We start from the raw sequence: 111,968 nt of genomic DNA on the forward strand, positions 1-111,968 counted from the left end.
ACACACCACAGGGGCGGCACGCCACGGCACTTTCAACCAATAAATAATTGGTATCAACAAACTTGGCACACTATTGAGTTCTCAAACAACAGGAGCAAACGAATACTCTCCAAAACAATTTCTTCCGAAATCCGCTTTGCTTTTCTTCGCTGCGATGTTTCTACTTTATTTCATTCCTTTTCTTTCTGTCAAATCCGCGTTTCCGCTTCATTTACCTCGAGAAAAGGAACCCATCGCAAAAACCCAGCTAATTCGCCTGCGCACTCGGGCGCATGACAGTCGCTGTCTTTTTATCGAAGGGGCTTGTCGCGTTCCGGCCGGCTGTTTCACAACCAGCGGCGGCGACTCAGAAAACATTACACGGCACCGGACGGGCCCGCAAATCGCCGGCGGGTGATGCCCGCCACTGATGCCGAAGGGCCCGCGGCCTCCCCTGACCAGGGGGACTGCGGGCCCTTCGACGTGGCCGGCTGACGTGCGAACGCCCGTGGATTCAGGCAGACACTTCGACCATGGCGAGCGTGCGCTTGCCGCGGCGCATCAACAGGTATTTGCCATGCAGCAACTGCTCGCTCCCGACTGCGGCGTCCGGATCGGTAATCTTCTGGTTGTTAACGTAGGCGCCGCCCTCGGCTACGGTCCGCCGCGCCGCGGAATTGCTGGCGGCCAGGCCCGACTGGACCAACAGGTCGATGATGCCGGTGGTAGCTGCACCGGTCACAGCGCTGGGCAGCTCGGCAGTGGCGGCGACAAGAGTCGCCTCGTCCAACTCGGCCAGGTCGCCCTGCCCGAACAGGGCCGAGGACGCGGCGATCACCTTCTCGGTGGCTGCGGGGCCGTGCACAATCGACGTCACGTCGTAGGCCAACGCACGCTGTGCCTCACGGGCATGCGGCCGTTCGGCTACTGCGCGCTCAAGCGCTTCGATCTCCTCGCGGGAACGGAAGGTAAAGACCTTGAGCCGCTGCACCACGTCCGCGTCGGCAGTGTTGAGCCAGAACTGGTACATGGCGTAGGGGCTGCACATGTCCGCATCCAGCCAGATGGCATTGCCCTCGCTCTTGCCGAACTTGGTTCCGTCGGAGTTAGTGATCAGCGGCGTGCCGACGGCGTGGACAGACTGGCCCTCCACCTTGCGGATCAACTCGATGCCGCTGGTGAGGTTGCCCCACTGGTCGGATCCGCCGGTCTGCAAGATGCAGCCGTACTGCCGGTACAGCTCCAGGTAATCCATGCCCTGCAGGATCTGGTAGCTGAATTCGGCGTAGCTGATCCCCTCGTCCGAGTTCAGCCGGGACGCGACGATGTCCTTCTTGACCATCGTCCCCACGCGGAAGTGCTTGCCGATGTCGCGCAGGAAGTCCAAGACACTCAGTGGCGCCGTCCAGTCCAGATTGTTGACCATTCGCGCGGCGTTCGTACCGTCGAAGTCCAGGAAGCGCTGCACCTGTCCCTGCAGGCGGTCCACCCATTCGGCGACGGTTTCCTTGGTGTTCATGGTGCGCTCGGCGGTAGGTCGGGGATCGCCGACCAGCCCGGTGGAGCCACCTACAAGGCCCAGCGGCTTGTGCCCCGCCAGCTGAAGCCGGCGCATGGTCAGCAGCTGGACCAGGTTGCCCAGGTGAAGGCTGGGTGCGGTGGGGTCGAAGCCGCAGTAATACGTGATCGGGTCCCCCGCCAGCAGCTTCTCCAGTTCGGCTTCATCGGTCGAAACATGGACAAGGCCGCGCCACTTCAGTTCCTGCCACACATTGGCAAAACCAGGGTCGTTGCGTTGGGAAGCCAGAAACGTATTATTCACGGATACCAAATTATCAGCCTTCGATGCCCTCGGGGACGTCGCCTTCGGCCAGCAGCCGGAGCCGCTGGGTCGGACGGGTCATGGCAACATAGAGATCTCCGACGCGGCCGCCGACCCGGTGCAGCAGCTCACCCGGCTCAAGCACTACGACGGCATCGAACTCCAGGCCCTTGGCCTCCTGCGGACCCAGCACGCTGATGTCCTGTTCCATCCCGCCGGCACCGCCGCCCACGCGTGCCCCGTAGGCCGCGGCCAGCGCACTCCGGACGTCCGGCAGGCGGTGGTCGGAGGCAATAACAGCCAACAGACCGCCGTCGGCGGCGGCAAGCTCCTCGGGCATGACCTCCAAAAGCCGTTCGACCATGCGACCCTCCGGCACCCGGTCCACGACCGGCGACCAGCGGCCGTCGCGCACCGCCTTCGGAGCCGTCACGACCAGGCCCGCTGCGTTGGCCATCCGGACGGCGGCCTGCGCAATCTGGGAGGGCGTGCGGTAGTTCACGGTGAGTTCTTCAAGCTGCCAGCGGTCGCCGGCGAACGGCTCGAGCGCCTGCTGCCACGATTCCGCGCCGGCGGGAGAGCTCGTCTGCGCGATATCGCCGACGACGGTGAACGACTTGAGCGGGCAGCGGCGCATCAGCAGCCGCCACTGCATGGCCGACAACTCCTGCGCCTCGTCAACCACAATGTGGCCAAAGGCCCAGGTGCGGTCAACGGCGGCCCGTTCGGCAGCGGTGAAGCGGGTCTGCTGCGCCTGGTTGTAACCGGCCAGGTCCTCGGCGCTGACCACGCCGTCGATCCCGATATCACGCAGCATCTGGTCGACGTTCCGCAGCGACTGCTCCGCATTGGCGACGTCGCGGGCCCGCTCGGCATCTCGCTGGGCCTTGTCACGCCCGGCCGAGGCATCCATGTCCCCGAGCAGCTCCGCGGCTTCATCCAGCAACGGCACATCGGCTTCCGTCCACGGCGCATCCGCGGGGCGCAGCAGCAGCTTGCGTTCGGCGTCCGTCAGATCGGGAGCGGCCGCCTCGAGATGGGCCGGCTTGCTGAGCAGTTCCCTGACCAGCTGTTCCGGGGTCAGCGGCATCCAGCACAGATTAAGCGCCACCCTGACATCGCGCGAGGTGCGCACGTCTTCGATCAGATAGGCACGGTCCGCGTTGTTTCCCGGTCCGGACGATTTCTCCAGTGCCTCCCCCAACTGGTCCGCCAGTTCGCGCAACAGGATTTTCACGAACGTAACCCGGGCCGTGTTGTGTGGTTTGCCGGTCGCCCGTGCCCGGTCGCGGGCCCGTGCCACTTGGCGCGGCGTCAGCGTCAGCATGGTGCCTTCGACGTTAAGCCTGCGCGGTTCCGCCGGAAGCCTCTGCCGGTTGGCCACTGCGTTGGCCACGACGCCGGCCATGTCCAGGCGGCCTTTGATCTCGGCCACGGCCGGGTTGCTCTCGGACACGGCCCGTACGCCGGGCATCAGGCCGCCCAGGGTGGACATCACCACTCCGGTCTCGCCCAGCGAGGGAAGCACCCGCTCGATGTACTTCATGAAAGAGTTCGATGGCCCCACCAGCAGCACGCCGGCCGACTTCAGCCGTTCTCGGTGCGAATACAACAGGTAGGCCGCCCGGTGCAGGGCGACGGCGGTCTTGCCCGTACCGGGACCGCCCTGCACCACGAGGATCCCCGGCATCGGGGCCCTGATGATGCGGTCCTGTTCGGCTTGGATAGTGCCGACAATGTCGGACATGGCTCCGGTCCGCTTCGAATTCAGCGCCGCCAACAGGGCCCCTTCGCCCTGCAGGACCCCGTCCTCGGAGAGCATGGTCGGATCCAGCACGTCGTCTTCGATGCCCTTGACCTGGTGCCCCTGCAAAATCAGGTGCCGGCGCCGCCGGACTCCCAGCCGTTCGAAGGCCGTAGCCTGGTAGAACGCCCCGGCTTCGGGGGCCCGCCAGTCCACCATCAGCTGCTGCAGGTCTGCCGTGCTGAGTCCGATCCGCCCGATGTAGCGGCGGTCGCCGTCGTCCAGATCAAGTCGGCCGAACACCAACCGGTCGTCCACGGCGTTCAGTTGCGCCAGCCGGTCTTCGTACATGGTGGCGAACGCGTCGCGCTCGGAGATGTTCTGCATGCTTCCCACGGCGCCGCTGCTGCGGACGCGGGCCAACTGTTCCTGTTTCTCGGCGCGCAGTTCTTCCAGCCGACGGTACAGCCCCGCCACATAGGCGCGCTCAAGTTCTAGCTCGGCATGGGCCGAAGGCGATTCAGGCATACGTGTTCCCTCCCCAAAAGGCAGACCGTCCATTCTACTACCGGCGCGCCAAATTTTCTTCCGCCGGAACGACCGCGGGCGGGTGGGCACGCGCCCTTTCGCCAAGGACGCAATAGCCGGGGCTATTCACGCACCAGCGAGCGGATGCGGTGTCCGGTCAGGGCAGACCTGCCCCGCAGGGCCGAGAGCTCGAGGACCACGCCGAATCCGGCAACCTGCACCCCTGCCCGTTCGAAGAGACGGCACGCCGCGCCGAGGGTCCCGCCGGTGGCCAGCACATCGTCCAGAATCAGGACGCGCGAACCCGGCACCAGTTCATCGGCATGGATTTCCAACGTGGCCGTGCCGTACTCCAGCGCGTAGTCTTCGGAAATCGTCCTGCGCGGCAGTTTGCCTTTCTTGCGCACAGTGATGACCCCGGTGCCCGAGGCATACGCGGCCGCGGCCGACAGCAGGAAGCCGCGGGCCTCGACACCGGCGACGGCGTCGAATTGGCCCTCGAACGGGTCGATTAGGGCATGCACCAAGGCGTGCAGCGCCTCGCCGTCGGCAAATACGGGAGTAAGGTCCCGGAAGATGATCCCTGGCTTCGGATAGTCCCGAACCGTTTCAGAAAGACGGTTGACCATGGCTTCAACTGATTCGCGGGGACGTTCATTCACCCGTCTACCCTACCCGCTGCCGGCGCGTCGGCGCGGCTTCGCGGCCCGGTACTGCGAGACCGTCGGGTCCCCTTCAAGCCAGAAACGCCATGGGTAGGCCGCGGTGCCGCCCTCGCCGCTCACGCCCACCCGCGGCCCGGTCCGCACATGCTGATGGGAGGCCCGGACTGCCGGCCGTGCGAGTTCCAGTTCCCCCTGGGCGAAGGCCCTGCCGTTGTCGGCAAGCGTCAGCCCCAGGGCAGTGGCCAGCCGGGCCGGCCCCCGTGCCAGTTCCGCATCGTTTTTGGCCGAAGCACGCCGGCTTCGGGCAAGGTCAAGGCCTTGGGTGATTTCACCGGCGCGGAGCAGGGCCCCGGTGGCCTGGCCGTCATGGCCGCACACGATATTCACGCAATGGTGCATGCCATAGGTGAAGTAGACATAGATGTGGCCCGGCGGGCCGAACATCGCCTTGTTGCGGTTTGTCGGGCCGCGGAAGCCATGCGATCCCGGGTCGTGCTCGCCCATGTAGGCCTCTACCTCGGTGAGCCGTACGGCTACTGTTCCCTCGGGCGTGGTGTGTGTCAGGCGGGCGCCGAGCAGCCCCGGAGCAACGTCCACGGCGGGCCGGGCAAGCCAGTGAAGTAACGCTGCGTCCACTAGGCCGGCTGCACCCGCTGGTAGAAGCGCGTCAGGGCTTCGAGCCGGTGGGCCGAATCATGCACATGGCCGCCGCCCAGCACCGTGGCGAGGGCATCCAGCCGCGCGTGCCAGCGGGCCATTAGGGCTTCGGGCGATATCTCTCGCCCGATGTTGTGCACCAGCAGCAGGCGGGTCTTGCCGTCGGCCGGTTCCAGCATCCAGTGCACGGTTCCGCTGCCCTCCGGAGCGGTCCAGGTGTAGTCGAGACGGCTGCCGGCGAGCACATACTCAACGTCCCCCTCAACCGTCCGTTCCGGCAGGGTGAATTCGACGGCGCCGCCGGTCTGCAGCTCCACGCGGCCGGGGCCCAGCCACTTGCCGAACAGATCCGGCTCGGTCAGGGCCGCCCAGACCTCCGTTGCGGCGGCGTCGAGCAACCGTTCGAAACGCAGGCTTGTGCGGCCCGAATCCTTTTGGGCGGTGCCCATCGAGTGCGAGAGCCGGAAGTGGCGGGCATAGGCCTCGCGCAGCCGTGCCCATCGACCGGGCTCCGGGTTTGACGGCCGCCCGCCAGCGACGGCGGCGAGTGCGTCCAGGATTGTTTGCCAGCCCGCGCTGCCTTCGGTCAGGAAGTCCGGCCCCTCGGCGCGCGAGCGGAACTGCAGCAAGGTACCGCCGTCGCTCTCCAGCACCCGCCATTCGATGACCGCTTCCTGCCCCAGCTCATCCTCCCAGCTGATCTGCAGGCTGAGCGGCGGATTCAGCTGCAGGACCGTACCGCTGGTGGTGCCGCCGCCCAGATCCAGCTCATAGGTATGGCCCAGCTGCCAGTCGGCGTCCAGCGTCCCGAGCCATTTAGCGACGTTGTCCTTTTCCGCCAGAAGGCTCCAGATGTAGCTGCGCGGGTAATCGAGCTGTCGGTCGAAGGCCAGGACGTAGTCCCCGTCAACCCGCTCGATCCGACCCTCCGGCACCAGCTTTTCCTCGTCCTGGCTCAGCGTCGACATGCTCGCTCCCTCGGCTCAGTGGCTCTCGACCCGTCGCTTCACAAACTACCGCAGCACTATTTGCTACCGGCCGGTAACTTACCCGTGCCGGGGTGCGGACGGCTCAGGGGCGGCCGCCGGAGACGTAGCCGCGTGCGCCGTCCAGCGCTGCCTCAAGCGCCGCGATCTGGGCGGCCACGGCGGTCGGGGCGGTGCCGCCCTGCGAACTGCGGCTGGCCAGCGAACCTTCGACCGTGAGCACTTCACGCACCTGTGGAGTCAGCTGCGGGGAAATAGCCGCGAATTCCTCGTCCGTCAGGTCCCAGAGTTCAACTCCGCGGCTTTCGGCCTGTCTTACGGCGGCACCGGACAGCTCGTGAGCTTCCCGGAACGGAATGCCCTGACGGACCAGCCATTCGGCGATGTCGGTGGCGAGCGCGAAGCCTTGCGGGGCCAGCGCCTCCAGCCGCTCGGTATTGAAGACAAGGGTTTCGATCATGCCGGCGACGGCGGGCAGCAGCAGCTCCAGGGTGTCTGCCGCGTCAAAGACCGGTTCCTTGTCTTCCTGCAGGTCACGGTTGTAGGCCAGCGGCAGGCCCTTGAGCGTGGCCAAGAGCCCCGTCAGGTCGCCGATCAGCCGGCCGGCCTTGCCGCGGGCCAATTCCGCGACGTCCGGATTCTTCTTCTGCGGCATGATCGAGGAGCCCGTGGAATAGGCATCGTCCAGCGTCACGAAGGAAAATTCCTTGGTGGCCCACAGGATGACTTCTTCCGATATCCGGGACAGGTCCACGCCGATCATGGCCGCGACCCAGCTGAATTCGGCAAAGACGTCCCGCGCGGCAGTTCCGTCGATCGAGTTCCAGGTTGCGGAGTCGAAGCCGAGGTCCGCCGCGACGGCGTTGGGATCCAGGCCGAGCGAGGAACCGGCCAGGGCACCGGAGCCGTAGGGAGAGACGGCGGCCCGCTTGTCCCAGTCCGCCAGCCGCTGGACGTCCCGCAGCAGCGCCCAGGCGTGGGCCAGCAGGTGATGGGACAGCAGCACCGGCTGCGCGTGCTGAAGGTGGGTGCGGCCCGGCATGGCAACCTCCGGATACCGGCGGGCCTGGGTGAGCAGCGCATCGATGGTTGCCAGCACTCCCCCCGCGATGATCCGTGCGTGGTCGCGCAGGTACATCCTGCCCAAGGTGGCGATCTGGTCGTTGCGGGACCGTCCGGCCCGAAGTTTTCCGCCCAGCTGGGCGCCGGCCCGTTCGATCAGCCCGCGCTCCAGGGAACCGTGCACGTCCTCGTCCGACTCAGCCGCCACGTACGCGCCCGACCGCACGTCGTCGTCGAGCCGGTCCAGGGCGGCGAGCATGCCTTGCAGTTCGGCGTCGTCGAGCAATCCGGCCTGGTGCAGGACCTTGGCGTGGGCCCGGGAACCTGCGATGTCGTACTGCGCCAGGCGCCAGTCGAAATGCGTGGACTTGCTCAACGCGGCCAGGGCATCGGCCGGGCCGCCGGCGAAGCGGCCGCCCCAGAGGGCGCCTTCGTTGGTGTGCCCGGTGGGGCTCTTCGGTTCCTGCGTCACGTTGTGTCTTCCCTTTCCGCCAGGTTGCCCTGGTGACGGTTCCGCACCCGGCCGTGCCGGCCGGCGGAGATGGCTCGTTGTGCCGGCTTCCGCGCCGGCGTCCGCTGCTGCTGCTGCTGCTGCTGCTGCGACTAGGTTATGGGGTTCAGGCGTTGCGCGAGGATTCGTCGGCGAACTGCAGGAACCGTGCGGCGAGCGCCGCTCCGCCGGCCGGATCCCGAGTCACCAGCAGAACGGTGTCGTCGCCCGCAATTGTGCCCAGAACCGACGGCATGACCGAGTGGTCGATGGCCAGCGCCAGGAAGTTGGCCGCCCCCGGCGGTGTCCGCAGGACCACCAGGTTGGCGGAGGCCTCGGCGGTGACCAGCAGGTCGGCACAGAGCCTGGCCAGCCGGGCGTCCAGGATCTCCTGGGTGACACCGCTCTGCGGCGTGCGTTCCCCGCCCTCGCCGGGCACCGCATAGATCAGCCCGCCGTCCTGGCCGCGCACCCGTACCGCACCCAGTTCCACCAGGTCCCGCGACAGCGTGGCCTGGGTTACCTGGACACCCTCGTCCGCCAGCCGGGCGGCCAGTTCCGCCTGCGAGCGCACCGACTCGCCGGTGAGGATCGCGGTGATCTTGGCCTGGCGGGCGGTCTTGGTGGCCGGCATCGTGTTCACCGCCGTCAGCTCCCGGCCAGTGGAGCCAGCGACGACCGGTCCATCAGCCATGCCATCAGCGCCTTCTGGGCGTGCAGCCGGTTCTCCGCCTCGTCCCACACCACCGACTGGGGGCCGTCGATGACCTCGGCGGCGATCTCGTAACCGCGGTAGGCGGGCAGGCAGTGCAGCACGACGGCGTCGTCGGCTGCCAGCTTCAGGGCCGCCTGGTCCACGGCGTAGTCCTTGAACAGTTCCAGCCGCTCCGCCTTCTCCTCTTCCTGCCCCATCGAGACCCACGTGTCCGTGGCGACGACGTCGGCCTCCGCCAGCGCCTTGGCGGGATCCGTGGTGACCAGAACCGAGCCGCCGGTTTCGGCGGCGCGTGCTTCGGCTTCGGCCACGACCGAAGCCGCCGGGAGGTGCCCGGCGGGTCCGGCGATCCGCACGTGCATCCCCGCCGTCGCTCCCGCGAGCAGGTACGAGTTGGCCATGTTGTTGGCCGCATCGCCCAGATAGGTCATGGTGAGTCCGGCCAGCTTGCCTTTGTGTTCCTGCACCGTCAGCAGGTCGGCCAGCAATTGGCAGGGGTGGTAGTCGTCGGAGAGCGAGTTGATGACCGGCACACGGGACAGCGCCGCCATCTCCTCCAACCCGGCATGGGCGTAGGTCCGCCAGACGACCGTGGAGACCATCCGTTCCAACACCTTGATGGTGTCGGAGACGGACTCTTTGTGTCCCAGCTGCGATTCGCCGGGATTGATGACGAGCGGCACCCCGCCCAGGTCCGCGATCCCGGCGGCGAAGGACACCCGGGTGCGCGTGGAGGTCTTGTCAAAGATCACGGCCACGGTCTTACGTCCCGCCCCGTCGCCGGCATACGGCTGGTAGCGGTAGGGGGACCGCTTCATGTCGGCGGCCAACTGCAGCACTTCCGCCTGTTCGGCCGGGCTGAGGTCGGTGTCCTTCAGGAAGTGGCGGGTCATGATGCGTCCTTGCTGGTAGCGGCGGCCAGGGCAGCCGCGGTGGTCAGGATGTCCGGCAGCGCGGCGGTGAACCGGGCGGCCTCTTCGGCGGTCAGGATCAGCGGCGGGGCCAGCCGCAGCGTGCGCGGGCCAGGGTTGTTGATGATGAAGCCGGCTTCCAGGGCGGCGCCCACCGCGGCAGCGGCGATGTCGGCATCCAGGTCGATCCCGATCAGCAAGCCCTCGCCGCGGACCTCGGCGACGTGTTCCAGGCCGGCCAGCTCCGCGCGCAGCCGCTCCCCCAGTCCGGAGGCGTGGGCCAGCAGCCCGCGCGACTCGATGGCTTGCAGCGTCGCCAGGCCTGCGGCCGTCGCCACCGGGTTGCCGCCGAACGTCGTTCCGTGCTGGCCCGCGGTCAGGAGTTCGGAAGTAGTTGCCCCGAAAGTGATCAACGCGCCGACGGGCAGCCCGCTGCCCAGGCCCTTGGCCAGGGTGATGGCGTCCGGGACGATCTGCTCGCCGCCGGCCACGCCGCCCTGGAACGCGAACCAGTTGCCGGTGCGGCCGACGCCGGTCTGCACCTCGTCCAAAATCAGCAGCGCGCCCGCGGCCTCGGTAGCTTCGCGGGCCGCCTTCAGGTAGCCCGCGGGCAGCGGCCGGACGCCCACCTCCCCCTGGATTGGTTCCAGCACGACGGCGGCCACGGACTCGTCGACGGCGGCGCGGAGGGCCTCCTCGTCGCCGAAGGGAAGGTGGACCACGCCGCCGGGCAGCGGTTCGAACGGTTCGCGGTAGGACTCCTTGGCCGTCAGCGCCAAAGCCCCCATGGTCCGGCCGTGGAAAGCGCCCTCCAGGGCCAGGATCTTGGTCCGGGTGGGGCTCGAGTTTCGCCGGGCCAGCTTGAACGCCGCTTCGTTGGCTTCGGTGCCGGAGTTGGCGAAGAACACCTTGGAACCTGCCGGAGCGGCGGCGAGCTGCAGCAACCGCTCCGCCAGCGCAATTTGTGCCGGGCTGGTGAAGAAGTTGGAGACGTGGCCGAGGGTGGACAACTGGCCGGCCACGACCCCGGTCAGGAACTCGTCCGCGTGGCCGAGCGCGTTCACCGCGATCCCGCCGAGCAGGTCCAGGTATTCCCTGCCGTCCGCGTCCCACACGATGCAGCCCTTGCCGCGCACCAGGACGCGCTGCGGGGTGCCGAAGACCCCCATCAGCGACCCGCGGTACTTCTCCAACAGCTGCCGGTTGTCCAGGCCTTCCAGTTCTTCCAGCCCGGCGAGGCCGGCGGCCGGGGAAACGGTGTGCGGGGTGTTCATGCTGCGTCTCCGTCCGGGACGACCTGGGTGCCGATGCCGGCCGCGGTAAAGATTTCCAGCAGGATCGAGTGCGGCATCCTGCCATCGACGACGGCGGCGCGCTCCACTCCCCCGTCGACCGCCTTGAGGCAGGCTTCCATCTTGGGAATCATGCCGGACTGCAGCCGCGGCAGCAGCTCGCGCAACTCCCCCGCCGTCAGCGACGAGATCAAGGAGGACTTGTCCGGCCAGTTGGCGTACAGCCCCTCGACGTCGGTGAGGATGACCAGCCGCGAGGCGTGCAAGGCGTCCGCCACCGCAGCGGCCGCGGTATCGGCGTTGACGTTGAGCACCTGGTTGGTGCCTTCGCCGTCGCCGCCGATTTCCGGCGCCACGGTGGAGATCACCGGGATGCGGCCGGCGTCGAGCAAATCCAGGATGGCAGACGGGTTGACGCCCACGACCTCGCCGACCAGGCCCAGGTCGATGTCTTCGCCGTCCACCACGGTGCCCGTGCGCACCGCCTGCAGCAGCCCGCCGTCTTCACCGGAGAGGCCCACGGCGTACGGCCCGTGCGAATTGATCCGGCCCACCAGTTCGCGTCCGACTTGTCCGGTGAGCACCATGCGGACCACGTCCATGGCCTCGGGAGTGGTGACCCGCAGTCCGCCCTTGAATTCGGACTCAATGCCCAGCCGCGAGAGCATGGCGTTGATCTGCGGTCCGCCGCCGTGGACGACCACCGGCTTGATGCCGGCGTGGTGGAGGAAGACGATGTCTTCGGCGAACGCCTGCCGCAGTTCGTCGTTGACCATGGCGTTGCCGCCGTACTTGATCACCATGGTGGTGCCGGCGAACCGCTGGATCCAGGGCAGGGCCTCGATCAGCGTGGCGGCCTTGTCCTGGGCCATCAGCATCGTGTTCATCTCGGTCCTCAGCTGGAGTAGGCGGAGTTCTCATGCACGTATTCGTGCGTGAGGTCATTGGTCCAGATGGTTGCGGTCTCCCTGCCGGCATTAAGGTCGATTACCACGGCCACGTCGCGGCCGTTCAGGTCCACCAGGTCGCGCGGTTCGCCCACGCCGCCGTTCCGGCAGACCTGCACGCCGTTCATGCTGACGTTGAGCTGGTCCGGCTCGAAGGCGGCGTCGGTCGTGCCCACCGCGGACAGCACGCGTCCCCAGTTCGGATCCTTGCCGAAAATGGCGGTCTTGAACAAATTGGAGCGGGCCACTGCGCGGCTGACGGTTTCCGCATCCCGCTCGGTAGCGGCGTTGATCGTCGTGACCGCGATGTCGTGGCTGGCGCCCTCGGCGTCGGTAATCAGTTGCCGCGCCAGATCCGCGCAAACGCCGGTCAGCGCCGCGGTGAAGTCGTCCAGCGCGGGAATGGCCCCGGAGGCGCCCGAAGCCAGCAGCACCACCGTGTCGTTGGTGGACATGCAGCCGTCGGAATCCGTCCGGTCGAAGGTCAGCCGCGTGGCCTCGCGCAACGCCACCTGCAGCGCCGGCGGTGCGAGTTCGGCATCCGTGGTGATGACCACCAGCATGGTGGCCAGGCCCGGGGCCAGCATGCCGGCGCCCTTGGCCATGCCGCCGATGCTGTACCCGCCGCCGGCGAACAGGGCCTGCTTGGAAACGGAATCGGTGGTCATGATGGCTTCGGCCGCGTCGGCACCGCCGTCGCCGGACAACGCCGCTGCAGCAGCTTCGACACCCGGCAGCAGCTTGTCCATCGGCAGCTGCTCGCCGATCAGCCCGGTGGAGCACACCACCACGTCGCCCGAGGAAATACCGAGCAGGGCTGCGGTTTTCTCGGCGGTGGCGTGGGTGTTCTGGAAGCCCTCGGCCCCGGTGCAGGCGTTGGCACCGCCGGAATTCAGCACCACCGCGTCCACGCGGCCGTCGCCCACCACCTGCCGCGACCAGTGCACGGGCGCGGCCGCCACGCGGTTCGAGGTAAAGACTGCCGCCGCCGCCCGCTGTGGTCCGTCGTTGACCACCAGCGCGACATCGGGCTTGCCGGAGGCTTTCAGGCCGGCGGTGGCACCGGCGGCACGAAATCCCTGTGGTGCGGTAACGCTCACGGTGCTATCCCCTGCTGGGTCAGGCCGGCGGTCTCGTCGAGGCCGAGGGCGATGTTCATGGATTGGATGGCGCCGCCGCCGGTTCCCTTGGTGAGGTTGTCGATGGCGCAGGTGACGACGGCGCGGCCCGCGTGCTCGTCGAAGGCCAGCTGCAGGACGGCATGGTTGCTGCCCTGCACCGACTTGGTATTCGGCCACTGGCCCTCGGGCAGCAGGTGCACGAACGGTTCATCAGCGTAGGCGGCCTCCCAGGCGCTGCGCAGCGACGCGGCATCCGTACCGGGTTTGATGCGCGCCGTGGCGGTGGTTAGGATGCCGCGGCTCATCGGCGCGAGCGTGGGAGTAAACGAGATCGTGACCGCCTCGCCGGCGGCGGCCGAGAGCCCCTGCTCGATTTCCGGAGTGTGCCGGTGCCCGCCGCCAACCCCGTAGGGGCTCATGCCGCCCATGACTTCCGAACCGATCAGGTGTACCTTCGCGGACTTGCCGGCCCCCGAGGTGCCGGACGCGGCGACAATCACCACGTCACCGGGCTCCAGCAGCCCGGCCGCGAAGCCCGGGGCCAGAGCCAGCAGCGAACTGGTGGGATAGCAGCCCGGGACGGCGATCCGGCGGGCGCCGCGCAGCTTTTCCCGGTGGCCGGGAAGCTCCGGAAGGCCGTAGGGCCAGCTGCCGGCATGGGCGGTGCCGTAGAACTTCTCCCAGGACACAGGGTCCACCAGCCGGTGGTCCGCGCCCGCATCCACCACCAGGGTGTCTGCCGGCAGCGCGGCGGCGATCTCAGCGCTGGCGCCATGCGGCAGCGCCAGGAACACCACGTCGTGCCCGGCCAGGTTCTCGACGGTTGTGTCGACCAGGACTTTGTCCGCCAGCGCATGCAGGTGCGGCTGCAGTTCCCCCAACCGCGAACCGGCACTGCTGTGGGCGGTGACGGCTCCGACGGAGACCTCGGGGTGGTTCGCCAGCAGGCGGAGGACCTCGCCGCCCGCGTAACCGCTGGCGCCGGAGACTGCAACCTTAATTGTCATGGCATCCAGCATACAGCAAGAGTATGCACCGGAGAGGATAATTATGCATTGTCCTGCGTGCCCTGCCGCCGGATGCGGCGGGCCGGGGCGCGGACGTTAGCGCCTACGATGGGTTCTGAGCCGGCCGGCCCTCAGCGGCCAGATTCCACCGCCGGCACCGACTGTCCCGAGTACCTTAAGGAGACCCTACATGGCCAAGGCGATCGTGGCCGCCGCACCCGGCGGTCCGGAAGTTCTGCAACTGCGCGAGGTCGACATCCCCCGGCCCGGCCCGGGCCAGCTGCTGGTCAAAGTTGCCGCGGCGGGTGTGAACTTCGTCGAGACCTATGAGCGCAGCGGCGTCTACAACGTCCCGTTTCCGTACACGCCCGGCTCCGAAGCCGCCGGCACGGTCGAGGCCGTCGGCCCGGGGGTCGACGGCTTCGCCCCCGGTGACCGCGTCGCCTTCGCCGAGGGCGACCGCACCTACGCTGAGTTCACCGTGGTCTCCGCCGACGCGGCGCTCCCGGTGCCGGAAGGCGTGGACGACGACGTGGCGGCCGCCATCCCGCTGCAGGGCATGACGGCGCATTACCTCATTAACTCCAGCTTCAGGGTCCAGCCGGGCCAGACCGTACTCACCCATGCGGGTGCCGGCGGAGTAGGCCTGATCCTGACGCAGCTGCTCAAAGCCAAGGGCGCCCGCGTGATCACCACGGTGTCTACCGACGAAAAGGAAGAACTGGCCCGCAGCGCCGGGGCGGATGAGGTGCTCCGCTACGACGGCTTTGCCGGGCAGGTGCGCCAACTGACCGCCGGCACCGGGGTGGACGTGGTGTACGACGGCGTCGGCAGGGACACCTTCGACGGTTCGCTGGCCAGCCTGCGCACCCGCGGCATGCTCGTGCTCTTCGGCGGCGCGTCGGGCCAGGTGCCGCCGTTCGACCTGCAGCGGCTCAACCGGGGCGGCTCCTTGTTCGTCACCCGCCCCAACCTCGCCGACCATCTGCTCACGCCGCAGGAGCGGCGCTGGCGCTCCAGCGAATTGTTCGACGCCGTCCTGTCGGGCCGCCTGGACATCCGGATCGGCCGGACATATCCGCTGGCCGAGGCGGCGCAGGCACACGAGGACCTGCAAGCCCGCCGCACCACGGGCAAGCTGCTGCTGGTTCCGTAAGGGCGGCCCCCGGTTGCCGTCGACGCCCGCCCTCGCTGCCGGCGCCGGCGGTCCCGGCGCCGGCGGAGGAGGAAATTGCCGCGGACGGGGAGGGCGGGCGGAGCGCCTGCCCTCCCCGTTCAGCCCTGGACGGCCGCAGTTTCCCGGTAGGTGATTTTCGGGTCGGCCGACCCGCCAACGGCCAGCGCCGCGGCGAGGCCGGGCGGCACTTCCCCGCCGGCATCCGCGAGGGTGAGGTCCAGCAGTTGCAGCCCGGGACGGTCTCCCGCTTCCCCGGGCCAGCCGGACAGCTGGGGTTCGCCGTCCGCACCGGCGACGCCGATCGTATCGGGCGGCAGCCGCAGGCCGTGGCCGGTCGACTTCAGCACGGCCTCTTTCCTGGTCCACAGCCGGGCCCGCAGCAGGCGCGGGTCGGCTGCCTGCTCCACCAGGGTCCGCTCCGCGTCCGTGAGCATGACGGCGTCGATGTTGTCCTCCGGCCGAAAAGCGTCCGCCCAGGCGTCTTCGATGTCGACTCCGAGCAGCACGGGCCGGAAGGACAGTGCGGCCAGCAGCCAGCGGCCCGAGCGGGCGTAGCTCAGGCGGGCGGGGGCCGGAGCGCCGTCCAGCAGCAGGTGCGGCTGGCCATGCCGGCCATCGTTGCCCCGCGTGCATTGGCGGCAGTCGAAGGCGAGCCGCATCCGGTCGGGGTCGACGTTCAGTTCCCGCGCCGCCAGCAGGCGGACGGCTTCGCGGGTGTGGGCGCGGACGCTGGGGCGCCGGTCCGGCCCGCTGGCGGCCGGGAACCCGTTTGGCAGCTGCACCAGCTGCAGTATCACCTGGGCCTTCATGCGTTCCTTTTCCCTTTCCCCCACGACGGCGGGGCCCACCTGCGTCGGTGGGCCCCGCCGTCGTCATTCATGGCAGTAACCGGTTACCGCTGAACGGCACCGCAGCGGGCTGCGGCCAGCTCCACGGCCTGGGCCCGTGCCGCGGAGGCCTCGTCGGCGGTCAACGTGCGGTCATTCGCCCGGAACCTGAGCCCGAAGGCCAGCGACTTCTTCCCGTGCTCGATCCCGGGGCCCGCATAGACGTCGAACAGGGCCACATCTTCCAGCAGTTCACCGGCGCCTTCACGCAGCGCCTCGCGGACTGCTTCGGCCGGAACCGACGAATCGACGACCAGCGCTACGTCCTGGGTGGAGACCGGGTAGGTGGACAGATGCTTGGCCACAATCACATCGGCGGCGGCCTCAAAGAGTGCCTCGCCGTTCAGTTCCATGGCGGCAGTCCGCGCCGGCAGGTCCCCGTCCTGGAGCAGCTTCGGATGCAGCTCGCCGGCGTAGCCGACGACCTCGCCGGTGCGCAGCGACAACTGCGCGGTCCGGCCGGGGTGGAAGGCCTGGTGGTTCCCCTGGGCGACGACCAGTTCAATGCCGAGGACGTCGCCGACGGTCAGTGCGGCGTCCAGTGCGTCCGACCATTCCCAGTGGCGGGGCGTGAACCCTGCGCCCGGTGCCGCCTCGTGTCCGATCAGGACCGCGGCCACGTGCCAGGGCTGGTCCGGGATCCCGGCCTGCAGTTCCTCGAGCACCTCGTCCGACGGCCTGGCGCCCAGCGGGGGCAGGACCGGAGACCCGATCTTGTCGCCGGGCAGGAACACCAGGCCGCCTTCGTACAACGCCAGGTCGCGGAAGCCGCGGGAATGGTTGCGTCGTGCAGTCTCCAGCAGGCCCGGCAGCAGGCTGGTGCGCAGGTACCCGAATTCGGCGGAGATCGGGTTCGCCAGCTTGACGGCGGCCGCTCCGGAGCCGGCCTCGGGAGTTCCGAACGTTTCGTTCTGCCCGGTGGAAACGAAGGGGTAGCTGAGCACCTCGGTCAGGCCGGCGTCGGCCAGGGACTGCAGCACGCGGCGGCGCTGCTGCTGTCCACGGGACAGGCCGCGCCCCGGCGGGGCCACCGGCAGGGTGGCCGGAATCCGGTCATAGCCCACCAGCCGGGCGATTTCCTCGACCAGGTCCTCCTTGATGGCCAGGTCGGGCCGCCAGCTGGGCGCCGTGACGCGCAGGCCGCCGTCGTACCGTTCGAAGGAAGCGCCGATGCCGGTCAGGGCGGATTCAATCTGCCCTGCCGTGTACTCGAAGCCGATGAGGCGGGAGGCGAAACCGTCGGGCAGGTCGATCTCGACAGGTGCCGGACGTGACCCGACATCCGTCGCGGCGGTGTCGGCCGTGCCGCCGGCGAGTTCGGCCAGCAGGTCCACGGCGCGCTGCGCCGCCTCATCCGCAATTTCCCAGTCCACTCCGCGCTCATTGCGCTTGGACGCCTCGGACGGCAGCTTGTGGCGGCGCCGGGTGCGGCCCATGGAGACGTCGTCGAAATGGGCGGACTCAATCAGCACATTCGCGGTTCCCTCCCCGACCTCGGTTTCGGCACCGCCCATCACGCCGGCCAGACCGATGGCGCCGCGGTCATCCGTAATCAGCAGGTCCTCGGTGGAGAGCCGGCGCTCCTTGCCGTCCAGGGTCACCAGGGTCTCGCCCGGATTGGCCCGGCGGACCACGATCGGGCCCTGGAGTTTGTCCGCGTCATAGAAGTGCAGCGGCTGGCCCAGTTCCAGCATCACGTAGTTGGAGATGTCCACAACCAGCGAAATGGAGCGCATGCCGGCCAGGCGCAGCCGGGAGGCCATCCACTGGGGCGTGGGCCGCGACGGGTCGACGCCGCGGACCGTGCGTGCCACGAAGCGGTCGCAGCCGGGCTTGCCGTAGACCGGTGACTGGTCTTCGAGCCGGACGGGGTGGCCCTCGCCGGCCGCTTCGGGAACAACGACGCGGCTGGCCGGGTCGACGAATTCGGTGCCGGTGGCCAGCGCGTATTCACGGGCCACCCCCCGAATGGAGAAGCAATAGCCGCGATCCGGCGTCACGTTGATCTCGGCCGCCTCGTCGGTCAGGCCGAGCAGTTCCATCGCGTCGGTGCCGACTTCCGGGTCGAGTCCCAGCCGGGAGAGCACGATGATGCCGTCGTGGTCCTCGCCGATGCCGAGCTCTCGGGCGGACGCGATCATGCCGGCGGACGTGTGCCCGTAGGTTTTGCGCGGGGTGATCCGGAAATCCCCCGGCAGCACCGCGCCGGGCAACGTCACCACGACTTTGTCGCCCACCTCGAAGTTGTGGGCTCCGCAGACGATGCCCTGCACGCCGGACGGGTCGATGCCGTCGCCGCTGAGCGGCTGGCCGGCGCCTTCGGGCGCCACACGCACCTGGCACCAGTTAATGGTCTTGCCGTTTGACTGCGGCTCCTTGACCAGGTCGAGGACCTGTCCCACCACGATCGGTCCGGAGATCGAATCGGACGGACGGTGGACGTCCTCTTCTTCGAGTCCGACCTTGACGAGGTCGGCCATAACGTCCTCGGCGGTGGCGTCTGCGGGAACCTGCGCGTACTCGCGCAACCAGGAAAGGGGAATACGCATAGTTCTAGATCTCCATCCCGAAGTGCTGGCTGAAGCGGATGTCGCCTTCGATCATGTCGTGCATGTCCGGGACGTCGTTGCGGAACATGAGGGTGCGTTCGATGCCCATGCCGAAGGCGAAACCGGAGTAGACCTCCGGATCGATGCCGGCAGCGCGCAGCACATTGGGGTTGACCATGCCGCAGCCGCCCCACTCGATCCAGCGGGGGCCGCCCTTGGCGCCCGGATGCCAGATGTCCATCTCCGCCGAGGGCTCGGTGAACGGGAAGTAGGCCGGGCGCAGGCGGATCTTGGCCTCGGCGCCGAACATCTGCCGCGAGAAGTGCTCCAACGTGCCGCGCAGGTCGGCCATCGTGAGCCCCTTGTCCACGGCCAGTCCTTCAAACTGGTGGAAAACAGGCGTATGGGTCGCGTCCAGTTCATCGGTGCGGAACGTCCGGCCCGGGCACAGCACGTACACGGGCAGGTCCCGTTCCAGCATGGAGCGGACCTGCACCGGCGATGTGTGGGTCCGCAGCACCAGGTGCGCCTCGGGCGGTTCCACGAAGAAGGTGTCCTGCATCTCCCGTGCGGGGTGGTCCGGCTTGAAGTTCAAGGCGTCGAAGTTGAACCACTCGGATTCCACCTCCGGCCCCTCGGCGATCTCCCAGCCCATGCCGACGAAGATGTCGCTGACCCGTTCCTGCAGCATGGAGAGCGGGTGCCGGGCACCGGCGCGGCGGCGGCGCGGAGCCGCGGTAACGTCCACTGCCTCCTCGACGAGGATCTGCGCCTCCCGTTCGGCCTCCAGTTCGGCGGTGCGGGCGGCCAGCGCCTGGTTGATGCGCCCGCGGGCCGGACCCACGATCTTGCCGGCAGCCGCCTTGTCCTCCTTGGCCAGCTTGCCGATTTCACGGTTGGCCAGGCTAAGCGGGGACTTCTCGCCGGCGTGGGCGAGCCGGGCAGTCTTGAGCCCGTCCAGGTCGGAGGCAGCCTTGAAAGCCATCACCGCCTGCTCGACGGCGGCGGCTACCGCGGCTTCGTCGAGGGGGCTCGGCACGGGTGGCTCCTGGGCTGGGGGTGTCACGTCAGACATGTGCTGTGGGGACCTCGGAATAGGTTAAAGGGTTTCCGCCCGCGTACGGGCAACCAGTCCAGTCTAGTTCACGGGCCGGCACCGACCCGAAACGCTTACGATGGGCCCATGACGCCGTCCGAGAAGCTGCGTGCCGCCTGGAACCTGCTCAACGGCTCCACCCTGTTGGGGCTGACCCTCGCCGCCGCGGTCCGCTGCAGCCTTCATCCCGGACCCCATGGCCTGATCCTGGCCCACGGCTTTCGGCCCGGGCTGCCGAAGGCCGCTGCCTTTACCGTGGGCAACGTGGTGCTGTTCCGCGACGCTGCGGCCGGGCTGGCCGGCAATCCGGTGCTGCTGGACCACGAATCCCGCCACAGCAGCCAATATGCCTGGTGCCTGGGCCTGCCGTTCCTGCCGCTGTACGGCTTCGCTGCCGCCTGGTCGTGGTGGCGGACCGGCGACCCGGCGTCCCGGAACATCTTCGAGCGGCTGGCCGGGCTGCAGTCCGGCGGCTACACGGAGCGGCCGGTGCGGCGAAGGCCTGGACGGCGCGGGCCAGGGCGGCGCGGGCCTGGACGGCGCGGCTCGCGGACCGTGCGGGCGGCCGGCTGAATTTCCTGCGGAAGCCCCCTCCTGCCCCTGTCGCCTGGTTCGAAGGTGTGTTCTACTTAAAGCATGAGGTGGTCCTCCCAGCAAGCGGAACCAGGCGCACTGCTCCCGTTGTCCGGACTCGTCCGGAGCGTCCAGACCCCCGGTTTCGCCGGCATCACATTCCATGAGGTCATGGCCAAGTCGGCGCTGAACCGCGTGGGCGCCGGCTCGCGGATGCCGTTCGAATGGACCATCAACCCCTACCGTGGCTGCAGCCACGCGTGCGTGTATTGCTTCGCCCGCAAGACGCACAGCTACCCCGATTTGGACACCGGGCTGGATTTTGACAGCCAGTTGGTGGTCAAGGTGAACGTGGGCGAGGTCCTCCGCCGCGAGCTTGCCAAACCGTCGTGGAAGCGCGAACACGTGGCCATGGGCACCAACACCGATCCTTACCAGCGGGCCGAGGGCCGCTACAAGCTGATGCCGGAGATCATCAAGGCCCTGGCCGGGTCAGGAACCCCGTTTTCGATCCTGACCAAGGGCACCTTGCTGGCCCGTGACCTGCCGCTGCTGCGTGCGGCGGCCGGGGACGTCGAGGTCGGCATGGGGATTTCGCTCGCCATGACCGACGCCGGACTGGCGCGCCGTGTGGAGCCGGGAACACCCACGCCGCGTGCCCGGCTCGAGCTGATCGCCAAGCTCAGCGACGCCGGCCTGCCGTGTTCGGTGATGGCCATGCCGATCCTGCCCTGGCTGACGGACTCGGAGGACGCGCTCGACGGGCTGTGCGCGGCCGTTGCGGCAGCCGGGGCCACCAGCATGACGGCGGGCGCGCTGCACCTTCGTCCCGGCGCCAGGGAATGGTATCTGCAATGGCTGGCCAAGGAATACCCGCAACTTGTGGGCAAGTACCGCCGCCTCTACGACGGCGGCACGTATGCCGCCAAGGACTATCGGGTCTGGCTGGCGGACCGGGTCCGGGAAGCCAAGCGCCGGCACGGATTGGAAAACGCTGCCCGGCTGCGCGACGTGCCCGTGCGGCCACCGGCGGAAAGTCCGGCAGCGCCGTCGGGCACGCCGGCCGCAGCGGGACAGGCGACGTTGTTCTAAGTGTCCGGGCAACGCTTCGGCCCCGGCAGGACGACGGGTTTCCGGCGGGAGCCGTTACGCGGGACGGGCGGCGGTGCGGCCTGCAGCGGTCAGCACGGCTTCGAGGATCGGAAAATCGGCGGGAATCCACGGCAGGGCCGCGGCTTCTGCCGCCTCCAGCCGGACCCAGCGCAATTCGTCGTGGTCTTGCAGCGGCTTCGGCAGCCCGTCGGTAATGTAGGCACACCATACGCGCATGGCCGCCGCCTCATTCAGCGGCCAGCCCTGCGGGAGCGGACCGGAGACTTCGACTCCCAGCTCTATTCCGACCCCCAGTTCCTCGCGGATTTCGCGGCGCAGGGCGTCTTCGCAGCTCTCCCCCGGCTCCACCTTGCCGCCGGGAAACTCCCACAGGCCGGCCAGCGCCTCCGGCGCGGTGCGCCGGGCGGCCAGTAATCTGTTCGGGGCGTCGCGGGCGTCGAGGATGGCTGCGCCGACAATCTGTTTCAGGCTCGTTTGCACGCGGTTCAGTCTACGGGGCGGGTCCGGCCCGGTTCCCACGGCCCCGGACTATGCCGCAGACCACAGGCCACACGGGTCCGGAATGGGATGCCGTGCCGTCGCGTTGCCGTACAGTGGCAGCCGGTGCCCGCAACTGCCGCCCGTGCCCAGGCCCCGGCATGCAGGCTTGCGCCGGCGCCCAGTTGTCCGTCCGACCGAAAGCCGATCATGAATTCCCCGACACTCGTCACCGCACGGAGGCAGACCGAAAACCGCCGGACGGCGTGGGCCATCGTCGCCTTGGCCATGGGCGGCTTCGGCATCGGCACGACGGAATTTGCCATCATGGGCCTGCTGCAGAATGTGGCGGCCGGCCTGGACGTCTCCATCCCGGAGAGCGGGCACCTGATTTCCGCCTATGCCCTGGGCGTGGTGGTCGGCGCGCCGCTGCTCGCAGCCCTCGGAGCCAAGCTTCCGCACAAGTACATGGTCCTGGGGCTGATGGTCCTGTTCACGCTCGGGAACCTCTCGTCGGTGTTCGCGCCCGACTACGCCACGATGCTGGCCACCCGGTTCATTTCCGGTCTTCCGCACGGCGCCTATTTCGGCGTGGCCGCCGTCCTGGCCGCCTCGCTGGTCTCGCCGACCCGCCGCGCGCAGGCGGTCGCCATGGTCATGCTCGGGCTCTCGGTGGCCAACGTCGTCGGCGTCCCGTTGGTCACCTGGCTGGGCCAACAGTACGGCTGGCGGCTGATGTTCGTGGCCGTGGGCATCGTCGGCGCGGTGACGATATTGATGCTCCAGCGCCTGGTTCCCTTCACCCCCGCGCACGCGGAGGCCGGCATCCGTCGGGAACTCGGCGCCCTGAAACGGATCCAGGTCTGGTTGGCGCTGTTGATCGGCGTGGTCGGCTTCGGCGGATTTTTCGCGGTGTATTCCTACATCAGCCCGACCATGACCGAAGTGACAGGCCTGGCCCCGGCCGCCCTGCCGCTGATTGTCGGCCTCTACGGCCTGGGCATGGTCGTCGGCACCTTCATCGGCGGCAAGTTGGCGGACCGCTCGGTGATGGGGACCATCTACCAGGTGATGACGGCGATCATCGTGATTCTGGTGTTCTTTTGGGCGGCCTCATCCATTGCCGCCCTGGCGATTCCCCTCGTGTTCCTCCTGGGGGCCGCAGGATCGAGCCTGATCCCGGCCCTGCAGACACGCCTGATGGACGCCTCCCCCAACGCCCAGACCCTGGCCGCCTCGCTGAACCATTCGGCGTTGAACATGGCCAATGCCCTCGGCGCTTTCCTGGGCGGCCTCGTGATCTCCTGGGGCTGGGGATATGCCGCGCCGGCGCTGGTCGGCGCCGGGCTGGCATCCTTGGGGCTGGTCATCGCCGCTCTCAGCGGGGCGCTCGAGAAACGGCGCAGCCTCGCCTGAGGCGGATCGTGCGGCGGGCCGGCCGGCCAACAGCTACCCTGCAGGCCCGCGTCGACGCTGGGACCTCGCGGAGGCGTACAGGCAGACGGTGGCCGCCGTGCCGACGTTCAGGCTTTCGGCCTGGCCGTAAACCGGCACGGCGACCCGATGGTCCGCGGCGGCCAGTTCTTCCGACGACAACCCTTGGGCTTCGTTCCCAAAGAGCCAGGCGGTAGGCGCCGCGAGATCCGGCAGGCTGCCGGCCACGCCCTCGTCCCCGGCCGCGGGAGTTTCTCCCAGCCGGGCCAGGGCGCTGCGGTCCTGCAAATCGTCCAGATCGATGGTGCCGTAGCCGTCAGCTGCCAGCATGGTTGCGCCGGCGGCGCGCACGGCCGCCGCCACGTCACCGAAATCGTGACCGTTCACCACCGGAAGGTGGAAGAGTGATCCGGCCGTGGAACGGACGGCCTTGGGATTGTAGATGTCCACGCTGGAGTTGGTCAGGATCACGGCATCGGCGCCGGCGGAATCGGCCGCCCGCAGGATGGTGCCGGCGTTGCCCGGGTCCTGCACCCGGACCATGACCGCCAGCAGCCGGGGTTTGCTGTGCAGGACCTCGTTCAGCGGCCGGTCCAGGTAGTGGCAGACGGCCACGATCCCCTGCGGGTTGACCGTGTCTGCCATTGCCGCCAGCACCGCATCGGTGGCCAGCCGCAGCGGCACGCCGTCGGCGAGGTCCGCCAGTTCAGGCGACCGGTCCAGGCAGGCTTCGGTGGCGAAGACCTCGGCCACGATGCCGCTGTTTCCGGCGCCAAGATGCGCCCGGTGGGCGGACAGGGCCTCGCGGACAGCCTGCGGGCCTTCGGCCAGGAATTGGCGGCGCTTTAAACGCACCGAGCGCCCGGCAAGCTTTGCCACATCCCTGACCCGATCGGCTCGGGGGTTGGACATGATGGCTTGCGGGCGCCCGGTAGTGCTCATACAGCGACTATAACGTCGCCACATAAGCGTTTATGCATCCGGTGCTTATTCGGCAACCTTCTGGCGGGCCTCGCCGCCGGCGGGCTCGAAACCGGCAGCCTTGGCGGCCTCCACGGACTCGAACCAGTACACGGGAGTGGTGTTCTCGTACCAGGTAGAGCCCGGGACGTGGTACTTCTTGGACTGGTTGCCCTTGATGGTGTAGCCGGCGGGAGCGTCCTCGCCGTCAACAGCCTTCACGGCGCCGGCAACTTCTCCGCCTTCAGCGGCGGGCGCGGCAGCCTTGGCGGCGGCCGGAGCGGCCTTGGCGGCGGCGACAGGCTTGGCGGCGGCGGTCTGGCGCTCTGCCGGAGCCGAAGTGTCGGCCGGCAGGGCGTCCTTGGCTACCTGCACCAGAGCGGCGAAGGCGCCGGCGTCGGACACGGCCAGCTCGGCCAGCATGCGGCGGTCGACCTGGACCTCGGCGGCCTTCAGGCCCTGGATGAGGCGGTTGTAGGTCAGGCCGTTGGCGCGGGAGGCAGCGTTGATGCGCTGGATCCACAGGCGGCGGAAATCACCCTTGCGCTTGCGGCGGTCGCCGTAGCTGTACACGAACGAGTGCAGCAGCTGTTCCTTGGCCTTGCGGTACAGGCGGGACCGCTGTCCGCGGTATCCGGCAGCCCGGTCCAGGATGACCCGGCGCTTCTTGTGGGCGTTGACCGCCCGCTTCACACGTGCCACGTGCGTACTCCTTTTGATGATTGGTGCCCGGTGCTCGGCCGCCGCAATCGGCGGCCGGGGGCAAAACTAGCTGGATGGCCCTTGCGGCGTCGCCGCGCGGACCAGAGGGGAGAAAATCAGATGCCGAGCATCTTCTTGATGTTGCGCACGTCGGCCGGAGCAACGATCTTGTCACTGGCAAGGCGTCGGGTCAGCGTGGAAGGCTTGTGCTCCAGGTAGTGGCGGCGGTTGGCCTGCTGGCGCTTGAGCTTGCCGCTGCCGGTGAGCTTGAAGCGCTTCTTGGCGCCGCTGTGGGTCTTCTGCTTCGGCATGGCTGCCGTTCTCCTTACGTCTCCTCGGGTCGCTGCCGACCGTCGGCTCGTGCGGTGCCGCAAAACGGGCACCGGCGGTTTACTTGTCTACCGGCACCGGGCACTGAACCGTGCCCGGCGGTTGCCGGATGCTCTCTGTACGGTCTTAGTTCTTGGAACCGGACCGGCCAGCAGGTTTGGGTGCTGCAGGCCGCGCTGCCGGCTTGGGCCGGGCGGCGGGCTTGGGTGCCGCGGGCTTGGCCTCTGTGGCGGGCGCCGCGGGCTTCGCCGGAACCGATGGCTTGGCCTCGGCCGCCGGCTTAGCCTGCGCGGCAGGCTTCACCTGAGCCGCTGGCTTCGCCTGGGCGGCCGGCTTGGCCTGGGCGGCCGGCTTGGCCTCGGCGGCAGGCTTGGCCTCGGCTTCCGGCTCGACCGCAGGCGTGGCCTCGACCTCAACCTCGGGCTCGGCCGCAACCGCAGCCTCGGCTTCCGGCTGCTCCGCGGGCTCGGCCTCGGGCACAACCTCAACCTCAACCGCAGGCGAGGCATCGGCCGGCGCAGGTGCTTCGGCGGTTTCCTCCGGCTGGTTTGCCATTGCGGCAAGGCCTTCCGGCATAAGGTCGCCCAGGCTCTGCGTCAGCGGGTCCTGGTCGGCGGAGGTGTCCACCTTCTGCTTCTTGGCCTCGTTCGTTGCCTTCGCGTCGGCCTTCTGCGCGGCCCTGCGGGCTTCCGCCTTGGCTTCGGCCTTGTTCTTGGTCGGGCCGATCACCATGACCATGTTGCGGCCGTCAATGCGGGGAGTCGATTCGATCACGCCGACCTCGGCGACGTCCTCGGCGAACTTCTGGAGAAGGCGGATGCCCATTTCGGGGCGCTGCTGTTCGCGGCCGCGGAACTGGATCATGGCCTTGACCTTGTCGCCGGCTGCGAGGAACCGCAGCGCGTGGCCGCGCTTGGTCTCGTAGTCGTGCTTGTCGATCTTCAGGCGGAACCGGATCTCCTTGAGCACAGTGTTCGTCTGGTTCTTGCGCGCCTCACGGGCCTTGACCGCAGCCTCGTACTTGTACTTGCCAAAATCCATAAGCTTGCACACCGGAGGCTTTGCCTGCGGTGCGACCTCAACCAGGTCAAGATCCGATTCCGTGGCCAGGCGCAGGGCATCCTCAATACGGACGATCCCAACCTGTTCGCCGTTCGGTCCGACTAACCGCACCTCGGGAACGCGGATACGATCATTGATTCTTGGCTCGCTAATGTGTGGCTCCTGTCACTAATATCGGCTGCCGCTTGCAATGAAAGAAGGCCCCCCATTGCAAACGCAATCGAAGGCCTCGAAGTGGCGGCAGGCGGAAACAAGCTAGGGTTCCACCGGCTGGCCCGGGCACCTCACGCGAGGGTTTCCGGCTACAGCCTGCCGACCTGGACCCGGCAGCTCTGGCTAGCCATACCGACGGGTGGGAGAGGACTCCGCTTGCAGATCGGATCCTGCTCCGCACGTGCTGTGAGGCACATAAGTAACGGGATCCAATTGGTCTGTGACAAGCTTACCAGTATGAGCAGCTCAGATAACAATCCGCAGACCGACGGCCACCGCCACAGCTTCGCGCCCGACGCCGGTCCTGCCTCCAGCCAGGAACAGGAAGTCCTGGGCCAGATGCGCGACATCGCCGAAGTACCGGCCGTGGAAGTCATCACCACCGCGGCAGTCCATCTGATGAGCGCCGCCGCGGTTAAGTGCGGCCTGGCCGCCGGAGACGACGCCGAAGAGCTCAAGGACCTGGACGAAGCCCGCAAGCTGATCACCGCCTTGGCGGGGTTCGTCACCGCTGCCGCGCCGGAAATCGGCAGCCAGCATGCCGGCCCGTTGCGCGATGGCCTCCGGTCCCTGCAGCTCGCCTTCCGCGAAGCATCGGTCATCCAGGACGATCCGGGCAAGGGCCCGGGCGAGAAGTTCACGGGTCCGGTCAACTGACCGGCCCGGGCTCCCAGAACTGAACAAGGACGACGCCGGTGCCACGCACCGGCGTCGTCCTTTGTCTTTGCGCTTCTGGTTGCGGCGTTCGCCGGCGGGGTTCAGCGGGTGAACTTCAGCTCCAGCGAATCAACCCGTTCGGCAAACTCTTGCCGGGACTGGAGCCGCTGTTGGATCCGTCCCGCCAGGGCGCCCAACTCCTCGCGCCCCAGCCCGTCCCGCACCTGCAGGACCAGGCGCAGCTCCGGGCCGTGGCCGCCGCCGGCCACCACGGCTCCATCTGCCGCCCGGACCGCGATCCCGGTCCCGGGCTCCACGAACGAGGCCATAACCGCCTCCTCGCCGCCCGTGGCCTCGGCCACCCACTCCAAGAGCGCCGGATCGCGGTAGGAGGGCACCCACTCGTGCTGTTTGGCCAACGCCCACACTGCCGGCCGCCGGACAACGAACGTCAGGGCGGCGCCCGGATCCATAACCATCAGTTCGGCGTCTTCGGACACGGCCGCCAAGGCCGCCCGCGGCGCCTCCACGGCGACCGGCCGGGCCTGGGGATGCCAGGCTTCCAGGGCGGCCGTGTTACTGAACACCGGCAGCGCCCGGCGCCCATCCGGCGCCTGCAACGTCACCACGGCCATGTCGGCCTGTTTATCCGCTGTCAGGCCGTGGCTGCCCTCGGCCTCTTCTCCCAGCGTCGCCACGATGGGCACGAAAACGCGGGCGTTCGCCAGGGCAGCCACTACTTCCGCTTCGCCGCCGGTTCCGGCGGCAAGCCATTGCAGCGCCGCCTCGTAGCCGGGATCCGCGCTGCCGTCATCGTGGTCGAACTGGTGGAGCGGGTTTCCTTCACCGCTCAGGTCCCGTCCGGCCCAGCTTTGGCCGGCCGAGTCCCCCGCCCCGCCGGCTCCCGCCAGCGCGGCGGCGATATGGGCGGGCAGTTGCTTCTTGCCCATGCTGGTCCCTCAGCGCCGTCCCGCAACATCGAGGGCTTCGGGCAGCGTGAACTTGCCCGCGTACAGTGCCTTGCCCACAATCGCTCCCTCGACTCCGGCCGGAACCAGGTCGCGCAGCGTCCGCAGGTCATCCAGGCTGGAGATTCCGCCCGAGGCAACCACCGGCTTGTCGGTCCGCTCGCACATCTGCCGGAGCAGATCCACGTTGGGTCCGCGCAGCGTCCCGTCCTTGGTCACATCGGTGACCACGTACCTCGAGCAGCCGGCGTCTTCGAGGCGGGCCAGCACCTCCCAGAGGTCGCCGCCATCCTGCGTCCAGCCGCGGGCCGCGAGCGTGGTGCCGCGGACATCGAGGCCGACGGCGATGGCGTCACCGTGCCGGGCAATGGCGCGTGCTGTCCATTCCGGGTTTTCCAGCGCGGCGGTGCCCAGGTTGACACGCGCGGCCCCGAATTCAAGCGCGCGCTCCAATGACGCGTCGTCGCGGATGCCGCCGGACAGCTCCACCTTGATTTTCAGCTCGTCGGCGACGCGGCGCAGCACTTCCGTATTGTTGCCCCGGCCGAACGCCGCATCGAGGTCCACCAAGTGCACCCATTCCGCCCCGTCGTTCTGCCACGCCAGCGCAGCCTCCAGCGGATCCCCGTAGCCGGTCTCGCTGCCGGCTTCGCCTTGGACCAGCCGGACGGCCTGGCCGTCGGCAACGTCGACCGCGGGCAAAAGTTCAAGGATGGAGGTTTGGTTCGTCATGGTTCTTCCGCTTTCTGCGCGCCGTCAGCGGGCGCGGGATGGGTGTGGTTACTCGGCCGGTCCGAGGGTGAGCAAGTAGGCAGCCAGCAGCGACAGGCCGGCCAGGATCCAGAAGACGATCACCAACCACTTGGGCAGCCGCTGCTGCCGGAACGAGATGGCGCCGCCGGCCAGCAGCCCGGCCAGGCCCATCAGGAGGATGCTGCCCATGGCTACCTCAGCGTCTTCAACCAGTTGCGCAGCAGCTCCGCGCCGGCGTCTCCGGACTTTTCCGGATGGAACTGGGTAGCACTCAGCGGACCGTTTTCAACGGCCGCTATGAACGGGGCGCCGTGCGTGGACCAGGTCACCAGCGGCGGCGTCATCGCGGGTTGGGTGACGTCGAAGTTCCAGTGCTGCACACCGTAGGAGTGCACAAAGTAGAAGCGCTCGTCTTCGATCCCGGCAAACAGCCGGCTGCCCTCTGCGGCGTCCACGGTGTTCCACCCCATGTGGGGCACGACCTCCGCCGGCAGCGCTTCCACGGTTCCCGGCCATTCCCCGACGCCCTGCGTGCGGACGCCATGTTCCACGCCTTCTTCGAACATGACCTGCAGGCCAACGCAGATTCCCAGCACGGGCCGGCCGCCGGCCACCCGGCGCCCGATCCAGCGAAGCGCGTCCACGGACTTGAGCCCCTGCATGACCGTGGCGAAGGCGCCGACGCCGGGAACCAGCAGGCCGTCTGCGTCGAGGACGTCGTCGGAGGCATGGCTCAGCGTGACGTCGGCACCCACGTGCTCCAGCGCGCGGACTGCCGAGCGGACGTTCCCGGAACCGTAGTCCAGTACGGTGACCTTGGGCGCAGCCGTCACAGGGCTCCCTTCGTCGAGGGAATGCCCTCGACACGTGGATCGGCTTCGACGGCGGCGCGGAGTGCCCGGGCGAAGGCCTTGAACTGGGCCTCGACGATGTGGTGGGGGTCCCTGCCGCCCAGCACGCGCATGTGCAGGCAGATCTGGGCGTGCAGTGTGATCGATTCGAACACGTGGCGGGTCAGCGATCCGGTGAAATGTCCGCCGATCAAGTGGTACTCCTGGCCTGCCGGTTCTCCCGTGTGCACCAGGTAGGGCCGGCCGGAGATGTCCACGACGGCGTGGGCCAGCGCCTCGTCCAGGGGCACCGTGGCTTCGCCGAAACGGCGGATCCCGGCTTTATTGCCCAGCGCTTCCTTCAGCGCGTCGCCGATGGTGATGGCGACATCTTCGACGGTGTGGTGCGCGTCGATGTGCGTGTCCCCGCTGGCCTTCACCGTCAGGTCGACGAGCGAGTGCTTCGCCAGGGCGGTGAGCATGTGGTCGTAGAACGGCACGGTGGTGCTGATCTCGGAACGGCCGGTGCCGTCGAGGTCCAGTTCAACCAGCACGGACGACTCGCTGGTAATGCGTTCGAGGCGTGCGGTACGTCCAGTGGTGGTTTCCACGGTCATGGGAGTCCTTTGACGAATTGGTCGACCGGCGCGAGCCGGTTCGCTCTTACTAGTTTAGGAGACGGGGCTCGCCACGAGGGCCTTGATGCCGTCGAGGAAGGCTGTGGTCTCGGCCTCAGTGCCGGCGGTTACCCGCAGATGGCCCGGGATCCCGACGTCGCGGATCAGCACGCCGGCTTCCAGCAGTCCCTGCCACACCGAGCGGGGGTCCTCCAACCCGCCGAAAAACACGAAGTTTGAGTCGGACGGCGCCGGGTCGAGTCCCAGCTCGGCCAGCCCGTCGACAATGCGGTCCCGCTGCGCCTTGATGTCTTCGACGTTGGCCAGCAGCGCATCGGCATGGTCCAACGCGGCCAGGGCCGTTGCCTGCGTGACGGCGGACAGGTGGTAGGGCAGGCGGACCAGGCGCAGCGCATCGGTAATCTGCGGTGCGGCGGCGAGGTACCCGACCCTGGCGCCTGCCAGCGCGAAGGCCTTGCTCATGGTGCGGGAAACGATGAGCCGCTCCCGCCCCGGCAACAGCGTCAGCGCGCTCGGCGTTCCGGCGTGGGCGAACTCGGCGTAGGCCTCGTCCACGATCACGATGGCCTTGGAGGCCTCCCCCGCTTCATACGCCGCCTCCACGACCTCAAGACCCAGGGCGGTGCCCGTCGGGTTGTTCGGCGAGCAAAGAACGACCACGTTTGCCCCGGAGTCGGCCACAGCGGCGGCGGCAGCGTCCGGGGACAGCGTGAAGTCTGCCCCCCGCGGGACGGCCAGATAATCCGTGTCCGTCCCGCTGGCCAGCAGCGGGTACATGGAATAGGTGGGCGGGAAGCTCAGCAGGGTGCGGCCGGGGCCGCCGAAGGCCTGGAGGATTTGCTGCAGGACCTCGTTCGATCCGTTGGCGGCCCAGATGTTCTCTGCGGTGAGGCCGTGCCCCAAGTAGCCGGCCAGCGCCGTCCTCAGCTTCGTGAACTCGCGATCCGGATACCGGTTCAGACCCGCGGCAGCCTCGCTGACGGCCGAGACGATGGCCTGACGGACAGCATCGGGCAGGCCATGGGTGTTTTCGTTGACGTTCAGGAGGACGGGAACCTCCAGCTGGGGCGCGCCATACGGCTCCAGGCCCCGGAGATTTTCCCGCAACGGCAGGCGGTTCAGGCGTTCTAGCTGCTCACTCACCGGTCCAGTTTAAGCTTCGGCCCGCCCGGGGCAGGAATCGGGCGGGCCGAAGCAGCTCATATTACGGCTGCCTCAGCGCGCCGACGGGACCAGCAGCTGCTGTCCGGCATGGACGACGTCCCCCTGGAGACCGTTCAGTTGCGCGATCTCGAAAATGACATCGTGGGGGTTGCGGTCCGGGGCGGACTGCACTGCGATGTCCCACAGTGTCTGGCCGCTGACGACCGTGACGGTCGCCGCCGGTCCAGGTCCCAGCCCCCCGGCGGCGGCCATTGCCGGAGCCGTGAAGAAACCGATCAGGGTCAGGGCTGCGGCCGCGGCGAGCATCAGCGGCAGGCCGATCAGCAACAAACGGCCGCGGCGGGTCAGCCGCAGGCCTGTGCTGGTACGAAGGCCGGCGGGCTGCGGTGCGAGCTGGGCGGACATGGTGCCACCTTTCCGATATTCGATCTATTTCGGCTGGTTTCGATCGTCTTGCAACGATATTCGAACGTATCTTCGAATGCGTCTCTTACAGTTTTAGCACTGGTGATCGAACATTGTCGAGACTCAGTCGAACAAATGTTTGAAATTCGCTACCGCCTCGCCTAGCGTTGTAAGCGTCGGGCGGCAGTAAGAGCAGTGCATCAGCCGCCACCGACAAAACAGTTGAGACAACAGTCCATGTGCGGTTCCGCTACGGCGCCGGCGCAGGGACCACTACGGGGAGACCGGGGCCGGACATGTCGGAAGAGACCACCACCACTGCCGGAGCGAAGCGACGCGGCCGGCCCGTCAAAGTGGGGCGCAGCCTGACGCCGCGGCAGAAGAAGATTCTGGAAACCATCCAGCGCTCCGTCATGTCCCACGGATACCCTCCGTCCATGCGCGAGATCGGTGACACGGTCGGTCTGGCAAGCCTGTCCAGCGTCACGCACCAGTTGGCCCAACTGGAGAAGATGGGCTACATCAGGCGGGACCCCAAGCGTCCCCGTGCCATGGAAATCCTGACCCCGCTGACACTCGAGCACGGGGGTGTGGAAATCGTCGGAGTCGATGAACCGCAACAGCTGCGCAGCTCCAGCGGCGTCGCCGTATCCGAGCTGACCACGTCATCCGACACGGCGATGGTGCCGCTGGTGGGAAGGATCGCAGCGGGCGGGCCGATCCTGGCGGACCAGGCGGTCGAGGACGTCATGCCCCTGCCGCGGCAACTGGTGGGACACGGCGAGTTGTTCATGCTCAGGGTCTCGGGCGATTCCATGATCGATGCGGCCATCTGTGACGGCGACTGGGTCGTGGTCCGCCAGCAGCACACGGCCGAGAACGGCGACATCGTGGCGGCGCTGCTCGACGACGAAGCAACGGTCAAGACCTTCCGGCAGCGCGACGGCCATACCTGGCTGTTGCCGCAGAATACCCAGTACGAACCGATTCTGGGCGACCACGCAACCATCATGGGCAAGGTTGTCTCGGTGATGCGGGCCCTCTGACGCGCCCGGTCTCCCCGGTCCGCGCTGCAGCCACCCCGGGATCCCCTGCCCGCACGGGCGGTCCCCGGGCAGGGCCCCGCTCGCTCCGGAACGGGCGTGCCCCCAGCCCGTTCAGGCTGAGGCCGTAGCCAGCCTTTCCAAGACCTGGCGGGCCGTGGCGCCGTCCTTGGTACTCCAGAAGGGCGGCAGGGCGCTGCGGAGGAAACTCCCGTAGCGCGCCGTCGCCAGCCGGGAGTCCAACACGGCCACCACTCCACGGTCGTTTGACGCGCGGATCAGCCTGCCGGCTCCCTGGGCCAGCCGCACGGCCGCATGGGTCGCCGAGACCGTCATGAAACCGTTTCCCCCGGACTGCGCCACGGACCGGGTTCGGGCAGTCGTGAGCGGGTCATCCGGCCGGGGGAACGGAATCCGGTCGATGACCACGAGCCGGCACGCGGAACCGGGAACGTCGACGCCCTGCCAGAGCGTCATGGTGCCGAACAGGCAGGTGTCGGGCTCTTCGGCGAATTGGCGGACCAGCGCGCCCATCGACGATTCGCCCTGGCACAGGATGGTCAGGTCGGTGCGCCCGCGCATCTCGGCCGCGGCTTCTTCTGCCGCACGCCGCGAGGAGAACAGGCCCAGGGCGCCGCCGCGCGAGGCCAGCAGCAGCTCCTCGAGTTCATCGAGCTGTTCCGGGCTGGTGCCCCGGCCCGGCTTCGGCAGATGCGACGCCACGTAGAGCACGCCCTGCCTGGGGTAATCGAAGGGGCTGCCCACGTCCACGCTGGAATAGGCGGGCGCGCCGGCTCCGAGCAGTCCGAGCGACCCGGCGACGGCATCGAAGGTCCCCCCGACCGACAACGTCGCCGATGTCAGCACAACGGTATGGTCGTCGAACAAGCCCTCACGCAGCCGGGACGCCACCGAGAGCGGCGCTATGTTCAACGTTGCCGGCTGGTCGTCATTGGCGGCGTAGTCGCCGGCCTCGCCATAGGTGCTGGGACGGGTCGCCCAGATGACCTCCCGGGAGTCCGGAGCGGACAGCAGCCGTTCGGCCAGTTCCAGCACGGCCGCGAGCCGTGAGCGCGCCATCTGCCGTCCGCCGTCCGCTGCCCCCGCACCCTCGGGCTTCGAGTCGGAGAGCGCCGCGCGGGCCGCTTCCCGTACCTGCGCAAGAACCAGCTCATGCTCCTCGCGGAGGCCGGCCGCCAGCAGGCCGGTGGGCACCGACTGCAGGACGTCCTCCAGCGCATCGGCGGCGGAGTTCAAAGGCTCCACGCTGATCCCCGTGTGTTTGCGTGCCGTCGAGGCGGCGGTACGCACCATGGCGGCGGAGAGTTGCCCCGCGACGGCGCTGGTGACGCGGTCCTGCAGCTCATGGGCCTCGTCGATGACCACCACGTCATAGTCCGGGAGTACCGCGACGCCCTCGAAGGCGTTGATGGCCAGCATGGCATGGTTCGTGATCACGATGTCTGCCTCCGCCGCGCGGCCCCGTGCCAGTTCGCTGAAGCACTCGGCGGCCAGGGGACACTTCTGGGCGCCCAGGCACTCCATGGAGCCGACGGAGACCTGCCGCCAGGCCCGATCGCTGACACCGGGCACCAGTTCATCCCGATCCCCGGTTTCGGTCTCGTGCGCCCACTCGCGCAGGCGCACGACTTCCTTGCCCAGCGCGCCCGAGGCGCCGGAAGCCGACGCTGCGCCGGCCGGAGAAGGATGCGGCACCGCGTCCTCGCCGAGGCTGAACAGTGCCGCCGGCGCGTCCTCGTCCGGAAAGCCGCCCGCGAGCTTGTGCAGGCAGAGGTAATTGTTCCTGCCCTTGAGCAAAGCGACGTCCAGCGGCCTGGGCAGCTCGTCGGCGACGGCCTCCAACAGCCGGGGCAGATCCCGCTTGACGATCTGCGATTGCAGCGCCAATGTTGCGGTGGAGACGATCGCCGGCTTCTCCCCCTCCAGCGCCTGGACCATGAGCGGCACCAAGTAGGCCAGCGACTTGCCGGTGCCTGTGCCCGCCTGCACCAGCAGGTGTTGCCGGCGCTCGAAGGCCTCGGCTACTTTCGCCGCCATCTCGTGCTGCCCGGCACGGTGCTGCCCGCCCATCTCCTGTACGGCGACGTCAAGCAGCCGCAGCGCCTCACCGGCGGGAACCTGGACGTCAGTCATGCCGCAGGAACTGTTCCAGCTCCGATGCCAGGCCCTCGCGCACCATCACGTCGAGCCGCGTGCCGTCCCCGCCATGCTCCATGGAGAGGATCTCGGCGTCTTCGTTGTGCAGGCGGCTAATCACTTCGCCGCGGTCGTAGGGCACCAGCAGCTGCAGCTTCACACTCGGCCGCGGGATCGTCTCGCTGACGAGCCGAAGCAGCTCATCGATGCCCTGCCCGGTCCGCGCCGAGACCACGACGTGCCGCGGTTCACGCTGGCGCAGTCGCTCGACCACGAACGGATCGGCGGCATCGGCCTTGTTCAAGACGACGATTTCCGGAATATGCCGTGCTTCGATTTCGGTCAGCACCTCGCGCACGGCGGCGATCTGGCCCTCCGGGTCGGGATGCGAGACGTCGACGACGTGCAGGATGACGTCGGCGTCGGCAACCTCCTCCAGGGTGGAGCGGAAGGCTTCCACCAGCTGCGTCGGCAACGACCGGACGAACCCTACCGTGTCGGCGAGCGTGTAACCGATACCGTCCGGTGTTTCCGCCCGGCGGACGGTCGGATCCAAGGTGGCGAAGAGCGCGTTCTCGACCAGCACACCCGCATCGGTCAGGCGGTTGAGCAGCGACGACTTGCCGGCATTGGTGTAGCCGGCGATTGCCACCGACGGCACGGCATTGCGGCGGCGGTTGGCGCGCTTGGTTTCCCGTGCGGGCTTCATGCCGGTGATCTCCCGGCGCAGCTTCGCCATCCGGGTACGGATGCGCCGGCGGTCCAGCTCGATCTTCGTCTCACCGGGCCCGCGGGAACCAATGCCGCCGCCGGCCGCCCCCACCCGGCCGCCGGCCTGCCTGGACATGGACTCGCCCCAGCCTCGGAGCCTGGGCAGCAGATACTCAAGCTGGGCCAACTCTACCTGGGCCTTGCCTTCGCGGCTCTTGGCATGCTGCGCGAAAATATCCAGGATGAGCGCGGTGCGGTCAATGACCTTGACCTTCACGATGTCTTCCAAACCGCGGCGCTGCGACGGCGACAGCTCGCCGTCGACAATGACCGTGTCGGCGCCGGTGGACATCACAATGTCGCGCAGTTCCTGGGCCTTGCCGGAGCCCAGGAAAGTCCCCGGATCCGGCTTCAGCCGGCGCTGGACAATACCGTCCAGCACCTCGGAGCCGGCTGTCTCGGCCAGCGCTGCCAGCTCCCGCAAGGAATTGTCGGCGTCGTCGGCCGTGCCTTCGGTCCAGAGACCGGCGAGGACAACGCGCTCCAGGCGCAGCTGCCGGTACTCAACCTCGGTGACGTCCTCAAGCTCGGTGGACAGGCCGGCTACGCGCCGCAGGGCGCGGCGTTCCGCGAGGTCCTGCTGGTCGCCGTCGAATTCGGAATGCTCGGCATCAAGTTCGGAGAGTGCCTGGGCTCTGCCGCCGACGCCCTGTTTGCCTCGCGCCGCGGTGTCGCGGGCCAGGATTCGGTCGATGACCGCCTGGATCTCGTCAGGCGTCATTTCCGGTTCCGGTGTCGGCTGGGGGTGGTTGGTGGTCATGCTCTCCTTCGAAATGTCCGTGGTCTTATCGTAGTCCTCCGGGATGCGGCCGGCAGAGCCCGAAGATGCAGTTTGTGGATGATTCGCCAAAAGTCCTCCTGGCATGGGCCCGGGCGCTGCCGGGCGGGAAAGGCGGGGCTGCCGCCCGGCCGGGCGGCAGGGCAAGCAGCGGGTGCCGGGGACCGCCGCAGCCCTTGCGGCGGCTGCGGCACCGGATCAGAAGGGACTCGAGTGAGCCTTCGGGAACGGTGATTGCCCGGCGGCCGGGGAGGTCAAGGCCTCAACCATCGGCACGCGCTGTCCGCCTACGAGCGGAGACAGCAGGTTACGGCGCAATCACAGCTTTTTCATGCCTCCCACGGTATCAGAGCGGACGTTGCTTAGGTGGGCCTAGATACCGATTCCGCGGGCTGCGCACTAATCTGGCCGATTATGGGAACAGAGCACTACTTCAGCGCGCAACCAGGCAATCCCGAGGTTCGCCGCACCCTCGCCGTCGAGCTGGATGGCCGCATGCGGCAGCTGCAAACAGCTGGAGGCATCTTCAGTCCGGACGGCCTCGACAAGGGCACGGCGGTGCTTTTGGACGAGGTCCCTCCGCCTGCTCCGGAAGGCAACCTGCTCGACATCGGCTGCGGGTGGGGACCGCTCGCGCTCACCATGGGGCTGAAGTCCCCCGATGCCACGGTGCTGGCCGTGGATGTCAATGAACGCAGCATCGCCCTGACCAACGACAACGCCGCGTCGCTGGGGCTGGCCAACGTCCGTGCCTGCCGCCCGGAAGACGTTGACCCGGCCCTGCAGTTCCACACCATCTGGTCCAATCCTCCGATTCGGATCGGCAAGAGCGAGCTTCACGCACTGTTGCTGATGTGGCTGCCCCGCCTCGCACCCGGGGGCACCGCCTGGCTGGTCGTCCAGAAGAACCTGGGATCGGACTCGCTGCAGCGCTGGCTCGCGGCCGAACTGCCGTCAGACTACGCGGTCAGCCGTGAAAGCACCGCAAAGACGTTCCGGGTGCTCTGCGTGCGGCGGGCCGGCTGAGCCGCTTCGGTCAGGCCACCACGCCTCGGGACACGAGCACGGCGGGGCCGCTCAGCTCCACATGTTCCCGTCCGTCGGCCGCAGGGATGAACCGGACCCGGACAACGCCGCCCGGCACGCCGACCTGCCAGTCGTCGGGTGCGCCCGCACCCGCCCAGTAGCGGATGGCGGCGGCGGCAGCGCAGGCGCCGGTCCCGCAGGACTGGGTCTCCCCTACCCCGCGCTCGTGCACGCGCATGCTGATGTGCCCGGCGCCGTCGGCGACGAGGGGTTCCGCCGGCACGACAAACTCAACATTCGTTCCGTTCTCCGGGACCGGGTCTACCGCCGGCGCGTGGAACAACTCGGTGGCGGCCAGTTCTTCGAGCCCGGCGAGGGCGACCACTGTGTGCGGGTTCCCCAGACTCACCGACAGTGCCGGCCGCGGCACTTGGAGGCCGCCTGCGCTGACCGTCGAATCCATCGCCCTGGCGGCAGCCTCCGCCGGATAGATGAACTCCCACGGTCCCATGTCCACGGCGTAGCCGTTGGCTGACCGGCTGACCGTTTTGGTTCCCGCCCGGGTCCCGATGGTCAGCGACTCGCCGGCCGGCAGCTGGACGAGTCCTTCGGCCAGCAGAAAGTGCACGAAGACGCGGACCCCGTTGCCGCACATTTCCGAGGTCGAGCCGTCGGCGTTGTAGTAGTCCATGAACCACTCGGCCTCCGGCGCGCTCTCCAGCAGCTCGCGGCCCTCGGGAAGATGCCGGGACCGGACCGCACGGATGAGCCCGTCGGCGCCGATGCCGAGGTGGCGGTGGCAGAGGCCGGCGACCGCCTCGGCCCCGAGGCGCTTGGCCCCGTCGGGATCGGCAATGAGCACAAAGTCGTTGCCGGTGCCGTGTCCCTTGGCAAAGGGCAGCCCGGCGAGGGCCGACAGATGATCAGGCATGGGGTTGTTCACGGCTCAAGCTTAGCGATGAGCGCTGCCGCCTTGTCCGCCGCCAGCGGATCCTCCCAGTCCAGCCAGTGAATCCTCGGATCGGCGCGGAACCAGGTCAGCTGGCGCCGGGCGAACTTGCGGGTGGCGGCGATGGTGTCCTCGGCGGCCTCGTCCCGGGTCCATTCACCGTCGACCACCTTCAGGAACTGGGCGTAGCCGAGCGCGCGCGAGGCAGTCCGGCCCTGGCGCAGGCCCTGCCGGTCCAGTGCCGCGACTTCCTCCAGCAGCCCGCGTTCCACCATCGTATGGACGCGGCCGGCCAGACGGTGCTTAAGCCGCTCGCGGTCCACCCGGAGGCCGATCTGCACGGTCGGGCGGACATACTCCCGCTCCGGCATGTAGGAGCTGAACGGACGCCCGGTCAGTTGCCGCACTTCCAGCGCCCGGATAACCCGGCGGGCGTCGGCCAGCCGCCCGGCGGACACCGGGTCGACCTGCCGCAACCGCTCCCGCATCGCTGCGAGGCCGAGCCTTTCCAGCTCCTCTTCGAGGCCGCGGCGCAGGGCCGGATCGGTACCCGGAAACTCGATCGCATCCAGGGCGGCCCGTACATACAGTCCGGAACCACCGACGAGGATGGCCCGGCGCCCCCGCCCATGCACGGCGTCGATCGCTTCCCTGGCCTGGTGTTGGTAGGCAGAGACACTCGCCTCTTCCGTCACGTCGAGGATGTCCAGCAGGTGGTGCTCGATTCCTTGCCGCTCGGCCGGATCAATTTTGGCCGTGCCGATGTCCATGCCGCGGTATAACTGCATGGCGTCGGCGTTGATTACTTCCCCGCCCAGCCGCCGGGCCAGCGCGACGGCGAGATCCGATTTTCCGGAGCCGGTGGGACCGACGACGGCGATGACCGCCGGGCCGCGCGGCGCTTGGGGGTGGACCGGCATCGCCGTCAGGCGGTTCGGCCAGGCAGCGCGGGCATGCCCAGCGACACCTGGGAGGGCTTGCCCGCGGCGGCCGGTACCGCACAGGAATCCGCCTGGGAGCGGTCCCACGCGTCCCCGGCGCGCGAGCGGCGCAGCTGGTAGTCCGCTTCGGATGCCGGGTCGGCGATCAGGTGGAACGGTGCCGCCTCGGTGACGGTCACGGTGACCAGATCGCCCGGCCGCGGCGCCGGCGCACCCGCGGGCACGGAAAAGTGCACCAGCCGCTGATCCCGGGCGCGCCCGGAGAGCCGGTGGGTCGCTTCCGCCTTGCGTCCCTGCTGCGCGGTCACCATGACCTCGAGCCGGCTGCCCAGTTGTTTGGCGTTCTCTTCGGCGGCAATCCGGTCCTGCAGGGCAATCAGGCGCTCGTAGCGTTCCTGCACCACGGCCTTGGGCAGCTGGTCCGGCAGTTCCGCGGCCGGCGTGCCGGGCCGCTTGGAGTACTGGAAGGTGAAGGCACTGGCGAAGCGGGCCCGTTCCACCACCTCCAGCGTGGCTTGGAAATCCTCCTCCGTCTCCCCGGGAAATCCGACGATGATGTCGGTGGAGATGGCCGCGTGCGGAATCCGTTCCCGGACCTTCTCGAGGATGCCGAGGAATTTCGTGGACCGGTAGGACCGGCGCATGTCCTTCAGGACCTTGTCCGACCCGGACTGCAGCGGCATGTGCAGCTGCGGCATGACGTTGGGTGTTTCGGCCATGGCGTCGATGACGTCGTCGGTAAACGCCGCCGGGTGCGGGCTGGTGAACCGGACCCGTTCGAGGCCGTCAATGCTGCCGCAGGCCCGCAGCAGCTTCGCGAAGGCGCCGCGGTCGCCGAATTCCACGCCGTAGGAGTTCACGTTCTGCCCCAGCAGGGTGACCTCGATGGCGCCGTCGTCGACGAGGGCCTGGACCTCCGCCAAGATGTCCCCCGGCCGGCGGTCGCGTTCCTTGCCGCGCAGCGAGGGCACGATGCAGAACGTGCAGGTGTTGTTGCAGCCGACCGAGATGGAAACCCACCCGGAGTACACCGCGTCGCGCTTGGTGGGCAGCGTCGAGGGGAAGACATCAAGCGACTCGAGGATTTCCAGCTGCGCCTCGTTGTTGTGCCGGGCACGTTCCAGCAGGGCGGGAAGCGAACCCACGTTGTGGGTGCCGAACACGACGTCGACCCAGGGCGCCTTCCGGAGGATTGTCTCCCGGTCCTTCTGCGCCAGGCAGCCGCCGACGGCGATCTGCATGCCGGGGTTGCGTTCCTTCACGGGGGCGAGTTGGCCAAGGTTGCCGTACAGCTTGTTGTCGGCGTTCTCCCGCACCGCGCAGGTATTGAACACCACGACGTCGGCCTGCCCGCCTTGGGACTCGACCATGCCGGCCGCCTCGAGGAGCCCGGCAAGCCGCTCGGAATCGTGTACGTTCATCTGGCAGCCGAACGTGCGCACTTGGTATGTGCGGGCTTCGTGCTGCGTCTCGATGGGCGGGGCTGGGGCAGTCAAACTCACCTTACAAGGGTACGGCCTGCGGCGGGACCGGCCACAATTCGCACGGCCGGCAAATCAGTACCAGTTATTGGCCAGCTGGAAGTCCAGGGCCAGGCACGGCGAACCGTACCGGGACTCGATGTAATCCAGGCCGCGGTCGAGCCGGATCCGGAAAACATACCCGCCGTCGGTCGATTTCTCAACGCTGGCGTTGCCTTCCGACTCCTGGTTCCAGAGTTCTTCGAGGCAGGCCAATTCCCCGGCACCCCAGCCGGGGGCCGGGCTTGCTGCTCCGGTGTGGGTGTCGGCTGGCTCCGGGTCGTTCGCGGGCGCCTCGGCAGGAGCCGAGGAGCCGCCCTGGTCTGCCGCCGCGCCGGCCGCCGGTGCCTGTTCTTCGGCCGCGCCGGCTGCGGTCTGCTGATCACTTGCCCCCGGTGCGGTTTGCTCTTCGGCCGTGCGTCCGGCAGCTGCCTTACCGGCTGGGTCTGTCGCCGCGCCCTCCCGTGCCGCGCCCGCCTGCGCTCCGGCGTCGCCGTGTTGCCCCGGATCCGCAGGGCCGGAGGCTTCCTTCTCCGCGGGCTCTGCTGCAGGGGTTTCGGCCGCCCGTGCGGCGGCAGTTTCCTTTTCTTCCGTGCGCGCCTCCGGCGCCCGGTCGGCCTTCGGGACGGTTGCGTCGGTGGACGCTTCCTCCGTTTGCTGCCGCTGGGCCGCACGCGCCAACGGCCGCTGCCCCTCGTCCGGGTCGCTCCAGCCCATCAGTTGCTTCACCGGGGCTGCGATGAGTCCCACCGCTGCGGACGGGCTATGGCCGTTGTGGAGGGCGCCCGCTGCCCCGGTTGCGCCGAGGGCGGCCACAGAGCCGAGAGTCAGCCCCGCCGCCATCCGGAGGCGGCGCCGCCTGCGGTTGCTCCTGCGTAGCTGGGTGGATTTTCGTCGTTGATTCTGCGATGGGCTCACAGTCGCACAATGATACCGACCAAACCCCGGAAAGTCTCAATTGCATAACGGAGCCGCTTAAAACTCTGGGTTGGCGGCGGTGCCGAGTTCCTCGTCGGCGACCCGGTAGGCCAGCGAGGGTGGATAGCCCTTCCGGGCCAGCATCGAAACCAAGCGCCGCAGATGCTTGTCCCTGGCCGACCTGTCGTTCAGTTCCCAGTCGGGACGGATCTTGCGGCGAACAAGTCCCCGCGCGGCTTCCAGCTCATCGTGGGGCGAAAGCTGGTCAAGTGCCTGCTCGGCGACGTCGCCGGAGATGCCCTTCTCCGCGAGTTCCCGCTTGAGGGCAGCGCGCGCCAAGGAACGGGTCTGGGAGCGGCTGCGCACCCACATTTCGGCGAACCCGGCGTCGTCAATGAGATTGACTTCTTCGAATCGGTCGAGCACCGCCTCGGCGACGTCGTCCGGGACGCCGCGCTCAGCCAGCTTTGCGGCCAGCTGCGCGCGGCTTTTCGGGGACCGTGTCAGCGCGCCCAGCACGATCGAGCGTGCCACCGCATGGGGATCCGCCTCGGGCGCCAGGTCGGCCGGGCTGCCCGGCGTTGGCCCGGCGGCCGGACCATGCCTGCGGGCCACCTAGAATCCGTCGACTGCCTTGAGCTTCGGTCCGCCTTCTTCTCCGCTGTCCGGAACGGGGTCGATCCCGAGCTTCTGCCGGATTTTGCGCTCCAGCTCATCGGCCAGGTCCGGGTTGTCGATGAGGAACTTGCGGGCGTTTTCCTTGCCTTGGCCCAGCTGGTCGCCGTCGTAGGTGAACCAGGCGCCCGACTTCTTGACCAGCGCATGTTCCACGCCCATGTCGATCAGGCCGCCCTCGCGGGAAATGCCGTGACCGTACAGAATGTCGAACTCGGCCTGCTTGAAGGGCGGAGCCATCTTGTTCTTGACGATCTTGGCGCGGGTACGGTTGCCCACCGGGTTGGCGCCGTCTTTCAGGGTCTCGATGCGGCGCACGTCGATGCGCACGGAGGCATAGAACTTCAGCGCCTTACCGCCGGTGGTGGTCTCCGGGCTGCCGAAGAACACGCCGATCTTTTCGCGCAGCTGGTTGATGAAGATGGCCGTGGTCTTGGACTGGTTGAGCCGCCCGGTGATCTTTCGCAGTGCCTGGCTCATAAGTCGGGCCTGGAGGCCCACGTGGCTGTCGCCCATTTCGCCCTCGATCTCCGCGCGGGGCACGAGGGCCGCGACGGAGTCGATCACGATGATGTCGAGGGAGCCGGAGCCGATCAGCATGTCCATGATTTCCAGGGCCTGCTCACCGGTATCCGGCTGCGACACCAGCAAGGCGTCGGTGTCCACCCCGAGCTTCTTGGCGTATTCCGGGTCCAGCGCGTGCTCGGCGTCGATGAAGGCTGCGATGCCGCCGTTCCGCTGGGCGCTGGCCACGGCGTGGAGCGCCACGGTGGTCTTACCGGAAGATTCCGGACCGTAGATCTCGACCACGCGGCCGCGCGGCAGGCCGCCGATGCCCAGGGCAGCGTCCAAGGCGATCGAGCTGGTGGAGATCGTTTCGATGGGGGCGCGCGTGTCGTCGCCGAGCCGCATCACCGACCCCTTGCCGAACTGCTTGTCGATCTGCGCCAGCGCAGCTTCCAGTGCCTTCTCGCGGTCAGCTGGTGCGGCCATTGTTCACCTCAGTCTCTTGCGGCCCTCGGGCCATTTTTTGTCTTGACGTCTTCCGACCGTAACCGCCGGTTCGGACAAAATGGGATCGGCAGCGGAGCGTGTGGATGATCCGTCCACTCGGGGGTCTGTGTAGAAGCTTAGCGGGATCCGAACACACTTTCGAACATATCGGCATTTGGCGCGGCGTGTCTGTTCAGCCGCGCGGCTCGCGGTCCTTGCCCCAGCGCCGCTCGGGCGGAACGTCCTGGACATCGCAGAGGGCCAGCCACACGGTTTTGGGCGGGATGCCCGCGGCCAGCGCTTCGGCCGCGGTACGGCCCCCGAGCTGACCCAGCACCAGGTCGGCAGCCAGGACATGCGAGTATGCGGGACCGAATTCATCGTCCATCAACCGCCAGAAGTCACTGGTTCGCACGCGTCCATCTTCTCACGTGTCCGTCCGGCCTCAACCGGGCCGGACGGAGATTCGGCGCCGTCGGAATAAGGGTACGGCGCGTCAGGCCGCCGTTGCCCTGCGTGTGCATGCTGCTCATTACAATGAGCCCATGACAGACCACGCCACAGGCAGCGCAGATGCAGGGTTCGATGCGGCCATCGAAGCACTGGAACGGCAGCTGAGCCTGCTCTGGCGCCGGGCCAGGGCGAATTCTCACCGGGTGGCACGAAACGTCCACCCGGACATGGAACCTGCCGCTTACGGACTGCTGTTGATCCTGCAGCGGGAGCGCTCAATGCGCCTGACCGAACTGGCGGCCGCCATCGGGGTGGGCAAACCCTCCGTGAGCCGCCAGATCGCCATGCTGGAGCAGTTGGGACTGGTTGGCAAGGAGGCTGATCCACTGGACGGACGGGCCCAATCCATCACCTTGACTCCGGCCGGGCTGGAAAAGCTGGCCGAGGCACAGGCCGCCCGCAAAGTCGCCTTCCACGAGCGGCTTGGCGACTGGTCCGTCGAGGACCTGTCCACGCTGGGACAACTGCTGGACCGGCTGAACGCTTCGTACGCCAATGAGCCGCCCGTCCACTAGCGGCACAGCCTCCGGGACGAGAGGCGCGGCGTGGCACCGGCGGGCACAACAAAAACCGGCCGGTCCGCCAGAGGGCGGAACCGGCCGGTTCAGGTTTTCGGGTCAGTAGCGGGCGGAAGCCAGTCCGCGCAGCTCGTCGGGCAGCTCGTCGGGAATGGCCCCGACAAACTCCCGGGACAGTTCCTGCGGAACGGTGTCGGGAATGACGACGCCCTCGGCGTCCGCGACCCGGTCGCTGACTTCGCGGAGCATGTGCGACAGGGGAACGTCCAGGGCCGAGCAGATCGAGGACAGGAGTTCCGACGATGCTTCCTTCTGGCCGCGTTCGACTTCGCTCAGGTATCCGAGGGAGACGCGGGCGCTGTGCGACACTTCTCGAAGGGTGCGTCCCTGACGCTGCCGGACATCGCGGAGGACGTCGCCAATCTCGTGTCGTAGCACCACCATCTTGCGCTCCTTCTGCTCCGTGCGCGGTTCTTCGGCCAATCCCACATCACGCCAACGGACTACACCGTTTACGGACACGGGCTGCTTTACCATCTGTATCGCCTTGCTCCCTCATGAGGTGTGCGGCTCGCGCCGCTGTCTTCCAAGCCTAGGCCAACAACGTAACAGTTGCTGACACCCTTTGATAACTACTGAATCAAAGTTTTTGTTCCCGGGCCCGAATCTCCGGTGCCGGCGGGACCGAGAGCGGCGTCGATCGCGAGGCCCAGTTGCTCGATGGCCGCTTCGCACGCCAGCCGCCGGATGCGGGCGCGGTCCCCCTCGAAACGGTATCCGACGGCGCGCGTGCCGTCCGGAGAGGCTACGCCGATCCACACGGTTCCCACATCCCGTCCACCGTGCGGTTCCGGTCCCGCCACCCCGGTCGTGGATACCGCGATGTCGGCCTGCAACACGCGCCTGGCGCCGTCGGCCATCTGGCAGGCGACCGCTTCCGTGACCGCGCCCTCGCGCTCGAGCAGGCCCGCGTCGACGCCGAGCACCGCCGTCTTGATCCGGCTCTGGTAGGACACCACGCCGCCGCGGAGCGCGCCCGAAGCTCCGGGAACGGTGGCCAGTTCCGCCGCCACCATTCCCGCCGTCAGTGATTCGGCCGTGGCCAAGGTCACCTTCCGGGCGATGGCGGCCCCTACGATCACGGATGCGGACGTGCTCACGGCCGGCCCTGCGGCTTCGCGAGGGCGGCACGGCGCAGCGCCACTGCCTTGACCACGTAGTCGATGCCGGTTGCGACGGTGACGACGACGGCGACCGCCATGACGGCAAAGGCGACCCAGACGGCCCAGGATCCCAGCCACGCCTCCAGCGGCAGGAGGTACAGGAAGATCGCCAGGGTTTGCAGCACGGTCTTTAACTTGCCGCCGCGCGAGGCCGGCATGACGCCGTAGCGGATGACGACGAAACGCAGCAGGGTGATGCCCAGCTCCCGGACCAGGATGACGACGGTGATCCACCACGGCAGGTCGCCCAGCACCGACAGGAGGATCAGGGCCGCACCGATCAGGAGTTTGTCGGCGATCGGGTCGGCTATTTTGCCGAAGTTGGTGATCAGGCCCCGGGACCGCGCCAGGTCGCCGTCAAGCTTGTCGGTGTAGATCGCGACGGCAAACACCGCCACGGCCAGCCAGCGGAACACCTGCCCTGCTCCGGCGTCGGCCAGCAGGAACCAGATGAAAAACGGGACCAGCAGGATCCGCACGGTGGTGAGGACGTTGGCGATATTGAGCAGGGGCACGGGGCGGGACACTGAATCAGTCACGGTTTCAAGGCTACCCGCCCGCCGTGGCCCTTCGGCCGCCGCCGGCGGGCACGCGGCACCCGCCTCAGCGCCCGGTCAGGCTCCAGGCGTCCTCGGACCCTGATTCGTCGTCGTAGTAGTAGTCCTCCGCCTGCGGCCGGGAGGCCAGGTCCTCCGCGACCAGGTCACGCGGGCCCTCGAAGCCGTGGTTCGCGTTGGCGTTCTCCGCCAGCGCCTCCGTCAGCGGATCGGCCTCGCCCGCCGCGGCCGGGGCGGCCGCCGGCGGCTCATCGCCACGGATGGCGGCAAGCGTCGCGGCCAGGTCGTCCGGCTTGACCAGCACGTCGCGTGCCTTCGAGCCCTCGGACGGGCCGACCACGCCCCTGGACTCCAGCAGGTCCATCAGGCGGCCGGCCTTGGCGAAGCCCACGCGCAGCTTCCGCTGCAGCATCGACGTCGAGCCGAACTGCGTAGTGACCACGAGTTCGGTCGCCTGCAGCAACACGTCCAGGTCGTCACCGATGTCGTCGTCGATCTGCTTCTTCGGCGCCTCGACGGCGACGTCGTCCCGGTAGACGGCTTGCAGCTGTCCCTTGACGTGTTCCACGACCTTGTGAATTTCCGATTCGGAGACCCAGGCGCCCTGGACGCGGATGGGCTTGTTGGCGCCCATCGGCAGGAACAAGGCGTCGCCCTGGCCGATGAGCTTCTCCGCGCCGGGCTGGTCGAGCACCACGCGGGAGTCGGTCACCGACGAGGTGGCGAACGCCATCCGTGACGGCACGTTGGCCTTGATCAGGCCGGTCACCACGTCCACCGACGGCCGCTGCGTGGCCAGCACCAGGTGGATGCCGGCGGCGCGGGCGAGCTGCGTGATACGGACGATGGAGTCCTCGACGTCCCGCGGGGCGACCATCATCAGGTCGGCGAGCTCGTCCACGATCACCAGCAGATAGGGGTAGGGCTTGATCACGCGCTTGGACCCGGCCGGCGGCACAACCTTCCCGTTGCGCACGGCCTTGTTGAAATCATCGATGTGCTTGTAGCCGAAGTTGGCGAGGTCGTCGTAGCGGGTGTCCATCTCCCGGACCACCCACTGCAGCGCCTCGGCCGCCTTCTTCGGATTGGTGATGATCGGCGTGATCAGGTGCGGCACGCCCTCGTACGCGGTCAGTTCCACGCGCTTGGGGTCCACCATGACCATCCGCACCTCGTCCGGCGTCGAGCGCATCAGGATCGAGGTGATCATCGAGTTCACGAACGAAGACTTGCCCGCGCCGGTAGCGCCGGCGACGAGCAGGTGCGGCATCTTGGCCAGGTTGGCCAGCACGAAGCCGCCCTCCACGTCCTTGCCCACGCCCATGACCATCGGGTGCTCGGTCTTGCGGGCGTTGTTGGACCTGAGCACGTCGCCCAGGGAGACCGTTTCGCGGTCGGTATTCGGGATCTCGATGCCGATGGCCGATTTGCCGGGGATCGGCGAGAGGATGCGCACGTCCGAGCTGGCCACGGCGTAGGAGATGTTCTTGGACAGCGCGGTGACACGTTCGACCTTGGTGCCCGGCGCCAGCTCGATTTCGTAGCGGGTCACCGTCGGACCGCGGGAGAAGCCGGTGACCTTCGCGTCCACCTTGAACTGGTCCAGCGTCTCGGTCAACGCCTTGACGACGGCGTCGTTGGCCTCCGAGCGTTCCTTCGAGGGCGGTCCCGGGGGGAGGAAATCCGAGGGCGGCAGGGTGTAGGCGACGTCGCCGGCCAGCTGCAACTGCTCGGTGCGCTGCGGGATCGGGGTGGTCGGCGGCTGCGGCTGGACCGGGGTGGACGGGACGATGGGGGCCGCTGCCGCCGGCGCGGCGGCAGGCAGCACCGGCAGCGCCTCGGTGGCGCCTTCGGGTACCAGCCCCTGGTTGCGCTTGATTTTTTCGACGGCGAGCTCGGCTTGGGTGGGCCTGCGAACTCCCGGCGGCACGGCCGGTGCCGCCTGCTCCGTTCCGGCTTCTTCCTCCGGCTCCCCGGCCTCGATCACCGGTGTTTCGAACGCCTCGTCGAAGAAGAAACCCTCGTCCTCGCCGCCGTCGGTCTCTTCGGCCTTGCGCTTGCCGAACAGCTTGCGCCGCGGCTTGGGTTCCTTGGCCGGGGCGTCGTCGGCGTAGAGGTAGCTCTGGTCATGCCCGTCGGCGGCCGGCCGGTACCCGGCTTCTGCAGACGGGTCCTGGCCCATCAGATGCTCGTAGAGCATCCGCAGGCGCATGGGTATATGGCGGAACGGCGTGGCGGTCACGATCAGGATGCTGGTGAAGGCCAGCAGTGCGTAGAAGGCCACCGCCAGCCAGGTGTTGACCGCTGCAAGCGGCGCGGCAAGCAGGAACCCGGCCATGCCGCCGGCCGCCCACAAGGCATCGAAGCCGTCGGCGAGGGCGGGCTGGCCGCCGATCACGTGGGCCAGCCCGGAACCGGACGCCAGCGCCAGGATAAGGCCGATGGAGATGCGGCTGTTGGCGGGAGAGTCCTCCGGGCAGCGCATCAGGCGCACGGCCATGATCACCAGCAGCACGGGCAGCACCAGCGCCATCCAGCCGAAGGTCCCGCCGGCCATGGCGTGCACGGCGTCTCCGAACCAGCCGTCGAGCGCCCACCACTCGACGGTGGCCACGCAGCCGGCCAGCAGCAGCAGGAAGAAGCCGGTGCCGTCGCGGCGCAGTGCGGGGTCGGGCCGCACATCGGGGCCCAGCTTCCGGACGCCCGCGGCCACCGGACGCGCCACGGCCATCCACAGCCCTTGGATCAGCCGGGCCAGCAGCGGCAGCTGCTCTTCCTGGGGCTGCACCTCGAGCACCTTGGTCTTGCTGGAACGCCCCGAGGAGGAGCGCGCAGTGGTGCCTGTAGCCTTACCGCGCGACTGCTGGGTGCCTTTTCGGGCAGGGGAAGTACGAGTCGCCATAGTGGCTAGGTTACCGGCTGCCCGGCGTGATCCGCGGGATTTGGCTCCGGCGGATCGGCTGCGCCGGGTGCGGGATCAGGCCTCCAGAACCACGGGAACGATCATCGGCCGGCGGCGGTGCCGTTTGTTCACCCACGTGCCGATCACCCGGCGCACGACCTGCTGCAACTGGTAGGTCGTGTGGTCCATGTTGCTGACCACGGCTTCTTCGAGGGCTGCGATGATCCTGGGTTTGATGTCGTCGAACACCGAATCGTCCTCGGCGAACCCGCGCGCATGGATTTCGGGACCGGAGACGATCTGGCCGGTGCTGCGGTTGACCACGGTGATGACGGAAATGAAGCCCTCCTCGCCCAGGATCCGGCGGTCCTTGAGGTCGGCGTCGGTGATTTCACCGATGCTGGATCCGTCCACATACACGTAGCCGCATTCGATCTGGCCGACGATCCGGGCCGTGCCGTCCTTCAGGTCGACCACCGATCCGTCGTCCGCGAGCAGCACGTTCCCGGCGGGCACGCCGGTTTGCTCGGCCAGCCGCCCGTTCGCAATCAGGTGGCGGGTCTCGCCGTGCACCGGGAGGGCGTTTTTGGGCCGCAGGATGTTGTAGCAGTACAGGAGTTCCCCGGCCGCGGCGTGGCCGGACACGTGGACCTTGGCGTTGCCCTTGTGGATGACGTCGGCGCCAAGCTTGAGCAGGCCGTTGATCACCCGGAAGACGGCGTTCTCGTTGCCCGGGATCAACGACGACGCCAGGATCACCGTGTCCCCCGCGCCAACCTGCACGCGGTGGTCGCCGTTGGCCATCCGCGACAGCGCCGCCATCGGCTCGCCTTGCGACCCGGTGGACATCAGCACGATCCGGTCGTCCGGGAAGTCCTCCACGTTTTTCAGGTCCACGAGGATGCCCTCGGGAACGTTCAGGTAGCCCAGTTTGGCGGCGATGCCCATGTTCCGCACCATCGAGCGGCCGACGAACGCCACATGCCGGCCGTGGGCCGCGGCGGCGTCGAGCACCTGCTGCACGCGGTGCACGTGGGACGCGAAGGAGGCGACGATGATGCGTTTTTGCACCTGCCCGAACAGGCGCTCCAGCACCGGGTAGATTTCCTTCTCGGCCGTGGTGAAGCCGGGGACGTCGGCGTTCGTGGAGTCGGCCATGAAGAGATCCACGCCCTCCTCCCCCAGCCGGGCGAACGCGCGCAGGTCCGTGATCCGGCCGTCCAGCGGCAACTGGTCCATCTTGAAGTCGCCGGTGTGCAGCACCGTGCCGGCCGCGGTGCGGATGAAGACCGCCAAGGCGTCCGGGATCGAGTGGTTGACCGCCACGAATTCGCACTCGAAGGGACCGAACTGCTCGACCTGGCCCTCCGCGACGATGAGGGTCTGCGGTTTGATCCGGTGCTCAGCCAGCTTCGCCTCGACCAGGGCCAGGGTCAGCTGGGAACCGATCAGCGGGATGTCCTGCCGCATCCGCAGCAGGTACGGGACGGCGCCGATGTGGTCTTCGTGCCCGTGGGTCAGGACCACCCCGACGACGTCGTCGAGCCGGTCCTCGATGTACGAGAAGTCCGGCAGGATCAGGTCCACCCCCGGCTGGTGCTCTTCCGGGAACAGCACGCCGCAGTCAACCACCAGCAGCCTGGAGTCGATCTCGAAGACCGCCATGTTGCGGCCGATTTCCCCGAGCCCGCCGAGCGGAACGATCCGGAGCGTCCCCGGTTCAGGCAGCGGCGGCGTGCGCAACTGGGTGATGGTGGACTCGCTCATCGGGCGGTCAGACCCCCAGCACCAGGCCGGCCTCGGCCAGGTCGGCGCGGACCGGCGCGAGCTCGGCCTCGGTCGGTTCCACCAGCGGGAGCCGGACCACCGAATTGGGCAGGACGCCCTGCCACTTCAAAATCTGCTTGGCGGCGACCGCACCCTGGATGTGTGTCATCACCGCCCGGATGATCGGGTCCAGTTCGAAGTGCAGCCGGCGTGCGGTGGCGAAGTCCCCCGCCAGTGCCGCATCGACGAGCTCCCGGAACTGGCGGGTGGCCACGTGCGCGGTCACGCTGACCACGCCGACCGCGCCGGCCGCCATCAGCGGCAGGGTCAGGCCGTCGTCGCCCGCGTAGACGTCGAGGTCCGTGGCGGCCAGGACGCGGGTGGTCGCGGCGTAGTCCGCCTTGGCGTCCTTGAGCGCGACGACGAGCGGATGCTCGGCCAGCCGGATCAGGGTTTCCGTCTCGATGTTGATGCCGGCGCGGCCGGGGATGTCATAGACCATGACGGGCAGGCCGATGGCCGAAGCGATGGTCTCGATGTGGGCCTGCACGCCGGCCTGGCTCGGCTTGTTGTAGTAGGGGGCGGTGATGAGCAGTCCGTCCACGCCGGCGCTGGCGGCGCGCCGGGAGAGACTGACCGAGTGGCGGGTGTCGTTGGTGGTGGACCCGGCAATGACCTTGGCCCGTCCCCCCACAGCCTCGACGACGGCCCGGAACATGCCCTCGTTCTCGTCGTCGGTGAGCGTCGAGGTCTCGCCGGTGGTGCCGGTGACGACGAGCCCGTCGCATCCGTCCTGGACCAGCTTGTCCGCCAGTTCCGCTGCCTTCCCGTAGTCGACCTCGCCCTCCTCGGTGAAGGGGGTGACCATTGCGGTGACCATGGTGCCAAAGGGATACTCACGAACGTCAGACTCAACCATAGGGAAAACGTTACCGTGTCCGCGGGTCCTATCGGCAATGGCGTACAAGGCGCGACACAGAGCTTCACGTCACGTGCCGCGGCTCCCGCCGCCGTAGCGCCCGGGCCCCGGCGGCCGGAGCAGGCGGGCATGTCAGCGGGGCGCGGGGAGGCGGCCCAGGAAACCGGTCAGCAAGGCGGTCACTTCGTCCTGGGCGGCGAGGCAGCCGGCGTGGTCCAGGCCCGGCAGCTCGGCAAAGTGTCCGTCCGGCAGCAAGGCCGCGGCCTGGCGCGACTCCGCGGCGCGTGGGTGGTCCTCGCTGCCGGCAATCAGCAGGACGGGTAAGCGGATGCGCTGGACCTGGCGGGGATCGAGGCCGGGCAGCTCTTCGCCGGCGCGGAAGTAGGCGGCAAGCGCCGCCGGGTCGTTGGCCAAAAAGGCCTGCCGGGTGGCCGCGTCCACCGGCACGGCGCGGCGCCCGTTCCAGCGGCGGAGGAACTCTTCCATCCCGCCCGTCTCCAGCGCGTCCAGGTAGTCGGGGAAGAAGAGCTTGCCGACCTGGCCGGCCATGCTCCGGTGGGTTCCGCCCAGCATGGTCAGCGAGCGCAGGCGCTGCCGCCGGTACACCGCCATCGCGAGTCCTACCCGCGCGCCGAAAGAATAGCCGAAGTAGTTCACGCTCTCCAGCCCGCAGGCGTCCAGCACCGCTTCGACGTCGCCCATGAAACGCTCCATCGTGTAGGCGCCCACGTCGTGTGGCTTGTCGCTGCGGCCGTGCCCGCGCATGTCCAGCGAAATCACCCGGTGCCGCGGCTTGAGGGCACGCTGGTAGCCCAGCCCCCGCCAGGTGGCCTTGGACAGGGCGGTTCCATGGACCAGCAGCAGCGGCTCCCCGGTGCCGGTGTCCTCGAAGGCCAGGCGCACGCCGTCGTCCCCGTTGACGGCAAATCCCATCATGGCCGCTCCAGGGGTGCGGCCGCCGCGTTCTCCAACCTGTTCATTCCCTCACGGTATCGCGTGCCGGCCGCCGGTCTCACAGCCGCCTCCACGCCCGCTGTGAGATTATCGGTGCATGCGCCCAGGTTCCACCCGCCCGCGGATCGCCGGCATTGATGCCGCCCGCGGCATCGCCTTGCTGGGCATGATGGCGACCCACATCTTTGCGCCGTGGACCGCCGGCACGGACCCGCAGCCGAACTTCGTGGGCCTGGTCCTCTCCGGGCGCTCCTCGGCGCTGTTCGCGGTCCTGGCCGGGGTCGGGCTGGCGCTGCTCACCGGCGGCAGCCGCGGCCACCGGGGCGGGAGCCTGGCCGCGGACCGCGGGGGCATTGCCGTGCGTGCGCTGCTCATTGCCACGGTCGGCATGATGCTGGGTGCGCTGGAAGTCAACGTCGCGGTGATCCTGGTCCACTACGGCGTGCTGTTCCTGTGCGCGCTGCCGTTCCTGCAGCTCCGCCGCGGTGTGCTGGCGCTGTGGGCGGCCGGCTGGATCGTCGTCTCGCCGCTGCTGGCCCACGTGCTGCGGCCCTGGGCGGAAGCGGCGGTGCAGCCGGCCGAGCTGGGCCACAACCCCATGGTCTACGACCTGCTGACGCCGGCCACGCTGCTCAGCGATGTTTTCCTCACCGGCTACTATCCCGTGGTGCAGTGGCTGGGGTATCTGCTGGCGGGCCTGCTGACCGGGCGGCTGGAGCTGCAGCGCACCGGCGTGCAACTGGGGCTGCTGGCGGCCGGCGCGGTGCTGGCCGTGGCGGCCAAGGCGGGTTCCTGGTTCCTGATGGAGCGGCTCGGCGGATACGCGGAGGTCGCGGCGACCGAGGCGGCACGGCGGCCGGACTTCGATCTCGTGTACCAGGTGAACATGAGCTGGATCGAGCAGCGCGGCTCGTGGTGGTGGCTGGGCGGCTCGTCGCCGCATGCCGGTACGACCTTTGACCTGCTGCACACGGTGGGCACCTCGGCGGTGGTCCTGGCGGTGTGCCTGCTGCTGACGTCCCGGCTGCCGTGGCTGCTGCTGCCGCTGGCGGGCGCCGGGGCCATGACGCTGACGCTCTATTCTGCCCACGTCTGGGTGCTCAGCGCGTTGCCGCCGGCTGCTCCCGAACTGCCAACCTATCTGTGGCAGGCAGCGGCGGCTGTTGCGCTGGGCATGGCCTTCCTGGCCCTGCGGTGGCGGGGACCGTTCGAGCTGGTGACCTCCACCGCGGCCCGGCTGACCCGTGAGGCGCTGCGGCCGGCGGGCAGCCGCGGCCGCTGAGCCGTTTAGGAGCGGCTGAGGCTGATGGCGTGGCGCATCGACTCGCGGGCACGTTTGCGGTCCCCTGCGGCGTCATAGGCGCACGAGAGGCGGAACCAGCTGCGCCAGTCCTCCGGCGCAGCTTCGGCCTCGGCCTGGTACACCAGGAACTCCCGGTCGGCCGCCTCCCGCACGATGCGCCCGCCGGGCGTGCGCGGCAGGTCGTCCACGGGCAGCCCGCCTTCGGCTTCCAGGGTCCGGGCCAGCCTGGACATCCGCGCGCCGAACAGCAATTCCCGGCTGAGCGCCCAGGCCCCGATGATCGGCAGGACCACCAGCGCAATGCCCAGGCCCTTGGCTACGGGGTCGGGTTCGCTGAGCATCAGCCAGGCCCGCTGCAGCGTGGCTCCCAGGTAGCCCACCAGCAGGACGATGATCACGCCGACCCAGATCTTGGCTCCGTGCCGGGCATACCAGCCGATGCGGTCGTTGCCGCCGTCCGCTGCGGGACCCGTGTGTTCGGCGTTGCTCATGAAAGTTCCAGGTACCCGTCGAGTCCGTAGGTCAGTCCGGGCCGCCCGCCGACGGTCCGGACGCCCAGCAGGACGCCGGGCATGAAGGAGGCGCGGTCGAAGGAATCGTGCCGGATGGTCAGTTGTTCGCCCGGGCCGCCGAGCAGCACCTCCTGGTGCGCCACCAGGCCGCGCAGCCTCACGCTGTGCACGCGCACGCCGTCCACGTCGGCGCCGCGGGCCCCGTCCAGCGCGGTGGTGGTGGCGTCGGGGCCGGCGGGAACGCCGGCGTCCATGCGGGCGGCGGCCACCAGCTGCGCCGTGCGGACCGCGGTGCCGGAGGGCGCGTCCACCTTGTCCGGGTGGTGCAGTTCGATGATCTCCACCGATTCGAAGTACTTGGCGGCGGTGGCGGCGAAGGCCGAGGCCAGCACGGAACCGAGCGCGAAGTTGGGGGCGATCAGCACGCCCGTTCCGGGATGCTGTTCCAGCAGTTCCGCCAGCGAGTCGCGCCTGGCCTGGTCCCAGCCGGTGGTGCCGACCACCGCGTGCATGCCGTGCTCGACGGCGAAGCGGACGTTGGCCTCGGTGTTGTCCGGGGTGGTCAGGTCGACCACGACCTGCGTCCCCGAGGCCACCAGCTCTTCCAGCGCGTCGCCACGCTTCAGCGCGGCCACCAGGTCCAGGTCAGGGGCGCTCTGGATGGCCGCGACGGCCTCGCTGCCCATCCGTCCGCCGGCGCCCAGCACGGCCACCGCAAGTTGCTCAGTCATGCCCTCCAGCGTATCGCTACTGGCCGATGCCGACCCATTCGGTGCTGCCGTCGGCGAAGTGCTGTTCCTTCCAGACCGGCACCTCTTCCTTGATCCGGTCCACCAGCTCCGAGCAGGCCGCGAAGGCTTCGGCGCGGTGCGCCGACGCGACGGCGGCGACCAGGGCCGGGTCGCCGATCGCCAGCGGGCCGGTGCGGTGTGCCACCCAGATGCGCACGCCGTCGTGGTCCGCGGCGATGCGCCCCGCGACCTCGGCGATCACGCGCTGGGCGCTGGGGTGGGCGGAGTAGGACAACGCGGCCACGGCCTGGCCGCCGTCGTGGTTGCGGACCACGCCGCTGAAGCTGACCACGGCGCCGCACTCGGCGGAGCCTACCGCGGCGGTAGCTTCGCCCGCGTCGATCGCCTCGCCGGTTACCGCGGCGTACAGCACCGTGCTGGTCATGGTTGTCCTCTCATCGGCTGCATGCTTCCAGTATCCCTTGGCCGGCGTTGACCGGCGCGGGGCGGCGTCAGCCGGCATGGCCTGCGTCGGTGTCGCCTTCCAGCTGCGCGCAGATGTGCCCGATCAGCGGATCCAGGGCGGCCAGGCCGTCGCGCACTCCCCCGGGAGAGCCGGGCAGGTTGACCACAAAGGTGGACCCGGCGGTCCCGGCCACGCCCCGGCTCAGCGCGGCCAGCGGGGTCTTGGTCCGCCCGTACGCGCGGATGGCTTCCATCACCCCGGGCAATTCCCGTTCCAGCGCGACGGCGGTGATTTCCGGGGTGCGGTCGTCGGCGGCCAGCCCGGTGCCTCCGCTGGTGACGATCACCCGGGGCCCGGCGGCGAGCATCTTCCGCAGCGCCTGGCGGACGGGTTCGCCGTCGGCGACGATCTGGGGGACGCCGGCGGCCAGCCCGTGTCCGGCCAGCCACTCGGAGATCAAGGGGGCGCATTCGTCCTCGTAGGCACCGGCCGCGGCGCGGGTGGAGGCGACGATGATGCCGGCGGTCCTGGCGCTCACAGCGCCCAGTCCCCGCTCTTGCCTCCGGATTTTGCCAGCACCTTGATGTCGGAGATGACCGCGTGCTTGTCCACGGCCTTGACCATGTCGTACAGGCTCAGTGCCGCCACCGAGGCGGAGGTCAGCGCCTCCATTTCCACGCCGGTGACCGAGCGGGTCTTCACCGTCGCCTCGATCCGCACGGATTCCGCGGTCAGGAAAAAGTCGACCGTGACCTTGCTGATCGGCAGCGGGTGGCACAGCGGGATCAGCTGCGGCGTCTGCTTGGCCGCCATGATCCCGGCGACCCGGCTGACGGCCAACGCGTCGCCCTTGGGCAGCGAACCGGCGGCCAGGAGTTCCACCACGTCGGGGCGGGTGGTCAGCACGGCCTGCGCCGTGGCTTCCCGGGTGGTTTCGTCCTTGCCGCTGACATCGACCATGTGCGCCGTGCCGTCCTCGCGGACGTGGGTCAGGCGTTCTGCTTCACTCATAGCAGCCATATTTCCACGTCCTGGCCGGCTTCGGCGCGTTCCATCCCCACGGGCAGGTGGACCAGCGCGTTGGACTGCGCCAGCGCGTGCACCAGGTGGGACCCCGCTCCGCCGACCAGCTGCACCCGTCCGCCGTCGTAGCGGCCGCGCCGCACCTGGTGTTTGCCGGCCGGCGACTCCGCGGCTTCCGCCAGCGGGGCGCGCAGCACCGCCCGCGGAGCGGGGGCTCCCAGCACCGCCGTCAGCGCCGGCCGCAGGAACATCTCGAACGAGACCAGGCAGCTGACCGGGTTGCCCGGGAACGCTAGGAAGACCGCGTCGCCGATCCGGCCGGCGCCTTGCGGCCCGCCCGGCTGCATCGCCACCGAGGCGAAGGCCACCCCTTCGGGCTCGAGCGCCTGCCGGACCACTTCGAAGGCGCCCTTGGAGATTCCGCCGGAGGTCAGCACCAGGTCGGCGCCGTGGCGGCGCAGGTCGTCGTCGAGCCGGCGGCGGAACCCGGGCGCGGAGTCGGCCAGGATCCGGCTCGAGACCACCTCGCAGCCGCCCTCCCGCAGCGAGGCCGCCAGCAGGGTGTTGTTGGCATCGTAGATCTGCCCGGCCCGCAGCCGGGCGCCGGCGGCCACCACCTCGTCGCCCGTGCTCAGCAGCAGCACCCGCAGCCGCGGCCGCACGTCGGCGGAGGCCAGGCCGAGCGCGGCGAGCAGGCCCAGCTGCGGCGCCTTCAGCAACGTTCCGGCCGCCAGCGCGAGGTCGCCGGCGGCGATGTCGCTGCCGGCGGCGCGGACGAACCGGCCGGCCTCGGTTTCCGGCAGGGTTACCGTGCCTCCCTCGCCCTCGGCCGGGAAAGAGTCCGGCACCGCTTCCTCGATCGGCACGACGGCGTCCGCCCCCGCGGGCAGCATCGCCCCCGTCATGATCGGCGCGGCCGCGTTCGGCGGCAGCGCCGGGGCGGCATAGCCGGCGGGAATCGCCGGGGCCACGGCGAACCCCGCCCCGCCGGTTGTCTCCGCGCTGCGGACCGCGTAGCCGTCCATCTGCGAGTTCGCGAAGGGCGGCAGGCTCATCGGCGCGGCCACGTCGGCGGCCAGCACCCGCCCGAGGGCCGACGCCAGCGCCACCGTCTCGCTCCCGGCGAGGCAGTCCCGTGCGGCGTGACGGAGCAATTCCTCGACGACGGCGCAATGCCCGGCAACGCTCTGTGCCACTGGCCCTCCTTGTCGCAGGCGGAACCGACGGCCGGGTGCCGGAGAGGGTGCCGCGTGCATGTTCTGTTGCCATCCTAGGGGACGGCCTTGGGCGGCGCCGCGGAGCTTCCCCGGACGGGGACGTCAGCGCGGGTAGATCGACACCTCGGCCGCCTTGACCACAAAGTGCACGCGTTCCCCCGGCGCCAGCGACAGGTCGGAAACCGCGGCGGGCGTGACCTCGGCGGCCAGCGCGCCGGCCCTGACCGTGACCAGGCCGCCGTGCGGCACCAGTTCGGTCACGGTGGCCGCCACGGCGTTGCGCGGGCTGCCGGCCGGCAGGTCGGGGAACAGCGCCACCGAGGCAGGACGGAACACCGCCGCCGCGGGGTCCCCGGGACGCAGCCCGGCTTCGGCTTCCCCGCTCCAGTGCGTCCCGTCGGCGCCGGCCAGTCCGGTCTCCGTGGCGGTGCCGGTGACGAAGTTCAAGCCGGTCATCCCGGCGGCGAAGGCACTGCGCGGCCGGGCAAACACCTCGCGCACCGGCCCCTGCTCGACGATCCGCCCGCCGTCCATGACCACCACCCGGTCGGCCAGCAGCAGGGCATCCAGCGGCTCGTGGGTGACGATGACGGCGCTCCGCCCCGCCAGCACCCGGCGGAGCAGCCTGCGCAGGGCCGGGGCGGCCGTGATATCCAAGGCGGACATCGGCTCGTCAAACAGCAGCAGCGAAGGGTCGGCCGCCAGCGCGCGGGCTACCGCGACGCGCTGCGCCTGGCCCCCGGACAGCTCACCCGGCCGGCGGTCGGCCAGCCCGGAGGCTTCCAGTTCCGCGAGCCAGTGCCGGGCGGCCCTGCGGGCATCGGCCCGGGAGGCTCCCCGGCTGCGCAACCCGTAGGCAACGTTGGCCTCGACGCGCAGATGCGGAAACAACAGCGGTTCCTGCGCCAGCAGGCCGACGCCGCGGGCATGGGCGGGCACCCAGCGGTCCGGCTGCGGCTGCCCGGCGCTGAACAGGACCCTGCCGTCCAGTTCCGCCCGGCCCCAGGCGGGACGGAGCAGCCCGGCAACCAGACCCAGCAGGGTCGACTTGCCGGCCCCGTTCGGGCCGAGCACGGCGACGGTTTCTCCGTCCGCGACGCTGAAGTCCGCCTCGAAGCCGCGGGACGGCAGCCGCGCGGTCAGGTCCAGGCTCATGGGACACCCGCCGCCCGGCCCGGGCCGCTCCTGCGGTGGACCAGCATCACCACCGCGACGGCGACCACCACCAACACGAGCGACAGCGCCACCGCGGCATCCGCATCGGTTTCCCGCTGCAGGTAGATCTCCAGCGGGAGCGTGCGCGTGACTCCCTGCAGGCTTCCGGCAAAAGTCAGCGTGGCCCCGAACTCGCCCAGGCACCGGGCAAAGGACAGCACCGCCCCGGAGAGCAGCCCGGGCAGCACCAGCGGCAGGGTCACCGTGCGCAGGACGCGGGACGGCCTGGCGCCCAACGTCGCCGCAACCGTTTCATACCTGGTGCCCGCCGTGCGCAGCGCACCTTCCAGGCTCAACACGAGGAACGGCAGCGCCACGAAGGACTGCGCGAGCACCACGGCCGTGGTGGAGAACGCGATTTCTATGCCGATCATTTCGAAGGTGCCGCCGAGCAGCCCGCGCCGGCCGAACGTATACAGCAGGGCCAGGCCGCCGACGACGGGCGGCAGCACCAGGGGCAACAGCACCAGCGACCGGACGACCTGCTGGCCGGGGAAACTGCTGCGCGCCAGCACCAGCGCCATCGGGACGCCCAGCACGATGCACAGGGCCGTGCTGGCGGCGGCAGTCCGCAGGCTCAGTCCCAGCGCGGCCAGCGCCGGCTCGGAGGTCACGAGCCGTGGGAACTCCGGCCAGTTCACGCGCGCGGCCATCCCGGCCAGCGGCAGCAGGACGAAGACGGCGCCGGCCGCAGCCAGCGGATACACCCAGTAGGGCACCGGGGCGCGCACCGCCGTCGTCGTCGTCATGTTCTCCCGTTCGTTCCGAAGGTTGTCCGCATCCCATCCGGGCGCCCTGGCCGGGGCCGGGCGCCGCGCTGCGCTTAGGGCGGGCCGAATCCCGCCGCCGCCAGGGCCTTCCGGCCTGCGTCCCCTGTCACGAGATCCACGAAGGCCTCGGCTGCCGCCGGGTTGTCCGCCCCCTTCAGGCCGACGATCGGGTAGGCGTTGACCGCCTGCCCGGCTTCGGGGATGGAGATGCCGCGGGCCTTGCCTCCGGCGCCCTGCACGTCCGTCGCATACACCAGGCCGGCGTCGGCCTGGCCGGAGAGCACCTTGCCCAGGACGTCGGTGACCGACTGCTCTTCGCTGACCGCCGGGATGTGCACGCCGGCGGCGCGCTGGACGGCGGCGGCCGCGGCGCCGCAGGGAACCTGGGGTGCGCACAGCACGGTTTTGACCCCGGGTTCGGCCAGGTCGTCCAGCGACGAGACCCCGGCGGGGTTCGCGGCGGGCACCGCGATCTGCAGCACGTTGGTGGCAAAGACCGCCGGCGGGCCCTCGTTCAGTCCGTGGCCGCCAACCAGGTCCATGGTCGCCTGGTCGGCCGCCGCGAAAACGTCCGCCGGGGCCCCTGCCAGGATCTGGGCGGCGAGGTCCGAAGAACCCCCGCTGTTCAGGCGCACCTCCACCCCGGGGTGGCCGGCCTCGAACTCGTCGGCCAGCCCGGAGAAGACGGAGTGCAACGACGCCGCCGCGAAAACGGTCAGCGTGCCCTCGGGCCCGGAACCGTCCGACCGGCCCGCCGCGCCCGCTCCCGACGGCCCCGGCGCCGCGCACGCGCTGCCGGCGAGGACGCAGGCCGCGGCCGCCGCCGGGCCGGCCAGGCGCTGCCAGCGGCGCACCTCAGCTCGTCCCCGACGGCGTCTCAACGGCGACCATGGTCGCCTTGACCGAGGCCACCGCCACCGACCCCGGTTCGATGCCGAGGTCCCGCACGGCTTCGGCACTCATCAAGGACACCACCCGGTGCGGACCGCACTGCAGCTCCACCTGGGCCATCACCGCGTCCAGCCGGACATCGGTCACGATCCCCACGAAGCGGTTGCGGGCCGAGCTGCCGATCCCGGTGGGATCCTGGGGCAGGGCAGCCTGCTCCCGGGCCAGGGCGGCCAGCTCCGCGCCGTCCACGGTCGCCCGGCCGGAGGCGTCCCGGTGCTTGGCCAGCGCTCCGGCGTCGATCCAGCGGCGCAGGGTATCGTCGCTGACCCCCAGGAAGCGCGCAGCATCCGAGATGCGTATCTGCGTCATGGAAAGCAGTATAGTTCCGCAAATGCGGAACCGGACACGTTCGGGTTGCGTCCGGTGTCGCCCCTGCCGGAACCATCCCGCATCCGCCGCCCTCCGCCGGGTACCCTCGAGGTATGAGCGTTGATCTGGGAATGCCGCAGGTTCCCGGCGGGACCGCGTCCGCCGCGGCCCCGGCGCGCCCCGCAGGGACCGGCCCGGCGCTGGTGGACCGCTTTGGCCGGGTGGCCACCGACCTGCGGATCTCGCTGACCGACAAGTGCAATCTCCGCTGCACCTATTGCATGCCGGCCGAAGGCTTGGACTGGCTGGCCAAGGAACAGGTCCTCAGCGACGACGAGGTGGTCCGGCTGGTACGGATCGCCGTCGGGCGGCTGGGCGTGCGCGAGCTGCGCCTGACCGGCGGCGAACCCCTGGTCCGTGCCGGGCTGGTGGACATCATCGCTGCCGTCCGCAACAACCACCCCGACCTGCCGGTGTCGCTGACCACCAACGCCCTCGGGCTGGAGAAGAAGGCGGCCGCCCTGAAGGCGGCCGGCCTGACCCGGATCAACGTCTCGCTGGACTCGCTGCACCCGGAGACGTTTGCGCAGCTGACCCGCCGCCCGTTCCTTGACCGGGTGCTCGCCGGCATCGAAGCCGCCGACGCGGCCGGCCTGGGCCTGCTGAAGATCAACGCGGTGCTGATGCGCGGCATCAACGACGCCGAGGCGCCCGCGCTGCTGGACTGGGCGGTGGAACGGGGCTACGAGCTGAGGTTCATCGAACAGATGCCGCTGGACGCGGACCATGGCTGGACCCGGCAGAACATGCTGTCGGCCGCCGAGATCCGCGCCCTGTTGGAGCCGGTCTTCCTGCTCTCCCCGGACCCGCGCTCACGCGACGGCGCCCCGGCGGAACGGTGGGAGGTGCGGCGGCGGGACCGCCCCGGCGTCGTCGCCGGCACCGTGGGAATCATCGCCTCCGTAACCGAGCCGTTCTGTGCCGACTGCCGCCGCACCCGGGTCACGGCCGAGGGCAAGGTGCGCTCCTGCCTGTTCTCGCACGAGGAAACTGACCTGCTGGACCTCCTGCGCTCCGGCGCGGACGACGAGGCAGTGGCGGAACGGTGGCGGCATGCGATGTGGGGCAAACCCAAGGCCCACGGTATGGATCATGCGGGTCTGGGCGGCACGGACTTCGTCCAGCCGGACCGGACCATGAGTGCGATAGGCGGATAGATGATCATCCGGTATTTTGGGGCGGCGCAGGCCGCCGCCGGCGTCGAGGAGGAATCCCTGCCGCTGCCCGACGGCAGCACGCTGGAGACGGTGCTGCGCGAGGTCATCGCCCGGCACAGCACCGCGGCGGCGAAGGAACCGGTGCCCGTCGGTGCCGGAGCCGTCCCCTCGGCTGGGGGCGGGCGTCCGATGCCTGCCGCACCCGGCAGGTCGTCCGCTCCCTCCATGGAGTCGGTCCTCGCCCGGAGCAGTTTCCTGCGCAACGAGGTGGCGTGGAAGGACCGGCAGGCACCGCTGGCGGCAGACGACGTGATTGACATCCTGCCGCCGTTCGCGGGCGGCTGACCGCGCCCCCTCATCTCCGTGGAGGCGGACGGCGGCCGGTTACCGGCCGCCGGGCGGGCAGGGCCCGGTTCTACCGGCCGAAGTCCGCCGCAGAGTCGAAGGGGCCGACGACGGTGACCACGCGCGGCGCCGCTGCCAGTTCGACGGCGAGCTCCCGGACCTGCCCGGCGGTCACGGCCTCGATCCGGGCAAGCGACTCGTCGATGTCCAAGAACTCCCCCGACACCAGCTCGGCCCGGCCCAGCCGCGACATCCGGGAGCCGCTGTCTTCCAGGGCCATCACGATGCCGCCGGAAAGCTGCCCGACGGCCCGGCGCAGCTCGTCGGCGGAGATGCCGTCGGCCGCCAGCCGGTCGAGTTCGGCCCCGAGCAGGTCGATGACCTGGCCGGTCTTGGCCGGCGAACAACCGGCATACATGCCGAAGTAGCCCGCATCGGCGTAGGCGCCGGAGAACGAATAGGTGGCGTAGGCCAGGCCCCGTTTCTCCCGGATCTCCTGGAAGAGCCGGGAGGACATGCCGCCGCCCAGCACGGCATTGAGCACGCTCATGACGAAGCGGCGCTCGTCGGTGGCGTTGATGGACGGGCAGCCCATGACGATGTTGGCCTGCTCGACCGGGCGGCGGTGCACGTAGGTGCCGGCGACGGGGGCGATGGCCGCGGCCGCGGTCTCCCGCCTCGGCACCGGGACCGCACCGGCCTCGAGGTGCCAGCCGGCCGACTCCAGGGCGGCGAGCACCTGGGCGCACACCGCGTCGTGGTCCAGCCCGCCGGCCGCGGTGACCACCAGCTCGTCGGGCCGGTAGTAGCGCTGGTAGTGGGCCCAGACCGAGTCGCGGGCGACCGCCTTGATCGCCTCCGGCGTCCCGCCGATCGGCCGGCCCAGGGGGTGCCCGCCGAGCACCGCCTCAACAAATTTTTCGTGGCACACGTCCGCGGGATCGTCATTGTCCATGGCGATCTCTTCGAGGATGACTCCGCGTTCCTGCTCCAGCTCCTGCGGGTCAAGGACCGCAGAGGTGATCATGTCGGCGATCACGTCGATGGCCATCGGCAGGTCCGAATCCAGGACGCGCGCGTAGTAGCACGTGCTTTCCTTGGCCGTGGCCGCATTGGATTCGCCGCCGACCTCGTCGAAGGCGGAGGCGATGTCCAGTGCCGTCCGGCGCCTGGTGCCCTTGAAGAGCAGATGCTCCAGAAAATGGGTCGAGCCGTGTTGGCCCGCGGCTTCATCCCGCGAGCCAACACCGACCCAGAATCCGATCGTCGCCGACCGCTGGCCGGGCATGGCTTCGGTCAGCACTCGCACTCCCCCGGGCAGCACCGAGCGGCGCACGATGGCGCCGCCCGGTTCGCCGTGGACCAGCGTGGGGTCCGACCCGCCGAGCTCGGTGGCGTCGGCATGCTGCATGCTGCCGACCAGCGGCAGGGCGACGACGGTCATGCTTACTCGGCCACGGCCTCTTCGGCCGACGCCTCGTCGGCTGCGGCGTCCTCGGCCACCACGGGGGCGAGGGACAGCTTGCCGCGGTCGTCGATCTTGGTGATCTCGACCTGGACCTTCTGGCCCACCGACACCACGTCGTCGACGTTGTCCACGCGCTTGCCGCCGGCCAGCTTGCGCAGCTCGGAGATGTGCAGCAGGCCGTCCTTGCCCGGGGTCAGCGACACGAAGGCACCGAAGGTGGTGGTCTTCACGACCGTGCCCAGGTAGCGCTCGCCCACCTCGGGGATCTGCGGGTTGGCGATCGCGTTGACGGCGGCGCGGGCGGCTTCGGCGGCCGCACCGTCGGTCGCGCCGATCAGCACGGTGCCGTCGTCCTCGATGGAGATGTCCGCGCCGGTGTCTTCCTGGATCTGGTTGATCATCTTGCCCTTGGGGCCGATGACCTCACCGATCTTGTCCACCGGGATCTTGACCGAGATGATCCGCGGGGCGAATTCGCTCATTTCGTCCGGCTGGTCGATCGCGGCATTGATCACGCCGAGAATGTGAAGCCGTGCCTCGCGGGCCTGCTTCAGGGCGGCGGCCAGCACGGACGCCGGGATGCCGTCGAGCTTGGTGTCGAGCTGGATGGCGGTGACGAACTCCGAGGTGCCGGCGACCTTGAAGTCCATGTCGCCCATGGCGTCCTCGGCACCCAGGATGTCGGTGAGCGCCGCGTAGCGGGTTTCACCGTCGACCTGGTCGGAGACAAGTCCCATGGCGATGCCGGCCACGGGGGCCTTCAGCGGCACGCCGGCGTTGAGCAGGGACAGGGTGGAGGCGCAGACCGAGCCCATGGAGGTGGAGCCGTTGGAGCTCAGCGCCTCGGAGACCTGGCGGATGGCGTACGGGAACTCTTCACGCGACGGCAGCACCGGCACCAGGGCGCGCTCGGCCAGCGCGCCGTGGCCGATTTCACGGCGCTTGGGCGAGCCCACGCGGCCGGTCTCACCGGTGGAGTACGGCGGGAAGTTGTAGTTGTGCATGTAGCGCTTGCGCGTCACCGGCGACAGCGAATCGATCTGCTGCTCCATCTTCAGCATGTTCAGCGTGGTGACGCCCAGGATCTGGGTTTCGCCGCGCTCGAAGATGGCCGAGCCGTGGACGCGGGGCAGGACCTCGACCTCGGCGGTCAGCTTGCGGATGTCGCTCAGCCCGCGGCCGTCGATGCGCACCTGCTCGGTGAGGATGCGCTGGCGGACAACCTTCTTGGTCACGGCGTTGAAGGCCGCGGAAATTTCCTTCTCGCGACCGGCGAATTCCGCCGTCTCGGTGCCGGCCAACTGCGCCAGGATCTCGGCCTTGAACGCGTCTGCGGCCTCGTTGCGCTGCTGCTTGTCGCCGATCGAGAAGATTTCCGTCAGCTTGGCAGCTGCGGCGGACTCCACGGCGGCGAAGGCATCGTCCTCGTAGTCCTTGAAGATCGGGAATTCGACCGTCGGCTTGGCCGCGCGGGCGGCCAGGTCGGACTGGGCCTCGCACAGCGCCCGGATGAACGGCTTGGCGGCCTCGAGGCCCTCGGCCACGACCTCTTCGGTGGGCGCGGTGGCGCCCTCTTCCTTGATCAGGTTCCAGGCGTTGTCGGTGGCTTCGGCCTCGACCATCATGATGGCGATGTCGTTGCCGGCGGCGATGCGGCCGGCCACCACCATGCTGAACACGGCGCGCTCCAGTTCGGAGTGCTTGGGGAAGGCCACCCACTGGCCGTCCAGGAGCGCCACGCGGACGCCGCCGATCGGGCCGGAGAACGGCAGGCCGCTCAGCTGGGTGGACATCGAGGAGGCGTTGATCGCGACGACGTCGTACATGACGTCGGGATTGATGGCCAACACGGTCACCACTACCTGGACCTCGTTGCGCAGCCCCTTGACGAAGGCGGGGCGCAGCGGGCGGTCCATCAGGCGGCAGGCCAGGATCGCTTCGGTGGACGGGCGGCCTTCGCGGCGGAAGAACGAGCCCGGGATGCGGCCGGCGGCGTACATCCGCTCTTCCACGTCGACGGTCAGCGGGAAGAAGTCAAAGCCTTCGCGCGGGGACTTGCCCGCCGTGGTGGCGGAGAGCAGTGCGGTGTCTTCGTCGATGTAGACCATCGCCGAGCCGGCCGCCTGCTGGGCCACGCGGCCGGTTTCGAACCGGACCACGCGCTGGCCGAACCGGCCGTTGTCGATGACAGCTTCTGAGTACTGAATTTCGGGACCCTCCAAGAGAGCCACCTCCGTTTCTTTGAGTGCGGAGGCCGCCGGTATCTGCCCAAACCTGCGAGGCCGCTTCACGGCCAGCCTGCCTGTACGCCACCCGGTCTTCGATCGAGACCTACGGGCAAGCCCTTTGAGGGCGTCCCGGAAGCCACTACCGAGGACCGCGAATGCCGCGATACCGAAAGTCTCCAGTTGATGTAGTTGTCGGCCGACGGTCTCCCGGCGGCCGTGCTCCTGCCGCGCCGCAAACCGGCGCGGTAGGAAAAAGGCGGCTCTCCTGTCCCCGTCTCGCAGTGGACGGAAGAGCCGCCTCCGTCACTGACTAGCGGCGCAGGCCGAGGCGCTCGATGAGCGCACGGTAGCGCGTGATGTCGGTGTCACGCAGGTAGGTGAGCATGCGACGACGGCGGCCGACCAGTGCCATGAGGCCCCGGCGGGTGTGGTGGTCGTGCTTGTGCATCTTCAGGTGTTCCGTCAGGTCGGAGATGCGACGGGACAGAACAGCGATCTGAACCTCGGGAGAACCCGTGTCGCCCTCGTGCGTGGCGTATTCCTTGATGATTTCCTGCTTGAGCGCGGCGTCTAATGCCACAGTAACTCCTAGAAGTTGTGCCGTGAGGCCCGAGTCAGCACTTCGCTGCCGGGGGCTCCGCAGTCTCCGCCGGCCGCCAGAGGCTTGCCGGCAGCAGAGCACGGAGGGATACAGCCGCCACGGACCGCAGCCGAATCCATCGGCCAGTTTACCTGTTGCGGGCTTGGTCTGTCGAAAGCAGGCTTCGGGTACGCACCACGTCGTCGCGCATTTGGGCGATCAGGGCCTCGGGGCCGGTGTAGGCCACCATGCCGCGCAGGCGTTCCACGAACTCGACCACCACCTGCTGCCCGTAGAGATCGAAGTCGTCCGTGTCCTCCTGCGGCCGGTCGATGACGTGCGCCTCGACCCGGCGGCTGGCGCCCTCGAAGGTCGGATTCGAACCCACCGAGATGGCGGCCGGCCACCTGGTGCCGTGCTGGTCCACCAGCCAGCCGGCGTAGACGCCGTCGCCGGGGATCATGCCCGTTGCATGCTTGGACAGGTTCGCGGTGGGAAAACCCAGTTCCCGGCCGCGGGCGTCGCCGTGCACGACTTCGCCGCGCATCCGGTGGGTGCGTCCGAGCACCTCCGCCGCCGTGGCGACATCCCCCGCGGCGAGGGCTTCCCGGACCCAGGACGACGAGTAGCGCCGGCCGCTGCCCGCGGCGCCGAGGTCCGCATCGGTTTCATATTCGTCGACGACCTCGACGGTGAAGCCGAACTGCCGGCCCAGTTCCTGCATGGTGTTCAGGTCGCCGGCGTTGTTCTTCCCGAACCGCGTGTCGTGGCCGATGACGACGGCGGTGGCGCCGAGGGTCTCCACGAAGACTTTGCGGACGAACTCCTCAGGGGTTTCGCCGGCCAGTTCCAGCGTGTAGGTCATCATCAGCAGCCCGTCCAGGCCGCTGGCCTCCAGCGCCTCGACCCGGTCCTGCAGTCCCATGATCAGCTGCGGGGCGGCGTCCGGCCGATGGACCTGGGAAGGATGCGGATCGAAAGAAATCGCCACCGCCCGCGTCCCGCGGGCGGACGCGGTCTCCACCAGGCGGCGCAGCACCTGCTGGTGGCCGCGGTGGACGCCGTCGAAATTTCCCAGCGTCACCACTGACGGACCATAGCCGCGGGGTACGTCGGCCAGGTCTTTCCAGTAGTGCACAGCAAACTCCTCGTCGGTCGGGGCCTTCAGCGGGTGCGGACCCGTCGCCGGGACCCCTTCCATTATGGACGACCTTCGGAGGGCTTCGCGCCCGCCGCCGGCCGGTGCCGCCAGAGCCACCACAGGCCGATGACCGGCAGCAGCAGGGGGACGTATCCGTACCCCTGGCCGAAGCCCGACCACACCGTGTCCTGCGGCAGCAGCTGGGGATCCAGCACGCTCAGCAGCCCGACGGCCAGGACTCCCACGAGTTCGATGCTCACGGCGGCCACCGACAGCCAGTAGGAGCGGGTCCCGGACCTGGCCAATGTAACGGTCGCCAGGATGTACACGACGGCGGCGAAGGCGGACAGCAGGTAGGCGACCGGCGCTTCCGAGAACTTGGTCGCTATCTGGTAACCCGCCCGGGCGGTGGCGGAGAGCGCGAACACCCCGTAGACCGCCACCAGGAGCCGGCCGGGACCGGTGGCGCGGCCTGCGGCGGCGCTCACGTCCCGGGTATGCCTTGCCCGTTGTTGTTCCTGGCCGGGTTTCATACGGCGATCGCTCCGTCCCAAATTTGTTCCATTCTCACCAGCATGACGAATACCGTGATTCCCGCCGCCCCCAGCACCAGGTTGCTCCACCGGCTGCGGTCCATGATGGCCCACCAGAAGGCTGCTACCGGAACCAGCAAGGCGGTGATCAGGTAGCCCCAAAATTCCCAGGTTTCCCCGCTGACGGGCTCACCGGAAGCCTGTCTGATGATACCGGCCGCCCCGTAGACGAGCAGAAACAGCTCCACCGCGGCGACCGAGAGAATCGTGACGTCGTTGGGACCGTGTTTCAGGAGGGCGGCAACCACGCAGATGACCGCGGCAAGCAGGGTGACCACCATGCCGGCGATGAAAAAACCGTCGATGATCACTGTGCGTCCGCCTCGTTTCCCGGTGCGAACACCAGCAGGGGCCTGGCTTGCGCATCGTTGTCTTCCAGCAGCGCCACCAGCGATCCGTCCGGGGCGAACGCCGCCGTCGCGCCGGGTGCTCCGGCGGCCGGGATGCGTCGGCCGTGTGATACATCGTCGGCCTCGGTGGCGCTGAGTTCCCGGACCGGGAACAGCACCCGCGCGGCCTCGTCGAGGCCCGTCATCCGCAGGTCGTCGGCCAGTTCATCCAACGTGGCTGCGTTTTCGATCCGGAACGGACCCACCCGGGTCCGGCGCAGGGCCGTCAAGTGCCCGCCGACGCCCAGCCGCTGCCCGAGATCGCGCGCCAGCGCACGGATGTAGGTTCCCGACGAGCATTCGACGGTGACGTCCACGTCCTGCACCTTCCCGCCGCGGCCGCGCCGTATGCCGTGGACCTCGAACCGGTGGATCGTGACCGGCCGGGCGGCCAACACCACGTCCTGTCCGGAGCGCGCGCGCGCGTAGGACCGCTGGCCGTTGACCTTGATGGCCGAGACGCTGCTCGGTACCTGCAGGATCTCGCCGGTCAGTTCGGCGACGCCGTCCCTGATCTGCTGTTCCGTCACGGCAGCGGCGATGGTTTCCGCCGTGACGTCGCCCTCGGCGTCGTCGGTCACCGTGGACTGGCCGAGCCGGATGGTGGCGTCATACGTCTTGGGGGCGCCGACGATGTAGGTCAGCAGCCGGGTGGCCTTATTGACGCCGACCACCAGCACGCCCGTGGCCATGGGGTCCAGGGTGCCGGCGTGGCCGACCTTCCGCGTTCCGGCCAGGCGGCGCATGCGGCCGACAACGTCGTGGCTGGTCCACCCCTGCGGCTTGTCGACGAGTATCAATCCGGAACGGAGCAGGCCAGAAGTCACGCCTTTCAGTATATGGCGTCCCGGGGAAACGGCCGGTCGGGGCTTAAAGCGTGCATCATTGACAGCCTCCGGGGGCTGCAATATTTTGAGCACACTGCGTGCCGTGGATGCGGCCTCCGAGGGATTTCAGCAGGCCAGCGGCACAGTCGCCTCTTCGGCATCACTTGCCCTTGTTCTCCGGCCACTCCGCCGGCCTGCGAGTCGTCCGGGGTGCCCCGCGGCTCTCTTCAGGAGCTTCATCGTGAAAAAACCATCGCTGTATCTCGCCCTTCCTTTGGCGCTCGGACTTGCGTTCGGCACCGGCCTGGCACCGTCATCGGCCCACCGGGAGAGCCCGGAGCCTCCGTCGGCGACCGTGCTGGCCGAGGGGCTGCAATCGCCGCTGAGTCTTGCGGCCGGCCGGCACGGCCTGTTTGTGACACAGAACTTCGCCGGCGTCCTGAACCGGATCAAGCGCCATGGCGATCCCGAAGTCCTGTACCGCTCCGGCGGACCCCAGGTCGCGTCCGCCTCCCTCTACAGGCACACGGTCTACTTCTCCGAGGGCACCGGTGCCGGCGGCATGGACGGGCTGCCGAACGTGCAGTGGATCAAGTCGTTGGACCTGCACGACGACGAGGCCGCGCCTCAGAAGATCGCCGACGTGGCGGCCTATGAGAAGAAGCACAACCCGGACGGCCGCGTCACCTACGGCTTCCGCCATGTGAAGGACCGGCAGTGCCTGGACAAGATTCCGGAGGGGATCCCGGCCAAGTACAAGGGCAACGTCGACTCCAACGCCTATGCCACGGCCGCCAACAGGCACAGCATTTATGTCGCCGACGCCGGCGGCAACGCCATCCTGAAGGTCGACAAGCACAGCAAGCGGGTCAGCACGGTTGCGGTGCTGCCGCCGGCATCATTCCGGGTCACCGCTGCGTTGGCGGCAGGCATGGGCCTGCCGGATTGCGTGGTCGGCCAGAAGTACTACCTGGAGCCGGTGCCTACGGACGTTGAGTTTGGCCGGCACGGCTGGCTGTACGTCACCTCGCTGCCGGGCGGTCCCGAAGACGGGAGCATCGGCGCGCTCGGCCGCGTCTTCAAGGTCCATGCCCACACGGGGAAGGTCGTGCAGCTGGCGGGGGGCCTGTCCGGCGCCACCAACCTGGCGGTCAGCTCACGCGGCGACATCTACATTGCCGAGATGTTCGGCAACAAGATCTCCGTGCTGAAGAAGGGTCACGACAAGGTGCGGACGTTCTTCGAGACCACTGCCCCGGGTGCGCTGGAGATCCGCGGCGACCGGCTCTACGCCACAACGAATGCGCTCCCTGACTTCACCGGGAAGACACCTCCCGACGGCAAGGTCATTAAGATCCGGCTGCACTGATCCGCGGCTGCCGGGACCGGAAAAAGGGCGGGCCACCTGCGCACAGCAGGTGGCCCGCCCTTTGGTGCAACGGCCGTCGGGCCGCGCAGCGGTCGTTAGCCGCTATTCCGGACGCGTTCCGGGGCCGGCGTCGTCCTCGTCCTCGCCTTCGGGCTTGCGGTACGGGTCCTCTTCGCCGGCAAAGGCGGCGCCTTCGGCCAGGGCCGCGACCTCGGCGTCCTTGGCCTTCGCGGCCCGCAACAGCTCCTCCAGGTGGCTGGCGTTCACCGGAATCTCGTCCGCGACGAATTCCAGCGTGGGCGTGAGCCGGGCGGTGATGTTCCGGCCCACTTCCGCCCGCAGGACGCCCTTGGCGGACTCCAGTGCCTTGCGGGTGCCGTCCTGCTCTTCGGCGTCGCCGAACACCGTGTAGTAGACGGTGGCGTGCTGCAGGTCGTTGGTCACCCGGGCGTCCGTGATGGTCACAAATCCCAAACGGGGATCCTTGACCCGGCGCTCAAGCGCCTGGGCGACCACTACTTTGATCCGGTCGGCCATCTTGGCGGCGCGTGCTGGGTCTGCCATGACCCCTCCTCAAATTCTCGTGTTGATGGCGGAACAGCGGGCGCCCGGCGGCGATGCCACCGGACGCCCGCTGCAGGCCGACTGCTAGACGCGCGGCTTTTCGCGCATTTCGAAGGTCTCGATGATGTCGCCTTCCTTGAGGTCGTTGAACGACCCAAGTCCGATGCCACATTCGAATCCTTCGCGGACCTCGGTCGCGTCGTCCTTGAACCGCTTGAGCGAGTCAACGGTGAGGTTCTCGCCGATGACCTTGCCGTCGCGGGTGACGCGCGCCTTGGTGTTGCGGCGGATCGTGCCCGAGCGGACGATGGAGCCGGCGATGTTCCCGAACTTGGACGAACGGAAGATCTCCCGGATTTCGGCCGTGCCCAGCTGTGCCTCTTCGTACTCCGGCTTCAGCATGCCCTTCAGCGCGAGTTCGATGTCATCGATCGCCGCGTAGATGACCGAGTAGAAGCGCATGTCCACGCCCTCGCGGTCGGCCAGTTCGGCCACCCGCTCGGCCGGCTTGACGTTGAAGCCGATGATGATGGCATTGTCCACGGTGGCCAGGTTGACGTCGTTCTGCGTGATGGCACCGACACCGCGGTGGATAACGCGCAGCTGGACATCCTCGCCCACATCGATCTTGAGCAGCGAGTCTTCCAGCGCCTCCACGGCACCGGACACATCGCCCTTGAGGATGAGGTTGAGGGTGTCGACCTTGCCCTCGGCCACGGCCTTGTCGAAGTCCTCGAGGCTGATGCGCTTGCGGCGCTTGGCCAGGGCTGCGTTGCGGTCCGCGGCTTCACGCTTCTCGGCGATCTGGCGGGCGGTGCGCTCGTCGTCGGTCACCAGGAAGGTGTCGCCGGCGCGCGGGACGGTGGACAGACCCAGCACCTGGACCGGACGCGACGGTTCGGCCTCGGTGACGGATGCGCCGTCTTCATCGAACATGGCACGGACGCGGCCGTGCGCGCTGCCGGTGACGATGGCGTCGCCCACCCGCAGCGTTCCGGACTGGACCAGCACGGTCGCCACTGCGCCGCGGCCCTTGTCCAGGTTCGCCTCGATCGCGATGCCGCGGGCGTCCTTGTTCGGGTTGGCCCGCAGGTCCAGGGCGGCGTCGGCGGTCAGCAGCACGGCCGAGAGGAGATCCTCGATGTGCAGGCCCTCGCGTGCCGAGACGTCCACGAACATGGTGTCGCCGCCGTATTCCTCCGGGACGAGGCCGTACTCGGTCAGCTGGCCGCGGATCTTCTCCGGGTTGGCGCCTTCCTTGTCGATCTTGTTCACGGCGACGACGATGGGCACGCCGGCAGCCTGCGCGTGGTTCAGCGCTTCCACGGTCTGCGGCATGACGCCGTCGTCCGCGGCCACCACCAGGATGGCGATGTCGGTGACCTTCGCGCCACGGGCACGCATGGCGGTGAACGCCTCGTGGCCCGGGGTGTCAATGAAGGTGATCTTCCGGTCCCGGTCATCGTGCTGGAAGTCGATCTGGTAGGCACCGATGTGCTGGGTAATGCCGCCGTGTTCGCCTTCGCCCACCCGGGTGTTGCGGATGGCGTCCAACAGGCGGGTCTTACCGTGGTCCACGTGACCCATGACCGTCACGACGGCGGGGCGCCGCTCGAGGTCGGCTTCGCCCTCTGCCTCGAGTTCGGCGTCGAGGTCGATGTCGAACGAGTCAAGCAGTTCGCGCTCTTCGTCCTCCGGGGAGACAACCTGGATCTTGTAACCCAGTTCAACACCGAGCAGCTCGAAGGTGTCCTCGTCCAGCGACTGCGTGGCGGTGGCCATCTCGCCGAGGTGGAACAGCACGGTCACCAGCGCTGCCGGATTCGCCTCGATCTTGTCGGCGAAGTCGGTGATGGAGGAGCCGCGGCGCAGCCGGACAACGGTGCTGCCGTCGCCGCGGGGTACCGAGACGCCGCCCAGCGACGGTGCGCTCATCTGCTCCAGTTCCTGGCGCTTGGCGCGCTTGGACTTGCGCTGCTTGCCGCGGCCGGCGCCTCCCTTGCCGAAGGCACCCTGGGTACCGCCGCGTCCGCGGCCGCCCTTGCCGAAACCGCCGCCGGCCGGTGCCGGTCCGCCGGCTCCGGGGCGGGCCGGAGCGCCCGGACGTCCGGGAGCGCCGCCGCCGCGGCCGGCCGGAGCCGGGCGCTCGGTGCGGTTGGGCATCATGCCCGGCGTAGGACGGGCACCGCCCGGACGCGGTGCGCCGGGACGAGGTGCGCCCGGCCGCGCGGGAGCACCCGGACGCGGTGCAGCGCCGGGACGCGGTGCGGCAGGACGGGGACCGCCCTGGCCGGCTGCCGGAGGACGCGGGCCGCCCGGACGGGGCATGCCCTGCGAGGTTGCAAAGGGGTTGTTGCCCGGACGCGGAGCACGCTCGGCGTCACGGTCGCCGCGGCCGCGGGGCATGCCCTGGGACGTGGCGAAGGGGTTGTTGCCGGGGCGCGGGCCACCGGGGCGCGGGGCACCGGGGCGGGCCGGGGCGGGACCGCCGGGGCGCGGGGCTGCCGATCCCGGCTTGGCAGCCGGTGCTTCTGCGCGCTGCGGCGCCGCTTCCGCTGCCGGAGCTGCCGGAGCGGCAGGAGCCGGTGCCGGTGCTGCCGGGGCGGCAGGCGACGGCTTGGTGGCCTCCGCGGCCGGAGCCGGGGCGGCCGGGGCGCTGGGAGCGGGCTTCGCTCCCGGCTTGGGCGCTGCTGCCTTGGGTGCTGTCTTGGGGGCCGCCTGGTCGCCCTTCGGGGCGGCGGCGGGGAACGCGTCGCGAAGCTTCTTCACGACGGGTGCCTCAATGGTCGATGACGCTGAGCGGACGAATTCGCCCAGCTCCTGCAGTTTGGATACTGCATCTTTCGAGGTAATACCGAGCTCTTTTGCGAGCTCGTGTACGCGGACCTTGGCCACATTTCTCCTGTCTCGGTCCGCACGAGGCAGGTCTGCCGGGCACGAACCGTCTAATTCTTGCTGCGGCTTTCAGCAGAATGGGCTGAAAGGCCGCGGGCGGAGCACAATGAAGTACTCATCACTTGGCACTCATCGGGTTTCCATCAGTTTTCTGACCCGCTTTCAGGTTGGACGGTTGGGGTGACGGGGCCGGCCGCGGTGGCCGCCTCGTCGTCAGCACGGAACTGGTCTGCAACAGTGCTGCTGTCAACAGTGGCCCGGAAGGCCCTGCCGAAGGCATGCCGTTTCAAAGCCAGTTCCATGCAATCCGGTCCGCGGTGCATCCAGGCACCGCGTCCAGGCCTGCGGCGACCCGGATCGACGACGACGGTGGGAACACCGTCGACTTCTTCGACTGCCAGCCGCAGCAGAACGGCCTGGTCTTCCCGGCGCCGGCAGCCTATGCAGGTCCGCTGGGGCGGCGTGGCCGCCTGGGCGTGCGCCTGCAAGGGCTTTTGACTGTCGGGAAACCCGGCCATGGATATTCTACCGCTTCCAGTGCCCGGCCAACGAACCGGGCGTGTTGCAGGCCCGAAACCGGGCGTGGTTTTTGCTTCTTGTGCGCTATTTAGCCATGGCTGCGTCGGACACGATATCGATCCGCCAGCCCGTCAGTTTTGCCGCAAGCCGGGCGTTTTGCCCTTCCTTGCCGATCGCCAGCGACAGCTGGTAATCCGGCACCACGACCCTGGCGGAACGCGTCTCCGGGTCGGTGATGGTCACGGAGCTGACCCGCGACGGCGAGAGCGCGCTGGCGATGAACGTCGCCGGATCCTCGCTGAAGTCGACGATGTCGATCTTTTCGTCGTGCAGCTCGGTCATGACGGCCCGCACGCGGGAACCCATCTCGCCGATGCAGGCACCCTTGGCATTGAGTCCCGGCACGTTGGCCTTGACGGCGATCTTCGTCCGGTGGCCGGCCTCCCGCGCCAGGGCAACAATCTCCACGCTCTTGTCCGCGATCTCGGGTACTTCCAGTTCGAAGAGCTTGCGCACCAGGCCGGGATGGGAACGGGACAGGGTGATCGAGGGGCCCTTCATGCCGCGGTGGACGTCCACCACATAGGCGCGCAGGCGCGTGCCGTGCACGTAGCTCTCCCCCGGGACCTGTTCGGGCGGCGGCAGCAGCGCCTCCACCGTGCCAAGGTCCACCTGGACCATGTGGGGGTTGTGCCCCTGCTGGATCAGGCCGGACACCAGCTCCCCCTCCTTGCCGCGGAAGGCGCCCAAGACGTTGTCGTCCTCGGCGTCGCGCAGCCGTTGAAGGATGATCTGGCGTGCCGTGCTGGCCGCGATCCGGCCGAACCCGCTGGGCGTGTCGTCAAACTCGCCGATCACCGTACCGTCGTCGTCCACCTCGGCCGCCCAGATGGTGACGTGGCCGCTCTTGCGGTCCAGTTCGGCCCGGGCCTGGTCGATGGAACCGGGGGACTTGTGATAGGCCACCAGCAGGGCCTGCTCGATCGTGGGGATCAGCAGGTCCAGCGGAATTTCGCGTTCGCGCTCCAGCAGCCGCAGGGCGCTCATATCGATATCCATCTCAGGCCTCCTCCTCGTTCTCCAGCTCGCCGTCGGCGGCGGCAATCGTGTCGTCGTCTACCGGGGCGAACTCCACTTCGACCTTGCCGGAGCGGATGTTCGTAAAGTCCAGGTGGACCGGTTCGCCGGGACGGGGCTTCATGCCCTTCTTCGGCGCTTCTTCCGGCCGCACGGTCACGCCGGTCTCGCCGACCTCCAGCAGGCGGCCGGCAACGTCGTCGCCGGCGACCAGCTTGACCTTGACCAGCCGGCCCACGTTCCGGCGCCAGTGGCGCAGCTGGGTGAGCGGCCGGCTGAGCCCCGGCGAGGATACCTCCAGGCTGTAGGCGCGGCCGTCGTCGCGCGGATCCTCATCCAGCGTCTTGGAGAGGGCCTGCGACACCTCGGCGATCGCATCGAGCCCTACGCCGCCGGTCTGGTCCTCGGGCAGGTCCACGACGACGTGGACGATGCGCTGTGATCCGGCGTGGCGGATTTCCACATCCTCGAGGAACAACTCGTGCGCGGCCACGGACGGTTCCAGCAGCTCTTTCAGGCGTGCGGCCTCCGCGGACGTGTCGGTACCGGATGTCCCTCCGGTAGTGGGCACGCCGCTGTGATCGCGCCGCTGGGCCATACTGCCTCCCTGTTTCGGTAAGTCTCGCTTCTAGACTAGCGACTTTACCGTCACCGGTGGCCTCCCCGCGGCCAGTTCCCGGCCTACGCCGGTGCAGCGGACGCCGAAGCCGTGACATCATCTTCAGTTGTGGGATCTACTTCAAGGCGCCGCGGCGGCAACCAGGCCGCGCCATCCCGGGCGTGGCGCCGGGCGCCGCTGCTGTTGCTCACCGCGGCGATCGTGGTCAGCACCGGCACCGTGGTGGCGAGCATCACCGAGCCCGCCCCGCCCCCCAGCACCACCGAGCAAGCCCGCCTCGACGCCCTGGACGGCCTGGAGAACCTGGCCTCGGCCTTCGAGGAACACGACGACGACGGCGACTCCCCCACCGCCGAATTGCTCCGGACCCAGGCGGACCTGCTGAGGCTGACCACGTCGTGGCCGTCCGGGTCCCCTGCCGCGCCAGATACCGCGGCCCCGTCTTCCCCCGCCGGCTTGGCCGGCAGCCCGGCCCCGGCCGCAAGGCCACCCGGCCCCGGGGAGCTGGCCGGGCTCGCCGGCGACCTGCTGGCCGACGCCCAGGAGACGGACCCGGGGCTGGCCCGGCTGCTGGCCTCGATCGGCTCCGCGGTGTTCGCCCAGGCGCAGGTTTTGGCCGGCGGTTCGGAAGTGGCTGCGCCGTGGGAAGCCCCGGAGATACCGCCCGCCTCCCCCGGCTGCGCCGCCCCTTCCGCTCCGGCCGGGGACGTGACACGGCCGACGACGCCCGGCGCGCCGACGACGGAGGAGGCCTTGGCCGCCGTCGTCCGCAGCCACGAGCGCCTGGCCTACGCCTATGAAACGGTGCTGCCGCGCCTCGCGGGCGCCGAACGCGCGGTCGCCGCCGAGCGCCTCGCGGCGCATGCCGGCGCCGCCGGGGACTGGCGGGCGGTGGCGGCGGCCGAATGCCTGGCCCTGCCGCTGCCGGAGCCGGCGTATGCCCTGGGCAGCGACTTCGCGGCCGATCCGCTGCCGGCGCTGCAGGGCGCCGAGGAGGCTTCCCTCCGGCCGCTGGCCGACCTGGTCGCGCTCAGCAGCGGGAGGGTGCGGGAGCACGCGGTGTCCGGCCTCGCCACCGCCACGGCGGACCTGGCGGCCTCGACCGGCGTCGTGCCGCCCGCCCCGGGACTGGACGACGAACTGCTGGCCGCGCCCGCCACCGGCTCGTGACGAGGGGGCAGCTGGCCGCCCCTCTGGTCCGGATCAGCGGCCCAGCACGTTCTCCTGCAACACGTCGTAGCCAAGCTTGAGGATCAGGGCCGCGACCACGGCCAGGAAGACCACACGGATGAACTTGCTGCCCTGTGAGACGGCCATCCGTGCACCGACGTAACCGCCGGCCATGTTGGCGACGCCGAGCACCAGTCCGAGCCCCCACAGCAGCGCCCCGCTGGGCAGGAAAAAGGCCAGGGCGCCCAGGTTGGTGGCCATGTTCACGATCTTGGCCTTCGCGCTGGCGGCCAGGAAGTTGTAGCCGAGCAGCGCCACCATCGCGATGATCAGGAACGAGCCGGTGCCGGGACCGATCAGGCCATCGTAGAAGCCAATGACCAGCCCGATTCCGGCAGCCGCGCCGAGGTGCCGGGCGCCCTTGTACCGCAGCCGGGTCAACGATCCCGCCGTCGGACGCAGCGCGGTAAAGACGGCCACCGCGATCAGGGCGACGACGATGATCGGCTTAAACACCTCGGCGGGCAGCACGGTGGCCACGATCGCCCCGCCGAAGCTTCCCGCCAGCGCGACGCCGGCCATCGGCAGCGCGGTTTTCAGGTCCGGGTGCGCCCTGCGGTAATAGGTGACTGCGCTGGTGGTGGTGCCGAAGATGGAGCCCATCTTGTTGGTGGCCAGTGCCTGCACCGGGCTGATGCCGGGGACCAGCAGCAGCACGGGCAACTGGAGCAGGCCGCCGCCGCCCACCACGGCGTCCACCCAGCCGGCGGCAAAGCCACCCACGACCACGAGGGCGAGGGTGGCCAACTGCAGTTCCTCGAGTCCGGAGCTCACCTCCCGGCCAGGGCCGCCAACTGCCCGGCGGCCTCGGCCAGCGGCACGTTTTCGGCCTGCCCGGTGGCCCTGTCCTTGACTTCGACCACGCCGTCGGCCAGGCCGCGGCCGACCACCACGATGGTGGGCACCCCGATGAGTTCGGCATCGGAGAACTTCACGCCCGGAGAGACCTTGGGCCGGTCGTCGTAGATGACATCGACGCCGGCGGCGGACAGTTCCTCGGCCAGCCTGTTGGCTGCCTCAAAAATTTCCGTGCCCTTCCCTGTGGCGACGATATGGACGTCGGCCGGGGCCACGTTGCGCGGCCAGGCCAGGCCCTTGTCGTCGTGATAGGCCTCGGCGAGTGCGGCCACCGCACGCGTGACGCCCACGCCGTAGGAGCCCATGGTCACCGTGGCTAGCTTGCCGTTGCGGTCCAGCACCTGCAGGCCCAGGGCCTCGGCGTATTTGCGGCCCAGCTGGAAGATGTGGCCCATTTCGATGCCGCGGGCCGCCTCCAGCGGACCGGAGCCGTCCGGCGCGGGGTCCCCTTCGCGGACCTCGACCGACTCTACGACGCCGTCCCAGCCGAAGTCGCGTCCGGCGACCAGACCGAACACGTGCTTGCCGTCCTCGTTCGCGCCGGTGATCCAGCGCGTGCCGGGCACCACCCGGGGATCCACGAGGTAGAGCAGGCCCGTGGCCGACTCGGTCCCGAGGACCGCCGCGTCCAGGCTCTCGCCGGGACCGATGTAGCCCCTGACCAAGCCCGGATGCTTCTTCAGGTCTTCCTCGGTGGCCGCCTCGACCTCGACTTCGCCGCCCACCGGGAGGAAGGCACCGATGTTCGCCTCGACGCGCTTGAGGTCGACGGCGCGGTCGCCCGGTACGCCAATGACCACCAGGCTCCGCTCGCCGGTGGGCAGCTTGATGGCCAGGACGACGTTCTTCAACGTGTCCGCGGCGGTCCATTCCCCGTCCGCGCGCGGTGCCAGCTGGTTGGCCGCGGCCACCAGGGTGTCGATCGTGGGGGTGTCCGGGGTGTCCTTGACTTCGGCGGCCGGGGCGTCGGCGTAGTCCACCGGCTCCGGCGCCACGGTGGTGACGGCCTCCACGTTGGCGGCGTAGCCGCCGGGCGAACGCACGAAGGTGTCCTCGCCGATCTCGGTGGGATGCAGGAACTCCTCGCTCTTCGACCCGCCCATGGCGCCGGACGTGGCCTTGACAGTCACCACTTCCAGGCCCAGGCGCTTGAAGATCCGCAGGTAGGCGCGCCGGTGCGCGTCATAGCTGACGTCCAGGCCCTCGTCGTCGACGTCGAAGGAGTAGGAGTCCTTCATGATGAATTCGCGGCCGCGCAGCAGCCCGGCGCGCGGGCGGGCCTCGTCGCGGTACTTGTTCTGGATTTGGTACAGCGTCACCGGCAGGTCCTTGTACGAGGAGTACAAATCCTTGACCAGCAGGGTGAACATTTCCTCGTGCGTGGGGGCCAACAGGTAGTCGGCACCCTTGCGGTCCTGCAGGCGAAACAACCCGTCGCCGTACTCGGTCCAGCGATTGGTCGCCTCGTAGGGTTCGCGCGGCAGCAGCGCCGGGAAATGGACTTCCTGGGCGCCGATGGCGTTCATCTCCTCGCGGACCACGGCCTCCACCTTGGCCAGCACCTTCAGGCCCAGCGGCAGCCAGGAGTAGATGCCGGGGGCGGCGCGGCGGATGTAGCCGGCGCGCACCAGCAGCTTGTGGCTGGCAACTTCGGCGTCGACCGGGTCATCGCGCAGGGTGCGCAGGAACATGCTGGACAGGCGAAGAACCACTGCAGGAATCCGTTTCTCAAGGGTTGGGCCGGCAGCGGCCCGCGAAATTCAACTGCCTTCTAATCTACTGGCTCCGCGCGCATGCCAGCGACAGCCCGCGGGGGCGGGACGGCAGCGCCCGCCAGAGCGTCTGGACGCACCCTTGCGTCGGGTCTAGGTTGATGTCACCGGACCAGTAAATGAGGGAGGCGGAGACGATGCCGCACCCGGCGGCGCCCGTGGCGCCGGCCGTAGCCGTCGCAGGGCTCACGGTGGTCCGTGCCCGTAAGCCCGTCCTGTCCGACGTCAGCTGCGAAATCTCCGCCGGAACCATCACCGGCCTGCTGGGGCCTTCGGGCAGCGGCAAGACCACGCTGATGCGGGCCATCGTCGGGGTGCAGAAGACGGCCGGCGGGACGGTCACCGTCCTGGGACTGCCCGCGGGACACCGCGAGCTCAGGCACCGGATCGGCTACGTCACCCAGGACCCGAGCGTGTATCCCGATCTTTCGGTCCGCGAAAACGTCCGATACTTCGCCGCACTGCACGGCCGGTCCGCGTCCGACGTGGACGAAGCCCTGGATTCCGTGGGACTTGCCGGGGTGGCGGGGCGCAAGACCGCGGACCTCTCCGGCGGCCAGTCCAGCCGGGTGTCGCTGGCATGCGCCTTGGTGGGCAGGCCCGACCTGCTGGTGCTCGACGAACCGACCGTCGGCCTCGATCCCGTCCTGCGCGTGGAGCTCTGGGATCATTTCGCGGCCCTTGCTGCGGCGGGCACCACCCTGCTGGTTTCGAGCCACGTCATGGAAGAGGCCTCTCACTGCGATGATCTGTTGCTGCTGCGCGACGGCTCCCTCCTGGCCCAGCTCACGCCGGCGGAGCTGGCCGAGCGCGGCGGCACGGTGGACCTGGAAAAGGCTTTCCTCCACATGATCCGGAGCCGGGAGGCGGCGGCATGAACGCATCGATGACGCTGGCCACCGCGCGGCGGGTGCTGGCCCAGCTGCGCCACGATCCGCGCAGCATCGCGCTGATCGTCGTGGTTCCCGGCATCCTGCTCGGCGTGGTCTACCTGTTGTTCGACAATGAGGCGCTGCCGCCCGGTGCGCCGCGCACCTTCGACCGGGTGGGCCCGATGATGCTGGCGATCTTCCCGTTTGTCGTCATGTTCCTGATCACCTCCATCACCATGCTCCGCGAACGGACCACCGGCACCCTGGAACGCGTCCTGTCGACGCCGATTAACAAGGCCGACCTCCTCTTCGGCTATGCCCTGGCGTTCGGGCTGATGGCCGCCCTCCAGGCCACGGTGACGACGGCGGTGGCCTACCTGGTTTTCGGTCTCGACATCGAAGGCAACGGGGCGCTGGTGGTGATGGTCGCCGTCGTCAACGCGGTTCTGGGAGTGGCGCTGGGACTCTTTTGTTCGGCCTTCGCCCGTACGGAGTTCCAAGCGGTGCAGTTCATGCCGGTAGTGGTGGTCCCGCAGATCCTGCTCTGCGGCCTGTTTGTGCCCAGGGAGCAGCTGTCCGACTGGCTGGAGGCCGTAGCGAACGCCATGCCGTTGACCTACACCGTGGATGCGCTGCAGCAGATCGCGGCCCACGCCGAAGCCACCGGGGACCTGTGGTTCGACGTGGCGGTTGCGGCCGGCTGCGTCATCGTGGGACTGCTGCTCGCGTCACTGACGCTGCGCCGGCGGAGCGCGTGAAGGGTGGACACGGCATGCTTTCGGGCACCTCCCCCGCCTAAAACAAGACGGTGGCGAAGGTGCCGACCTGCCGGAAGCCGACCGCGGCGTAGGCGGCCATGGCCCGGTGGTTGTAATCGTTGACGTAGAGGCTGGCGACCGGCGCGTACTTGCGGGACAACTCGACGACGGCGGCCATGCAGCCGGCTGCCAGCCCGCGGCCGCGGTAGGCGGGGTTCACCCAGACGCCCTGGATCTGCACCGCGTCGGCGCTCACGTTGCCCAGTTCTGCCTTGAAGACGACCTGCCCCTGGCCGTCCCGGCGGATCAGCGAGTGTCCCTTCCCGATCAGGGTGGCCACGCGCTGCCGGTAGTGCTGGCCGCCGCCGATCAGCGGCGAGTACCCGACTTCCTCCTCGAACATCGCGACGCAGGCGGGCACCAGCACCTCAAAGTCGTCGTCGGTGGAGAACCGTACCTGCGGGTCCGCGGGCACGGCGGGAGTTCCGCGCAGCTCCATCAGGGGCTGGTTGGGCCGGACGTCGAAGGCCCGCGGATGGGCGGTCCGGTACGAAGACCAGATGCCGAGCACCCCCTCGGCCGGCCCGAAGATGGAGGACATGCGCCGCCCGCCGGCGGCCAGGTGGGCGCCCAGCCTGGCGCCCTGTTCGGCATCCAGCCCGGACGGGACCACGTTCACGCCCGCCCAGCAGGCCCCGGTGAGGACGCCGTCGTCGTACATTCCCAGGATGTGGGCACCGGACGGGGTGGGGCCGGCGGTCCCAGCGGTCTCCAGGTGGGCAGCGAGGAAGACGTTGGCCACCGGATCCGCGCGCACCAGCGCCCAAAGTTCCGCGGTATCCGCATCCGCCAGCGGCCGTATTCCGGCATGCTGATCGGCGGGCACGGCCCCGGCCGCACCCGCCGCGTCACGGCTAGCTGACGTTAACCACGGGGCTACCCTTGACAGCATTCTCGCCATCGGAGTCACCCATCTCCTCGGCAATCCTCAATGCTTCTTCGATCAGCGTTTCCACAATCTGGTCTTCGGGGACCGTCTTGATGACCTGGCCCTTCACGAAGATCTGGCCCTTCCCGTTGCCGGAGGCCACACCCAGGTCGGCTTCGCGGGCTTCGCCCGGTCCGTTCACGACGCAGCCCATCACGGCGACGCGCAGCGGCACCTCCATGCCTTCGAGCCCGGCGGTGACTTCGTCGGCCAGCTTGTACACGTCCACCTGGGCTCGCCCGCAGGAGGGACAGGAAACGATTTCCAGTTTGCGTTCCCGCAGGTTGAGCGACTGCAGGATCTGCAGGCCGACCTTGATCTCTTCCACGGGCGGGGCGGACAGGGACACACGGATAGTGTCCCCGATCCCCTTCGAGAGCAGCGCCCCGAAGGCGGTGGCCGACTTGATGGTGCCCTGGAAGGCCGGACCGGCCTCGGTGACACCGAGGTGCAGCGGCCAGTCGCCGCGTTCGGCCAGCAGTTCGTAGGCGCGGACCATGACCACCGGGTCGTTGTGCTTGACCGAGATCTTGAAGTCGTGGAAGTCGTGTTCTTCGAACAGCGACGCCTCCCAGACGGCGGATTCGACCAGCGCCTCCGGGGTCGCCTTGCCGTACTTCTGCATCAGCCGCGGGTCCAGGGAGCCGGCGTTGACGCCGATCCGGATGGAGGTGCCGGCGGCCTTGGCTGCCTCGGCGATCTCCTTGACCTGGTCGTCGAATTTGCGGATGTTGCCCGGATTCACGCGGACGGCGGCGCAGCCGGCGTCGATGGCGGCGAAGACGTACTTGGGCTGGAAGTGGATGTCCGCGATCACCGGAATCTGTGACTTCTTGGCGATGATCGGCAGGGCCTCGGCGTCGTCGGCGCTGGGGCAGGCCACCCGGACAATGTCGCAACCGGAGGCCGTCAGCTCGGCAATCTGCTGCAGCGTCGCGTTGATATCCGTGGTGGGCGTGGTGGTCATCGACTGCACGCTGATGGGCGAGTCCGACCCGACCCCGACGGAGCCGACCTTGATCTGCCGGGTCTTGCGGCGCGGCGCCAGGACTGGCGGTGGTGAAGCTGGCATTCCAAGATTGACCGAGGTCAAAACGTCCTCCATGTGCCGGTAGGCAGTTGCTGATCAGGTTTCATTATCCCCTTCCCGCCGGGCGTTGGCACACGGTGCGGGAGTGGGAAGGATCATGCGTGGTGGGCGAACGCCCCGGTGACGGGCTTCCAGTCGGTGACTTTCAGGCCGGAGACGAAGTTGTTGACGTTGAATGGATCCTGCTTCAGTTCCTCCAGCAGGCTGGCTTCGTCCTCGGCGGTGAAGATCAGCAGCGCGCCGGTGCCGTCGGCGTAGGGGCCGGAGGCCAGCAGGCGGCCCCGGTCCAGGAAGCAGCCCAGCCAGGCGCGGTGGGCGGGACGGTATTCGTCCCGGCCGGGCTCGGAATCGGCGGCGTAGACATATTCGACGGCAAAGACACTCATGGTCTTCACCTTACCCGCCGGTGGATGCGGGCGGACTATTGGCAGGACGAGTGTGGATGGGGCGGGGCTATTGGTGACGCCGGTGGTTGGCCCGGGGCTATTGGTAGGAAACGAACCAGGGAGCCGGCTTCACGCCGGTGTAGGTGCGTTCCGGGCTAAAGGTCGGGGTGTCTTCGTCGTAGAAGTTCTTCCAGCCCATCCAGATGTTCTTCGGCAGGTCCTCCCGGAGGACGCGCCAGGTGTCCAGTTTCTGGCCGGGCCCGCCGTGGCCGTCGGCGTGCAGCACCAGGGCCAGCTCTTCGTGGCCGGTTTCCAGCTCCTGGCGGTCCGAAATCATCTGGTACTGGAACTGGTGCAGGATCAGCACCTTCTGGGGCAGGGAGTTCTTCCGGGTAAGCTTCGCCAGCCAGTCGCTGACCCGGTTGATCTCCGCTGCGGACACCGAGCCGATTTGCTCCATGTGACGCTGCCCCTTGCCCAGCCGCCATTCCGGGTCCAGGGCCAGGCCCACATGCGGTTCCTTCAGCAGGTCCTCGTACATCTTGGCCTGGGTGAGGAAGTCCGATCGTCCCGGCTGCAAATCCAGCACCACGTACACCCCGGCCTCGCCGGCGGCCTCGATCCACGGGCGCAACTCGTCCGGGTCCGTCTCCTCCGAATAGTCGCCGTCCTTTCCGGCCGAGGCGCTGGCAACGGTGGCGATGATCTCGAAGGCCGGGACCACCGGTTCCTTGCTGTGCGGTTGGTACTGCTTAACGAGTTTCTTCACGCGCTTCACCGACGCCTTGGGATCCTGCTCGCCGAGCGCGCCGAGGGCGGGCCCGGAGGGATGCCCGTACAGCGCCACCATCCGGCGGGACGGGAAGGCCATCTGCCCGCCGCCGGGCAGTTCCGGCACGGTCAGCGCTGCCGTGGTCCGGCGCGCGAAGGTGTCGCCGCTGCCGAACTCTTCGCCGACGGCGAGCACGCGGTGCTCGGGTTCTTGGCGCAGGAATTCGATGGTCTCGCTGCCGTGCCGCGGGTCTGCGTGCGGGTCCTGGAAGACCCGGGCGCCTGCCGCCTCCACGACCGCCAGGGTCGCGGGATAGTCCTGCCCGCCGTCCTTGTCCGTCAACACCGAGACGGCCGCGGGCTCCTCCGCACGCTCGGGCGCCTCCATGTCCCCGTCCGGGGGCAGGATTTCCGCGTCCGCCAGCAGCGGGGCCCACGCCTCGATGCTTTGATCCGGGTCGGCGCCGGACACCGTCGATGCGGTCTTCAAGGCCGCGGAGCCGGCAGCGGCCGAGGCGTCCGGCGCGGCGCTCGCGGAGCCGGCCTTGGTCGAATCAGAGGGCCCGGCCCCGGAGTTGGCTTCCGGCGCGGCACTCGGGGAGCCCTCCGGCTCGGCGGGCGGCCGGCCGAAAGCCTTGACCTGGCGGACGCCGAGGCGCTCCAACTCCTCGGCCAGCCCGTCTCCCGCCAACAGCAGCGGCACGCCCATCGGTACCGACTCGGCAGCCGCGGCAGCTATGGCCTCGGCGTCGCCGGGAGGCGCGACGAACGCCACGGGACTGGAGTCAAACAACGCCTGGCTGGCGGCGAGCGATGCTTCGGCGTCGGAGCCGGCAAGCACCTGCGGATCGGCGGCACCAGCCCTCAACTGCACGCGATCCGGGGCAGCCTCTGTTGACGCCGCCGATGATGGCGGATCCTGGGCCTCGCCCGGCGCGGTGCAACCGGCAAGTACAACAGCGGCCGCCAGGACGGCAGCGGCGCCGGTCCTGAGCCGGGGCCTGCGGCCCATCGACTCCGCCCGGGCGGTGCCCCGAAGGCTCGCTGCGGTGCGGGCTGTACGCGGTGCCGTGCTCACGGGTCGTGGCTCCCTTCGCCGGTTCCGGCCAGTCTAACCACGGGGACCGGCAGGGTTCCAACCACAGGCGAGCGCGCCGCGCACAAGGGACTGCCGCGCACACGTGCGTGCACCGCCGTCGTGCCGGATCAGGGGAGGCGACGGTTTCGCCAGGGCGCCGCCATAAACCCCGGGATCAGCCGAAGATATTGACCGGTTTGACGATGTCCGCGTAAATCAGCAGCGCGCCCATGCCCATCATCACAACGGCCACCACGTAGGTCAGCGGGAGCAGTTTGGCGATGTCCACCGGCCCCGGATCGGGGCGGCGGAACAGCTTGGCGAAGCCCCGGCGGATGGCTTCCCAGAGCGCGCCGGCCACGTGCCCTCCGTCGAGCGGCAGCAGCGGGATCAGGTTGAACACGAACAGCGCCAGGTTGACCGAACCGACCAACCCAATCAGCGAGGCCGCCCGCGCCTCGAAGGGAATCTCGTCCATCGCGCTGATCTCGCCGGCAATCCGGCCCACGCCCACCACGCTCATCGGCCCGTTCGGGTCGCGCGGAGCATCGCTGAAGGCGGCCTCGGCCACGTCCGCCACTCGCTGCGGCAGATGGAGCACCACACCGGTGATCGCCTGCAGGTTCTCCCCCACGGCCGGGAGCACGTCGGCGGCCGGCTGCGGTACCAGCGCGGTGGTGGCGCCCATCCCCACGAAGCCCGCCTGCTCCGTCACCGGCTCGCCGTCGCCGTCAAGCAGCGGTTGCCCGGCGTCGTCGAATACCGGGCGTTCGGTGAGGATCGGGGTGATGGTCGTGGTGATTTCCCGGCCGTCGCGCTGGAGGGTGATCGGCGTCTGCTCCCCCGCCGCGTCCCGGATCCAGGCGGTCAACTGGTACCAGTCGGTGACCGGCCTGCCGTCGAAGGCGGTGACGGTGTCCCCGGGCCGGATGCCCGCCGCCGTGGCGGGAGCCTCGGGATCGCTGGGCAGGCAGTCGGTCTGGCCGGTTTCGGCGGCCTGGGACGCCGGGACCACGCATTTATTGACCTGGGCAATGGTGGTGGTGGCCTGGGCGGTGCCGAAGCCGACCAGCACGATGCCGATCAGCACCGTGCCGATGACCAGGTTCACGAACGGACCGCCGAGCATAATGATGATCCGTTTCCAGACCGGCAGTTTGTAGAACATCCGGTTCTCGTCGCCGGGCTGCAGCCGCTCGGCTTCGGCCTGCCGGGCGTCGTTGGCCAGTTGCTGGAACATGCCGGTGCTGGACCGGCGGACCGCGCCGCCGCCGCCTCCGCTGCTGCCGCCGCCGTCGACGCCGCTGCCGCCGTCTCTGCCGTCCTTGGCACTGCCGCCGGCCTTGGCCGGCGGGTACATGCCGATCATCGACACGTAGCCGCCGAGCGGGATGGCCTTCACGCCGTATTCGGTCTCGCCGCGCCGTCGGGAGAAGAGGGTCTTGCCGAAGCCGACCATGTACTGGGTGACCCGCACCTTGAACAGCTTGGCGGGCAGCAGGTGGCCCACCTCGTGCAGGGCGATGGACAGGGCGATGCCGACGGCCACGAAGAGGACGCCGAGAATGAAAAGCAGAATGGTCACAACATAGCCAAACGTTCGTGGGCCCGCGAGCGTGCCCAGTCCTCTGCGGCCAGCACTGCCGCCACGGTCAGTTCACCGGACGGCGCGTGCTCATCCACCACGGCAGCCACCGTTTCCACAATCTCGTCGAAGCGGATCCGCCCGTCGTGGAAGGCGTCCACGGCTTCTTCGTTGGCCGCGTTGTAGACGGCCATGAAGGTCCCGCCGCGGCCGGCCGCCTCCTTGGCCAGCCGCACCGCGCCGAAGACCTCCTCGTCCAAGGGCTCGAAGGTCCAGCTGGTGGCACGGCTCCAGTCACACGGCTGCGCGGCGCCCGGTACCCGCTCCGGCCAGCCCATGCCGAGGGCGATCGGCAGGCGCATGTCCGGCGGCGACGCCTGCGCGATGGTTGATCCGTCGGCGAACTGCACCATCGAGTGCACCACCGACTGCGGGTGCACCACCACGTCGATCCGCTCCAGCGGGACGTCGAAGAGCAGGTGGGCTTCGATGACTTCCAGCGCCTTGTTCACCATCGTCGCCGAGTTGGTGGTGACCATCCGGCCCATGTCCCAAGTGGGGTGGGCCAGCGCCTGCGCCGGAGTGACGTCGCGCAGCTGTTCCTTACTGAAGCCGCGGAACGGCCCGCCGGATGCGGTGACGATCAGCCGGTCCACCTCGGCGGCCGTGCCCGACCGGAGCGCCTGGGCCAGCGCCGAGTGTTCCGAATCCACCGGCACGATCTGCCCGGGCCGCGCGGCCTGCTTGACCAGGGGCCCGCCGGCAATCAGGGACTCCTTGTTGGCCAGTGCCAGCAAGTGGCCCGCACCGAGCGCGGCCAGCGTGGGGGCCAGGCCGATGGACCCGGTAATGCCGTTAAGCACGACGTCGGCGTCCGGCCATGCGGCGATCCGCGCCGCGGCGTCGGGGCCGGCAAAGAGCTCCGGCGAGTAGCCGGACACGCCGGCGTCCGCCGCGGCGGCCTTGATGGCCGTGGCCAGTTCATCCACCGTTCCGGCGGCGGTTCCGACGGCCTGGGCCCGGGTGTGGACCGCCTGCCGGGCGGCCAGTTCCACGTTGCCGCCGGCTGCGAGCGCCGTGACCTCGAAGCGTTCCGGGGCCGCGTCCACGACGTCGATCCCCTGCGTGCCGATCGAACCCGTGGAACCCAGCAGCACTACCTTGCGTCGGGCGGGAAGCGGGGCGGCGCGGGGCGGATCTCGGAACTCCATGCGCTCAATTATCCAGCACGGGCGGTCCGCCCGCCGAGCGCCAGCTGTGGGGCGTCCAAGTTACCCCTTGGCTTCGAGATCACCGGTTGTACGGGGTGATCTCGAAGCCATCCCCTGACCTGGTGTGGAGATCATCCTCTACGGCGCGTAATCCCGACGACAACTCCTGGCCGGACGGGCTGCTCCTCACCCGCCCGGACCTGTCACCCGGTGCAGGGAAAATCTGCCGGTGCAGGGTTTGTGAACCCTGCACCGGCAGCGGAACCCTGCACCGGCGTCGATGTCGGCAACCCCTGACCTCCGGGGACAGGGGTTGCCCCTGGGCGCTCCCACCCCTTGGCGCTCCCCCGGCGAGCGCGGCGTTACCGACTACGGCGAGCCATCGCCGCCACCGGCTACCCCTGCTTGACCGCCAACACGTTGCAGGAGGCGCCCAGCAGGATGGTTTGCGCCGTGGAACCCATCACCAGCTTGCCTACCGGCGTGCGGTTGCGCACCCCGATGACAATCAGGTCCGCCCCGGACTCTTCGGCGGCGTCGAGCACGTCGTCGGCGGCCAGCCCGTCCGAGATGCCGTGCCTAATGCTGAAATCAACGCCGGCCCCCGCCAGGACCGACTCCAGCCGGGTAACGTCGGCGGCGTCCGCATAGGTTGGGTCCACCAACCGGTCGGCCCGGGTCGTGTTGACCACAAGCAGCTTCGCCGAACGGCGGCCGGCTTCGTCGATGGCGGCGGCCAGTGCGGCGTCGCCCAGGGCGTTGGGAACATACCCCACCACTATCGTCGTCATGCGCTGACCTCCTTGCCTTGGGGGTTCTCGTCGTCGAGCATCGCCGATTCCATCACGCGCTGGCGCTTCTTCATCCAGAAGGACAGCGCGAAGATGACGACCAGGGCGATGTAGATGCCCGCCGAGATCGGGGTGGAAACCAACGCCATCGGATCACCCTGGGAGATGGCCAGCGAACGCCGCAGCTGGCTCTCGAAGATCGGGCCCAGGATCATGCCCACCACGAGCGGGGCGATCGGGTAGCCGTACCGGCGCATGAAGAAGCCCAGCACGCCCACCACCAGCAGCACGAACACGTCGACCGGGGTGAAGTTCACCGAAAACGCACCCATGGCCGCGAAGACCAGGATGCCGGCGTAGAGGTACGGCCGCGGGATCTGCAGGATCTTCACCCAGATGCCGACCAGCGGCAGGTTCAGGACCAGCAGCATCAGGTTGCCCACGTAGAGGCTGGCGATCAGTGCCCAGACCAGGGCGCCCTCGACCTCGAACAGCAGCGGCCCGGGCTGGATGTTGTAGCGCTGGAAAGCCACCAGCATCATCGCCGCCGTCGCCGTCGTCGGAATGCCCAGCGTCAGGAGCGGGACCAGCACGCCGGCCGCGGCCGCGTTGTTGGCCGACTCCGGCCCGGCCACGCCTTCGATGGCGCCGCGCCCGAATTGCTTCTTGCGCGCGCCCCTGGCCAGTTTCTTCTCGGACGCATAGGACAGGAAGGTGGCCACGTCGGCGCCGCCGGCCGGCATGGTGCCGATCGGGAAGCCGATGAAGGTCCCGCGCAGCCACGGCTTCCAGGACCGCCGCCAGTCCTCCTTCTTCATCCACGACGTCCAGCCGCCGGTCACCGGGATGACCTTGACGGGCCCGTGCCGCAGCCGGGACGCCACGTACAGCGCCTCGCCCAGCGCGAACAGCCCCACGGCCACCAGCACCACGTCGATCCCGTCCGCCAGGAACGGGCTGCCGAAGGTGTAGCGCTGCTGGCCGGTCATCAGGTCCACGCCCATGAACGCCATGAACAGTCCCAGCCCCAGCGAGGCCAGGCCGCGCAGCACCGAGGCGCCCAGCAGCGCGCCGACGGTCAGGAACGCCACGACCATCAGCGCGACGTACTCCACCGGACCGATTTGCACGGCGAACGCAGCCACATAGGGCGCCACGAAACTCAGCAGCACCGTGGCGACCGTGCCGGCGATGAAGGAGCCGATTGCCGCCGTCGCCAGCGCCGCGGCACCGCGGCCGGCTTTCGCCATCCGGTTGCCCTCGAGCGCGGTGACGATGGAGGCGGATTCACCGGGCGTGTTCAGCAGGATCGACGTGGTCGAGCCGCCGTACATGCCGCCGTAGTAAATGCCGGCGAAAACGATGATCGCCGCCGTCGGCTCGAGGCTGTAGGTGATCGGCATCAGCAGGGCAACGGTCATCGCCGGGCCGATACCCGGCAGCACCCCCACCGCCGTTCCGACCAGGACGCCGCCCAGGGCGTACAGCAGGTAGATCGGCTGCATCGCCACGGAGAAGCCCTCGAGGAGGGCGTAGAAGTTATCCATTTAGGAACGGCACCCCTTCGAGCACGCCGGCAGGCAGCGAGACGCCGAGGAGCCCGGCGAACGCGAACTGCAGCAGCAGCGCCATGACTACCCCGACCACGGCCGCACGCCACAGCGGCTTGGCGCCGAGCGCCCACGCCGCGCCGACGAACAGCACGGCCGCGGCAACCGGCCAGCCCAGCGGCACGATCAGGAAAATATGAACGACGACGGCGCCCGCCATCTTGGCGACGGTCAGCCAGTCCGTCTTGACATCCGGATCGATGTCTTCGCCCTCTTCGGCCTCGCCGGTGACGCCGCGCAGCAACTGCACGATCAGGCCGGCACCGACGGCCACCAGCAGGCCGGAGACGATGTACGGCAGCGCCCGGGGCCCGATGTCGCTGGCCGCGTCGGGCGTTTCGATCCCCGCCCCGGCCACGAACCCGACGATCCCGATGCTCAGGATCACGGCCGCGAAGATTATTTCTCCGAGCGGCTTGCCCGGGGCGGCAGTGCCGCCCCGGACCGCTCCAGTAGTGGAAGAGGCCATGGTTACTTCACGAGACCGATATCCGTCAGGGTCGCGGTGACTGTCTTGATGTCCTCCGTCAGGAAGCTCTCAAATTCTTCGCCGGCCAGGAACGCGTCGCCCCAGTTGTTGGTGGACAGGGTTTCCTTCCACGCATCGGTGTCGTGCAGCTCGGTCATCAGTGCCGTGAGCTTCTCCGCCTGGGCATCGTCGATAGACCCGGGAGCCACGACGCCGCGCCAGTTGGTGAGCACCACGTCCATGCCCTGCTCCTTCAGCGGCTTGACCTCGGGCAACTGCGGCGCCGCCTCCGGGCCGGAGACCGCCAGGGCGCGCAGCTTGCCGGCCTTGACCTGCTCCGCGTACTCCCCCACGCCGGAGATGCCGGCCGAGACCTTGTTGCCCAGCAGCGCCGCCAGCGATTCCCCGCCACCGGAGTACGGGATGTAGTTCAGGCTGTCGGCGCCGATTCCGGCTTCCTTCAGCATGAGGCCGGCCAGGATGTGGTCGGCGCCGCCGGCGGAGCCGCCGGTGATGGAGACGCCCTTGCCCTTGGCCTTGACGTCGGCGATCAGGTCGTCGATCGTCTGGTACGGCGAGTCGGCGGGAACGACGACGACGAGCGGCTCTTCGGTGAGCCGGGCGATCGGCGTGGTGTCTTCGATCCGGTTCTTCGACTTGTTGGTTTCCACGGCCCCGACCATGACGTACCCCATCACCATCAAGGTGTCCGGGTTCTGTTCGGTGGCCAGCTTCGCCAGCCCGTTGGTGCCGCCGGCGCCGCCGATGTTGACCACCGAGGCGCTGGAAACCAGGTCGTTTTCCTGCAGATCCTTCTGGATGGCGCGGCCGGTCTGGTCCCAGCCGCCGCCCGGGTCTGCCGGGACAATGATGTTGAGCTTGTCGATGCCGGCTTCTTCGGCACCGCCCCCGCCGCCACTAGTGGAGCCGCAGGCGGCCAGGACCAGGGCGGATGCTGCCGCGGCGGCCACCAGGGCCGAACGGCGTCTCATCGTACGGTCGAGCTTCATGTAGGTTCTTCCTCCTCCAATCGGCGTGATGGGCATCACCATGCCGTGCGCCCCAGCGTAGGGGCCGGCCCGGCGCGCGGGAAGAATGCGGTCATTGTGGCCGTATTGGTCATTGTGGTCACAACCGCGCCCCGCGCCGAGGCACCAGATGGCGGCTGCAAAGTGGCGCAGCTAACAGCATGAGAAAATGGTGGTGTGTTCCAATCCCTGTCGCTGCGGACCCAGCTGTTTGTGCTGCAGCTGTCCATCCTGCTCGCCGTCGTGCTGGTGGCCGGCTCGGTCGCCATTTCGATGCAGGAGCAGCAGATCCGCGACGCCTATGAGGGACGGATGATCGGCGTGGCACGCTCGGTGGCGCAACTGCCGTCCATTGTGGACGCCTTCGACGACGAAGACCCCAGCGAGACCATCCAGCCGATCGCCGAGCTCATCGCGCAGTCCACAGGCGTGACCTATGTGGTGGTCACGGACGACCGCGGGATCCGCTACTCACACCCGAACCCGGCATTGATCGGGCAGATGGTTTCCACGGACCCGTCGATCCCGTTGTCCGGCGAGACGTTCGTCGGCAGGCAGACCGGCACGCTGGGCGAGTCGTGGCGGGTGAAGGTGCCCGTCTATGACCGGTCGGGCGGAACCGTGATCGGCACGGCGTCGGTCGGCACCTTGGAATCAACGCTGCGCGATGACCTCAACGACGATTTGCCCGTTCTGCTGGCCTGGCTCATCGCGGCGGCACTGGTCGGATCGGCCGGCGCGATCTACATCTCGCGGCTGGTGTGGCGGCGGATCTATCAGCTCGAGCCGGAGGAGATTGCCGCCCTGCTCGAAACGCGCGACGCGATGCTGCACGGCATCGGCGAGGGCGTGGTCGCCGTCGACGACCGCGGGCGCATCGCCTTGCTCAACGATGAGGCGAAACGCCTCCTGGAGGTCTCCGATGCCGCTTTGGGCCAGCCAGCCACCACCATCCTGGAACCGGAGCTGGCAGCAATGCTCGCGGCCACCGGCGGCGCCGACGAAACGGTCCTCGCCGGCGAACGGGTGCTGCTGGCCCGGGCCAATGCGGCCACCGTGGACTCGCGCCGCGTGGGCAGCGTCCTCATCCTGCGTGACCGCACCGAACTGCACCAGCTGCTGCAGGATTTGGACGGCGCACGGGATGTCACCCAGGCCCTGCGTGCCCAGGCGCACGAATTTTCCAACAAGATGCATGTGATCTCCGGCCTGCTGGAACTGGGCCGCGCGCAACAGGCGGTGGACTTCATCTCGCGCTCCGGCCACGGCGGGTCGGTGGTGGCGGGCGAACTGGCCCCGGGCATCACGGACCCGGACGCGGCCAGCCTGCTGATGGCCAAGACCACCATCTGCGACGAAAAGGACATCAGGCTGCTCATCGATCCGGCATCCGAGCTCGCCCCGGACGGCACCACCGATGCGGTCACGGTGCTCGGGAACCTGATCGACAACGCCATCGAAGCCGTGGGGATGCAGGGAACCATCACCGTCGCCATCGCCAGCGGCCCGGCCGGCTGCACCATCACGGTCGCCGACGACGGCCCCGGCATCCCTGCGGAGGAATACCACCGCATCTTCGAGCCCGGCGTCTCGGGCAAGGAAGCCGCCCTGCCGGGCAGCCGAGGGTTCGGCCTCGCGCTGGTCAGCCGCGTCGCCGCGCGGCGCGGAGGCAGCGCCCGCGTGGCGGCGTCGGCCTCCGGCGGCGCCGAGTTCACGGTCACGTTCTCGCCCACCCCGCCCAACGCCCGCGCGCACGAAATTCCGGTCCCATGAGCCAGATCCGCACGGTCGTCATCGACGACGACAAAGAAGTTGCCGGGGTACACACCGGCTTCCTGCTGGCCCACGGCGCCTTCGACGCCGTGGGTACCGCATACACCGGGGCCGAGGGCCTGGCCATGGTCGCGGCGCTACGCCCCGAACTGGTGCTGCTGGACATCCACCTGCCGGACATGAGCGGCATCGAAGTGCTGCGCGCGGTCCGGAACCTTCCCGGCGAACCTGTCGACGTGATCGCGATAACTGCGGCACGCGAACTGGACACGGTGCGGGCCGCGATGGCCGGCGGCGTGCTCCACTACCTCGTCAAGCCGTTCAACGCGCGGGTGCTGATGGAGCGGCTGGACGCCTATGTGGAACACCGCCGGCACATCAGCGGCAGCGACGACTCCGCCGTGCTGGACCAGGACGGCATCGACCGGCTGCTCGCGCCGCAGCTCGATGCCGGCAGGGAGTCCGTACGGCGGGACGCGGACGGAACGGCCGAAGGCCCGGCGCCCCGCGGCGCCTCGGGCGCACCCCAGCTGTTGCCGCGCGCCGCCGCGTCCCGAAGCGATGCCGGCCGCTCCGCGCTTTCCGCCGTCGCGCTGTCCGGCTCCGGGGCCGCGGTCCCGCTGCCCAAGGGCCTGTCCCTGCCCACCCTGGAGGCGGTGATCGCCGACCTGCATGCGGCCGGCGCTGCCTCCTCTGCGTCCGAGGTCGCCGGGCGGCTGGGCCTGGCCCGGGTCAGCGCGCGGCGCTACCTGGAGTACCTGGTGTCGCGCGGCGAGGCACGGATCACCCCGCGCTACGGGGCAGCCGGCCGGCCGGAGAAGTTTTACGTCCCGATAGGCCGCTAGGACAGTGTTCCGGTCCCGCTCACGAGTCAGGACGGGGCCTGCGTCCCGACCAGACGTTAGGACGGGGTTTGCCGGGCCCGCCGCAGGATCTGCTCGGCGTGCTTGAGGACCGGCCCGTCGACCATTTGGCCGCGGAACCGGAAGGCCCCGGATTCGGTGGCGGCGGCGGCCAGCAGCGCGGCCGCATGGTCGGTTTCCTCCTCGCCCGGGCGATAAGCGGCCCGCACCACGTCGGCCTGGCTGGGGTGGATGATGGCCTTGGCCGCGAACCCCGAGGCGACGGCGTCCTCAGCCTCGGCGGCGAGCCCGCCGAGGTCCGCTATGTCGAGGTAGACCGAGTCGATGGCGGCCTTGCCGTAGGCGCCGGCGGCGAGCAGGACCTGCGAACGCGCCTGCCGGGCCACGTCCCGGTAGGTTCCGGACGCGAACCGGCTGGAGCTGCCGCCCAGTGAGGCGACCAGGTCCTCCGCTCCCCACATCAGCGCGGTGACGTTCGCGCAGCGTGCCAGTTCCGCGGCGCGCAGCACGCCGAGGGCCGTCTCGCACAGGGCCACCACCGAGTACTCCCCCAGCCCGCCGGCCGCCGCCGCGTCCTCCGCCTTTGCCAGCATGATGGTGCGGTAGCCGGACCGGCGGACGGCCTCCAGGTCCGGTGCGTGGTCGGCGGTACAGGCCGCGTTGACCCGGACGATCGTCCGTTCGGGGTCCAGCGGGTTGTCGATGATGGCTGCCCGGGCCGCCGCGCGGTCGGCCGGAGCAACGGCGTCCTCCAGGTCCAGGATCACCGCGTCGGCGCGTGCGGCCGCCTTGCCGTACCGGTCCGGGCGGTCAGCCGGACAAAACAGGATGGCCGGTCCCATGCCGAAGCCGGTCATCGGCTTCCGTCCCCGGGCCGGCCGTCCCACAGTTCGGCGTCGGCCGTTTCCGAGCCCGCGATGGCGTCCGCGTGGCCATCCTTGGTCCACATCAGGCAGCTGCGCGTCACCGTGGCGACCACATCCCCGTGCTGGTTCCGGCCGGTATGGTGCATGGTCACCACCCCGGTCCCCGGCCGGGACCGGGACAGCCGCTTGTCGGTGACCACCGTCTCCGTGTACAGGGTGTCCCCGTGGTAGAGCGGGTGCGGGAACGTCACGTCGGTCATGCCCAGCTGAGCCACGATCGTGGACTGGGTGAGCTGGCCGACCGACTGGCCCACCACGGTGGCGAGGGTGAACATGGAATTCATCAGCCGCTGGCCGAACGGCTGCTCCGCCGCCCACGCCGCGTCGAGGTGCAGGGCCTGGTTGTTCATGGTGGCGGTGGTGAAGAAAACATTGTCCGCCTCGGTGACCGTCCGGCCCGGCCGGTGCGCGTAGATGACGTCCGCCTCGATCTCCTCGAAGTAGAGCCCGCGCTGGATGATGACTTTCTGCGCCCCCGCGGCTTCGGAGGGCGTCGCCGCTGCTCCGGCGTCGGTGTTCACCGGGCACCCGCCTGGTACTGGTCGACCCGGAGTTCGGTGCCGGTGGCGGCCACGACGTCCCGCACCTCGACGCCGGGGGCCGTCTCGCGCAGCACCAGCCCTTGCTCCGCGACGTCGATGACCGCCAGGTCGGTGATGATGGTGTCCACGCAGCCCCTGCCGGTCAGCGGCAGCGTGCATTCGGTCAAAATCTTGGGATTCCCGTCCCTGTCCACGTGTTCCATCATGACGATCAGCCGTTTGGCACCGAAAACCAGGTCCATGGCACCGCCCATGCCCTTGACCATCTTGCCGGGGATCATCCAGTTGGCCAGATCTCCGGTCCGGGACACCTGCATGGCGCCGAGAACGGCGACGTCGACGTGCCCGCCGCGGACCATGCCGAAGGAAGCGGAAGAGTCGAAGATGGCCGCTCCGCGGTTGAGCGTCACGGTCTCCTTGCCCGCGTTGATCAGGTCCGGGTCGACGTTGTCCTCGGTCGGATAGGGTCCGACGCCGAGGATCCCGTTCTCCGAATGCAGGATGACCTCCACGCCGTCGGGGATGTAGTTGGGAATCAGGGTGGGCATGCCGATGCCCAGGTTCACGTACTGCCCGTTTTCCAGTTCCCGGGCCACCCGGGCGGCCAGTTCATTGCGCGTCAGCGCCATGGCGTGCTCCTTACTTCCCGGTCGCGGTGTCTTGGCCGGCCAGCCGCACCGTGCGTTTTTCGATCCGCTTTTCCACCTCCGGCGCCACCACCACCCGCTGGACGAAGATGCCGGGGGTGTGGATCTGCTGGGGGTCCAGTTCGCCCGGTTCGACGAGTTCCTCGACCTCGGCGATCGTGATCCTGCCGGCCATGGCGCACAGCGGATTAAAATTCATGGCGGTCACGTGGAACACCAGGTTGCCCAGCCGGTCGCCCTTCCAGGCGTGTACCAGGCCGAAGTCCGGCCGCAGGGATTCCTCCAGCACGTACTCGGCCCCGCCGAAGCTGCGGACTTCCTTCGGGTCCGACGCCTTGGCGACCCCGCCGTCGGCGTCGTATTTGCGCGGCAGTCCGCCCTCGCTGACCTGGGTGCCGACACCGGCGGCCGTATAGAACGCGGGTATCCCGGCCCCGCCGGCGCGCAGCTTCTCCGCCAGCGTCCCCTGGGGGGTCAGCTCCACTTCCAGTTCGCCGGCCAGGAACTGCCGGGCGAACTCCTTGTTCTCGCCCACGTAGGAGCTGATGGTGCGCCGGATGCGCCCGTCGGCCAGCAGCACGCCCAGCCCCCAGTCGTCCACGCCGCAGTTGTTGCTGATGGTCTCCAGGTCGGTGGTGCCGGCGTCGTGCAGGGCCTGGATCAGCGCCACCGGAATGCCGCACAGGCCGAAGCCGCCCACGGCCAGCGAGGCGCCGTCGGGAATGTCCGCCACGGCCTCCGCGGCGGAAGCTACTACCTTGTCGATCACTGCGTCCTCCTCTGCCTGCGGTCTGTCAAAGCCCCAGTTCGCGGGCGATGAGCATCAGCTGCACTTCGGTGGTCCCTTCCCCGACCTCCAGGATCTTCGAGTCACGGTAGTGGCGCGCCACCCGGAATTCGTTGATGAAGCCGAAGCCGCCGAAAATCTGCGTGGCATCGCGGGCGTTGTCCATGGCGGCTTCGCCTGCCACCATCTTGGCAATCGCGGACTGGGTTTTGAAGTGTTGGCCGGCGAGCATCCGGGCGGCGGCGTCGTAATACGCCAGCCGCGCCGTGTGCGCGCGGGCCTGCATCCGGGCGATCTTGAACTGGATGGCCTGGAAGGAGCCGATGCTGGTGCCGAAGGCCTGGCGCTCCTTGGCGTAGCGCACCGCCTCGTCCACGCAGCCCTGCGCCGCGCCCGTGGCCAGCGCGGCGATGGCGATCCGGCCCTCGTCCAGGATTTGCAGGAAGTTCGCATACCCCCGGCCGCGGCGGCCCAGCAGGTTCTCCTCCGGGACCCGGACGTTGTCCAGGGTGAGCGGATGCGTGTCGGAGGCGTTCCAGCCCACCTTGTTGTACGCCTTCTCGGCGGTGAAGCCCGGCGTGTCCGTGGGAACCAGGATGGTGGAAATCTCCTTCTTCAGCGAGCCGTCGTCGCGCTCCGAGGTGCCGGTGACCGCCGTGACGGTGACCAGCCGGGAGATGTCGGTGCCGGAATTCGTGATGAATTCCTTGTGCCCGTTGACCACCCACTGCCCGTCCACGAGCTCGGCCCGGGTCTTCGTGCCGCCCGCGTCGGAGCCCGCTTCGGGTTCGGTCAGGCCGAAGCCGGCGAGCGCCTCGCCGCTGGCCAGCATGGGCAGCCACTGTTGTTTCTGGTCCTCGCTGCCGAAGCGGTAGATGGGCATGGCCCCCAGCGAGACCCCGGCCTCCAGGGTGATCGCCACTGATTGGTCCACCGCACCGAGTTCTTCCAGCGCCAGGGCGAGCGCAAAGTAATCGCCGCCCATGCCGCCGTACTCCTCGGGGAACGGGAGGCCGAACAGTCCCATTTCGCCCATCTGTGCCACCACTTTGTACGGGAAGCTGTGCTCCTCGTCGTGCTTGGCGGACACCGGGGCCACCACCTCGCGGGCAAATTCCCGCACGGTCTCCACCAGGTCCTGGTAGTCCTCGCTCAGTGAAAAGTCAGGCATGGTCATGCCCCTTTCTGTTCAGGTTCTTCGGGGACAAGATCCGCTGCCCGCACGACGGCGACGATCTGGCCGGCCTTGACCAGGTCGCCGGGTTTGAGGTTGATGCTGGCCTCGCCGGCGATTGCGGCGCTCAGCTGGTGTTCCATCTTCATCGCTTCCACCGTCAACAGCGGCTGGCCGGCCACCACCCGCTCACCGTTGGCCACCGCCACCGACGTCACCGTCCCGGGCATCGGCGAGCGCACCTCGGGTGATGCCTCCCCCTCGGCTTGGCGGACCCCCGCCAGGGCATCGGCGAGCCGGCGCTCCCGGCCGCGGACGGTCACCCGGGCCGACCAGCCGGCGTCGCCCAGCCAGATCGTGCCGTCTGCGCCGAACGCGTGGCGCAGCGGCCGGCGGAGTCCGTCGACCTCCGCCGCCTGCCCGGCCCGGTCCAGCACGACGGCGTAGCTGCCGCCGCCGGCCGTCACCAGGGCACCGGCGGGCGAGCCGGCGGACGCGTCGTCCGTCCAGGCCACCGTCACGTCGCGGTGTTCTCCGCCGCCGAGGTCGAAGCTGACCGTGCCCGGGCGCGGCCCGCTCAACCGCCAGCCCTCGCTCCGCCAGGCGGACCCCGCCCCGCCGGCGGCACATGCGTGGATCCGCGCGCCCCGTTGCCGGAGCAGCCAGTCCACGGCGGCCACGCACAGTTCGGCGTCACCGGGCCGGCGGAACTGCTGGTGTTCGATCTTCCGGTCGATCAGCGTGGTGTCCAGCCGCCCAGCCCGCACGTCCTCGTCGGCCAGCAGGGTGCGGAGGTGCTCGATGTTGGTATGGATGCCCAGCACCATGGTGTCGGCGAGCGCACCGTCCAGCCGTGCCAGGGCCTGCTGCCGGTCTTCGCCCCAGACGACCACCTTGGACAGCAGCGGGTCGTAGTCGGAGGGGATGACCAGCCCGGGCAGCAGCGAACTGTCCACCCGGATGCCCTCCCCGGCGGCTTCCTCCAGGGCCAGCACCGTGCCCGCCGAGGGCAGGAACTGCTGCGAGGGATCCTCCGCGTAGACGCGCGCCTCCACCGCGTGTCCCGTGAGCACGACGTCGGACTGGGCCAGCGTGAGCACCTCACCGGCGGCGATGCGCACCTGCCACTCCACCAGGTCCAGGCCGGTCACCAGCTCGGTGACCGGGTGTTCCACCTGCAGCCGGGTGTTCATCTCCATGAAGAAAAACTCGTCGGGGGCGTCGTCGGAGACCAGGAACTCCACCGTTCCGGCCCCGGTGTAGTCCACCGAGCGGGCGGCGTTGCAGGCGGCCTCGCCGATCCTGCCGCGGGTGGCGGCGTCGAGCAGCGACGACGGAGCCTCCTCGATGACTTTCTGGTGCCGGCGCTGCAGCGAGCATTCGCGCTCCCCCAGGTGGATCGCGTTGCCGTGCCGGTCGCACAGCACCTGAACCTCGATGTGCCGCGGCCGGGCGATCAGCCGCTCGAGGAAGAGCGTGTCGTCGCCGAAGGCGGAGGCGGCCACCCGGCGCCCGGCGGCGAGCGCGGCGCGCAGTTCCTCGGGCCGCTGCACGGCCATCATCCCCTTGCCGCCGCCGCCGGCCGACGGCTTGATCAACAGCGGGTAGCCGACCCCTTCGGCGGCCCGGACCAGCCCGTCGTCGTCCAGCCCCGGTTCCGCGATCCCGGGAATGACCGGGACCCCATGCGATGCCACGTGGTTCTTGGAGCGGATCTTGTCCCCCATGATCCCGATCGCCCCGACATTGGGTCCGATGAACACGATGCCGGCCGCCTCCAGCGCCTGGGCGAACGCCACGTTCTCGCTGAGGAAGCCGTAGCCGGGGTGAACGGCCTCGGCGCCCGTGGCCTTGCAGGCTTCGATCACCGCGTCGATGCGCAGGTAGCTCTCGGTGGCCGGGGCGGGCCCGATCCGCACCGCGATGTCGGCCTCGCGCACGTGGCGGGCCCCGGCGTCGGCATCCGAATAGACGGCCGCGGCCCGGATGCCCATGGCGCGCAGCGTGCGGATGACCCGGCAGGCGATTTCGCCGCGGTTGGCAACCAGGACGGTTTCAAACACTCTCGATCACATCCTGAACAGACCGAAGGCGGTCTCGGGCAAGGGACTGTTGGCGCAGACGTCCAGGGCGAGGCCGAGCACGGTCCGGGTCTGCGCCGGGTCGATGATCCCGTCGTCCCAGAGCCGGGCGGTGGAGTAATACGGGTTGCCCTGCGCTTCGTACTGCTCCCGGATGGGGGCCTTGAACGCCTCCTCGGCCTCGGCGCTCCACTCCTCCCCGCGGGCTTCCAACTGGTCGCGTTTGACGGTGGCCAGGACCGAGGAGGCCTGGTTGCCGCCCATCACCGAAATGCGAGCGGCCGGCCACATCCAGAGGAAGCGCGGCGAGTAGGCTCGGCCGCACATGGAATAGTTGCCGGCGCCGAAGGACCCGCCGATCACCACGGTCAGCTTCGGCACCCGGGCGGTCGCGACGGCGGTCACCATCTTGGCGCCGTGCTTGGCGATGCCGCCGGCCTCGTAGTCGCGGCCGACCATGAAGCCGGAAAGGTTCTGCAGGAAAACCAGCGGGATGCCGCGCTGGTCGCAGAGTTCAATGAAGTGCGCGCCCTTGAGGGCAGATTCGGAAAAGAGCACCCCGTTGTTCGCCACGATGCCCACCTGATGCCCGTGGAGCCGGGCGAACCCGGTGACCAGCGTGGTGCCGTACTCCCGCTTGAACTCGTGGAAGCGGCTGCCGTCCACCAACCGGGCGATGACCTCGCGGACGTCGTAGGCGGCGTTGACGTCCACCGGAACGGCCCCGTAAATCTCCTGCGGTTCGGCCGCCGGGGCCTCCACGGGCGCCGTCTCCCAGGCCGGTGTCCGGCACGGGAGCGTGGCCACGATGTCGCGGACAATCTCCAGCGCGTGCACATCGTTCTCGGCCAGGTGGTCGGTCACCCCCGAGGTCCGCGCATGCAGTTCGCCGCCGCCGAGTTCCTCCGCGGTGACAACTTCGCCGATGGCCGCCTTCACCAGCGGCGGGCCGCCCAGGAAGATGGTGCCCTGGCCGCGGACGATCACGGTTTCGTCGCTCATCGCCGGAACGTAGGCGCCGCCGGCCGTGCAGGAACCGAGCACCGCGGCGATCTGCGGGATTTTAGCCGCCGACATCCGCGCCTGGTTGTAGAAGATGCGGCCGAAGTGCTCGCGGTCCGGGAAGACGTCGTCCTGCTTGGGGAGGAACGCGCCGCCGGAGTCCACCAGGTAGATGCAAGGCAGGTTGTTCTCCAGCGCCACCTCCTGGGCGCGCAGGTGTTTCTTGACCGTCAACGGATAGTAGGTGCCGCCCTTGACGGTCGCATCGTTGCAGACCACCAGCACGTGGCGGCCGTGCACCAGGCCGATGCCGGCGATCATCCCCGCCCCCGGCGAATCGCCGTCGTACATTCCCTCGGCGGCCAGCGGCGCGATCTCCAGGAACGGGCTGCCCTCGTCCAGCAGCGTGTCGACCCTGTCCCGCGGCAACAGCTTGCCCCGCTCCAGGTGGCGCCGGCGCGAGCCCTCCGGCCCGCCCGCCGCCACCGAGGCCAGGCGGGCGTGCAGTTCGGCAGCCAGCCGGCGCTGCTGCTCGTCGTTGGCCCGGAAACTGTCACTGGTAGTGTCCACCCGGGAAGCCAGTGTCTCCATCGACACCTTCCTGGCCGAAGCCGTCGCGCGCCCACGCCCGCCGCCCGCGGGGGCAACTGGCCTGAAGGACGCATTTTGGTTAGTCTGTACTAACTGAAATCAGGCTAGTGGCCGTTAAGTGTCTTGTCCAGCACTTATTCGGCACCTTCTCGAAGGAACCGATCCATGCCCGCAGCACCGCACGCCGCCGCCGGGACGCGCCAGACCGGCCGCAGCCTGGCCAAGGCCACCCGCAGGGCCGCACTGCTGGACGCCGCCGCCCGCCTCTTCGCCGAGCGCGGCTTCAACGGCGTGTCCATCGAAGACCTCGGCTCGGCGGCCGGCGTCAGCGGGCCGGCCGTCTACCGGCATTTCGAGAGCAAACATGCGGTGCTTGCGGCGCTGCTCACGGGCGTCAGCCAGGACCTGCTCGACGGCGGCCAGGACGTGGCGGCGGGCCGGCAGAATGCCGAGGAGGCGCTCCGCGGCCTGGTCGCCTTCCACGTGGACTTTGCCTTGAAGAATCCCGACGTCATCCGGGTCCACGACAGGGACCTGGACAGCCTCCCCGCCGAGGACTCGGCGCTGGTCCGGACGCTGCAGCGCACCTATGTGGAGGTGTGGGTTTCCGTGCTGGCGCGGCTGCTGCCGGAGGCGGACGCGGCGCAGTTGCGGGTCCGCGCACACGCCGTCTTCGGACTGATCAACTCCACGCCGCACTCGACCCACCGGAGCCGGCAGCCGCGGGAAGCCTGGCGCCGCAATCTGCTGGAACAAATGGCTTGGGCCGCCTTGAAAGCCGAGTAGGGTGTATCAGACACCAACTAGCCGAAAGGTCTGCTGTGATTGAGCTTCGTCCTGTAGAACCTGCCGACCTCGACGAGTTCTTCGAGTACCAGCAGGATCCCGACGCCAACCATATGGCGGCGTTTGCCGCCCGGAATCCGTCTGACCGCGGCGTGTTTGATCTCCACTGGCAGAGCCTGCTCAACGACGAGTCCATCACCGTGCGCACCGTCACCGTCGACGGCGAGGTGGTGGGCAGCGTGCTGGCCTACCCCAACGAGGGGTACCCGGAACTGAGCTACTGGACGGCGAAGTCGCAGTGGGGCAAGGGCGTCACCACCGCGGCCGTCGAGGCCTTCCTGCGGGAATTTTCCGCGCGTCCCATCCGCGCGCGGGTGGTCAAGGACAACCTTGGCTCAGTCAAGGTCCTGCACAAGCTCGGCTTCCGGACCGTCGGCGAGGCCCAGGGCTTCGCCAACGCCCGCGGCGCCGTGGTCACCGAGGAGATCCTCGAACTGGCCTGAGCCGCCTCTGCACCCTGATCACACCATGGCCAGCACCATGGCCGGGTCCGACAGGATCGTGCCCACGTCGGCGAGGAAGCGTCCCGCCTGCTCCCCGTCCACCACGCGGTGGTCGAAGGACAGGCTGAGCGTCACCACATCGCGCAGCGCCACCTCCCCCCGGTATTCCCACGGCTGCCGGCGCACCGCGCCGAGGGCAAGGATGGCCGACTCCCCCGGGTTCAGGATCGGCGTTCCGGCATCGATGCCGAACACCCCGATGTTGGTGATGGAGATGGTTCCGCCGCGCAGTTCGGACGGGGCGGTCCTCCCGGCCCGTGCCGTCTCGGTCAGCTCCCCCAGGGCCTCGGCCAGCCGGTGCAGGTCCATCCGGTGCGCGTCCTTGATGTTCGGCACCGTCAGTCCGCGCGGGGTCGCCGCGGCAATGCCGAGATTCACGTAGTTCTGCTGCACGATCTCGCCGGCGTCCCCGTCCCAGCGGGAGTTCAGCTCGGGGCGGCGCTCCAGCGCCAGGCACAGGGCTTTGGCGGTGATGGTCAGCGGCGTGAGTTTCAGCCCGGCAAACGCCTTGCCCGCCCTGAGCCGCCGGATCAACTCCATGCTCTCCGTCGCGTCGACCGTAAGGAACGAGGACGCATGCGGGGCGGTAAAAGCACTGGCCACCATGGCGGCGGCGGTACGCTTCCGTACGCCCCTGACCGGGATCCGCGTCTCGGCCTCCGCGGCGCCGCCGAGCCAGCCGCCGTCCGTCCCGGACACGGCGTCCGGGGCCGCGACCGCCGGGGCCGCTGCGGCCGCCTCGTGGACTGCGAGGACGTCGTCGCGGGTGATCAGGCCCCGTTCTCCGGTCCCGGCCACCTGGGCCAGATCGACGCCGAGGTCCTTCGCCAGCTTGCGGACCGGCGGGGTGGAGCGTGGCCGCTCCGGGATCGTCGTCCCGGACGGTTCGGCAGCGGCCTCGTGGTGCGCACCGGCCGGTGCGTTCCGGTCCAGGGTCGCCGGATAGGTGGCCGGCACCGCCGCGGTGGCCGCCCCTCCGCTCTTGCGCGGGCGCCGGGCAGGCCGCCCGTTCCCTTCGGCCGCCGCACCGTACCCCACCAGGTTCGCCTCGCGGCGCGGTTCCGGCGGGCTTCCCGCGGCCTTGGCACCGTCGTCGCCCTGCCCCGCGTCTTCCACCTCGATGGAGACGATCGGCTCGCCCACGCTGACCGTGGTGCCGGGTACCTCATGCAGGGTCCGGACCACGCCGGCGAACGGCGAGGGCAGCTCGACCACGGCCTTGGCGGTTTCCACCTCGCCCAGGATCTGGTTGAGCTGGACCGCGTCGCCCTCGGCCACGCTCCAGCTGACGATCTCCGACTCGGTGAGCCCTTCGCCCAGGTCCGGCAGTTTGAATACCTTGATCCCCACGGGTTCAGTCCTCCAGTCCGGTCAGCGAGTTGGGCCGGCCGAGCACCCGGTCCACGCCGTCAAGGATGCGATCCAGGTCCGGCAGATGATGCCGCTCCATCTTGGCCGGCGGGTACGGAATGTCCATCCCGGTGATCCGCACCGGCGCGTGTTCCAGATGATAGAAGCAGCGTTCGGTTAGGCTGGCCGCGATCTCCGCGCCGAGCCCGCCGGTCCTGGCCGCCTCGTGGGTGACCACCAAACGGCCCGTTTTCCGCACGGAGGCCTCCACGGTGGGAAAGTCCAGCGGCGACAGCGAGCGCAAGTCAATGACTTCCACCGACACGCCGTCGTCCTCGGCGGCCTGCGCGGCCTCGCGTGCCGTCTGCACCAGCGCGCCGTAGGCCACCAGGGTCACGTCCGACCCGGGCACCTCCACCCGGGCGCTGCCCAGCGGCAGCGCGGACTCCAGCGCATTCTCGTCCACTTCGCCCTTGGTGTGGTACCGCCGCTTCGGCTCGAAGTAGACCACCGGATCGTCGGCGGCGATGGCCTGCTGGATCATCGTGCAGGCGTCCTGCGGGTTGGACACTGCCACCACCCGCAGACCGGACGTGTGGGTGAAATACGCCTCCGGGGATTCGGAGTGGTGTTCGGCCGCGCCGATGCCGCCGCCGAAGGGCACCCGGATGGTCAGCGGCATCTTGACCCGGCCGCGGGTGCGGTAGTGCAGCTTGGCTACCTGGCTGACAATCTGGTCGAACGCCGGGTAGATGAAGCCGTCGAACTGGATTTCGCACACGGGCCGGTAGCCCCGGTAGGCCATCCCGACGGCGGTGCCCAGGATCGCGGACTCGGCCAGCGGGGCATCGATCACCCGGTGGGCGCCGAAGTCCTTTTGCAGTTCGTCGGTAATGCGGAACACCCCGCCCAAGGCTCCGATGTCCTCGCCGATGATCACCACCCTGGGATCGTTTTCCAGGGCCTTGCGCAGCCCGGTGTTGATGGCGCGTCCAAACGTCATGGTGGTCATCAGCGGCCTCCCTCGGCAGCGTCGAACGAATCAAGATAGCGCTCGTAGTGCGCGCGCTGTTCTGCCAGCACGGGGTGCGGCGCCACGTAGACGTTCTCGAACAGTTCCAAGTCCGCCGGGTCGGTCATGCTCGTGCACCCGGCCCGCATCTCGGCCGCTGCCTGGTCGGCCGCGTCCCGGACCCGCTGTTGCAGGCCCTCGTCCAACAAGCCCTCGGCCGCCAGGTGGGCGGCCAGCCGGTCGATCGGATCGCGGCTCTTCCAGTCCTCCAGCTCGTTCGCGTCGCGGTAGCGGGTGGGATCGTCCGCCGTCGTGTGCGGTCCCATCCGGTAGGTGACCGCTTCGATGAAGGACGGGCCGCCGCCGCTGCGCGCGTGCTCCAGCGCCCGGCGGGTCACCGCCAGGCAGGCCAGGACATCGTTGCCGTCCACCCGGTAACTGGGAATGCCGAATCCGGGCGCCCGTTCGGAGAGTTTGCCTTGGGTTTGCAGTGACACCGGTTCGGAGATCGCCCACTGGTTGTTCTGGCAGAAGAAGATCACCGGCGCCTGGAAGCTGGCGGCAAACACCATGGCCTCGTTCACGTCGCCCTGGCTGGTGGCGCCGTCGCCGAAATACGTCACCGCCACGGCGTCATCGCCGTCGAACTTGACCGCCATGGCGTAGCCGGTGGCGTGCAGCGTTTGCGCGCCGATGATGACCTGCGGGGTGGCCATGTTGATCTCGTAGGGGTCCCAGCCGGAGGGCCTGTTGCCGCGCCAAACGCGGATCATGTCGGTCAGGTCCACGCCGCGGCAGTACGCGACGCCGTTTTCCCGGTAGCTGGAGAAGACGAAGTCGTCCTTGCGCAGGGCGCGGCCGGAACCGATCTGGGCCGCTTCCTGCCCCAGCAGCGGCGGCCACAAGGCGAGCTCCCCCTGCCGCTGCAAGGCGGTGGCTTCCTGGTCCAGGCGGCGGACCACCACCATGTCCTGGTAGAGGCCGGCGAGTCGGTCGCCGTCGATATCCTCCAGCCAGGGGTCGAACTCCCCGCTGGGGGCCCGCGTGCCGTCCGGCGCGAGCAGTTGGATGTAGCTTTCCTGGTGATGCGGACCGGCCGGGTCCGTGCCTGGTAAGGACACTTGCGACACTCCCTTTGCGTCTTCAGGGCCGGGAAGTCTTGTGGACCTCCCGGCGCCGGACAGCCCCGCCTGCACCTTTGCCCGCGGTTGACTGTGACACTACTCACATCCGGCAAGTAGCGCAATGATCCGGACAAAAACTGAGCAGAATGCCCTGTCGGGGCCGGGCAGGTCGTGCTAGTCTGCGCATTATGCGGAATCTGGACGGCACCGACCTGCGGTTACTGACAGCCCTGACGCAGGATCCGCGCCGGACGGTCGTGGCCCTGGCGCAGATCCTGGGCCTGTCCCGCAACACGGTGCAGGCGCGGATGGCCCGGCTGGAAAAGGACCAGGTGTTCCTGTCCTTCGACCGGCGGATCAATCCCGCCGCCGTGGGATATCCGCTCGCGGCCTTCATCCACATCCACGTGCACCAGCCGAAACTGCAACAGATCACCGACGAGCTGGCCCGCATTCCGGAAGTACTCGAAGCGATCGGCATCACGGGCCAGGCGGATATTCTGGCCCGCGTCGTCTCCGAGGGCGCCGAGGACCTGTTCCGCGTCAACGGCAAGATTCTGGCGATCGACGGCGTGGAGCGGACCGACACGTCGCTGGCCATGCACGAACTGATCCCGTTCCGGATGGAACCGCTGCTCTTCCGCGGTGCCGGGGCGACCGGCTGACTGTCAGGCCGGTGTGAATCCGACCAGGTCCCTCACGCTGACCAACGCCGCGCTCCCCTAAGCCGGACCCATTGCCCGCGAGGGGTTCGATGCCGATCACTGCGCCGCGCATGGCTGCGGGCCCGGCATCCTTCTGCCGGGCCCGCAGTGTTATCTGAGTCGGCGCGTTGCAGCAGGCGCGCGCCGCCGTCGTCGTCTCAGTGAACCGTGGCCTTCTCCGCGCCGACGCCGGTGAGCGAGCGGACCTCCATTTCGGCCTGCTTGGACGCGTCCTCGCGGTTCTTGTCCAGCACGGTTCCCAGCCAGCCCAGGAAGAACGCGAGCGGGATGGAGACGATGCCCGGGTTGTTCAGGCCGAAGATGGCGAAGTCCGCGCCGGGGATCATCGACGTCTCCTTTCCGGAGACCACCGGGGAGAACACGATCAGGACGATGGCCGCGCCCAGGCCGCCGTACATGCTCCAGACCGCACCCTGGGTGGTAAAGCGCTTCCAGAACAGCGAGTAGACGATGGTGGGCAGGTTGGCCGAGGCGGCCACGGCGAACGCCAGCGCCACCAGGAAGGCCACGTTCTGGCCCTGGGCGCCGATGCCGCCGAGGATGGACACGACGCCGATGACCACTACGGTGCGGCGGGCCACCTTGACCTCGCCGGCCGAGTCGACCTGTCCCTTGCGCACCACGTTCGCGTAGATATCGTGCGCGAAGGAGGCGGCCGCGGTGATGGTCAGGCCGGCCACCACCGCCAGGATGGTGGCGAAGGCGACTGCCGAGATCAGCCCCAGCAGCACCGGGCCGCCGAGCGCGAAGGCCAGCAACGGTGCGGCGGAGTTGACCCCGCCCGGAGCGCTCTTGATGGCTTCCGGGCCGATCAGCGCCGCGGCGCCGTAGCCCAGCACCAGGGTGAACAGGTAGAACGCGCCGATCAGCCAGATGGCCCAGACCACGGACCGGCGGGCCTCCTTGGCCGTCGGCACGGTGTAAAAGCGCATCAAGACGTGCGGCAGGGCCGCGGTGCCCAGCACCAGGGCCAGCGCCAGCGAGATGAAGTCCAGCTTGGACGCCTCCGAGACGCCGTACTGCAGGCCCGGGTTGAGCAGCTCGGGGTTGCCGGCGGTTTCCACGGCGGCACCCAGCAGTTCGGACAGGTTGAAGCCGTGCAGTGCCAGCACCCACACGGTCATGATGAACGCACCGGCGATCAGCAGGCAGGCCTTGATGATCTGGACCCAGGTGGTGCCCTTCATGCCGCCAACCAGTACGTAGAGGATCATCAGTGCGCCGACGACGGTGATCACCAGAGACTGTCCCAGCCTGGAGTCGATGCCGATCAGCAGCGAGACCAGGGCGCCGGCTCCGGCCATCTGCGCCAGCAGGTAGAAAAAGCACACGGCCAGTGTGGTGATGGCCGCGGCAATCCGCACCGGGCGCTGCCGCAGCCGGAAGGACAGGACATCGGCCATGGTGAACTTGCCGGTGTTGCGCAACAGCTCGGCCACCAGCAGCAAGGCCACCAGCCAGGCCACCAGGAAGCCGATCGAGTACAGGAAGCCGTCGTACCCGTTGATCGCGATCGCGCCGCAGATGCCCAGGAACGACGCCGCGGAGAGGTAGTCGCCGGCAATGGCGGTACCGTTCTGGCCGCCGCTGAAGGACCGGCCCGCCGCATAGTAGTCGGCAGCGGTCTTGTTGTTCCGGCTGGCCCGCAGCACCACCACCAAGGTCACGCCGACAAACAGGGCGAAGATCAGGATGTTGATCCAGGTGGAATCCTTGATGTCGTCCGCCGTGACGGCCAGCGGAATGTTCACGGCGTGCCTCATTTTGTGTCCTCCGGTAGGCCGACGCCCTCGTTTTCGAGGCTGTGGCGGATGTCAGTGGCGATCGGGTCCAGCTTCTTGTTCGCGTAGCGGACGTACCAGGTGGTGATGGCGAAAGTGCTCACGAACTGCAGCAGGCCCAGCACCAGGCCGACGTTGATGTTGCCCCACAGCTTGGTGGACATGAATGCGTGCGCATAGTCGGCCAACAGCACATAGGCGAAGTACCACAGCAGGAAGGCCACTGCCATCGGGAACACGAACGAACGGTGGCGCCTGCGGAGTTCGGTGAACTCCGGACTGCTCTGGACCACCTGGAAGTCCACGGCCGCGGCGGTGCCGGCGTCCGGGTTGGGGTCGTTACCCATTTTTTCCTCCTCATCGGGCACACGCGGGGTG

At 69.0% G+C, this 111,968-nt stretch carries 110 protein-coding genes; 21 read left to right on the forward strand and 89 right to left on the reverse strand.

Annotated elements, in window-relative coordinates; all coding sequences use genetic code 11:
- Positions 1-276, forward strand: a 276-nt coding sequence (locus AC5RVV_RS15850) for a hypothetical protein (RefSeq protein ID WP_494002361.1), incomplete at its 5' end; no start/stop codon positions are given.
- A gap of 217 nt (positions 277-493) precedes the next feature.
- Here the strand turns inward: AC5RVV_RS15850 and tyrS are convergent.
- From tyrS to argC, 12 genes are all read right to left on the reverse strand, one after another.
- Positions 494-1,810, reverse strand: coding sequence for a tyrosine--tRNA ligase (gene tyrS, locus AC5RVV_RS15855; RefSeq protein ID WP_494002362.1), 1,317 nt, complete (start codon positions 1,808-1,810; stop codon positions 494-496).
- Between the two features lie 4 nt (positions 1,811-1,814).
- Complete coding sequence (locus tag AC5RVV_RS15860; protein WP_494002363.1) at positions 1,815-4,073, reverse strand: HelD family protein; 2,259 nt, start codon at positions 4,071-4,073, stop codon at positions 1,815-1,817.
- Positions 4,074-4,195: 122 nt separating this feature from the next.
- Positions 4,196-4,702, reverse strand: a complete 507-nt coding sequence (locus tag AC5RVV_RS15865; protein ID WP_493977814.1) for an adenine phosphoribosyltransferase — start codon at positions 4,700-4,702, stop codon at positions 4,196-4,198.
- Between the two features lie 42 nt (positions 4,703-4,744).
- Positions 4,745-5,374: a DNA-3-methyladenine glycosylase gene (locus AC5RVV_RS15870; protein ID WP_494002364.1), complete on the reverse strand. Its 630-nt coding sequence runs from the start codon at positions 5,372-5,374 to the stop codon at positions 4,745-4,747.
- Positions 5,374-6,363 (reverse strand): SRPBCC domain-containing protein, encoded by a 990-nt coding sequence (locus AC5RVV_RS15875; RefSeq protein ID WP_494002365.1) that lies wholly within the window; start codon positions 6,361-6,363, stop codon positions 5,374-5,376. The genes AC5RVV_RS15870 and AC5RVV_RS15875 overlap by 1 nt, the downstream gene beginning before the upstream one ends.
- A gap of 103 nt (positions 6,364-6,466) precedes the next feature.
- Complete coding sequence (argH, locus tag AC5RVV_RS15880; RefSeq protein ID WP_494002366.1) at positions 6,467-7,915, reverse strand: argininosuccinate lyase; 1,449 nt, start codon at positions 7,913-7,915, stop codon at positions 6,467-6,469.
- 145 nt (positions 7,916-8,060) lie between these two features.
- Positions 8,061-8,627, reverse strand: a complete 567-nt coding sequence (locus AC5RVV_RS15885) for an arginine repressor (RefSeq protein ID WP_494002367.1) — start codon at positions 8,625-8,627, stop codon at positions 8,061-8,063.
- A complete protein-coding gene (gene argF / locus AC5RVV_RS15890) occupies positions 8,582-9,541 on the reverse strand; it encodes an ornithine carbamoyltransferase (protein WP_494002368.1) in 960 nt (319 codons plus the stop codon). The genes AC5RVV_RS15885 and argF overlap by 46 nt, the downstream gene beginning before the upstream one ends.
- On the reverse strand, positions 9,538-10,833 hold the full coding sequence (locus AC5RVV_RS15895; RefSeq protein WP_494002369.1) for an acetylornithine transaminase: 1,296 nt from the start codon (positions 10,831-10,833) through the stop codon (positions 9,538-9,540). The genes argF and AC5RVV_RS15895 overlap by 4 nt, the downstream gene beginning before the upstream one ends.
- Positions 10,830-11,738, reverse strand: coding sequence for an acetylglutamate kinase (gene argB / locus AC5RVV_RS15900; RefSeq protein WP_494002370.1), 909 nt, complete (start codon positions 11,736-11,738; stop codon positions 10,830-10,832). Before argB ends, AC5RVV_RS15895 begins: the two co-directional genes overlap by 4 nt.
- Before the next feature lie 8 nt (positions 11,739-11,746).
- Positions 11,747-12,898 carry a bifunctional glutamate N-acetyltransferase/amino-acid acetyltransferase ArgJ gene (gene argJ, locus AC5RVV_RS15905; RefSeq protein ID WP_494002371.1) on the reverse strand — a complete coding sequence of 384 codons (1,152 nt, stop codon included), beginning with the start codon at positions 12,896-12,898 and terminating at the stop codon, positions 11,747-11,749.
- Positions 12,895-13,926 carry an N-acetyl-gamma-glutamyl-phosphate reductase gene (gene argC / locus AC5RVV_RS15910; RefSeq protein WP_494002372.1) on the reverse strand — a complete coding sequence of 344 codons (1,032 nt, stop codon included), beginning with the start codon at positions 13,924-13,926 and terminating at the stop codon, positions 12,895-12,897. Before argC ends, argJ begins: the two co-directional genes overlap by 4 nt.
- Before the next feature lie 190 nt (positions 13,927-14,116).
- On the opposite strand from argC, the gene AC5RVV_RS15915 reads away from it, so the two are divergent.
- Positions 14,117-15,082: a quinone oxidoreductase family protein gene (locus AC5RVV_RS15915; protein ID WP_494002373.1), complete on the forward strand. Its 966-nt coding sequence runs from the start codon at positions 14,117-14,119 to the stop codon at positions 15,080-15,082.
- A gap of 119 nt (positions 15,083-15,201) precedes the next feature.
- Here the strand turns inward: AC5RVV_RS15915 and AC5RVV_RS15920 are convergent, their stop codons facing one another.
- The 3 genes from AC5RVV_RS15920 to pheS form a co-directional block, all read right to left on the reverse strand.
- Positions 15,202-15,912, reverse strand: coding sequence for a 4'-phosphopantetheinyl transferase family protein (locus AC5RVV_RS15920; RefSeq protein WP_494002374.1), 711 nt, complete (start codon positions 15,910-15,912; stop codon positions 15,202-15,204).
- An 83-nt stretch (positions 15,913-15,995) separates the two neighbouring features.
- The gene (pheT, locus tag AC5RVV_RS15925) at positions 15,996-18,539 is read right to left on the reverse strand and encodes a phenylalanine--tRNA ligase subunit beta (protein ID WP_494002375.1); all 2,544 of its coding nucleotides are present in this window, start codon (positions 18,537-18,539) and stop codon (positions 15,996-15,998) included.
- Positions 18,540-18,543: 4 nt separating this feature from the next.
- On the reverse strand, positions 18,544-19,614 hold the full coding sequence (pheS, locus tag AC5RVV_RS15930; RefSeq protein WP_494002376.1) for a phenylalanine--tRNA ligase subunit alpha: 1,071 nt from the start codon (positions 19,612-19,614) through the stop codon (positions 18,544-18,546).
- A 108-nt stretch (positions 19,615-19,722) separates the two neighbouring features.
- On the opposite strand from pheS, the gene AC5RVV_RS15935 reads away from it, so the two are divergent.
- Complete coding sequence (locus AC5RVV_RS15935; protein ID WP_494002377.1) at positions 19,723-20,208, forward strand: hypothetical protein; 486 nt, start codon at positions 19,723-19,725, stop codon at positions 20,206-20,208.
- A gap of 63 nt (positions 20,209-20,271) precedes the next feature.
- Positions 20,272-21,300, forward strand: coding sequence for an Rv2578c family radical SAM protein (locus AC5RVV_RS15940; RefSeq protein WP_494002378.1), 1,029 nt, complete (start codon positions 20,272-20,274; stop codon positions 21,298-21,300).
- Between the two features lie 54 nt (positions 21,301-21,354).
- Here the strand turns inward: AC5RVV_RS15940 and AC5RVV_RS15945 are convergent, their stop codons facing one another.
- Entirely contained in the window at positions 21,355-21,801 is a 447-nt protein-coding gene (locus AC5RVV_RS15945; RefSeq protein ID WP_494002379.1) for a (deoxy)nucleoside triphosphate pyrophosphohydrolase, read from the reverse strand.
- A gap of 207 nt (positions 21,802-22,008) precedes the next feature.
- On the opposite strand from AC5RVV_RS15945, the gene AC5RVV_RS15950 reads away from it, so the two are divergent.
- Positions 22,009-23,214: an MFS transporter gene (locus AC5RVV_RS15950; RefSeq protein WP_494002380.1), complete on the forward strand. Its 1,206-nt coding sequence runs from the start codon at positions 22,009-22,011 to the stop codon at positions 23,212-23,214.
- 33 nt (positions 23,215-23,247) lie between these two features.
- On the opposite strand, the gene AC5RVV_RS15955 is transcribed toward AC5RVV_RS15950, so the two are convergent.
- From AC5RVV_RS15955 to infC, 4 genes are all read right to left on the reverse strand, one after another.
- On the reverse strand, positions 23,248-24,174 hold the full coding sequence (locus AC5RVV_RS15955; protein WP_494002381.1) for a TrmH family RNA methyltransferase: 927 nt from the start codon (positions 24,172-24,174) through the stop codon (positions 23,248-23,250).
- Positions 24,175-24,219: 45 nt separating this feature from the next.
- Complete coding sequence (gene rplT, locus AC5RVV_RS15960) at positions 24,220-24,894, reverse strand: 50S ribosomal protein L20, sunset domain variant (protein WP_494002382.1); 675 nt, start codon at positions 24,892-24,894, stop codon at positions 24,220-24,222.
- A gap of 116 nt (positions 24,895-25,010) precedes the next feature.
- Positions 25,011-25,205, reverse strand: a complete 195-nt coding sequence (gene rpmI / locus AC5RVV_RS15965; RefSeq protein ID WP_493977772.1) for a 50S ribosomal protein L35 — start codon at positions 25,203-25,205, stop codon at positions 25,011-25,013.
- A gap of 145 nt (positions 25,206-25,350) precedes the next feature.
- On the reverse strand, positions 25,351-26,397 hold the full coding sequence (infC, locus tag AC5RVV_RS15970) for a translation initiation factor IF-3 (RefSeq protein ID WP_494002383.1): 1,047 nt from the start codon (positions 26,395-26,397) through the stop codon (positions 25,351-25,353).
- A gap of 339 nt (positions 26,398-26,736) precedes the next feature.
- On the opposite strand from infC, the gene AC5RVV_RS15975 reads away from it, so the two are divergent.
- On the forward strand, positions 26,737-27,156 hold the full coding sequence (locus AC5RVV_RS15975) for a DUF1844 domain-containing protein (protein WP_494002384.1): 420 nt from the start codon (positions 26,737-26,739) through the stop codon (positions 27,154-27,156).
- A 101-nt stretch (positions 27,157-27,257) separates the two neighbouring features.
- Here the strand turns inward: AC5RVV_RS15975 and AC5RVV_RS15980 are convergent, their stop codons facing one another.
- From AC5RVV_RS15980 to AC5RVV_RS16010, 7 genes are all read right to left on the reverse strand, one after another.
- Complete coding sequence (locus AC5RVV_RS15980) at positions 27,258-28,106, reverse strand: SseB family protein (RefSeq protein ID WP_494002385.1); 849 nt, start codon at positions 28,104-28,106, stop codon at positions 27,258-27,260.
- A 9-nt stretch (positions 28,107-28,115) separates the two neighbouring features.
- The gene (priA, locus tag AC5RVV_RS15985) at positions 28,116-28,856 is read right to left on the reverse strand and encodes a bifunctional 1-(5-phosphoribosyl)-5-((5-phosphoribosylamino)methylideneamino)imidazole-4-carboxamide isomerase/phosphoribosylanthranilate isomerase PriA (protein WP_494002386.1); all 741 of its coding nucleotides are present in this window, start codon (positions 28,854-28,856) and stop codon (positions 28,116-28,118) included.
- Positions 28,857-28,904: 48 nt separating this feature from the next.
- Positions 28,905-29,066 carry a hypothetical protein gene (locus AC5RVV_RS15990; protein WP_494002387.1) on the reverse strand — a complete coding sequence of 54 codons (162 nt, stop codon included), beginning with the start codon at positions 29,064-29,066 and terminating at the stop codon, positions 28,905-28,907.
- 2 nt (positions 29,067-29,068) lie between these two features.
- The gene (gene hisH, locus AC5RVV_RS15995; RefSeq protein WP_494002388.1) at positions 29,069-29,710 is read right to left on the reverse strand and encodes an imidazole glycerol phosphate synthase subunit HisH; all 642 of its coding nucleotides are present in this window, start codon (positions 29,708-29,710) and stop codon (positions 29,069-29,071) included.
- Positions 29,707-30,324, reverse strand: coding sequence for an imidazoleglycerol-phosphate dehydratase HisB (hisB, locus tag AC5RVV_RS16000; RefSeq protein ID WP_494002389.1), 618 nt, complete (start codon positions 30,322-30,324; stop codon positions 29,707-29,709). The genes hisH and hisB overlap by 4 nt, the downstream gene beginning before the upstream one ends.
- A gap of 54 nt (positions 30,325-30,378) precedes the next feature.
- Positions 30,379-31,488, reverse strand: coding sequence for a histidinol-phosphate transaminase (locus tag AC5RVV_RS16005; RefSeq protein ID WP_494002390.1), 1,110 nt, complete (start codon positions 31,486-31,488; stop codon positions 30,379-30,381).
- A 72-nt stretch (positions 31,489-31,560) separates the two neighbouring features.
- On the reverse strand, positions 31,561-31,914 hold the full coding sequence (locus tag AC5RVV_RS16010; protein WP_494002391.1) for a LysM peptidoglycan-binding domain-containing protein: 354 nt from the start codon (positions 31,912-31,914) through the stop codon (positions 31,561-31,563).
- A 296-nt stretch (positions 31,915-32,210) separates the two neighbouring features.
- On the opposite strand from AC5RVV_RS16010, the gene lexA reads away from it, so the two are divergent.
- Positions 32,211-32,960: a transcriptional repressor LexA gene (gene lexA, locus AC5RVV_RS16015; protein ID WP_493977762.1), complete on the forward strand. Its 750-nt coding sequence runs from the start codon at positions 32,211-32,213 to the stop codon at positions 32,958-32,960.
- Between the two features lie 111 nt (positions 32,961-33,071).
- Here the strand turns inward: lexA and AC5RVV_RS16020 are convergent, their stop codons facing one another.
- Positions 33,072-35,111: an ATP-dependent DNA helicase gene (locus AC5RVV_RS16020; RefSeq protein ID WP_494002392.1), complete on the reverse strand. Its 2,040-nt coding sequence runs from the start codon at positions 35,109-35,111 to the stop codon at positions 33,072-33,074.
- Positions 35,104-36,645 carry a GTPase HflX gene (gene hflX, locus AC5RVV_RS16025; RefSeq protein ID WP_494002393.1) on the reverse strand — a complete coding sequence of 514 codons (1,542 nt, stop codon included), beginning with the start codon at positions 36,643-36,645 and terminating at the stop codon, positions 35,104-35,106. Before hflX ends, AC5RVV_RS16020 begins: the two co-directional genes overlap by 8 nt.
- A gap of 432 nt (positions 36,646-37,077) precedes the next feature.
- Here hflX and AC5RVV_RS16030 point away from each other — a divergent pair, with 432 nt between their 5' ends.
- Complete coding sequence (locus tag AC5RVV_RS16030; protein ID WP_494002394.1) at positions 37,078-37,689, forward strand: class I SAM-dependent methyltransferase; 612 nt, start codon at positions 37,078-37,080, stop codon at positions 37,687-37,689.
- A gap of 10 nt (positions 37,690-37,699) precedes the next feature.
- Here AC5RVV_RS16030 and dapF read toward each other — a convergent pair whose 3' ends face one another.
- From dapF to AC5RVV_RS16065, 7 genes are all read right to left on the reverse strand, one after another.
- Positions 37,700-38,620, reverse strand: coding sequence for a diaminopimelate epimerase (gene dapF, locus AC5RVV_RS16035; RefSeq protein WP_494002534.1), 921 nt, complete (start codon positions 38,618-38,620; stop codon positions 37,700-37,702).
- Between the two features lie 8 nt (positions 38,621-38,628).
- Positions 38,629-39,558 carry a tRNA (adenosine(37)-N6)-dimethylallyltransferase MiaA gene (gene miaA, locus AC5RVV_RS16040; RefSeq protein ID WP_494002395.1) on the reverse strand — a complete coding sequence of 310 codons (930 nt, stop codon included), beginning with the start codon at positions 39,556-39,558 and terminating at the stop codon, positions 38,629-38,631.
- 5 nt (positions 39,559-39,563) lie between these two features.
- Positions 39,564-41,081, reverse strand: coding sequence for a tRNA (N6-isopentenyl adenosine(37)-C2)-methylthiotransferase MiaB (gene miaB, locus AC5RVV_RS16045; RefSeq protein ID WP_494002396.1), 1,518 nt, complete (start codon positions 41,079-41,081; stop codon positions 39,564-39,566).
- Positions 41,082-41,135: 54 nt separating this feature from the next.
- Positions 41,136-41,915, reverse strand: a complete 780-nt coding sequence (locus tag AC5RVV_RS16050; RefSeq protein WP_494002397.1) for a hypothetical protein — start codon at positions 41,913-41,915, stop codon at positions 41,136-41,138.
- Between the two features lie 159 nt (positions 41,916-42,074).
- Positions 42,075-42,632: a regulatory protein RecX gene (locus AC5RVV_RS16055; protein ID WP_494002398.1), complete on the reverse strand. Its 558-nt coding sequence runs from the start codon at positions 42,630-42,632 to the stop codon at positions 42,075-42,077.
- Entirely contained in the window at positions 42,633-43,685 is a 1,053-nt protein-coding gene (gene recA / locus AC5RVV_RS16060) for a recombinase RecA (protein WP_494002399.1), read from the reverse strand.
- Positions 43,686-43,878: 193 nt separating this feature from the next.
- Entirely contained in the window at positions 43,879-44,100 is a 222-nt protein-coding gene (locus tag AC5RVV_RS16065; protein ID WP_494002400.1) for a DUF3046 domain-containing protein, read from the reverse strand.
- Between the two features lie 130 nt (positions 44,101-44,230).
- Between AC5RVV_RS16065 and AC5RVV_RS16070 the strand changes: the two genes are divergently transcribed.
- Positions 44,231-44,713 carry a MarR family winged helix-turn-helix transcriptional regulator gene (locus AC5RVV_RS16070; protein ID WP_493977755.1) on the forward strand — a complete coding sequence of 161 codons (483 nt, stop codon included), beginning with the start codon at positions 44,231-44,233 and terminating at the stop codon, positions 44,711-44,713.
- A gap of 102 nt (positions 44,714-44,815) precedes the next feature.
- On the opposite strand, the gene AC5RVV_RS16075 is transcribed toward AC5RVV_RS16070, so the two are convergent.
- The 7 genes from AC5RVV_RS16075 to AC5RVV_RS16105 all read right to left on the reverse strand — a co-directional run bounded on the left by AC5RVV_RS16075 (position 44,816) and on the right by AC5RVV_RS16105 (position 53,020).
- Positions 44,816-45,253 carry a helix-turn-helix domain-containing protein gene (locus tag AC5RVV_RS16075; RefSeq protein ID WP_493977754.1) on the reverse strand — a complete coding sequence of 146 codons (438 nt, stop codon included), beginning with the start codon at positions 45,251-45,253 and terminating at the stop codon, positions 44,816-44,818.
- A gap of 95 nt (positions 45,254-45,348) precedes the next feature.
- A complete protein-coding gene (locus AC5RVV_RS16080; RefSeq protein WP_494002401.1) occupies positions 45,349-45,876 on the reverse strand; it encodes a CinA family protein in 528 nt (175 codons plus the stop codon).
- Entirely contained in the window at positions 45,873-46,478 is a 606-nt protein-coding gene (gene pgsA / locus AC5RVV_RS16085) for a CDP-diacylglycerol--glycerol-3-phosphate 3-phosphatidyltransferase (RefSeq protein ID WP_494002402.1), read from the reverse strand. Before pgsA ends, AC5RVV_RS16080 begins: the two co-directional genes overlap by 4 nt.
- A gap of 64 nt (positions 46,479-46,542) precedes the next feature.
- On the reverse strand, positions 46,543-49,398 hold the full coding sequence (locus AC5RVV_RS16090; RefSeq protein ID WP_494002403.1) for an FtsK/SpoIIIE family DNA translocase: 2,856 nt from the start codon (positions 49,396-49,398) through the stop codon (positions 46,543-46,545).
- A gap of 75 nt (positions 49,399-49,473) precedes the next feature.
- Positions 49,474-51,165: a ribonuclease J gene (locus AC5RVV_RS16095; RefSeq protein WP_494002404.1), complete on the reverse strand. Its 1,692-nt coding sequence runs from the start codon at positions 51,163-51,165 to the stop codon at positions 49,474-49,476.
- A 7-nt stretch (positions 51,166-51,172) separates the two neighbouring features.
- Positions 51,173-52,084, reverse strand: coding sequence for a 4-hydroxy-tetrahydrodipicolinate synthase (dapA, locus tag AC5RVV_RS16100; protein ID WP_494002405.1), 912 nt, complete (start codon positions 52,082-52,084; stop codon positions 51,173-51,175).
- Positions 52,085-52,216: 132 nt separating this feature from the next.
- Positions 52,217-53,020, reverse strand: a complete 804-nt coding sequence (locus tag AC5RVV_RS16105) for an alpha/beta fold hydrolase (protein WP_494002406.1) — start codon at positions 53,018-53,020, stop codon at positions 52,217-52,219.
- 115 nt (positions 53,021-53,135) lie between these two features.
- Here AC5RVV_RS16105 and AC5RVV_RS16110 point away from each other — a divergent pair, with 115 nt between their 5' ends.
- Positions 53,136-54,320 (forward strand): heparan-alpha-glucosaminide N-acetyltransferase domain-containing protein, encoded by a 1,185-nt coding sequence (locus AC5RVV_RS16110; protein ID WP_494002407.1) that lies wholly within the window; start codon positions 53,136-53,138, stop codon positions 54,318-54,320.
- Positions 54,321-54,325: 5 nt separating this feature from the next.
- On the opposite strand, the gene AC5RVV_RS16115 is transcribed toward AC5RVV_RS16110, so the two are convergent.
- From AC5RVV_RS16115 to AC5RVV_RS16160, 10 genes are all read right to left on the reverse strand, one after another.
- Positions 54,326-54,832 carry a tetratricopeptide repeat protein gene (locus AC5RVV_RS16115; RefSeq protein ID WP_494002408.1) on the reverse strand — a complete coding sequence of 169 codons (507 nt, stop codon included), beginning with the start codon at positions 54,830-54,832 and terminating at the stop codon, positions 54,326-54,328.
- Positions 54,829-55,584 (reverse strand): 4-hydroxy-tetrahydrodipicolinate reductase, encoded by a 756-nt coding sequence (dapB, locus tag AC5RVV_RS16120; protein ID WP_494002409.1) that lies wholly within the window; start codon positions 55,582-55,584, stop codon positions 54,829-54,831. The genes AC5RVV_RS16115 and dapB overlap by 4 nt, the downstream gene beginning before the upstream one ends.
- 16 nt (positions 55,585-55,600) lie before the next feature.
- On the reverse strand, positions 55,601-56,029 hold the full coding sequence (locus AC5RVV_RS16125; RefSeq protein WP_494002410.1) for a molybdenum cofactor biosynthesis protein MoaE: 429 nt from the start codon (positions 56,027-56,029) through the stop codon (positions 55,601-55,603).
- A gap of 67 nt (positions 56,030-56,096) precedes the next feature.
- Positions 56,097-56,588: a MogA/MoaB family molybdenum cofactor biosynthesis protein gene (locus tag AC5RVV_RS16130; protein ID WP_494002411.1), complete on the reverse strand. Its 492-nt coding sequence runs from the start codon at positions 56,586-56,588 to the stop codon at positions 56,097-56,099.
- Positions 56,585-57,061, reverse strand: coding sequence for a cyclic pyranopterin monophosphate synthase MoaC (gene moaC, locus AC5RVV_RS16135; protein ID WP_494002412.1), 477 nt, complete (start codon positions 57,059-57,061; stop codon positions 56,585-56,587). The genes AC5RVV_RS16130 and moaC overlap by 4 nt, the downstream gene beginning before the upstream one ends.
- Positions 57,058-58,269 (reverse strand): molybdopterin molybdotransferase MoeA, encoded by a 1,212-nt coding sequence (locus tag AC5RVV_RS16140; RefSeq protein WP_494002413.1) that lies wholly within the window; start codon positions 58,267-58,269, stop codon positions 57,058-57,060. The genes moaC and AC5RVV_RS16140 overlap by 4 nt, the downstream gene beginning before the upstream one ends.
- A gap of 123 nt (positions 58,270-58,392) precedes the next feature.
- Complete coding sequence (locus tag AC5RVV_RS16145) at positions 58,393-59,445, reverse strand: sulfate/molybdate ABC transporter ATP-binding protein (RefSeq protein WP_494002414.1); 1,053 nt, start codon at positions 59,443-59,445, stop codon at positions 58,393-58,395.
- Positions 59,442-60,254, reverse strand: a complete 813-nt coding sequence (locus tag AC5RVV_RS16150) for an ABC transporter permease (protein WP_494002415.1) — start codon at positions 60,252-60,254, stop codon at positions 59,442-59,444. Before AC5RVV_RS16150 ends, AC5RVV_RS16145 begins: the two co-directional genes overlap by 4 nt.
- Before the next feature lie 74 nt (positions 60,255-60,328).
- Positions 60,329-61,129 (reverse strand): molybdate ABC transporter substrate-binding protein, encoded by an 801-nt coding sequence (gene modA / locus AC5RVV_RS16155; protein ID WP_494002416.1) that lies wholly within the window; start codon positions 61,127-61,129, stop codon positions 60,329-60,331.
- Between the two features lies 1 nt (position 61,130).
- Positions 61,131-61,535 carry a TOBE domain-containing protein gene (locus AC5RVV_RS16160; protein ID WP_494002417.1) on the reverse strand — a complete coding sequence of 135 codons (405 nt, stop codon included), beginning with the start codon at positions 61,533-61,535 and terminating at the stop codon, positions 61,131-61,133.
- A gap of 113 nt (positions 61,536-61,648) precedes the next feature.
- Here AC5RVV_RS16160 and moaA point away from each other — a divergent pair, with 113 nt between their 5' ends.
- Both moaA and AC5RVV_RS16170 read left to right on the forward strand, forming a co-directional pair.
- Positions 61,649-62,752, forward strand: coding sequence for a GTP 3',8-cyclase MoaA (gene moaA / locus AC5RVV_RS16165; protein WP_494002418.1), 1,104 nt, complete (start codon positions 61,649-61,651; stop codon positions 62,750-62,752).
- Positions 62,753-63,097, forward strand: a complete 345-nt coding sequence (locus tag AC5RVV_RS16170) for a MoaD/ThiS family protein (protein ID WP_494002419.1) — start codon at positions 62,753-62,755, stop codon at positions 63,095-63,097.
- A 70-nt stretch (positions 63,098-63,167) separates the two neighbouring features.
- Here AC5RVV_RS16170 and AC5RVV_RS16175 read toward each other — a convergent pair whose 3' ends face one another.
- The 7 genes from AC5RVV_RS16175 to truB all read right to left on the reverse strand — a co-directional run bounded on the left by AC5RVV_RS16175 (position 63,168) and on the right by truB (position 70,323).
- Positions 63,168-64,541, reverse strand: a complete 1,374-nt coding sequence (locus tag AC5RVV_RS16175) for a M16 family metallopeptidase (RefSeq protein ID WP_494002420.1) — start codon at positions 64,539-64,541, stop codon at positions 63,168-63,170.
- Between the two features lie 2 nt (positions 64,542-64,543).
- Entirely contained in the window at positions 64,544-66,787 is a 2,244-nt protein-coding gene (locus tag AC5RVV_RS16180) for a polyribonucleotide nucleotidyltransferase (RefSeq protein ID WP_494002535.1), read from the reverse strand.
- A 316-nt stretch (positions 66,788-67,103) separates the two neighbouring features.
- Entirely contained in the window at positions 67,104-67,373 is a 270-nt protein-coding gene (gene rpsO / locus AC5RVV_RS16185; RefSeq protein WP_494002421.1) for a 30S ribosomal protein S15, read from the reverse strand.
- Positions 67,374-67,521: 148 nt separating this feature from the next.
- The gene (locus tag AC5RVV_RS16190; RefSeq protein ID WP_494002536.1) at positions 67,522-68,511 is read right to left on the reverse strand and encodes a bifunctional riboflavin kinase/FAD synthetase; all 990 of its coding nucleotides are present in this window, start codon (positions 68,509-68,511) and stop codon (positions 67,522-67,524) included.
- 62 nt (positions 68,512-68,573) lie between these two features.
- The gene (locus AC5RVV_RS16195; RefSeq protein WP_494002422.1) at positions 68,574-69,047 is read right to left on the reverse strand and encodes a hypothetical protein; all 474 of its coding nucleotides are present in this window, start codon (positions 69,045-69,047) and stop codon (positions 68,574-68,576) included.
- The gene (locus tag AC5RVV_RS16200) at positions 69,044-69,412 is read right to left on the reverse strand and encodes a hypothetical protein (RefSeq protein ID WP_494002537.1); all 369 of its coding nucleotides are present in this window, start codon (positions 69,410-69,412) and stop codon (positions 69,044-69,046) included. Before AC5RVV_RS16200 ends, AC5RVV_RS16195 begins: the two co-directional genes overlap by 4 nt.
- A 2-nt stretch (positions 69,413-69,414) precedes the next feature.
- The gene (gene truB / locus AC5RVV_RS16205; protein WP_494002423.1) at positions 69,415-70,323 is read right to left on the reverse strand and encodes a tRNA pseudouridine(55) synthase TruB; all 909 of its coding nucleotides are present in this window, start codon (positions 70,321-70,323) and stop codon (positions 69,415-69,417) included.
- 241 nt (positions 70,324-70,564) lie between these two features.
- On the opposite strand from truB, the gene AC5RVV_RS16210 reads away from it, so the two are divergent.
- Positions 70,565-71,692: a ScyD/ScyE family protein gene (locus AC5RVV_RS16210; RefSeq protein ID WP_494002424.1), complete on the forward strand. Its 1,128-nt coding sequence runs from the start codon at positions 70,565-70,567 to the stop codon at positions 71,690-71,692.
- A 102-nt stretch (positions 71,693-71,794) separates the two neighbouring features.
- Here AC5RVV_RS16210 and rbfA read toward each other — a convergent pair whose 3' ends face one another.
- From rbfA to rimP, 5 genes are all read right to left on the reverse strand, one after another.
- The gene (gene rbfA / locus AC5RVV_RS16215) at positions 71,795-72,256 is read right to left on the reverse strand and encodes a 30S ribosome-binding factor RbfA (RefSeq protein WP_494002425.1); all 462 of its coding nucleotides are present in this window, start codon (positions 72,254-72,256) and stop codon (positions 71,795-71,797) included.
- Positions 72,257-72,340: 84 nt separating this feature from the next.
- Entirely contained in the window at positions 72,341-75,151 is a 2,811-nt protein-coding gene (infB, locus tag AC5RVV_RS16220) for a translation initiation factor IF-2 (protein ID WP_494002426.1), read from the reverse strand.
- Positions 75,152-75,294: 143 nt separating this feature from the next.
- On the reverse strand, positions 75,295-75,669 hold the full coding sequence (locus AC5RVV_RS16225; protein WP_494002427.1) for a YlxR family protein: 375 nt from the start codon (positions 75,667-75,669) through the stop codon (positions 75,295-75,297).
- Between the two features lie 85 nt (positions 75,670-75,754).
- A complete protein-coding gene (nusA, locus tag AC5RVV_RS16230; RefSeq protein WP_494002428.1) occupies positions 75,755-76,729 on the reverse strand; it encodes a transcription termination factor NusA in 975 nt (324 codons plus the stop codon).
- 1 nt (position 76,730) lies between these two features.
- Positions 76,731-77,345 (reverse strand): ribosome maturation factor RimP, encoded by a 615-nt coding sequence (gene rimP / locus AC5RVV_RS16235; protein WP_494002429.1) that lies wholly within the window; start codon positions 77,343-77,345, stop codon positions 76,731-76,733.
- Between the two features lie 129 nt (positions 77,346-77,474).
- On the opposite strand from rimP, the gene AC5RVV_RS16240 reads away from it, so the two are divergent.
- Positions 77,475-78,536 carry a DUF4439 domain-containing protein gene (locus tag AC5RVV_RS16240; protein ID WP_494002430.1) on the forward strand — a complete coding sequence of 354 codons (1,062 nt, stop codon included), beginning with the start codon at positions 77,475-77,477 and terminating at the stop codon, positions 78,534-78,536.
- 33 nt (positions 78,537-78,569) lie between these two features.
- Here the strand turns inward: AC5RVV_RS16240 and AC5RVV_RS16245 are convergent, their stop codons facing one another.
- Together AC5RVV_RS16245 and AC5RVV_RS16250 are read right to left on the reverse strand one after the other, a co-directional pair.
- Positions 78,570-79,370: a sulfite exporter TauE/SafE family protein gene (locus AC5RVV_RS16245; protein WP_494002431.1), complete on the reverse strand. Its 801-nt coding sequence runs from the start codon at positions 79,368-79,370 to the stop codon at positions 78,570-78,572.
- Positions 79,367-81,166 (reverse strand): proline--tRNA ligase, encoded by a 1,800-nt coding sequence (locus AC5RVV_RS16250; protein WP_494002432.1) that lies wholly within the window; start codon positions 81,164-81,166, stop codon positions 79,367-79,369. The genes AC5RVV_RS16245 and AC5RVV_RS16250 overlap by 4 nt, the downstream gene beginning before the upstream one ends.
- 179 nt (positions 81,167-81,345) lie before the next feature.
- Between AC5RVV_RS16250 and AC5RVV_RS16255 the strand changes: the two genes are divergently transcribed.
- Both AC5RVV_RS16255 and AC5RVV_RS16260 read left to right on the forward strand, forming a co-directional pair.
- The gene (locus AC5RVV_RS16255; protein WP_494002433.1) at positions 81,346-82,104 is read left to right on the forward strand and encodes an ABC transporter ATP-binding protein; all 759 of its coding nucleotides are present in this window, start codon (positions 81,346-81,348) and stop codon (positions 82,102-82,104) included.
- Positions 82,101-82,856: an ABC transporter permease gene (locus AC5RVV_RS16260; RefSeq protein ID WP_494002434.1), complete on the forward strand. Its 756-nt coding sequence runs from the start codon at positions 82,101-82,103 to the stop codon at positions 82,854-82,856. The genes AC5RVV_RS16255 and AC5RVV_RS16260 overlap by 4 nt, the downstream gene beginning before the upstream one ends.
- Positions 82,857-82,893: 37 nt before the next feature.
- Here the strand turns inward: AC5RVV_RS16260 and AC5RVV_RS16265 are convergent, their stop codons facing one another.
- The 10 genes from AC5RVV_RS16265 to AC5RVV_RS16310 form a co-directional block, all read right to left on the reverse strand.
- A complete protein-coding gene (locus tag AC5RVV_RS16265; protein WP_494002435.1) occupies positions 82,894-83,742 on the reverse strand; it encodes a GNAT family N-acetyltransferase in 849 nt (282 codons plus the stop codon).
- 28 nt (positions 83,743-83,770) lie between these two features.
- Positions 83,771-84,937, reverse strand: coding sequence for a flavodoxin-dependent (E)-4-hydroxy-3-methylbut-2-enyl-diphosphate synthase (ispG, locus tag AC5RVV_RS16270; RefSeq protein WP_494002538.1), 1,167 nt, complete (start codon positions 84,935-84,937; stop codon positions 83,771-83,773).
- A 92-nt stretch (positions 84,938-85,029) separates the two neighbouring features.
- On the reverse strand, positions 85,030-85,320 hold the full coding sequence (locus AC5RVV_RS16275) for a YciI family protein (protein WP_494002436.1): 291 nt from the start codon (positions 85,318-85,320) through the stop codon (positions 85,030-85,032).
- Between the two features lie 97 nt (positions 85,321-85,417).
- Positions 85,418-87,169, reverse strand: coding sequence for a hypothetical protein (locus AC5RVV_RS16280; RefSeq protein WP_494002437.1), 1,752 nt, complete (start codon positions 87,167-87,169; stop codon positions 85,418-85,420).
- A gap of 175 nt (positions 87,170-87,344) precedes the next feature.
- Complete coding sequence (locus tag AC5RVV_RS16285; RefSeq protein ID WP_494002438.1) at positions 87,345-88,754, reverse strand: M50 family metallopeptidase; 1,410 nt, start codon at positions 88,752-88,754, stop codon at positions 87,345-87,347.
- Positions 88,751-89,965: a 1-deoxy-D-xylulose-5-phosphate reductoisomerase gene (gene dxr, locus AC5RVV_RS16290; RefSeq protein WP_494002439.1), complete on the reverse strand. Its 1,215-nt coding sequence runs from the start codon at positions 89,963-89,965 to the stop codon at positions 88,751-88,753. The genes AC5RVV_RS16285 and dxr overlap by 4 nt, the downstream gene beginning before the upstream one ends.
- A gap of 395 nt (positions 89,966-90,360) precedes the next feature.
- Positions 90,361-90,756, reverse strand: a complete 396-nt coding sequence (locus AC5RVV_RS16295; protein WP_493977715.1) for a universal stress protein — start codon at positions 90,754-90,756, stop codon at positions 90,361-90,363.
- A complete protein-coding gene (locus AC5RVV_RS16300; RefSeq protein WP_494002440.1) occupies positions 90,753-92,303 on the reverse strand; it encodes a tripartite tricarboxylate transporter permease in 1,551 nt (516 codons plus the stop codon). Before AC5RVV_RS16300 ends, AC5RVV_RS16295 begins: the two co-directional genes overlap by 4 nt.
- Positions 92,296-92,835 carry a tripartite tricarboxylate transporter TctB family protein gene (locus tag AC5RVV_RS16305; RefSeq protein ID WP_494002441.1) on the reverse strand — a complete coding sequence of 180 codons (540 nt, stop codon included), beginning with the start codon at positions 92,833-92,835 and terminating at the stop codon, positions 92,296-92,298. Before AC5RVV_RS16305 ends, AC5RVV_RS16300 begins: the two co-directional genes overlap by 8 nt.
- Positions 92,836-92,837: 2 nt before the next feature.
- The gene (locus tag AC5RVV_RS16310; RefSeq protein ID WP_494002442.1) at positions 92,838-93,845 is read right to left on the reverse strand and encodes a Bug family tripartite tricarboxylate transporter substrate binding protein; all 1,008 of its coding nucleotides are present in this window, start codon (positions 93,843-93,845) and stop codon (positions 92,838-92,840) included.
- A gap of 195 nt (positions 93,846-94,040) precedes the next feature.
- Here AC5RVV_RS16310 and AC5RVV_RS16315 point away from each other — a divergent pair, with 195 nt between their 5' ends.
- Entirely contained in the window at positions 94,041-95,636 is a 1,596-nt protein-coding gene (locus AC5RVV_RS16315; protein ID WP_494002443.1) for an ATP-binding protein, read from the forward strand.
- Positions 95,633-96,481 carry a response regulator transcription factor gene (locus tag AC5RVV_RS16320; RefSeq protein ID WP_494002444.1) on the forward strand — a complete coding sequence of 283 codons (849 nt, stop codon included), beginning with the start codon at positions 95,633-95,635 and terminating at the stop codon, positions 96,479-96,481. Before AC5RVV_RS16315 ends, AC5RVV_RS16320 begins: the two co-directional genes overlap by 4 nt.
- A 56-nt stretch (positions 96,482-96,537) precedes the next feature.
- Here the strand turns inward: AC5RVV_RS16320 and AC5RVV_RS16325 are convergent, their stop codons facing one another.
- The 7 genes from AC5RVV_RS16325 to AC5RVV_RS16355 are packed head-to-tail and all read right to left on the reverse strand — an operon-like array spanning position 96,538 to position 104,249.
- A complete protein-coding gene (locus AC5RVV_RS16325; RefSeq protein ID WP_494002445.1) occupies positions 96,538-97,356 on the reverse strand; it encodes an HpcH/HpaI aldolase/citrate lyase family protein in 819 nt (272 codons plus the stop codon).
- Positions 97,353-97,946 carry a MaoC family dehydratase gene (locus tag AC5RVV_RS16330; protein ID WP_494002446.1) on the reverse strand — a complete coding sequence of 198 codons (594 nt, stop codon included), beginning with the start codon at positions 97,944-97,946 and terminating at the stop codon, positions 97,353-97,355. The genes AC5RVV_RS16325 and AC5RVV_RS16330 overlap by 4 nt, the downstream gene beginning before the upstream one ends.
- Complete coding sequence (locus tag AC5RVV_RS16335) at positions 97,943-98,596, reverse strand: CoA transferase subunit B (protein ID WP_494002447.1); 654 nt, start codon at positions 98,594-98,596, stop codon at positions 97,943-97,945. The genes AC5RVV_RS16330 and AC5RVV_RS16335 overlap by 4 nt, the downstream gene beginning before the upstream one ends.
- A gap of 10 nt (positions 98,597-98,606) precedes the next feature.
- Positions 98,607-99,383 (reverse strand): CoA transferase subunit A, encoded by a 777-nt coding sequence (locus AC5RVV_RS16340; RefSeq protein WP_494002448.1) that lies wholly within the window; start codon positions 99,381-99,383, stop codon positions 98,607-98,609.
- A 25-nt stretch (positions 99,384-99,408) separates the two neighbouring features.
- The gene (locus AC5RVV_RS16345; RefSeq protein WP_494002449.1) at positions 99,409-100,572 is read right to left on the reverse strand and encodes an acyl-CoA dehydrogenase family protein; all 1,164 of its coding nucleotides are present in this window, start codon (positions 100,570-100,572) and stop codon (positions 99,409-99,411) included.
- Positions 100,573-100,574: 2 nt separating this feature from the next.
- The gene (locus AC5RVV_RS16350) at positions 100,575-102,638 is read right to left on the reverse strand and encodes an acetyl/propionyl/methylcrotonyl-CoA carboxylase subunit alpha (protein ID WP_494002450.1); all 2,064 of its coding nucleotides are present in this window, start codon (positions 102,636-102,638) and stop codon (positions 100,575-100,577) included.
- Positions 102,639-102,644: 6 nt separating this feature from the next.
- Positions 102,645-104,249 carry a carboxyl transferase domain-containing protein gene (locus AC5RVV_RS16355; RefSeq protein ID WP_494002451.1) on the reverse strand — a complete coding sequence of 535 codons (1,605 nt, stop codon included), beginning with the start codon at positions 104,247-104,249 and terminating at the stop codon, positions 102,645-102,647.
- 165 nt (positions 104,250-104,414) lie between these two features.
- On the opposite strand from AC5RVV_RS16355, the gene AC5RVV_RS16360 reads away from it, so the two are divergent.
- Together AC5RVV_RS16360 and AC5RVV_RS16365 are read left to right on the forward strand one after the other, a co-directional pair.
- Complete coding sequence (locus AC5RVV_RS16360) at positions 104,415-105,035, forward strand: SACE_7040 family transcriptional regulator (protein WP_494002452.1); 621 nt, start codon at positions 104,415-104,417, stop codon at positions 105,033-105,035.
- Positions 105,036-105,070: 35 nt separating this feature from the next.
- The gene (locus AC5RVV_RS16365) at positions 105,071-105,538 is read left to right on the forward strand and encodes a GNAT family N-acetyltransferase (RefSeq protein ID WP_494002453.1); all 468 of its coding nucleotides are present in this window, start codon (positions 105,071-105,073) and stop codon (positions 105,536-105,538) included.
- An 18-nt stretch (positions 105,539-105,556) separates the two neighbouring features.
- Here the strand turns inward: AC5RVV_RS16365 and AC5RVV_RS16370 are convergent, their stop codons facing one another.
- The 3 genes from AC5RVV_RS16370 to pdhA are packed head-to-tail and all read right to left on the reverse strand — an operon-like array spanning position 105,557 to position 109,081.
- Positions 105,557-106,948, reverse strand: a complete 1,392-nt coding sequence (locus tag AC5RVV_RS16370; protein ID WP_494002454.1) for a dihydrolipoamide acetyltransferase family protein — start codon at positions 106,946-106,948, stop codon at positions 105,557-105,559.
- Positions 106,949-106,952: 4 nt separating this feature from the next.
- Positions 106,953-107,960 (reverse strand): alpha-ketoacid dehydrogenase subunit beta, encoded by a 1,008-nt coding sequence (locus AC5RVV_RS16375; protein ID WP_494002455.1) that lies wholly within the window; start codon positions 107,958-107,960, stop codon positions 106,953-106,955.
- Positions 107,960-109,081 carry a pyruvate dehydrogenase (acetyl-transferring) E1 component subunit alpha gene (gene pdhA / locus AC5RVV_RS16380; protein WP_494002456.1) on the reverse strand — a complete coding sequence of 374 codons (1,122 nt, stop codon included), beginning with the start codon at positions 109,079-109,081 and terminating at the stop codon, positions 107,960-107,962. The genes AC5RVV_RS16375 and pdhA overlap by 1 nt, the downstream gene beginning before the upstream one ends.
- A 191-nt stretch (positions 109,082-109,272) precedes the next feature.
- Between pdhA and AC5RVV_RS16385 the strand changes: the two genes are divergently transcribed.
- The gene (locus AC5RVV_RS16385; RefSeq protein ID WP_494002457.1) at positions 109,273-109,749 is read left to right on the forward strand and encodes an Lrp/AsnC family transcriptional regulator; all 477 of its coding nucleotides are present in this window, start codon (positions 109,273-109,275) and stop codon (positions 109,747-109,749) included.
- A gap of 197 nt (positions 109,750-109,946) precedes the next feature.
- On the opposite strand, the gene AC5RVV_RS16390 is transcribed toward AC5RVV_RS16385, so the two are convergent.
- Both AC5RVV_RS16390 and AC5RVV_RS16395 read right to left on the reverse strand, forming a co-directional pair.
- The gene (locus tag AC5RVV_RS16390; protein ID WP_494002458.1) at positions 109,947-111,572 is read right to left on the reverse strand and encodes a monocarboxylic acid transporter; all 1,626 of its coding nucleotides are present in this window, start codon (positions 111,570-111,572) and stop codon (positions 109,947-109,949) included.
- Complete coding sequence (locus AC5RVV_RS16395; RefSeq protein WP_494002459.1) at positions 111,569-111,937, reverse strand: DUF485 domain-containing protein; 369 nt, start codon at positions 111,935-111,937, stop codon at positions 111,569-111,571. Before AC5RVV_RS16395 ends, AC5RVV_RS16390 begins: the two co-directional genes overlap by 4 nt.
- Positions 111,938-111,968: the final 31 nt, after the last annotated feature.

It is taken from the genome of Arthrobacter sp. MDT2-34-1, from assembly GCF_059091365.1.

What these genes read in the sequence shown, in the direction of transcription:
- AC5RVV_RS16395 (WP_494002459.1), bottom strand. Translation starts at nt 111,937, where the DNA reads ATGGGTAACGACCCCAACCCGGACGCCGGCACCGCCGCGGCCGTGGAC.
- argF (WP_494002368.1), bottom strand. Translation starts at nt 9,541, where the DNA reads ATGACCCGCCACTTCCTGAAGGACACCGACCTCAGCCCGGCCGAACAG.
- AC5RVV_RS16260 (WP_494002434.1), top strand. Translation starts at nt 82,101, where the DNA reads ATGAACGCATCGATGACGCTGGCCACCGCGCGGCGGGTGCTGGCCCAG.
- AC5RVV_RS16325 (WP_494002445.1), bottom strand. Translation starts at nt 97,356, where the DNA reads ATGACCGGCTTCGGCATGGGACCGGCCATCCTGTTTTGTCCGGCTGAC.
- moaC (WP_494002412.1), bottom strand. Translation starts at nt 57,061, where the DNA reads ATGAGTGAAGCAGAACGCCTGACCCACGTCCGCGAGGACGGCACGGCG.
- pheS (WP_494002376.1), bottom strand. Translation starts at nt 19,614, where the DNA reads ATGTCTGACGTGACACCCCCAGCCCAGGAGCCACCCGTGCCGAGCCCC.
- priA (WP_494002386.1), bottom strand. Translation starts at nt 28,856, where the DNA reads ATGACGAACCAAACCTCCATCCTTGAACTTTTGCCCGCGGTCGACGTT.
- rpmI (WP_493977772.1), bottom strand. Translation starts at nt 25,205, where the DNA reads ATGCCGAAGCAGAAGACCCACAGCGGCGCCAAGAAGCGCTTCAAGCTC.
- AC5RVV_RS16110 (WP_494002407.1), top strand. Translation starts at nt 53,136, where the DNA reads ATGCGCCCAGGTTCCACCCGCCCGCGGATCGCCGGCATTGATGCCGCC.
- AC5RVV_RS16390 (WP_494002458.1), bottom strand. Translation starts at nt 111,572, where the DNA reads ATGAGGCACGCCGTGAACATTCCGCTGGCCGTCACGGCGGACGACATC.
- rbfA (WP_494002425.1), bottom strand. Translation starts at nt 72,256, where the DNA reads ATGGCAGACCCAGCACGCGCCGCCAAGATGGCCGACCGGATCAAAGTA.
- AC5RVV_RS16150 (WP_494002415.1), bottom strand. Translation starts at nt 60,254, where the DNA reads ATGACGACGACGACGGCGGTGCGCGCCCCGGTGCCCTACTGGGTGTAT.
- miaA (WP_494002395.1), bottom strand. Translation starts at nt 39,558, where the DNA reads ATGCCGGTCCACCCCCAAGCGCCGCGCGGCCCGGCGGTCATCGCCGTC.
- AC5RVV_RS16070 (WP_493977755.1), top strand. Translation starts at nt 44,231, where the DNA reads ATGACAGACCACGCCACAGGCAGCGCAGATGCAGGGTTCGATGCGGCC.
- dapB (WP_494002409.1), bottom strand. Translation starts at nt 55,584, where the DNA reads ATGACTGAGCAACTTGCGGTGGCCGTGCTGGGCGCCGGCGGACGGATG.
- argC (WP_494002372.1), bottom strand. Translation starts at nt 13,926, where the DNA reads ATGACAATTAAGGTTGCAGTCTCCGGCGCCAGCGGTTACGCGGGCGGC.
- AC5RVV_RS16305 (WP_494002441.1), bottom strand. Translation starts at nt 92,835, where the DNA reads ATGGCCTCTTCCACTACTGGAGCGGTCCGGGGCGGCACTGCCGCCCCG.
- AC5RVV_RS15915 (WP_494002373.1), top strand. Translation starts at nt 14,117, where the DNA reads ATGGCCAAGGCGATCGTGGCCGCCGCACCCGGCGGTCCGGAAGTTCTG.
- AC5RVV_RS16175 (WP_494002420.1), bottom strand. Translation starts at nt 64,541, where the DNA reads ATGACCGTCGTCGCCCTGCCGCTGGTCGGCAGCATGCAGCATGCCGAC.
- dapF (WP_494002534.1), bottom strand. Translation starts at nt 38,620, where the DNA reads ATGCCTGATCATCTGTCGGCCCTCGCCGGGCTGCCCTTTGCCAAGGGA.
- AC5RVV_RS16095 (WP_494002404.1), bottom strand. Translation starts at nt 51,165, where the DNA reads ATGAGCGAGTCCACCATCACCCAGTTGCGCACGCCGCCGCTGCCTGAA.
- hisB (WP_494002389.1), bottom strand. Translation starts at nt 30,324, where the DNA reads ATGACCGTGGAAACCACCACTGGACGTACCGCACGCCTCGAACGCATT.
- AC5RVV_RS16195 (WP_494002422.1), bottom strand. Translation starts at nt 69,047, where the DNA reads ATGAAACCCGGCCAGGAACAACAACGGGCAAGGCATACCCGGGACGTG.
- AC5RVV_RS15975 (WP_494002384.1), top strand. Translation starts at nt 26,737, where the DNA reads ATGAGCAGCTCAGATAACAATCCGCAGACCGACGGCCACCGCCACAGC.
- AC5RVV_RS15990 (WP_494002387.1), bottom strand. Translation starts at nt 29,066, where the DNA reads ATGGGCAGCATCCTCCTGATGGGCCTGGCCGGGCTGCTGGCCGGCGGC.
- AC5RVV_RS16010 (WP_494002391.1), bottom strand. Translation starts at nt 31,914, where the DNA reads ATGTCCGCCCAGCTCGCACCGCAGCCCGCCGGCCTTCGTACCAGCACA.
- dapA (WP_494002405.1), bottom strand. Translation starts at nt 52,084, where the DNA reads ATGGTTGAGTCTGACGTTCGTGAGTATCCCTTTGGCACCATGGTCACC.
- AC5RVV_RS16160 (WP_494002417.1), bottom strand. Translation starts at nt 61,535, where the DNA reads ATGACGCAGATACGCATCTCGGATGCTGCGCGCTTCCTGGGGGTCAGC.
- AC5RVV_RS15980 (WP_494002385.1), bottom strand. Translation starts at nt 28,106, where the DNA reads ATGGGCAAGAAGCAACTGCCCGCCCATATCGCCGCCGCGCTGGCGGGA.
- nusA (WP_494002428.1), bottom strand. Translation starts at nt 76,729, where the DNA reads ATGGATATCGATATGAGCGCCCTGCGGCTGCTGGAGCGCGAACGCGAA.
- AC5RVV_RS15935 (WP_494002377.1), top strand. Translation starts at nt 19,723, where the DNA reads ATGACGCCGTCCGAGAAGCTGCGTGCCGCCTGGAACCTGCTCAACGGC.
- AC5RVV_RS16115 (WP_494002408.1), bottom strand. Translation starts at nt 54,832, where the DNA reads ATGAGCAACGCCGAACACACGGGTCCCGCAGCGGACGGCGGCAACGAC.
- AC5RVV_RS16360 (WP_494002452.1), top strand. Translation starts at nt 104,415, where the DNA reads ATGCCCGCAGCACCGCACGCCGCCGCCGGGACGCGCCAGACCGGCCGC.
- AC5RVV_RS16335 (WP_494002447.1), bottom strand. Translation starts at nt 98,596, where the DNA reads ATGGCGCTGACGCGCAATGAACTGGCCGCCCGGGTGGCCCGGGAACTG.
- hflX (WP_494002393.1), bottom strand. Translation starts at nt 36,645, where the DNA reads ATGACCACCAACCACCCCCAGCCGACACCGGAACCGGAAATGACGCCT.
- AC5RVV_RS16320 (WP_494002444.1), top strand. Translation starts at nt 95,633, where the DNA reads ATGAGCCAGATCCGCACGGTCGTCATCGACGACGACAAAGAAGTTGCC.
- AC5RVV_RS15955 (WP_494002381.1), bottom strand. Translation starts at nt 24,174, where the DNA reads ATGAGCACTACCGGGCGCCCGCAAGCCATCATGTCCAACCCCCGAGCC.
- recA (WP_494002399.1), bottom strand. Translation starts at nt 43,685, where the DNA reads ATGGCCGCACCAGCTGACCGCGAGAAGGCACTGGAAGCTGCGCTGGCG.
- AC5RVV_RS16090 (WP_494002403.1), bottom strand. Translation starts at nt 49,398, where the DNA reads ATGGCGACTCGTACTTCCCCTGCCCGAAAAGGCACCCAGCAGTCGCGC.
- moaA (WP_494002418.1), top strand. Translation starts at nt 61,649, where the DNA reads ATGAGCGTTGATCTGGGAATGCCGCAGGTTCCCGGCGGGACCGCGTCC.
- AC5RVV_RS16125 (WP_494002410.1), bottom strand. Translation starts at nt 56,029, where the DNA reads ATGACCAGCACGGTGCTGTACGCCGCGGTAACCGGCGAGGCGATCGAC.
- AC5RVV_RS16385 (WP_494002457.1), top strand. Translation starts at nt 109,273, where the DNA reads ATGCGGAATCTGGACGGCACCGACCTGCGGTTACTGACAGCCCTGACG.
- AC5RVV_RS16030 (WP_494002394.1), top strand. Translation starts at nt 37,078, where the DNA reads ATGGGAACAGAGCACTACTTCAGCGCGCAACCAGGCAATCCCGAGGTT.
- AC5RVV_RS15895 (WP_494002369.1), bottom strand. Translation starts at nt 10,833, where the DNA reads ATGAACACCCCGCACACCGTTTCCCCGGCCGCCGGCCTCGCCGGGCTG.
- AC5RVV_RS16075 (WP_493977754.1), bottom strand. Translation starts at nt 45,253, where the DNA reads ATGGTAAAGCAGCCCGTGTCCGTAAACGGTGTAGTCCGTTGGCGTGAT.
- AC5RVV_RS16355 (WP_494002451.1), bottom strand. Translation starts at nt 104,249, where the DNA reads ATGGAGACACTGGCTTCCCGGGTGGACACTACCAGTGACAGTTTCCGG.
- AC5RVV_RS15920 (WP_494002374.1), bottom strand. Translation starts at nt 15,912, where the DNA reads ATGAAGGCCCAGGTGATACTGCAGCTGGTGCAGCTGCCAAACGGGTTC.
- AC5RVV_RS16255 (WP_494002433.1), top strand. Translation starts at nt 81,346, where the DNA reads ATGAGGGAGGCGGAGACGATGCCGCACCCGGCGGCGCCCGTGGCGCCG.
- AC5RVV_RS16225 (WP_494002427.1), bottom strand. Translation starts at nt 75,669, where the DNA reads ATGGCCGGGTTTCCCGACAGTCAAAAGCCCTTGCAGGCGCACGCCCAG.
- AC5RVV_RS16105 (WP_494002406.1), bottom strand. Translation starts at nt 53,020, where the DNA reads ATGATGGGATTTGCCGTCAACGGGGACGACGGCGTGCGCCTGGCCTTC.
- AC5RVV_RS16310 (WP_494002442.1), bottom strand. Translation starts at nt 93,845, where the DNA reads ATGAAGCTCGACCGTACGATGAGACGCCGTTCGGCCCTGGTGGCCGCC.
- AC5RVV_RS15885 (WP_494002367.1), bottom strand. Translation starts at nt 8,627, where the DNA reads ATGGCTGATGGACCGGTCGTCGCTGGCTCCACTGGCCGGGAGCTGACG.
- AC5RVV_RS16345 (WP_494002449.1), bottom strand. Translation starts at nt 100,572, where the DNA reads ATGCCTGACTTTTCACTGAGCGAGGACTACCAGGACCTGGTGGAGACC.
- AC5RVV_RS15940 (WP_494002378.1), top strand. Translation starts at nt 20,272, where the DNA reads ATGAGGTGGTCCTCCCAGCAAGCGGAACCAGGCGCACTGCTCCCGTTG.
- AC5RVV_RS16170 (WP_494002419.1), top strand. Translation starts at nt 62,753, where the DNA reads ATGATCATCCGGTATTTTGGGGCGGCGCAGGCCGCCGCCGGCGTCGAG.
- AC5RVV_RS16145 (WP_494002414.1), bottom strand. Translation starts at nt 59,445, where the DNA reads ATGAGCCTGGACCTGACCGCGCGGCTGCCGTCCCGCGGCTTCGAGGCG.
- AC5RVV_RS16295 (WP_493977715.1), bottom strand. Translation starts at nt 90,756, where the DNA reads ATGACGACGATAGTGGTGGGGTATGTTCCCAACGCCCTGGGCGACGCC.
- AC5RVV_RS15875 (WP_494002365.1), bottom strand. Translation starts at nt 6,363, where the DNA reads ATGTCGACGCTGAGCCAGGACGAGGAAAAGCTGGTGCCGGAGGGTCGG.
- AC5RVV_RS16375 (WP_494002455.1), bottom strand. Translation starts at nt 107,960, where the DNA reads ATGACCACCATGACGTTTGGACGCGCCATCAACACCGGGCTGCGCAAG.
- lexA (WP_493977762.1), top strand. Translation starts at nt 32,211, where the DNA reads ATGTCGGAAGAGACCACCACCACTGCCGGAGCGAAGCGACGCGGCCGG.
- dxr (WP_494002439.1), bottom strand. Translation starts at nt 89,965, where the DNA reads ATGGAGTTCCGAGATCCGCCCCGCGCCGCCCCGCTTCCCGCCCGACGC.
- AC5RVV_RS16275 (WP_494002436.1), bottom strand. Translation starts at nt 85,320, where the DNA reads ATGAGTGTCTTTGCCGTCGAATATGTCTACGCCGCCGATTCCGAGCCC.
- AC5RVV_RS15860 (WP_494002363.1), bottom strand. Translation starts at nt 4,073, where the DNA reads ATGCCTGAATCGCCTTCGGCCCATGCCGAGCTAGAACTTGAGCGCGCC.
- AC5RVV_RS15950 (WP_494002380.1), top strand. Translation starts at nt 22,009, where the DNA reads ATGAATTCCCCGACACTCGTCACCGCACGGAGGCAGACCGAAAACCGC.
- AC5RVV_RS16020 (WP_494002392.1), bottom strand. Translation starts at nt 35,111, where the DNA reads ATGACTGACGTCCAGGTTCCCGCCGGTGAGGCGCTGCGGCTGCTTGAC.
- pheT (WP_494002375.1), bottom strand. Translation starts at nt 18,539, where the DNA reads ATGCGTATTCCCCTTTCCTGGTTGCGCGAGTACGCGCAGGTTCCCGCA.
- argB (WP_494002370.1), bottom strand. Translation starts at nt 11,738, where the DNA reads ATGAACACGATGCTGATGGCCCAGGACAAGGCCGCCACGCTGATCGAG.
- AC5RVV_RS16300 (WP_494002440.1), bottom strand. Translation starts at nt 92,303, where the DNA reads ATGGATAACTTCTACGCCCTCCTCGAGGGCTTCTCCGTGGCGATGCAG.
- AC5RVV_RS15865 (WP_493977814.1), bottom strand. Translation starts at nt 4,702, where the DNA reads ATGGTCAACCGTCTTTCTGAAACGGTTCGGGACTATCCGAAGCCAGGG.
- rimP (WP_494002429.1), bottom strand. Translation starts at nt 77,345, where the DNA reads ATGGCCCAGCGGCGCGATCACAGCGGCGTGCCCACTACCGGAGGGACA.